Consider the following 112,394-nt stretch of genomic DNA (forward strand, 5'->3'; position numbering starts at 1 on the left):
AGAAACTGGACCAGACGATCGACGCGTATGAGAAGGCCGAGCAACTCAACATAGAGGGATTCGTTCCCACCGAGGAGAACCTGGACATCCTGCCGCAGGGCGACTCGGGCATGAAGGAGTGGAAGGAGTCGCCCCCCGAGCTCCCCAGTGACAAGGCCGGCTGGGAACAGTCGGCCGACGACAGGCAACAGGGCTTCGAGAACTGGATGTTCGGCTGATGGGCGGTACGGGAGATATAGCGGGGATAGGCCCCGACGACACGGCTTCGGATCTCATACCCGGGAACCTGGAGAAGCTGGAGCACCTCGCCGCTTCGCTGCGCGCGTACGCGGGAGCCTTCCACGACGCCCGTACCCGGCTGAAGTCCGTCCATGAGGACGACTGGCAAGGTGCCGCGGCCATCGACTTCCGGTCCGCCGTACGCCACATCCCCGAGACCCTCGACGCGGCTCACGAGCAGTTCGACAAGGCGGGGAAGGCGGTCGAGCGGTACGCCGAAGTGCTGGCGGACGCCCGCCAGAAGGCCAAGCCGGTCGTCGAGGACGCGTCCGACGCCCGGGCGCGGTCGAAGACCTACCAACAGGACGTCGACGACTACAACAAGGCGGTCGAGAAGGACGACGGCACCGGATCCTCCGTACTCCCGCCGCGCCCGCCGGAGGAGGACCCGAGCGCGTCGGCGATGGCCGGATGCGTAGCCCGGATCAACAGCCTGCGCGCCAGGGTCGACGAGGCCGCGCACGCGGCCAAGAAGAAGCTCGACGAAGCAGCCGAAGCAGCACCTGACGAGCCCGGATGGTTCAAGAAGCTGCTCGGGGGCGTGGGAAACCTCGGGAAGGGCCTGTACGAGGGAGTGTCCGCGGTCAACACGTCGCTGGACACCCTGGTGCACCCCAACCGCTGGGGCATGTCCCTGGCGAACACGAAAGACAGTCTGATCTACGGGGCCCAACACCCCGTGGAGTTCCTCAAGTCGGCCACCAACTGGGAGATGCTCACCACCGAACCCATGCGCTGGATCGGCAACGTGGGGAGCGGGGCCGCGCTGGCCGCCGCCACAGGCGGTGCCGGGGGCGCGGCAGCCGCCGCCCGTCGACTGGGGGGACGTGTCGACGGGGGGCGCAAGGGTCACAAGGGGCGTGACGACACCGACGGCCGTCCCGACGATGTGTGCCGCCAGGACGGAGACAAGTGCAAGGCGGGCGAGCCGGTGGACGTGGCCACGGGCGAGATGTCGCTCACCCACGTTGACTTGACGCTCCCGGGTGCCTTCCCCCTCACCCTGCGGCGCACCCACCTCTCGTCCTACGGCGCGGGTGGCTGGTTCGGCCTCTCGTGGGCGGCCACCCTCGATCAGCACCTGGAGGTGGACGAGCGAGGCATCGTGCTGGCCACCGAGGATGGCATGCTGCTGGCGTATCCGCTGCCGCACGAGGCCGGAGCACCCGTCCTGCCGGAGCGCGGCCCTCGCCGGCCGTTGGAGTGGGACGGCCGCACCGAGTCGGAGGTGAGGGTTTCCGACCCGGTCACCGGACGAGTCCTCTGCTTCGGCCACCAACCGGCAACCGGGGAATGGCCGTTGACCGGCATCGAAGACCGTGCCCGACGTCGCGTCGAGTTCCGTTACGACCCGGAGAGCGGGCGTCCCACGGACGTGCACCACCCAGGGGGCACGACGGTCCGCGTCACGACGCACCCCGAGCTGCCACGGATCACGGCTCTCCACGTTGGCGACGAGTGCGTGGCTGCCTTCGGTTACGACGCGGCCGGAAACCTGACGGAGGAGCTCAACTCCTCCGGGCTGCCCCTGACATTCACGTACGACGAGGCGGACCGGATCACCTCGTGGACCGACCGCAACGGCTCCGCCTTCGGCTACGTGTACGACCGCAGCGGCCGAGTCCTGCGGACGGTCGGCCCGGACGGAATGTGGTCCGGAAGCTTCCGCTACGAGCCGGGTAAGCGACGCACCACCTACACCGACTCCCTCGGGCACGCGACGACCTACACGTATGACGGGCGCTACAGGCCGACGTCGATCACGGACCCGCTCGGCGCGGTCACCCGGCAGGGCTGGACCCTGGACGGCCGTCATCTGTCGGCCACCACGGACCCGTTGGGTCACACCACGCGCTACCGGTACGACGACGTGGGGAACCTAGTCCACGTCGAACTGCCGGACGGCTCGCACTCCGGCGCGGTGTACGACGACCGAGGGCTGCCCCTCCTCGTCACACAGCCCGGCGGTGCGACCTGGCAGCACACGTACGACGGGGACGGCAACCGCACGTCGACCACCGATCCCTCCGGGGCGACAACCAGGTACGCGTACGACAGCGAAGGGCATCCGGCCTCCGTCACCGACGCGCTGGGCCACACACAACACACGGTGTGCGACAGTTCCGGGCTCCCGGTGTCCATGACGACGCCGGACGGTTACACCACCACGGTGACGCGCGATGCGTTGGGGCGTCCGGTCGAGCTGACGGACCCTCGGGGCGGAGTCACCAAGGTGTCCTGGACGGTGGAGGGCAGGCCCGCACAGCGGCGGCACCCGGACGGGAGCCAGGAGACCTGGCAGTGGGACGCCGAGGGCAATCTCCTCGCCCATACGGACCCCATGGGCGGGACGACTCGCTACACCTACACCCACTTCGACCTGGTCGCGTCCCGTACCGGCCCGGACGGGGCGGAGTTCTCCTTCGCGTACGACACCGAACTCCGGCTGACCACCGTCACTCATCCCATGGGTCTCACCTGGGACTACGCGTACGATGCCGTCGGCCGGCTCCGTGCGGAATCGGACTTCAACGACCGTTCCCTCGCCTACACGCACGACCCGGCGGGGCGCCTCGGTTCGCGGACCAACGGCGCCGGCGAGACGATCACCTACGCCCGGGACGCCCTCGGCCGACTGTCCGGGCGGCGCGCCGACAACGGCGCGGAGGTGAGCTTCGCCTACGCTCCGGACGGGCGGCTGACGGCACTGTCGAGTCCGGACGCGGACATCCACCGCAGCCATGACGTCATGGGCAGACCGTTGACCGAAACGGTCAACGGACGGACGACCAGCTTCACTTACGACCCGCTCGGCCGCTGTACGTCGCGCACCACGCCGAGCGGTCACACCTCGACCTGGACATGGGGGCCTGGGGACCGGCCCGAGGGCCTGTCCACACCATCGGGCCGGCTCACATTCGGCTACGACCCCGCCGGTCACGAGATCTACCGGATGCTCGGCGACGAGACCGCACTCCTCCAGACCTGGGACGTGGCCGGGCGGATGACCATGCAGTCGCTGCGCACGTCGGGCGGCGATCCACTGCAGGAACGTGAGTACACCTACCGGCCGGACGGCCACGTCACCGCTCTCGCGGACTCGCACACCGGTACCCGCCGCTACGACCTCACACCCACCGGCCGCGTCAGCGCTGTGCACGGCGGGAACTGGACCGAGACCTACGCCTACGACGCCGCGGGCAACGTCTCCGCGGACTCCGAAGGACCGCGAACCCTCAGCGGCACCCTGCTCCACCGCACTCGTCGTACGCGCTACGCCTACGATGCCCAGGGCCGTCTCGTCCGCCGCACCCGCCGTCTCCTCAACGGCCAGACACGTGCATGGACTTACGCCTGGGACGCCGAAGACCGCCTCACGGAGGCGACCACGCCGTCCGGGGACCGCTGGCGCTACAGCTACGACCCGGCCGGCCGCCGGGTGGCGAAGCGCCGCGTCGACGAGGACGGGACAGCACTCGAATCCGTCCACTTCACCTGGGACGGGACGCGGCTCGCGGAGCAGACGTCCTCCGACGGCACGACCCTGACCTGGGACTACGCCCCCGGGACGTACCGCCCGGTCGCGCAGTCCGTGCAGGAGCCCGGCCCTGCCGCGTCGGACCCTCGTCTGGCCTGGTCCGCGAACTTGCCGGACGAAGAGGTGGACAGCCGCTTCTACGCCATCGTCACCGACCTGGTCGGGACACCCACCGAACTCGTTGACGAATCCGGCACCGTCACCTGGCGCCACCGCACCACGCTGTGGGGCGACCCGCTCGACGAAACGACTGACCCGTCGGCCTGTCCACTCCGATTCCCCGGCCAGTACGCCGACCCGGAAACCGGCCTCCACTACAACAACCAGCGCTACTACGACCCCGAAACGGCCCGCTTCCTCACCCCGGACCCCCTCGGCCTCGACCCGGCCGACAACCACCACTCCTACGTCGCCAACCCGCTTGCGTGGATCGACCCGTTGGGGTTGGAGTCGTGCGCAAAGGATGTACGCGACGAGTTCAGGTCTCTGCCCAACGGCGAGCAGTCAGGGCGCGTCAAGACTGTGGACAATGAAGGAGAGCTGCGCTCTCTTTTCGATAAGTGGACTGATGGCGCTGAGCAGTTGCCTTCACGCGGCCCAAAGGTTCCTGAGGTGTACAAGCTCGATGATGGAACCATCATTCAATGGCGTCTTTCCTCGGGCTCTGGAGGGGAGACCATAGATATGGTTTACCCGGAAAGTAAGAAACCGCGAAAAGTTCACATCAAGCAGGAAGAAGAGTAGGTCGAACATGATGCCGTCATGGCTTTCCCCGTTGGTTGAGGACGTCCTTCTTGAAGGGGAGAGTGATTGGGTAATGGTCGATTACCTCATCGCTGTTGCCGAGGAGTATGCCGACGAGCATGGTGGCGATTTTCGTGAGGTCTCCATGTCGTTGCTGGAGAACCTTCTCGGTGAAGGGTTGATGGAGATCGGCGACTTGGGAGAGTCCGGGTTCGAGCCCTGGACGTCCTCCGTCGCGGTATCGCTTGCTCGTTTCCGGGCAGGGTGCGAAGCCTGTGGTTGGCGGCCGATGGGCGGCTTGTGGTGGTTGGCCGTCACGGCGCTCGGGAGGGCGTGGCTTCAGAGGCCGAGCGCAACAGCGTGATGCGGCTGGGGCGATGGAATCCAGGTTTGGTCCTTGCCTCTGCCCGCGAGGGATAAGGGAACTCCAGTACCGGTCTCCGCCGCCGCTGGCCAAGGTGGAAGCAGGGGCGGTCTTAGGGCAGAGCCAGACGACGTCGCCGCGTTCTGCGGGCCGGGCCGGGGCCCCGGTTGACCACCCCCCGCCCGCTGGTTAGCCTGCGCGAGGCCCGGCCGGTGCCGGGTCCGTAGGCGTTAACGTCAATCAACGCGCAGCCTTGGTCAGTGCGATGTGGCCCGGGAGCGCGCTGCGTCGATCTCGCCGCCGCCCGTCCGGGCCGGGAACGGAGACGACGGTGGCAGGCAGCCGGGAGCGGACGGCGGAGCCCCCGCAGGATGGCGAGAACCAGGGGCGCGGGCGTACGGCCCGGCGCTTCGCGATGGACGTGACCCCGCTGCGGATACCGGCCTTCCGCCGGCTCTGGTCGTCCACGGTGGTCACCTCGGTCGGCAGTCAACTGACGGCGGTCGCCGTGCCGTTGCAGATATACGAGCAGACGCGGTCCTCGGCCTGGGTCGGCATATCCGGCGCGGTGGCGCTCGTCCCGCTGGTGATCTTCGCGCTCTGGGGCGGCGCCATCGCGGACATGATGGACCGGCGCCGGCTGCTGCTGCTCAGCAACGCCGGGATCGCCGTGACCTCGCTGCTGTTCTGGGCGCAGGCGGCGGCCGGTGCGGAGTCGGTCTGGGTACTGCTGGTGCTGCTCGGCTTCCAGCAGGCGTTCTTCGGCGTCAACTCCCCTACGCGCACGGCCTCCGTGGCCCGGCTCGTCCCGGCCCTGCAGCTGCCCGCGGCGACGGCGCTGACCTCGACCGTCGCCCAACTCGGCATGATCGCGGGGCCGATGCTGGGCGGGGCGCTCATCCCCGTGCTCGGCCTGGAGAGCCTCTACCTGCTGGACACCCTGGCGCTGTGCCTCGCGCTGGCCGCCGTCTGGCGGCTGCCCGCACTGCCGCCGCAGAGCGGAGTGGTGCGCCGGGCCGGGCTGCGGGACGTGCTCGACGGGTTCCGCTACCTCGCCACCCGGCGGCTGCTGCTGGTGTCCTTCCTGGCCGACGTGATCGCCATGGTGCTGGGCATGCCGCGCGCGCTGTTCCCGCAGATGGCGGCCGTCGACTTCGGCGGCGGCGCGGACGGCGGCGGCATCGCGCTCGGACTGCTGTACGCGGCGATCCCCGCCGGCGCGGTGCTGTGCGGGCTGCTGTCGGGGACCTTCGCGCGGCTGCGGCGGCACGGGGCGGTGGTGGTGATCGCCGTTCTCGTCTGGGGGCTGGCGATCGCCGGGTTCGGGCTGGCCGGGTCGCTGTGGGTGGCGGTGCTGATGCTGACGTTCGCGGGGGCGGCCGACATGGTCTCGATGGTGTTCCGCGGGACGATCCTCCAGCAGGCCGCCTCCGACGAGATGCGGGGCCGTCTCCAGGGCGTCTTCACCGTCGTGGTGGCGGGCGGGCCGCGGCTGGCGGATCTGGTGCACGGGACCGCCGGGGCGGCGGTGGGGAGCCGGGTGACGGTGGTGGGCGGGGGGTTGCTCGTCGTGGTCGCGATGCTGGGGCTGGCGGTGGCGGTGCCGGCGTTCTGGCGGTACCGGGTGGGTGGCGCGTAGCTGTTCTTTTGTGCGGTGCGGTGCGGGGTGCGGGGCTGCCCCGTCCGGTGCGTCGCGGGGTGCGGCTGCGTCGTGGCTGGGGTTTTGCGCAGTTCCCCGCGCCCCTTGTCGGGGTCACCCCGCGCTTGGGAGGTCTGCGCCGAGGCGCAGGGCTGGCAAGCGCAGCGCCCGCCCCGGCGCGGGGTGCCCCATGCCGTCACCGGACCACCCCGTACGCCGTGGCCGTTCGCGCCGTTCCCCGCGCCCCCAAGAAGCGCCGTTCCCCGCGCCCCCAAGAGGCGCGGCTAGCGTGGCCGGTTCCAGTGCGGAGCGCGGCTCCGTGACGTGGCCGGAAGGAGCCCCTGTGGAACTGCACGCCCTGACGACGGTGACCACCGACCCCCGCGCACGCGGGGAGGCGATCGGTACTCGGTTCGCCGCCCAGGTCCGACGGGTCGCGGAGCGCTACACGCGGCACTTCGCCGTGCTCGGCATAGCCGAGCCGCGGGTACGCGAACTCGCCCTGCGCAGCCACGAGTCGCTGCGCGCCTGGGCACCGGAGCTCGCCGCCGAGTCGGACGCCTGCGCCGACGCCGCGGGCGTCGAGCGCTGGCGGGTGGCCGCCGTCGGCGCCCGTACCGAAGTCCTCGCGGGCAAGGACGCCCGCGGCGAGTGTTCGACCGTCGTGTTCGGGGCCGGGCACGGCGCCGCCCCGCAGACGATGCAAACCTGGGACTGGCACGCCTCGCTCGTCCCCGACGGCCTGCTGCACCGGTACACCCCGCGCCCCGGGCACACCGTGGCGCTGTTCACCGAGTTCGGCGCCCCGGGCAAGATCGGCGTCAACAGCGCGGGCCTCGGTGTGCACTTCAACATCCTCTTCCACCGCTCCGACTCGGACGCCGGCGGCGTCCCCGTGCACGCGATCGCCCGCCGCGTCCTCGACGAGGCCGAAACCCTCGACCAGGCCGTCGACCTGGTCGCCACCGCACGGGTGTCCGCCTCGACCGCGCTCACCGTCGTCACCGCGGCCGGCACCGCGAGCCTCGAACTCTCGCCCGCCGGCATGGCGGTGGTCCCCGCCGACGCCGACGGCCGCCTGCTGCACACCAACCACTTCCTCGACGCGGGACTCGCCGCCGGCGACGTCGCCCCGGAGGACACCGTCACGGCGCAGCGGCTCGCGCACCTCAAGACCGTCACCCCCGCCGCCCCGGCGCTCCCCGCCGCCGCGCGGGCGCGCGCCCTGTGCGGGGACGCGGGCGCGGACGCCGTCGTGTGCCTGCGCCCCGATCCGGCCAAGCCGCCCCACGAGCAGTGGGGCACCCTGCTCACCATCGGCCTCGACCTCGACGCCTGCGCCCTCGACCACACCACCGGCACCCTCCACGAGGCGTCCCGGCACGGCTTCGACCGCTTCTGAACGCGCCGTAGGCCCCGCCTCGGCGGGGCCTACGGCGCCCAACTCCCGTACGGAAGGCGTCAGATCGCCCGGAGCGCCCGGTCGGCGAGCGCCGGCGCTGCCGGTCCCGCCAGCGGGCGCAGGGCGAGCCTGAGCAGGGCGCGGGCGTTGTCGTCCCCGGCGACGCGGTTGGCCTTGAGGACGCCGCAGGTCAGACAGCGGTGAACGAGCAGCCACTCGCCGTCGTCCCGTACGGACAGCGTCAGCGCGGACATCGGTCCGCCGCAGCCCGCCGCCCGGTCGCCCGGGACGCGGCCGTCGACGTGCCGGCTGGCCAGGCAGTGCGGGCAGTGGTTGCGGTGCGCCGTGCCCGGGGCGCGGAACGGGACGTCCAGGCGGCAGCCGGCGCAGCGGAAGCTGTCGCCCCCACCGCGCACCCGTCCGCCCGGGCCGGGCGCGTGCAGCACGTCCTTGGGGCGCTGCGGCCTGCGGCGCGGCCGCTCGGGGTGACGTCGTGGCATCGTCGTCACCGCCCTCACAGATCGCCGAACGCTTCGAGCGGGAACGGCGGTTGGGCGAGCGGGCGGACGGCGAGCCGCATCAGCAGCAGCTGGTTGTCGTCGCCGCACACGGGGTGCGACGTCAGCTCGTGGCAGCGCGCGCAGCGGTGCACCAGCGCCCAGTCGCCGCCGCGCAGCACGGCGACCGAGATCGGCGTCATCCGCGCCCCGCAGTCGGACGGGCCGCCCTCGACGTGATCGGTGAGATGCCGCGAGTACAGGCACCCGGGACAGTGCTCCCGGCGACGCCCGTCCGGCGCGAACGCGGCGACGGTCAGCCCGCAGCGCAGACACCCGAAGGTCTCGGTGCGCGCGGTCGGGTGGGGGTGATGAGTGGTGTCGGACACTCGGTGACTCCTGGCTGAAGTGGTGAAAGGGCAGCAGGAGCAGGCCGAGCGGACCTCATGAGTCTCGGAACGACGGTCCGTTCAGCGAACGAACCCGAATCGGTACGCACGAACGTGAGGCACGCTCGGCACGGGCCGGTTCATCAACACCTTCTTCCGGGGACGAGGGAACGTCCCCTGCACAACGGGGCCACGGAATCCCGCAGCATGACGCTGAGGACCGTAACCGCCGGGCGGAGCCCCTTGCCAACGGTTTTTCGGCGGGGTCGGAACCACGTCAGCCGGGTGGTGCCGTCGGCCGGTTTCGCGGGGTCCGTCGCGGTACCAGGTCAAGCGCTTCCGGGCGGCGGAACGCGAAAAGGCCCGCCGAAGCGGGCCTTTGGGGTGTTGGGGTGGTCAGCTCTCGAAGCGGTACCGCATGACGTACGAACCGGCGTCGAGCAGCATCCGGTTGACCTCGACGGGGCGGCCGTCCGCGGTGAACGCCGTCCGGTAGACCTCGATCACCGGGGTGCCCGCGGGGACGGCGAGGCTCTCGGCCTCGGCCGCGGACGGCATCCGCGCCCGCACGTCCTCCTCGAACGAGACGGGGGCGCTGCCCAGTTCCTCCAGCCGCTTGTACGTGCCGCCGGGTCCGGTGTCCGGCTCGGCGATCCGCGTCCCGCGCACCAGGTCGGCCGGCAGGTACGAGACCGCGGACTGCACCGGCTTCCCGTCCACCACGAAGCGGCGGCCGCGCCGGACGACCGCGTCGCCCTCGGCAAGACCCAGCGCCCGCGCCGCCCACGCGGGAGCCGCCAGCTCCTCGACCTCCACGTCGGCCACGTCGAGCGGACGGTCGTCGACGTCGGCCGACCAGACGGAGGCGCCGGACGCCCACTGCGACCTGGACAGCCGCCGCACCGCGTCCCTGACCAGCGGTTTGAACTCGCGGACGTACGTCCCGGACCCCGGACGCGCCTGCGCGACGCCCTCGGCGACCAGGATCTTCAGCGCGCCTCCGGCGGTCATCTTCGCGACGCCGTACTGGCGCACGAGCGCGGGTTCGCCGGGAAGCCGCGCCCCGGGCGGGAACTCCCCGGAGTCGATCCGCCCCTGCAGGTCGTCGGCGATCTGCTGCGCGTTCTCGGGCATGGATTCCTCCTCCGGTGCTGATTCGGGCCGCCTGCTTCCCTAGGGTGCCCAACCGTAGTAGACGCCACCGGCCCAGGCGAACGCACGGGCGAGCGGGGGCGCTCCGTCCGGCAGGGGAGTGAGCCCGTCGATGCCCTCAACTCGGCGTCCCCGAAAGGGTGTTGATCGGCGGATCTCCGATTGCTCCGTCCGTAGACTCCAGGCACTTCGAGAAGGGATCCGCAATGGCAGACACCGAAGAAGGCGCGCAGTTGTTCCGGGAGGCGTGGATTGCCGGGGTGCGGAGGCACTTTCCGGGGGAGCCGAAGGCCGGGTACGTGACGCCGTGGGCGGAGACGCCGGAGTGGGAGCGGGAGGCGGCGGGGGCCGTGTACGCGCAGGTGCGGCAGTTTCTGGAGCTGAGTGACGGGCACGCGGCGCGGCTCACCCGCGAGCAGAAGAGCCGCTTCGTCGCGACGGCGTGGACGGCGCAGATGTACCGGCGGTTCGAGAACCCCAAGCCGGGTTACGTCGCCGACTGGCCCGAACTGCCCGCGTGGCAGCGGGAGACGGACGCGGACATCTTCGAGGCGATCGAGGGGACGCGCTAACTCCCCGCGGAACCCCGCGCCCCCACCATCCCCGCCCGCAGCCTCCGCGAGTGCCCCGCCCAGCCCACGGCCGAGGTGCACAGGCCCAGCAGGGCGGTCAGGGTGAGGGTGCGGGTGGTCGGGTCGGCGGCGGCGGGGGTGCGGGGGATGAGTTCGCCGCGGGGGTCCTCCAGGACGGTGACGTGGTCGCCGGTGTCCAGCTTCAGGTTCTCGTCGAGGCGGCCGCCCGCGACGGGGGTGCCGTCCGGGCGTTCCAGCGTCTGGCGGGCGATCAGCGCACCGCGCGGGGAAGTGACGTCCACGTGCGTGACGGTGGCGCGGGTCTCGGTTCCGCGGGTGGTGAGGAGGAGTTCGGAGCGCAGGGGGGCCGCGCACAGGAAGTAGATGCCGAGCAGCGCCGGTACGAGGGCGGGCACCAGCAGGCAGCCGCCGCGGTTCGCCAGGCGGGACATCAGGGCCGCGAGCACGGCGAGGTACACGGCCCAGCAGACGGGGACGAGCCAGGGGTGGACGACCTCGGGGGCCGCCGTCACGGCGGCGAAGCCGAGCGGCAGCCACGCGCAGGACGCCGCCGTCCACCCGGCCCTGGTCACGAGCCGGACTCCGCGCGGAGGTAGCCGGCCAGGCGGGAGACGGCGTCGGCGTTGCGGGGGCTCTCGACGAGGTCGGCGTAGTCGAGCGTGTAGATGCGGTCGTGCTTGACGGCGGAGACGTCGCGGAGCGGCTCGTACGAGGTGAGGAACTTCTTCTTCTGCGCCGCGCTGGTGTCCCCGTAGTCGTTGATGACGATGACGTCCGGGTCGCGTTCGACGACGGTCTCCCAACCGACCGTCGCCCAGCTGTCCTTGAGGTCCTTCATCACGTGGTCGCCGCCGGCCTTGGTGATGATGTCGTGCGGGCCCGCGTAGCGGCCGGAGGTGAGCGGCTTGTCGCGGCCGTCGTCGTAGAGGAAGACGGTGGGGCGCTTGCCGTCGGGGATCTTCGCCTGCGCGTCGGCGATCCGCTTCCTGGAGTCGGCGATCAGCTTCTCGGCGCGGTCCTCGACGCCGAAGAGCTTGCCGAGGTTGCGCAGGTCCGTGTAGAGCGCGCGCAGCGGCGGCATCACGCCGCGCGCCTTGCCGCCGACGCTGCCCGCGGTCTCGGAGCCGTTCCGGCAGGACTCGGTGAGCAGGTAGGAGTCGACGCCGAGCTTCTTCAGCCGGGCCGGGGTGAGGCCGGTGGACTCGCTGAAGCCGTAGTTCCAGCCCGCGAAGACCAGGTCGGCCCTGGCGTCGAGCACCAGCTCCTGGTTGAGCTCCTTCTTGGAGAGCCGGTCGACCTTGTCGTAGCCGTCCTTCCAGGGGAAACGGTCCGCGTCGCCCTTGTCGTCGGGGATCGCGTAGCCCGCCATCCGGTCCTCCAGACCGAGCGCGAACATGATCTCGGTGATGCCGACGTCGTTGGTCACCACGCGCTCCGGCACCTTGTCGAAGGTGACCTTCTTGCCGCAGTTGGTGAGCGTGACGGGACCGCCGCCGGACGCCTCGGAGTCCGTCTCCTCGGCGACCTTCGCGCCGCAGCCGGTGGCCGTGACGAGGGTGCCGAGGGCGAGGGCGAGCACCGCGGCGGTCCGCAGCGGACGGGTACGGGCGGGCACGGGTGTCTCCTTCAGGCGGTGGGAACGGGGGAGGCGGGGGCGTCCGCGGTGGTCGGCAGCCGGTCGAACAGCAGCTGCGGGACGCCCGATTCGGGGTGCGGGACGCGGTGCGCGCGGACGCCGAAGACCTCGGCGAGCAGCTCGGAGGTGAGCACCTCGTGCGGCGGCCCGGAGGCGACCAGCAGCCCGCCGGACATGACGTGCAGCTCGTCGCAGTGCACGGCGGCGAGGTTGAGGTCGTGCAGCGCGGTGAGGACGGTGAGCCCGCTGCCGCGCACCAGCGCGAGGACCTCCAACTGCTGGGCGATGTCCAGGTGGTTGGTGGGCTCGTCCAGCACCAGTGCGCGCGGCTCCTGGGCCAGCGCGCGGGCGATCAGGACGCGCTGCTTCTCGCCGCCGGAGAGGGTCAGGAAGCCCCGCTCGGCGAGGTGCGCGGCGCCGACCCGCTCCAGCGCGCGGGCGCACACCCGCCGGTCGTCGTGGGTGGTGCGGCCGCCGGTGCGCTGGTGCGGCAGCCGGCCCATGGCGACGACCTCGGCGACGGTGAAGTCGAACTCGTAGGACGCCTCCTGCGGCAGCGCCGCGAGCCGGCGGGCGCTCTCCCGGGGCGTGAGCGTGCCCAGTTCGTCGCCGTCGAGCAGGACGGCGCCCTCGCTGGGCCGCCAGGCGCGGTAGACGCAGCGCAGCAGGCTGGACTTGCCGCTGCCGTTCGGGCCGACGACGCCGACGAGCCGGCCGCTGCCCGCGTGCAGGGTCACGTCGCGCACCAGGCGGGCGCCCGCGCGGTCGACGGAGAGACCTTCGATGTCGATACGCATGAGGTTCAGGAGCCTCCGAAGGTGTAGCCGCCGCGGTGGCGCATCAGCAGCAGGAAGCAGGGGACGCCGATGACGGCGGTGATCGCGCCGACCGGCAGTTCGGCGGGCGCGAGCACGATCCGGGAGAGGACGTCCACCCACACCAGCAGCACGGCGCCCGCCAGCGGCGCGACGGCGAGGACGCGGCGGTGGTCGGCGCCGATCAGGATGCGGGTGGCGTGCGGCACCATCAGGCCGACGAAGCCGATCGCGCCGCTGACGGCGACGACCGCGCCGGTGACGCCCGCGGTGACGAGGAACAGCTCGCGCCGCATCCGGGTCGCGTCGACGCCGAGCGCGGCGGCCGTCTCGTCGCCCATGGCCAGGACGTTCAACCGCCGTGCGGAGAGCGCGAGATAGCCGAGCCCGGCGAGGACGGCGCCGGTGGCGATGGGCAGCGAGGACCAGCTGGCGCCGCCGAGGCTGCCGAGCAGCCACATCATGGCCGAGCGCGCGGCCTCGCCCCGGTCGGCGGCGAAGACCATGAGGGTGGTGACGGCGGAGAAGCCGTAGTACATCGCCGTCCCCGTGAGCACCAGCCGCAGCGGGGTGAGCCCGGTCGAGGTGCGGGCGACGGCGTAGACGAGGGCCATGGCGGCGAGCGCGGAGGCGAAGGCGGAGGCCGAGAGGGCCCACATGCCGAGCGCGCCGAGCGCGCCGAAGAGGAGGACGGCGTTGGCGCCGACGGCGGCGCCGGAGGAGATGCCGAGGACGAACGGGTCGGCGAGCGCGTTCCGCACCAGCGCCTGCACGGCGACGCCGACGGCCGCGAGCCCGGCCCCGACCACGGCGGCGAGCAGCACGCGCGGCAGCCGGAGGTCCCAGACGACGGTGTACGCGGCCTTCTCGTCGGCGCCGATGGTGCCGCCCGTCAGCCCGGCCCACAGGTGCGAGAGCGTCGGCCCCCAGCCGATGCCGGACGAGCCGATCCCGACCCCGCACAGCAGCGAGACCAGCAGCGCGACGAGGAGGACGGTGACGAGCGCGGGGACGGATATCCGGCGGCGGGGCGCCGGGTCCGCGTCGTCGGCGGCCGGGGAGGCCGTCGCGGAAGCGTCCGGCCGGGAACTGAGGGAGGTCACGGGCACCCTTCTCGCAGACCACGGCGAGTTGTCAGGAGCGGAGCACCACGCGGGTATTCGGGCTCACGCCGCGCCGTAGCGCGCGCGTCCACCGTTGCGGGTCAGCGCCGGAATTCGACCGGACTTCCCCCGCGGGGTGCCAGGACTGTGAAGTTGTGCGGGGTGTGCGGCCCTTCGGCCTACTTGAAGAAGGTGATGCCGTCGTCCGGCAGGTCCTTCAGGTCCTTCGCCCACTCGCTCGGGTCGACGACCTTCTTCAGCTGGGCCGACATGTACGGACGCAGCGAACCCTCGGGGGTGGCCTTCTCGCCGACCCACATCAGGTCACCGTTGACGTAGCCGTACAGCCGCTTGCCGCCGCTGTACTCACCGGCGGAGGCGGTACGCGCGACGGCGTCGGTCGCGAGGTCGATCTGCGGCTTCTGGTCGGCCAGTTCGCCGTACCAGACCTCGGCGATGCCCTGGTCGCGGATCATCACGACGTCGACCTTGCGCTCGGAGTCGACCCGCCAGTACCCGGTCTCGGTCTCCAAGGGGCGCTTCCGGTTGCCCTCGGCGTCGAGTTCCCAGGTGTGCGAGACGTACTCGAGGAAGTCGCGGCCGTCGTGGCTGAAGCTGACCTCCTGGCCGAAGTTGCACTCCTCGGAACCCGGTCCCTGCTCGCCGTCGAGGGCGGCGACGCCCGCGCCCTCCCAGCGTCCGAGGAGGAAGACGAGCGGCACGAGGTCCGGGTGCAGGTCGGACGGAATCTCGATCATGAGGTGCTCAGGCGATCTGTCGAGGGGGTGGGAAAGGCGGCTCAGCGCTGGCCGTCGTAGAGCTTCTTGTACGTCAGCCCGGCGAAGGCCACGGTGCCGACGCAGACCAGGACCATCAGGGCGGTGAAGAATGCCTCAAGCACGGGGGCTCTCCTTGGGCGGGCGACAAGATGTTCTACGGACGCCCCCGATTCTAGCTTTCCCCGCCGCGCCGGCCGAGGTCGGGCCGGAGTCCGGCCGGTGAACGGCCTGCGCGGCGGCCCGCGGGCGGCCGTAGGCTCGGCGCATGGCGAAGAAGAAGCTCGTGATCAAGGTGACGGCGGGTGCGGACGCGCCCGAGCGGTGCTCGCAGGCGTTCACGGTGGCCGCGGTCGCCGCCGCCAGCGGGGTGGAGGTCTCGCTCTGGCTGACGGGCGAGTCCGCGTGGTTCGCGCTGCCGGGGAAGGCGGCCGAGTTCGAGCTGCCGCACGCGGCGCCGCTGCCCGACCTGATCGAGGGCATCCAGGCCGGCGGCCGGATCACGCTGTGCACGCAGTGCGCGGCCCGGCGCGGGATCACCGAGGACGACGTGCTGGAGGGCGTCCGGATCGCGGGCGCGCAGGTCTTCGTCAGCGAGGCCGTGCAGGACGAGGCGCAGGCGCTGGTGTACTAGGCGCCCGAAGGGGCGCGGGGAACGGCGCGACCAGCCACGACGTGCCCGCGCCCGGCGACGTACGGGAAGCGGCACCCCGAGAAGCGGCGCACCCCGCGCCGGGGTGCTGCGCTTGCCAGCCCTGCGCCTCGGCGCAGACCTCCCAAGCGCCGCGGCGAACCGCAACGCGAAAGGGCCGCGTTCCCTGGCGTCCAACCCGGGGGAACGCGGCCCTTGTCGGCGTGGGCCCGGCGCGGCTCAGACCGCGATGGCCACCTCGGCCAGCCCGCCGTCCTGCGCGACGACGGTGCGGTCGGCCTGGCCGCCGGGGACGAGGGCGCGCACGGTCCAGGTGCCCTCGGCCGCGTAGAAGCGGAACTGGCCGGTGGCGGAGGTCGGGACCTCGGCCGTGAACTCGCCGGTGGCGTCCAGGAGCCGGACGTAGCCGGTGACGGGCTCGCCGTCACGGGTCACGTTGCCCTGGATGGTGGTCTCACCGGGCTTGATGGTGGAGGCGTCCGGGCCGCCTGCCTGTGCTCCGCACATGGGGTGTCCTCTCGGGAGTCTCGGTAGGGGGCCGGTCAGCTGTTGGCGCCGACCTCGACGGGCACGCCGACGAGCGAGCCGTACTCGGTCCAGGAGCCGTCGTAGTTCTTGACGTTCTCCTGGCCGAGGAGCTCGTGCAGGACGAACCAGGTGTGAGCGGAGCGCTCACCGATGCGGCAGTAGGCGATGGTGTCCTTGGCCAGGTCCACGCCCTCGCCCTCGTACAGCTCCTTCAGGTCCGCGTCGGACTTGAACGTGCCGTCGTCGTTGGCCGACTTGGACCACGGGATGTTGCGGGCGCTCGGCACGTGGCCGGGGCGCTGCGACTGCTCCTGCGGCAGGTGGGCCGGGGCGAGCAGCTTGCCGCTGAACTCGTCGGGGGAGCGGACGTCGACCAGGTTCTTGGCGTTGATCGCCTCGACGACCTCGTCGCGGAAGGCGCGGATGCTCAGGTCCTGCGGCTTCGCCTTGTACTCCGTCGCGGCGCGCTGCGGCACCTCGGCGACGAGGTCGCGGGAGTCGAGCTCCCACTTCTTGCGGCCGCCGTCGAGGAGCTTCACGTCCTGGTGGCCGTAGAGCTTGAAGTACCAGTAGGCGTACGCGGCGAACCAGTTGTTGTTGCCGCCGTAGAGCACGACGGTGTCGTCGTTGCCGATGCCCTTCTCCGAGAGGAGCTTCTCGAAGCCGGCCTGGTCGACGAAGTCACGGCGCACCGGGTCCTGGAGGTCCTGCTTCCAGTCGATCCGGACGGCGTTCTTGATGTGGTTCTTGTCGTAGGCCGAGGTGTCCTCGTCCACCTCGACGAGCACGACCTTCGGGTCGTCGATGCGGGCCTCGACCCAGTCGGCGTCTACGAGGACGTCGCTGCGGCTCATGCTGTTCTCCTCCGGGCGGTGGGGCGGATTGCGGTGATGCTGTCGCGGAACGCGGGTGTGCGGCCGGCACACGCCGTGAACTGCGGGCGCTGTGCGCGGTGTTGACGCGTGGAGCGGCCTGACTCGGGTGGCGCACGTACGTGTGGGCGGGCGGTACGCGCACTGCGCTGAGCGGCGCGCGGGGACCTTCGGTCCCGGGGCGGGCGCGGCCGGTGCCGTGGCGTCCGGGGGATCAAGTGCCCGCGTCCGCCCGCCGGTTCCGGCGCCGGGGCCCTCGCGGGGTCCTGCGGCTGCGGGAGCGGTGCGGGTCGCGGGCCGCCGGGCGCGGAGCGGGCTCGGGGCCGGCCGTCAGGAGGCGGTGCGACAGAGCATGGCGGCGACGCGGCAGAGATCGACTGCCCGTCGCTTGGTGAGGTCCGCCTGTCGCTTCATGCGCCGATCGTAAGGACGAGTGAGCGCCCGTGTCACCGTCGATCCGCATCATGAGACATATCTGTCCGCGATGCGGGATCGGGTCCCGGTCCGGCACCCCGCCGGACCGCCCGGGAGCTGCCCGGACGGGGCCCGCTTTCTGGTCTGCGGACGTGCTCGTCTCGGGGAGTGGGACAACGCCCGGGAAACGGCCGGAACCGGTCCTGCCGCGAGCCCGGTTCAGCCCGTGAGGCTGACGTCCGAGCCCTTCACGGAGAGCTCGATGCCCTTCTCGGTGGCCTCGACCTCGTCCAGCTCCAGGCCCTTCGGGAGCCCGGCGATCTTGCGCGCGATGTCGATCCGGTCCCGGATCAGGTCCTCGACGCCGGGGATGTCCGCGCCGGGGATGTCCCGGGCCTTCAGCTTCACCTGGTCCCCGGAGACGCTGACGGCGCTGTGCACGCTGCGCTCGAAGGTCTGCCCGAGCAGCGAGACGGAGGCGGTGACCTTCACCTGGCCGCGGCCCTGGTCGTCCTTGCCGCCCCAGCCGACCTCGACGTTCTCGTCGGTGGCCTTGGACAGCGCGTCGTACGAGATCAGCGCCGTGCCCGTGGCGTCCTTGGCGATGGCGGAGTCGAAGTTGCCGCCGATCTCGACGTTCCGCAGCTGCGCCTCGATCCGGCTGACGGTCAGCTCGCGGCCGGCCGTCTCGGTCCGCATGCCGCTGAAGGTCGCGTCGACCTGGTCGAGGTCGCGGCCCAGCACCTGGGTCAGGAACGGGAAGCCCTTGATGTCGACGTCGACGTCCTTGGTGTCCGGCATGCCCTGCGCGCCCTTGATACGGCTCGCGGCCTCGTCCTCGGCGAGATGGACGGCGAGCCGGTCGGCGGCGACGAACAGGATGCCCAGCACGACGAGTACGGCCAGAAGAACGCGTAGTGCGCGCATGTGATCTGCTCACTTCCCCCTGCATGCGCTGCATGCCAGGTCGACTCCGGCGAGTGCGCCGACGCCTTCGTCAACCGCTCCGCCCCGTCGACGAGCGTACGCGATCGGCCCCGTACCGGAACGGGCTCAGGACCGGCCCCACCACGGGGGTCCGGTCCTGAGCGGAGGAGGCGGGAGGGCGTCAGACCAGGGCGCGGCCCAGGACGTGCACCACCGGCGCTGCCAGCGCGAGCGGCAGCGCGACGCCGGCCGTCATGTGGACGAAGCGGGACGGGAAGTCGTAGCTCGCCACCCGCAGACCGATCAGCGCGCAGACCCCGGCCGCCAGGCCGAGCGCGCCCGTACCGGTGGCCTGGTCCGCGAGGCCCGCCAGGTTCCCCGCGCCGACGCCCGCGCCCGCGGCGGCGGCCGCAGCCAGCAGCGGGGAGACGTACGGGGGCAGCGGCAGCGCCCGCACCAGGGTCGCGGCGGCGACGGCCGCGCAGCCGACGATCACCGCCTCGGCGCCGGCCGCGGGCAGCGCGGCCAGCTGGCCGGCGGCGAGCACGGTGAGCGCCGTGGCCGTCAGCGCCGCGGTCAGCGCGTACAGCCGCTCGTCCGGGCCCTGCCGGTTCCGCAGGTGCAGCACCAGGGTGAGCACGCACCAGACGCCGAGCGTGCCGATGGCGATGCCGGGCGCGTGGTCGCCGCCGGTGAGGAGCAGGCCGACGTCGGCCGCGACGCCGGAGAGGAACGCCAGCGCGATGCCCTGCCGGGCGGGCCACATCCCGTTCAGCCGGAACCAGCCGGCGGCCGTGAGCCCCTGGAGCAGCAGCACGGCGACGGCGAGCGGGACGTCACCGAGCGGGGCCGCGCCGGCGATCAGCGCGGCCAGCACGGTGGTGACCGCGGCGGGCAGCAGACCCGGCGCGATCAGCGGCGACCTGCGCGCCCGCCGCCCGCCCTCGGGGGCCGGGGTCGCGGCCTCCGGCGCGGGGCTGGGCGCCGGGATCTGCGCGGAGGCCGGTGCCGGTGCCTGCGCCTGTTCCGGCACGGGGGGCTGCTCGCGGACCTGGCCGCGCGGGGCGTGCTGCGCGTGCGGGTCGTACGGGGTGTAGGGGGTGCGCGGCGGGTGCGGGCCGCCGCCGTGGGGCTGCGTCATGCCGCGCCTCCCGCGAACGGGGGGAGCACCTCGACGGAGCCGCCCTCGCTCAGCCGCACCGACGCGTGGTCGCGGGTGCCGACGGGGTCGCCGTCCACGAGGTACGAGCAGCGCAGCAGGACGCGCGCGAACTCCGGGCGTGCGGTGTGACGTTCGCGTGCGCCGTCGAGCGCTTCGGCGAGCGTCACCGCGTCGTACCGCTCCTCCGCGGTCCCGGCCGCGGCTTTCGCCGCCGCCCAGTAACGGATCGTGCCACTCGCCATCGTGTCCCTCTCGGCCCGGTGAAGCTGTGCGGGTCCCATGATGACGTGCGTGGTGCGCCGTGCGTCGCGGGGTGCGGTGTCGGCATGTGCGGTGCGTCGCGGGGGCGGGGCGCCTGCCACGGTTCGGGGTGCGTTCTGCTGTCGCCGGGCCGCCCCGCCGCCGGGGTGTTCGCGCAGTTCCCCGCGCCCCTTTTTTCGCGGGCCCGCCCGGCTTGTCCGGGTGCGGTGCCGTCGTGGCTCGGGTTTCGCGCAGTTCCCCGCGCCCCTTGTCGCGGGCCGGCCCCGCTTGGGAGAACTGCGCCGTAGGCGTAGGGCTGGCAAGCGCAGCGCCTAGCCCCGGCGCGGGGTGCTCCATGCCGTCACCGGGCCAGCGCCGTCGTGGCCCACGTCCCCACGCGGTGGAGGAGGGGGCCCGCGGCCGCGTTCTCCGCGTGGCCGAAGTCCGGTTCGAGCCAGAGTTCGGCGTGGTCGCCGGTGGCCGCGGCGAGGGAGCGGGGGTGGTCGAGGGGGAAGTACGGGTCGCGGTCGCCGTGCACGAGGAGCAGTGGGACGGGGGCGATCAGCGGGGCTGCGGCGACGGGGGAGAGCGGCACCGGGTCCCAGTCCGCGGGGTGGATGCGGGTGCGCAGGCCGTAGCGGGAGACGAGGCGTCCCAGGGGCCGCTGCACCACCCAGTGCAGCCGCCGCATGGGCGCCGTCCCCTTGTAGTACCAGCGGGCCGGGGCGCTGACGGCGACCACCGCGTCCGCCCAGTCACCCACCCCGGCCGGGGAGCCGGGAGCCCCCGGAGTGGCCGTGCGCCCCTCGTGCTTCCGTGCGCCGTCCGGGCACGCTCTGTCGCCGGGGTGTGCGCTCTCTGCGCTCTCGGCAGGGGCCCGGTACAGAGCCCCGTGCCGCAGCACGACGGAGCCGCCCATCGAGAAGCCGACGGTGGCGACCCGGGCGTGACCCAGCGAGCGGGCCCAGCGGACGGCGGCGGCGAGGTCGAGCACCTCGCGGTCGCCGACGGTGGAGTGTCCGCCGGAGCGCCCGTGCCCCCGGAAGGAGAAGCTGACCACGTCCGTGTGCCGGGCGAGGTGCGCCACGGTGCGGCGCAGCGCCGGACGGTCGACGGAGCCGGTGAACCCGTGCGCCACCACGATCGCGCCGGGCGCCGTCGCCCCGCTCCCGGGGCCCGGCAGGCGGCGCGTGTGCACCGCTTCGAGCCGTACGCCGTCGTCCGTCAGCAGCACGGCGCGGGAGGTCCGGAGGGAGATGTTCGCCGGACGTTCTTCGTCACGCAATGTGACGTCCTCCCCGTCGGAGCGAGCCAACTCACACTGCTTGCCCTCGGTCATGTCGGCTATTCTGCTGTGCCACAGGGATCCGGGCAGCGTCGCCCCCGGGTCCTTTTGTGCTTTCAGGAGCGCATACGTACGAAGCAGTGCCGCCATACGTCCCGACCCGGGACCGAGGAAGGAACTCACACGTGAGCTCGCTACTCCTGCTGACGAACGCTCTCCAACCCTCCGCCGAAGTCCTCCCCGCACTCGGGCTGCTGCTGCACAACGTGCGCGTGGCCCCCGCCGAGGGCGCGGCCCTCGTCGACACCCCCGGCTCGGACGTCGTCCTCGTCGACGGCCGCCGCGACCTTCCCCAGGCACGCACCCTCTGTCAGCTCCTCCGCTCCACCGGCCCCGGCTGCCCGCTGCTCCTGATCGTCACCGAGGGCGGGCTCGCCGCCGTCACCGCCGACTGGGGTGTCGACGACGTCCTGCTCGACACCGCGGGCCCCGCCGAGGTCGAGGCCCGGCTGCGGCTGGCGACCGGACGGCACCAGTCCGTCGCCGAGGACGAGCCCACCGAGATCCGCAACGGCGACCTGTCCGTGGACGAGGCCACGTACAGCGCGAAGCTCAAGGGCCGGGTGCTGGACCTGACGTTCAAGGAGTTCGAGCTGCTGAAGTACCTGGCGCAGCACCCCGGCCGGGTCTTCACCCGCGCCCAGCTGCTCCAGGAGGTGTGGGGCTACGACTACTTCGGCGGCACCCGCACCGTCGACGTGCACGTGCGGCGGCTGCGCGCGAAGCTCGGCCCGGAGCACGAGGCCCTGATCGGCACCGTCCGGAACGTCGGCTACCGCTTCGTCACGCCGGAGAAGCCCGAGCCGACCCCCGAGGAGAAGAAGGCCAAGGCCGAGGCACGTGCGGTGACGGACGCGGCGACGCGGATGGCGCGCGAGGCGGCGCACGGCGCGGGCGTACGGGGCGTGCGCGGGGGTGACGTACGGCCCGGCGCACGGCCCGACCGGGGCTGAGACCTCCCGCGTAGACTGCCGCGCGTGGCCAAGGTGACGCGGGACGATGTGGCAAGGCTGGCGGGTACGTCGACCGCGGTCGTCAGTTATGTGATCAACAACGGCCCGCGGCCGGTCGCCCCGGCCACGAAGGAGCGGGTGCTCGCCGCGATCAGGGAGCTGGGGTACCGGCCCGACCGGGTCGCGCAGGCCATGGCCTCGCGCCGCACCGACCTCATAGGACTGATCGTCCCCGACGCGCGCCAGCCGTTCTTCGCGGAGATGGCGCACGCCGTCGAACAGGCCGCGGCCGAGCGCGGAAAGATGGTCCTGGTCGGCAACTCCGACTACCTCGACGAGCGCGAAGTCCACTATCTGCGCGCCTTCCTGGGCATGCGGGTCTCCGGCCTGATCCTCATCAGCCAGGGCCCCAGCGAGGGCGCGGCGGCCGAGATAGAGGCGTGGGACGCCCGGGTCGTGCTGATGCACCGCCGCCCCGAGGCGATCGACGACGTGGCCGTCGTCCTCGACGACGTCGGCGGCGCCCAGCTGGCCACCCGGCACCTGCTGGAGCACGGCCACAGTTACGTCGCCTGCCTCGGCGGCACCGCCTCCACGCCCAAGTGGGGCGACCCGGTGACCGATCACATCGAGGGCTGGTCGCGGGCCATGCGGGAGGCCGGCCGGTCCGTCGAGGGGCGGCTGATCTCGTCCCCGTACAACCGCTACGACACCTACACGCAGGCGCTCGGGCTGCTGTCCGACCCGGACCGCCCGACGGCGATCTTCTGCTCGACGGACGACCAGGCCATGGGCGTGCTGCGGGCCGCGCGTGAGCTGGGCATCGACGTGCCGGGCGAGCTGGCGGTCGCGGGCTTCGACGACGTGAAGGAGTCGGGGCTCACCGATCCGCCGCTCACCACCGTCGGCGGCGACCGGGAGGCCATGGCGAAGGCCGCCGTCGACCTGGTGCTCGACGATTCGCTGCGGGTGGCGGGTTCGCGGCGGGAGCGCGTCCGCCAGTTCCCGGCCGGCCTGGTGGTCCGGCGCTCCTGCGGCTGCCAGGGGGCGGCGCCGCTCCTGGGCTGAGGTTCCCTTCCGGGGCCTTCAGTGAGTTCTTTATAAGGGCCCAGCGAGGTCTCGGGAGCTTCTCAGCGGCGTCTCAGCCGGTTCTCATGGACGCGGGGCACGCTCGTCACCATGAGCGATGACCAGACCCGCCCCCTGCCCCCTCAGCCCCCGTACCCGTCCACCTTCCCGTCCGGTTCCGCTTACGGCCCCGAGGACGGTTCCGGGTACGAAGTGCCCCCGGCCCGGCGGCGGCTGCGGGGCCCCGTCGCGCTGCTGGCCGCCGTAGCCGTGGTGGCCGGCGTGGTGGGGGCCGGGGCCGCGGTGGGGATCGAGCAGCTGACCGGGGAGAGCGGGGCCGTCGCGGGGGCGACCGGCTCGGCGCGGGGGAGCAACGCCTCGTCGACGGCGGGCAGTGTCTCGGACGTTGCGGCGAAGGTCAGCCCGAGCGTCGTGGAGATCGAGGCCGCTTCCGGTACGGGTGAGTCGACCGGTTCCGGTGTGGTGATCTCGGAGGACGGCGAGATCCTCACCAACCACCACGTGGTGGCCGGCGCCGACCGCGTGAAGCTCACCTTCAGTGACGGCCGTACCGCCACCGCCGACGTCGTCGGCACCAGCCCGGACCACGACCTGGCCCTGGTCAGGACCGCGGACGCCGGTGACCTGACGCCGGCGAAGCTCGGCGACTCGGACTCGGTGGGCGTCGGCGAGCAGGTCGTCGCGATCGGCTCGCCCGGCGGCCTCTCGGGGACGGTGACCAGCGGCATCGTCTCGGCCAAGGACCGCCCCGTCACCGTCGAGAAGAGCGAGGGCGGCGGGGCTCCCGAGGACTGGCCCTTCCAGTTCGGCCGGCAGCAGTACAACGGCGAGGTCGGCGGGGAGACGACGACCTACAAGGCGATACAGACCGACGCCGCGCTCAACCCGGGCAACTCCGGCGGCGCCCTCGTCGACCTGGACGGCAACATCGTCGGCATCAACTCCGCGATGTACTCGCCCGCTTCGGGCTCCGGGGCCGGGACGGGCGGCAGCGGCGGCGGGAGCGGCAGCGTCGGGCTGGGCTTCGCGATCCCGGTGAACGACGTCAAGGACCTGCTGGGCGACCTGCGCTCCGGCGACGGCGGGGCCGCGTGACCGGCGCGGTGCTCCAGGGCGACGCGTACCTCCAGGGTGATGCGAAGCTGGACCCCATGGTGTCCACGGAGTCCCAGAAGGTGCTGATCGTCGACGACGAGCCCGCCGTGCGCGAGGCGCTGCGGCGCAGCCTCAGCTTCGAGGGGTACGCGACGGAGCTCGCCACCGACGGTCTGGACGCGCTGGAGAAGACCGCCGCGTACGAGCCCGACCTCGTCATCCTCGACGTGCTGATGCCCCGTATGGACGGGCTGACCGCGGCCCGCAGACTGCGCGCCTCCGGGCACCGGGTGCCGATTCTGATGCTCACCGCGCGGGACACCGTCGGCGACCGGGTCACGGGGCTCGACGCGGGCGCCGACGACTACCTCGTCAAGCCCTTCGAGCTGGACGAACTCCTCGCCCGCATCCGCGCGTTGCTGCGCCGCACCTCGTACGCGCAGGAGCACGCGGCGGCCGGCCCGGCGGAGACCCAGGAGGGTCCCGGCGTGTGGACCTTCGCCGATCTGCGGATGGACACCGGTACGCGCGAAGTCACCCGCGGCGGGCGGCCGGTGGAGCTCACGCGCACCGAGTACACGCTGCTGGAGATGTTCCTGGCGCACCCCCGCCAGGTCCTCACCCGCGAGCAGATCCTCAAGGCCGTCTGGGGCTTCGACTTCGAGCCGTCCTCCAACTCGCTGGACGTGTACGTGATGTACCTGCGCCGGAAGACGGAGGCCGGCGGGGAGCCGCGGCTGGTGCACACGGTGCGCGGCGTGGGCTACGTGCTCAAGGACGACACCGCGTGATCCGGCGCCTCAACGCGCTGCCCATGCGCTCGCGGCTGGCGCTGCTCGCCGCGCTGACGGTGGCCCTGGCGGTCACGGCGTGCGCGGTGGCCTCCTGGTTCCTGGTGCGGGCCCAGCTGGTGGGCTCGCTGGACGACTCGCTGCGGGACAACCAGATCGACCCGAGCGTCGTCGTCGACCGGGTGCAGTCGGGGCAGTGCGCGCCGCCCGACGAGCACGCGCCGAACCCGTTCGGCGCGACCGTGCAGGTGGTGGACCGCTCGGGCAGCAGCTGCGCCATCGTCGGCAACCGGATCGACGTGGACACCTCGGACATCGACGTCGCCGAGCGGCACCTGGCCGAGGCGGTGCACAACGGCCGCGGCTCGGAGGGCACCGACTACCGGGTGCTGACCAGGCCGGTGCAGAACACCAACGTCGCCGTCTCCGTGGCCCGTCCGCTGACCGAGCTGGACGACTCGCTGAACCGGCTGGCCGTCATCCTCGTCCTGGTCGCGACCACCGGCGTGCTGGGCGCCGCGGGCGCCGGTGTCGCGCTCGCCCGCGCCGGGCTGCGCCCCGTCGACCGGCTGACGGACGCGGCCGAGCACATCGCGCGCACCGAGGACCTCGCCGTCCGCATCCCCGTCGAGGGGGACGACGAGATCGCGCGGCTGTCCCGCTCGTTCAACTCGATGACGGGCGCGCTGGCTTCCTCGCGCGAACTCCAGCAGCAGCTGATCGCGGACGCCGGCCACGAGCTGCGCACCCCGCTGACCTCGCTGCGGACCAACATCGATCTGCTGGTGCGCAGCGAGGAGACCGGCCGCCAGCTGCCCGCCGAGGACCGCAGGGCGCTGCTCGACTCGGTGCGGGCGCAGATGACCGAACTGGGCGCGCTGATCGGCGACCTCCAGGAGCTGTCCCGGCCCGACGCGGGGCCCGGCAGCGGACGCGTCACCGTCGTCGGGCTGCACGAGGTGGCCGAACGGGCCGTGGAGCGGGTGCGGCTGCGGAGTTCGGGTGTGACGGTGACGGCCGAGCTGTCGCCCTGGTACGTGCGCGGGGAGGCGGCGGCGCTGGAGCGTGCGGTGGTCAACCTGATCGACAACGCGGTCAAGTTCAGCCACCGGCAGGGCACCGTCGACGTCTCGCTGTCCGCCGACCCCGGGGCGGAGGGGGAAGGCGTGGTGCGGGTGCGCGACCACGGGCCCGGGGTCGCGGAGGACGAACTGCCGCACGTCTTCGACCGGTTCTGGCGTTCGCCGTCCGCGCGGAGCCTGCCGGGCTCGGGGCTGGGGCTGTCGATCGTGGCCCGCACCGTCCAGCAGACGGGCGGGACGGTACGGCTCGGCGCGGCGGAGGGCGGCGGCACCGAGGCGGTCATGCGGCTGCCCGGCACCCCGCAGCCGCCGGCGGAGGAGCCGGACGGGGAGCCGGAGGAGCCGGCGGACGACGCGGCGCAGGGGAGCGCGGGCGAGGCGGAGGAGCGGCCGCCGCAAGGAAGTTGACGACAAGGCTTGACTTGAACTGAACTTCAAGTCGCAGGCTGAGGGCAGTTCGCGACAGACCGCGTCCGAGCAGTCCCAGCAGCCCGAGGAGAAGCCATGTCCGCTCAGTCCAGCGCGCCCCTGCGTCTCGCCGTCATCGTCGGCAGCGTCCGCGAGGGCCGGTTCGCGCCCGTCGTCTCCGAGTGGTTCGCGGGGGAGGCCCGGGCCTACGGCACCTACGAGGTGGACGTCATCGACCTGGCCGAGCCGGCCAACACCCTCCCCCTCGTCCTGCCCGCCTCCGAGGACTCCGTGACGGAGGAGGTCGGGCGGATCTGGAGCAGCCTGGCGAAGCGGCTCGACGCCGCCGACGCGTTCGTCGTCATCACCCCCGAGTACAACCACAGCTTCCCGGCCTCGCTGAAGAACACCCTCGACTGGTTCCACGCCGAATGGCAGGCCAAGCCCGTCGGGTTCGTCTCCTACGGCGGGATGGCGGGCGGCCAGCGGGCCGTCGAGCAGCTGCGCCAGGTCTTCCCCGAGCTGCACGCCGTCACCGTGCGCGACACCCTCAGCTTCGCCATGGCGGGCAACCGCTTCGACGCCGAGGGCCGCCCCGTCGACGAGGAGAGCACCAACGCGGCGGCCAAGGGCATGCTCGCGCAGCTGGAGTGGTGGGGCCTGGCCCTGCGCGAGGCCCGCACCAAGTCCCCCTACGGGAAGGCGGACTGACCGGAAACCGCCGCCCGGCGGCCCCCGTGGTGCACAGCGACCGCACAGGGAGCGCACCGCGGGGGCCGCGGCCGCGTTCCGGGCCGTAGGGTCGGGTGCCATGAGCGACGTGGTTGTTGTGGACGAGGTAACCCCCGAGGCCGTGCAGGAGACGCAGGCCCTGATCGACGCGGCGGCCCGGACGGACGGGCAGGCCGCCGTCTCCGAACAGGGCAGGCTCCAGCTGCGCGGCGGCAGGCGCGAGGGCGTACGGCACCTGCTGCTGCGCGAGGACGGCGAACTGATCGGGTACGCGCAGCTGGAGGACACCGACCCCGTCGAGCCGCCGACCGGTGAACTGCTCGTGCACCCGGGCCACCGGGGCAAGGGCCACGGGCGGCGGCTCGGCCAGGCGCTGCTGGAGGCGTCCGGCAAGCGGCTGCGGGTCTGGGCGCACGGCGGCCACCCGGCGGCCCGGCACCTGGCGCAGACGCTCGGGCTCACCCTGTTCCGCGAACTGCGCCAGCTGCGCCGCCCGTTGGCGGGCGAAGACGCGTCCGGACTGCCCGAGCCCGTGCTGCCGGAGGGCGTGACGGTACGCACCTTCCGCCCCGGCGAGGACGACGCGGCCTGGCTGCGGCTGAACGCGGCCGCGTTCGCGCACCACCCGGAGCAGGGCAGCCTGACCCAGCGCGACCTGGACGACCGGAAGGCCGAGTCCTGGTTCGACCCGGCCGGCTTCTTCCTCGCCGTCCGCGAGTCGGACGGCGAACTGCTCGGCTTCCACTGGACGAAGGTGCACAGCGCCGAACAGCTGGGCGAGGTGTACGTGCTCGGCGTCGCGCCCGAGGCGCAGGGCAGCGGCCTCGGCAAGGCGCTCACCGCCCTCGGCCTGCGCCACCTGGAGCGCGAGCGGGGCCTGCCGACGGCGATGCTCTACGTCGACGCCGACAACACGGCGGCCGTCACGGTCTACGAACGCCTCGGCTTCCGCACCCACGAGACGGACCTGATGTACCGCACGGAGAGCTGAGTCCCTCCGGGGGAGGCTGCGCTGTTCCGGTACGGGGTGCCCCTTTCGGTGCGTCGCGGAGTGCGGGTGCTGCGGGGTTGCTCGCGCAGTTCCCCGCGCCCCTTAGGCGCGCGCCCCGCACCCGGGCGCAGTGCGGACCTCCCCTGGTGGCCATGTGCGCGTAACCATCGATTCAGACTCGGTTGCGAGCATCACGGAATGCAGCGATCCGCGCGTCAGTCCCCCTCCGTCCTTCCGGGGGACACCACTGCCGAGGCCGCGGGCCCGGCTGCGCGGAACAATGGGGCCATGAGCCAGCCAGCACCGCACTCAGCCCAGCCGTCCGTCGGGTCGATAGCGGCCCACCGTCCGCAGGCAGTGGGGGGTTCGGCCCCCGGCGTCCCCGCACTGGAGGCCGACCTCGACTCCGACGCCGACATCTACCCCGACGGCCACGGCGAGCCGGCCGGGGACGGCGAGGAGGAGCTGCCGCAGGGCCGCTTCCTGGACCGCGAGCGCAGCTGGCTCGCCTTCAACGAACGGGTGCTGGAGCTCGCCGAGGAACCGGGCACCCCGCTGCTGGAGCGGGCCAACTTCCTCGCCATCTTCGCCAGCAACCTCGACGAGTTCTTCATGGTCCGCGTCGCGGGCCTCAAGCGCCGCATCGCGACCGGCGTCGCCACCCGCTCCGCCTCCGGACTCCAGCCGCGCGAGGTGCTGGAGCTGATCTGGACCCGGTCGCGGGAGCTCATGGCCCGCCAGGCCGCCTGCTTCCAGCAGGACATCGCGCCCGCGCTGGCCGACGAGGGCCTGCACATCATCCGCTGGCACGAGCTGACGGAGAAGGAGCAGTCCCGCCTGTTCACGCTGTTCCGGCAGCAGATCTTCCCGGTGCTGACGCCGCTGGCCGTCGACCCGGCGCACCCCTTCCCGTACATCTCGGGCCTCTCGCTCAACCTGGCCGTCGTGGTGCGGAACCCGGTGAGCGGGCAGCGGCACTTCGCGCGGGTCAAGGTGCCGCCGCTGCTGACGCGGTTCCTGGAGGCGTCGCCGCAGCGGTTCGTGCCGCTGGAGGACGTGATCGCGGCGCACCTGGAGGAGCTGTTCCCCGGCATGGAGGTGCTGGCGCACCACATGTTCCGGGTGACCAGGAACGAGGACCTGGAGGTCGAGGAGGACGACGCGGAGAACCTGCTCCAGGCCCTGGAGAAGGAGCTCATGCGGCGCCGCTTCGGCCCTCCGGTGCGGCTGGAGGTCGAGGAGTCCATCGACCCGTACGTCCTCGACCTCCTGGTCCGCGAGCTGAAGATCACCGAGGCGGAAGTCTATCCGCTGCCGGGCCCGCTCGACCTGAGCGGGCTGTCCGGGGTGGTGCGCGCGATGGACCGGCCCGACCTCAAGTACCCCAAGTTCGTGGCCGGGACGCACCGCGACCTGGCCACCGTCGAGTCGGCGCAGGCCCCCGACATCTTCGCCGCGCTGCGCGAGCGCGACGTCCTGCTGCACCACCCGTACGACTCCTTCTCCACCTCGGTGCAGGCGTTCCTGGAGCAGGCGGCCGCCGATCCGGACGTGCTGGCCATCAAGCAGACCCTGTACCGCACCTCCGGTGACTCGCCGATCGTCGACGCCCTGATAGACGCCGCCGAGTCCGGCAAGCAGGTGCTCGTCCTGGTCGAGATCAAGGCCCGCTTCGACGAGCAGGCCAACATCAAGTGGGCCCGGAAGCTGGAGGAGTCCGGCTGCCACGTGGTGTACGGGCTGGTCGGGCTGAAGACGCACTGCAAGCTGTCCCTCGTCGTCCGGCAGGAGGGCGACACGCTGCGCCGGTACGCGCACGTCGGCACCGGCAACTACCACCCCAAGACGGCCCGGCTGTACGAGGACCTGGGCCTGCTGACGGCCGACCCGCAGGTGGGCAGCGACCTCTCCGACCTGTTCAACCGGCTGTCCGGCTACTCGCGCCGGGAGAACTACCGGCGGCTGCTCGTCGCCCCCCGCTCGCTGCGCGACGGGCTCGTCACGCGCATCCAGCGGGAGGTCGCGCACCACCGGGCCGGGCGCCCCGCCTGGATCCGGATCAAGCTCAACTCGATCGTCGACGAGGCCGTCATCGACGCGCTGTACCGGGCCTCGCAGGCGGGCGTCCCGGTGGACGTGTGGGTGCGCGGGATCTGCGCGCTGCGCCCCGGCGTCGAGGGGCTGAGCGAGAACATCCGGGTGCGCAGCGTGCTCGGGCGGTTCCTGGAGCACTCGCGGGTGTTCGCCTTCGCGGGCGGCGGCGAGTCCGAGGTCTGGCTGGGCAGTTCGGACATGATGCACCGCAACCTGGACCGGCGGATCGAGGCCCTGGTCCGCGTCGCGGACCCGGCGCACCGCGCCTCGCTCGTCGGACTGCTGGAGACGGGCATGTCCGACACCACCGCCTCCTGGCACCTCGGCCCGGACGGCGACTGGACCCGGCACGCGCACGACGAGGAGGGGCGGGTGCTGCCGAACGTGCAGGAGATGCTGATCGATGCCCGGAAACGACGCCGTGGCCTGGCCACATGACGCGCGGTTTAGGCCCGTCGCGTCCCCCGAGCAGGGGGTCGCAGGGGGTGCGGGGGACGCACGGGCCCACCGGCAGGGGGGAGTTGTGACAGTGCAGGGGCACATCTCGGCCGCCGAGCGCGGGCGGCCCGGTGCCGCGGGCGCGCCCGGTGTCACCGGACAGTCCGGCGTCGCCGGAGCGGGCGCGCCCGGCGCCGGGGGAGCGCCGTCCGCCCGTACCGCACGCGCGGGGCGGGCGGCCCAGGCCGGAAGGGCCGCCGGTACGGAGATGGCCACCGCGCGTACCGGTACGGGGAGTCCGGTCGGCGGGGTCGTGGCGGCGGACGGTGTCCGTCCGGACCGGCCGGTGCCGCTGCTGGAGACCGTGGCCACCGGCGAGGTGCTCGGCGGCTACCTCGGTGCCCAGGCCGCGGCCCTGCTGCGGGCGCTGCGGCTGCACGGCGAGACGGTCGGCAGCGCCGAGTCCGCCGGTGAGGCGGCCGAGGCCGTACGGCGGCTCCGCCGCGCGGCCCGCCGCGTCAGCGGCACCCTCTACACGTACCGGCCGCTGCTCGACGACCGCTGGGCCGACCAGCTGCGCGCCGAACTCGGCTGGCTGGCGGGGACCTTGGCCCGCGAGTACGGGTACGCGTCCCGCCTCGACCGCCTGCTCGGCTCGCTGCACCGGCTCGCCGGCGACGGCAGCCCGGTGCTCCCCGCGGGCGCCGCGCGCGCGGGCGCGCTGCTGGAGCGGCAGCTGACCCTGGCCAGGACGCGGGCCCACTCGGCGGCGCTCCAGGCGGTGCGCTCCTCGCGGTTCCACGCCGTCGTCGACGCGGTCGCGCTGCTCGCCTCGGACTCGCCGGTGCTGGACGGCGCCGCCGTCCGGCCCGCCGCGCGCATCCTCGTCCCGCAGGCCGACTCGGCCTGGAAGCGGGCCACCGAGAGCGTCGGCGCGCTGCCGCTGTCCCGGGCCGAGGCCCCGTACAACGCCGAGGGCCTGGAGCGTTCGCTCGCCTCCGAGGCCCAGCAGGACGCCGCCTGGCACCAGGCCCGCACCCTGCTCCGGCTGCACCGGTACGCGGAGGAGGTGCTGCGCCACGGGCTGCTGGCCGGTGCGGAGGACACGGAGCCGGAGGGTCCGGCCGAGGACGGTGCCGACGGTGCCCCGTTCCGGCTGGAGCCCGGTCCGGCGGGCGACGCGCTCAACCGGCACCGCGAGGCCGCCGAGGCCGCTTCCGCGGCGGCCGCCGCCGCGCGGACGCCCCGTATCGCGCCCGCCACCGCGTACGCGCTGGGCGTGCTGCACGCCGGGCAGCGGCACGAGGTGGAGGCGGCCCGCTTCGACTTCGGCCGCGCCTGGAACCCGGACCGCGCGGAGCAGTCCCCGTGACCGGGGCCCGGGAGGTCGCCGACGTCACCGGCGCGGCCCCCGTGCGGCCGGTGGTGCGTGCCGCGGGGTGCGTGCTCTGGCGTGCGGCGGCGGGCGCCGAGGGGATCGAGATCGCGCTCATCTCCCGTCCGAAATGGGGGGATTGGTCGCATCCCAAGGGGAAGCTCGACCCCGGCGAGACCTTCGCCGGGGCCGCCGTCCGCGAGGTCTTCGAGGAGACCGGGATGAGCTGCGAGCTCGGCGCTCCGCTGCCGACGCTCCGCTATCCCGCGAGCGGCCGCCCCAAGGAGGTCCGCTACTGGGCGGCCGAGGCGACCGGCGGCACCTTCGTGCCGAACAAGGAGGTCGACCGGCTGATCTGGCTCCCGCCCACGGCGGCCCGCGTCCGCCTCACGCACCCGCACGACCGCCCCCTCGTCGACGCCCTCCTCACCGCGCTCGCCGCCGACCCCGTCGGCTGAGAGCGACGGAGCTCAGCGCGGCGCCAGCGCCTCCCAGCGGACGGTGAGCTCGCCCTGCCGCCAGCGCCGCGGCCCGTCCGTCACCGGCCAGTCGGCCGAGAGCGCCCGGACGGTCCGCATCCACCGCTGCCGCGCACCGAGCGAGGCGTACGGGGCCGCCGCCGACCAGGCGCGGTCGAAGTCGCGGAGGAAGGCGTGCACCGGCTCGCCGGGGACGTTCCGGTGGATCAGCGCCTTCGGCAGCCGTTCGGCCAGGTCGGAGGGCATGTCCAGGGAGCCGAGCCGGGTGGCGAAGGTGACCGTGCGCGGGCCCTCCGGGCCGAGCGTCACCCACACGTGCCGCCGCCCGATCTCGTCGCAGGTTCCCTCGACCAGCAGCCCGTCCGGCGCCAGCCGCTCCCGCAGCCGCTCCCACACCGGCGGCACCTCGTCCTCGTCGTACTGCCGCAGCACGTTCGCGGCGCGGATCAGCACGGGGCGGCGGTCGCCGGGGAGTGGCACCTCGAAGCCGCCGCGGACGAAGGCCAGCCCGTCCCGCTCGTACGGCTTCGCCGCCGCCACCCGCTCCGGGGCGATCTCCACGCCGACCACCAGCGTCCCGGCGCACTCGCCGCGCAGCCGCTCCAGCAGCTCGACCGCCGTCCAGGGCGCGGCCCCGTAACCGAGGTCGACGGCGACGGGCGGGTGCGGGGAGCGGCGCAGCGCGGGGCCGTGGACGGCGGCGATCCAGCGGTCCATGCGACGCAGCCGGTTGGGGTTGGTCGTCCCGCGGGTCACCGCGCCCACCGGGCGAGCGGGAGAACGGGAAGCCATGCCACGAGCCTACGGCCCCGGCACGGAGCGCCCGCACGGGTCCGCCGGAGGGCCGGTGCGACGGTTCCGAGGCGTCGCGCGCACGACGCACCGAGTCACGATTCGGCAAAGTGGGAAGGAGCGGGGCCCGTCGGCTGTTGCACGACCGAGGGCAGTCCGGCAGCCCGTCCAACCGCCGTCGTCCACCCGTACCGGCCGCCGCGCCGGACGCGGCCGACGGCGGCGACCACCCGAGGAGGCAACCGCACCGTGAGCCAGTACGTGTCCCGGCTCGGCCAGCGGCGCACCCGTTCCCCGCAGCAGCCGCGGCTCCGGTTCCCCGGCCCGGCGCGGCGCCCGCGCCGCGTGGCCATGCTCAGCGTGCACACCTCGCCCCTCCACCAGCCCGGCACCGGTGACGCGGGGGGCATGAACGTCTACATCGTGGAGCTCGCCAGGGAGCTCGCCGCGCTCGGCACCGAGGTGGAGATCTTCACCCGGGCGACGACCGGCGCCCTCGACCCCGTCGTCGAGCTGGCCCCCGGCGTGCTCGTCCGGCACATCGACGCCGGCCCCTACGAGGGCCTCTCCAAGGAGGAACTCCCGGCGCAGCTCTGCGCGTTCACGCACGGAGTGATGCAGGTCTGGGCGGGCCACCGCCCCGGCTACTACGACCTGGTGCACTCGCACTACTGGCTCTCCGGCCACGTCGGCTGGCTCGCCGCGCAGCGCTGGGGCGTCCCGCTGGTGCACGCGATGCACACCATGGCGAAGGTGAAGAACGCGGCGCTGGCCGAGGGCGACACCCCCGAACCCGCCGCGCGCGTGATCGGCGAGACGCAGATCGTGCAGGCCGCGGACCGGCTCATCGCGAACACCGCCGAGGAGGCGGCCGAGCTCGTCCGGCACTACGACGCCGACCCCGCGCACACCCCCGTCGTCCACCCCGGCGTGAACCTGCGCACCTTCCGCCAGTTCCCCAAGGGCTCCGACAAGCTCCGTCCAGGGGAGGCCCCATCCGCCCGCGCCGCGGCCCGCGAGCGCCTCGGGCTGCCGCAGGACGCGCTGATCCCGCTCTTCGCCGGGCGGATACAGCCGCTGAAGGCGCCCGACGTGCTGCTCCGCGCCGTCGCCCTGCTCGTCGACGAGGACCCGGGGCTGCGCGGCCGTCTCGTCGTGCCCGTCGTCGGCGGCCCGAGCGGCAGCGGGCTCGCCAAGCCCGAGGGGCTCCAGAAGCTCGCGGCCCGGCTCGGCATCGCGGACGTGGTGCGCTTCCACCCGCCGGTCGGCCAGGAGCAGCTCGCCGACTGGTACCGGGCGGCCAGCGTGCTGGTGATGCCCTCGTACAGCGAGTCGTTCGGGCTGGTCGCGGTGGAGGCGCAGGCGTGCGGCACGCCCGTCGTCGCGGCCTCCGTCGGCGGGCTGCCGGTCGCGGTGCGGGACGGCGTCAGCGGCCGCCTCGTCGAGGGCCACGACCCGGCGCAGTACGCGGAGGCCCTGCGGCCCTTCGTGGACGAGATCCGCTCCCCGCACGGCGAGCGGGGGCTCACCGCGCGCATGGGCGAGGCCGCGGCGCGGCACGCGCGCGGCTTCGGCTGGGACTCGGCGGCGGCCGCGACGGCCGACGTCTACGCCGCCGCGCTGCACGAACGCCGCCGTCCCCTACGATCACTGCATGGCTGAGCGCAACGCTGAGGGCAAGGCCGCGGAGGACACCGCAGCCCCGGACCTGACTCCCGCCGAGGCCGTCGAGCGGGCGCTCGGCGAGGCCGGGCTCGACTGGGAGAGCCCGGCGGACGGCAGTTACGTCGTCACCCTCCCCGGTACCCGCAAGCTCTCCACGACCTGCTCCCTCGTCGTCGGCCGCCACTCGCTGTCGGTCAACGCCTTCGTCGTCCGCCGGCCCGACGAGAACCACGCCGAGGTGTACCGCTGGCTCCTGGAGCGGAACACACGGCTGTACGGCGTGAGTTACGCGATCGACACGCTCGGCGACGTCTACCTCGTCGGGAAGCTGCCGCTGGAGGCCGTCACCCCGGACGGGGTGGACCGGCTGCTGGGCTCGGTGCTGGAGAACGCCGACGGCGCCTTCAACACCCTGCTGGAGATGGGCTTCGCGACGGCCATCCGACGCGAGTACGCCTGGCGCACGGCGCGGGGCGAGTCCACCCGGAACCTGGACGCCTTCACGGGCCTGACGGGCGGCGACCCGTCCGCGTAGCGGGCCGGCCCGTACGGGGGCCGGGGCGCTAGCGGTTCTCCGGGGTGGTCTCGGTGCGGTCCGCGGCGGTGCGCAGCAGGGCCGAGAGCCGGGCGGCGGTCTCGGTGTTGCAGGGGCCGAGGTCGAGCATGGCGGGGCCGGTGCTGCTGCTCCACGTCGAGGGGTCGACCTGGAGCGAGGGCAGCGTGATGCCCGCCCGGGTCAGGGACTCCCGCAGGGTGTCCAGCGACCCCTCCGCGTCCTTGATCTTCGTGCTCACGCCGGTCTTCTGGGTGGTGTTCATGGCACCACTCTGCCCCAGCGGAAGCCCTCCGATGGCACTCATACGAGTTCCGGAACAACCCGTTCGGGGACTTGCCCGGGACGGCCGTGAACCCGTGGGGAACGTGCGTCCGCGTGGGCCGGGGGAGTCGAAAACCCGTGCTTCAACTTCCCGGACTGCACGGGTGTTTGACGCTCAGGCCGCTCCGGCGGGCGACTTCTCCGGCTCCGCCTCCGAGGGCTCCCCGGACGCCGTCGCGGGCTCCCCGGCCGCCGCCGGTACGCGCCGCAGCAGCAGCCCGTACCCGAGGGCCGCGACCATGCCCAGCACGGCGCTGCCCGCCCACAGCGCGTTCCCGCCGAACCGGTCGATGACGAAGCCGCCCAGCAGCGGAGCGCCCAGCGCCGACAGCGACCAGGAGAGCGAGAACACCCCCTGGTAGCGGCCGCGTCCGTGCACCGGCGACAGCCGTACCACCAGGCCCATCTGCGTGGGGGAGTTGATGATCTCGCCGAGCGTCCACACGCAGATCGCCACCGCGTACAGCGCGAGCGAGTCGGCGAAGGCGTTCAGCCCGAAGCCGTACCCGGTGAGCAGCGCGGAGATCACCAGCAGCCGCCGGGGATCGCGGTGCTCTATGTACCGGGTGACGGGTATCTGGAGCAGCACGATCAGCAGTCCGTTGCCCGCGATGACGAGCCCGAAGTCCGCGCTGGTGAAGCCCTGTTGGCCCATGGTGACGGGCAGCGCGACGAACGCCTGCTGGATCAGCCCGACCAGCAGCAGGTTCAGCGCGACGACGGCCATGAAGCGCCCGTCCCGCAGCACCGTCCCCATCGAGACGGCGGTGGCCTCCGCGTTCTCCGGGGAACCGGCGGGACGCTGCTCCGGCCGCGACTCGGGCAGCTTGACGAAGACGACGACCGCGCAGGCCAGCACCATCGCCGCCTCGCCGTAGAACAGCAGCTCGTACCCGAGCTGCGCGATCAGCCCGGCGGCGGCCGAGGAGACGGCGAAGCCGATGTTGATCGCCCAGTAGTTGAGCGCGAAGGCCCGCACCCGGTCCTCGGGCGCCACGATGTCGGCCATCATCGCCATCACCGCTGGCCGCGAGGCGTTCGTCGCCAGGCCCACCAGCGCGGCCACCACGGCGATCGCGACCGGGTGTTCGACGAAGGCGAGCGACAACACCGAGCCCGAGGTGCCCAGTTGGGCGATCAGCATCGTCGGCCGCCGCCCCAGCCGGTCCGTGAGCACCCCCGCGACGACGGAGCCGACGACCCCACCCAGCCCGTACAGCGCGCCGACCAGCCCGGCGAAGGACGCGGAGTACCCGCGGTCGACCGTCAGGTACATGGCCAGGAACGTGGCCACGAACGCGCCCAGGCGGTTGACCAGCGTGCTCGTCCACAGCCACCAGAACTGTCCGGGCAGCCCGCCGAGACTCCGCACCACCGCCCCCCGCACTCCGCCTGCGGACATCCGCCCTCCCGAAAACCCCGAACCCGACGCGATGCGGGAGAAGTTACCGACGCCCACTGACAACGGCCCACCGGATTGACGTGAACCGTCAATCGTCGGGAGGCCCGCACCTCGTCGGGACCGGCGCCCGGCCCGCGGCGGGAGAGCCGCCTCACACCGCCGGCGGCAAGCGGACGGCAGCGCTCCGGCCTGCGGAGACACCCAGTACGCTCGGGGACATGGCCGACGCACCGTACAAGCTGATCCTCCTCCGCCACGGAGAGAGTGAGTGGAACGCGAAGAACCTGTTCACCGGCTGGGTGGACGTCAACCTCACCGAGAAGGGCGAGAAGGAGGCAGTCCGCGGCGGTGAGCTGCTGAAGGACGCCGGTCTGCTCCCCGACGTGCTGCACACCTCGCTCCAGAAGCGCGCCATCCGCACGGCGCAGCTGGCGCTGGAGTCCGCCGACCGGCACTGGATTCCGGTGCACCGCTCCTGGCGGCTCAACGAGCGCCACTACGGCGCGCTCCAGGGCAAGGACAAGGCGCAGACGCTCGCCGAGTTCGGCGAGGAGCAGTTCATGCTGTGGCGCCGCAGCTACGACACGCCCCCGCCCGAGCTGGCCGACGGCACCGAGTTCTCCCAGAGCGACGACCCGCGCTACGCCGACATCCCCAGCGAGCTGCGCCCCCGCACGGAGTGCCTCAAGGACGTCGTCACGCGCATGATGCCGTACTGGTACGACGGCATCATCCCGGACCTGCTCGCGGGCCGGACGGTGCTGGTCGCCGCGCACGGCAACTCGCTGCGCGCCCTGGTCAAGCACCTCGACGGCATCTCCGACGCCGACATCGCCGGGCTCAACATCCCGACCGGCATCCCGCTCGCCTACGAGCTGGACGCCGACTTCCGCCCCGTCAACCCGGGCGGCACCTACCTCGACCCGGACGCCGCCAAGGCAGCCATCGAGGCGGTCAAGAACCAGGGCAAGAAGAAGTAGCCCACAGCCACGAACAGGCCCCCTGCCCGCGGATCTCCCGCGGGCAGGGGGCCTCTTCGTGGTTTCGGGAGTTTCTCCCGGTGGCCGGCGGAATCCGTGAATCTGACCACCGGCGCCTGAGTGCTCGGCCACAATGCACTTTGTGTCCTTAGAGGGAGTAGTAGCGGTCACCACCGCTGTCACGGCGCTCATTACCGTTCCCGCCACTCTGCTCGCCGCTCACTGGACGAGCCGGAGCACTGGCCGGGCCGCCGATGCGACCGTCCTTGCGGGGAATGGCCAGTCCACGGCCGTGCTCCAGGCGGCTTGTCTCCAGGCGCGTGCAGAACGGGAGCAGGCCTTGGAGAGCCTGCTCCGCACGGTCTGCACGGAGTTCCTGAGGGCGGCGGACCTCTTCGCCCGAGCAGTCGACGAACTGCCCGACCTCCCCCATGAGCACAGGAGAGGACTGCTCACGGAGCGAGCCGGCGGGGTGGCCGAAGCGCTGTCCCGCCTGGAGCTGCTGGGCCTTCCGGCTGTCACCGCCCGGGCACAGAGCCTGTCCGCGCAGTGCCGTCGCCTGGAGAAGGTGGCGATGAAGCGGGCCGTGCTGCGGTCCGCGCTCGACCGGCTCGAGGCCTCCTGGTGTCCCCGGAACGCTGAGGAGTGCGAGGACCCGCACCACAGCTCCGCGTACGTGGCCTGGGACCTCTTGACGCGATGGGGCCAGATGGAGGCCGAGGAGCGCTGGGAAGAGCTGGAGCTGCTGGAATTCGTACTCGAGGACAGCAGAGCCCTGAACGCGGTTCAGGTGGAGCAGGTGCTCGACGCGGTCAACTGCGTGGCCGCGTGGAACGAGCTGATCGGAGGGTGGGCGCGTGACCCACTGATGGAGCGGTTCGACGCCGTCCGGGCCGAGTACGTTGCCGCGACCCACGACTCCCTTCACCGCCTTGCCGAGCGCTCTTCCGCTGCGGCTGCCGCCTAGGGCGGCAGCCGCAGCGGCCCTCAAGTTCCCCGGGAGCGAGCCGTGTTTAACGTGCACGAGCCCCCGCCTCGGCTCCATACGGGCGGGGGCTCGTACGCGCCGTTCCCGGCTCAGCAGCAGCCGCCGCACTGGCACGGGGCGCCGGACTGGCAGCCGCAGCCGCAGCCGGGGCCGCAGCCGCAGGCACCGAGCAGCGTGGGCCCGGCGCCGGACGGCGACGGGGGCGGGGTACGGGGCGCGGACGTGCGGGCAACATCGGCCATGTGGTCCCTCCTCGGCAGGGCATGGGAGCCGGACGGACGTCGTCCGGCCGTCGTCCCTCACCTGCCCGCCCCCGGCCCGTACGAGCCCCGGGGCGCCGGGCGCATCGAGGGCGCGCGGAGGCACGCGCGCGCCGCACGCCCGTCCCCGGCTCCCCGCCGCGCCCCGACCCGCCGCCGCCCGCACACGGGACCGCCCCGCACCGGCGTCCGGTACGGGGCGGTCCTCCGGTGCGTCAGGCGCCCTCGACCGGGGCCGTGCCGTCGGTGGCGGCAGCGGCGGCCGGGTCGATCTCGTCCGCGTAGTCGCCGGTGACGAGGTAGACGACGCGGCGCGCGATGGAGACCGCGTGGTCGGCGAACCGCTCGTAGTAGCGGCCGAGCAGGGTCACGTCGACCGCCGTCTCGATGCCGTGGCTCCAGCGGTCGTCCATCAGGTGCTGGAACAGGGTGCGGTGGAGGTCGTCCATCGCGTCGTCGTCCTGCTCCAGCTGCATGGCCTGGTCGATGTCCTTGGTGATGATGACCTCGGCGGCCTTCGCCATCAGGCGCTGCGCCAGCTGCCCCATCTCCAGGATCGTGGCCTGGAGGTCACGGGGCACCGCGGACTCGGGGAACCGCAGCCGCGCCACCTTCGCGACGTGCTGCGCCAGGTCCCCGGAGCGCTCCAGGTCGGCGCTCATCCGCAGCGAGGTCACCACGATGCGCAGGTCCGTGGCGACGGGCTGCTGCCGCGCGAGCAGCTGTATCGCCCGGGTCTCCAGGTCGCGCTGGAGGTCGTCCACCTTCTCGTCGGCGGCGATGACGCTCTCGGCGAGCTTCAGGTCGGCGTCGAGCATCGCCGTGGTGGCGCGCCCGATCGCGGAGCCGACGAGCCGGGCCATGTCGACCAGGCTGTCGCTGATCGAGTCCAGCTCCTCGTGGTACGCGTCCCGCATGACTGGCAGTCCTTCCCTCGCGTGAGTCTGTTCACAAGATTCCCAGGTTCCCCGGGAGCGCGGGTCGGCACCCCCGGGAGCGGCCCCGGAAGGGCTCTCCCGGCCCCCGCACGCTCCCACGCTCCGTCCGAAATGCGTCCGACGCCGCTAGCACAAGTGAATCAATCACGGCACCAAGGTGAACTCTGGGAGACGAGTGTTCGAGTTGCTTCCGACAGCCCTGGGGCACCCGGCCAAAGGGCGCATAACCTGGAGCCATGGACGTGAACGCGGCGGTCGCCGCAGCAGCAGCGATTGCCGGTCTGTGCACCGGTGTCATCGCGATGCTGGCGTTCCGCTGGAGCGAGCGGGACCAGACCCGCCCCACGCGCACGTCGCTCCACACCGGCGCGGCCCTGCCGCCCGGTGTCGACACGGTGCTCTCGGTGCTCCGCTCCTCGGCCGTCGTGCTGGACGAGGAGGACGCCGTCGTCAAGGCCAGCTCCGCCGCCTACGCCCTCGGGCTGGTGCGCGGTGGCAGGCTCGCGGTGGAGCCGATGCTGCAGATGGCGCGGGACACCCGGCGCGACGGCGAGATACGGCAGGTCGAGCTGGACCTGCCACGACGCGGTTCCGGAAGGGGTGAGGCCCTCGCGGTGTCCGCGCGGGTCGCCCCACTCGGGTCCCGGCTGGTGATGCTGCTGGTCGAGGACCTGACGGAGGCCCGCAGGATCGAGGCCGTGCGCCGCGACTTCGTCGCCAACGTCAGCCACGAGCTCAAGACGCCGGTCGGCGCGCTCTCGCTGCTGTCGGAGGCCGTGATGGACGCGGCGGACGACCCGGAGGCCGTCGAGCGCTTCGCGGGCCGGATGCAGAACGAGGCCACCCGCCTCACCAGCCTCGTCCAGGAACTCATCGACCTCTCGCGGGTGCAGAACGACGACCCGCTGGAGGACTCGGAGCCGGTTCCGGTCGGCGAACTGGTCGACGAGGCCGTCGACCGCAGCCGGCAGACGGCCAGCAGCAAGCAGATCACGCTGGCCACGGGCGGCACCGACGAGCTGTACGTCTGGGGCAGCCGCAGCCAGCTGGCCGCGGCGCTCGGCAACCTCGTCGAGAACGCCGTCAACTACTCTCCACCCCGCACCCGGGTGGGTATCGCCGCCCGCAGGATCGCCGCGAGCGGCGGCGATCTGATCGAGATATCGGTCACCGACCAGGGGATCGGCATCTCCCAGGCGGACAAGGACCGGATCTTCGAGAGGTTCTACCGCGTCGACCCCGCCCGCTCCCGTGCCACCGGCGGCACGGGCCTGGGGCTCGCGATCGTCAAGCACGTGGCCGCCTCGCACGGCGGGGAGGTCACCGTATGGAGCGCCGAGGGGCAGGGGTCCACCTTCACCCTGCGGCTGCCCGAAGCGGGCAGTGCGCGGGAGAAGGCGGAGGCCGAGCGGCGCGGCCGGAACCAGCTCTCGGGTGCTCTGCAGGAACCGGCCGTCTTCGAGGACGAGGAACGGCCGCATACGAACAGCTCAGAGGGTGCGGCCGGCACGGCACGCACGGCCGGTGCGGACGGCACCGACGACACCGAAGGCACCGACGGCACCCCCGGCACCGAAGCCGGGGACGACCGCACGGACCACACCGGCGCCAACGGCACAGGCCGCGCTGCCACCCGGCACGACCCATCACTCGAATCGCTACGCGAGACTGATTCTGCCCCGGAGGTCCTCCCGTGACCCGAGTGCTCGTTGTCGAGGACGAGGAATCGTTCAGCGACGCACTGTCGTACATGCTCCGCAAGGAAGGTTTCGAGGTCGCCATAGCGTCCACGGGTCCTGAGGGGCTGGATGAATTCGAACGCAACGGCGCCGACCTGGTGCTGCTGGACCTGATGCTGCCAGGGCTGCCGGGTACGGAGGTGTGCCGGCAGCTGCGGGGACGTTCCAACGTCCCCGTCATCATGGTGACCGCCAAGGACAGCGAGATCGACAAGGTCGTCGGGCTGGAAATAGGAGCCGACGACTACGTGACCAAGCCCTTCTCCTCGCGCGAACTGGTCGCCCGGGTACGGGCCGTGCTCCGCAGACGCGGTGAGCCGGAGGAGGTCTCCCCGCAGGCACTGGAGGCGGGTCCGGTCCGGATGGACGTCGACCGGCACGTCGTCACCGTGGACGGCGCCAAGATCGACCTGCCGCTCAAGGAATTCGACCTGCTGGAGATGCTGCTGCGGAACGCGGGCCGGGTACTGACCCGCATGCAGCTCATCGACCGGGTCTGGGGTGCGGACTACGTCGGGGACACCAAGACCCTCGACGTCCACGTGAAGCGGCTGCGCGCGAAGGTCGAACCGGACCCGGGCGCTCCGCGGTATCTCGTCACGGTGCGGGGCCTGGGCTACAAGTTCGAGCCGTAAGCCCGCCGGCACCCACGACGAGGGCCCCGGCCGGATCGGAATCCGGCCGGGGCCCTCGTCGTTGCTGTGCGGGGCGCTCCCTCGGGAGCGCGGGCTCAGTGGCCCGCGGGCGCCTCTGACTCCTCGGTCTTCGCGCCGGACTCCTCGGCACCGGGGGAGGCGTGCTCGCCCTTCGCGCCCTCGGACGGCTCGCCGGAGGCGTCGGCGCCGCCCTCGGGGGCCTCGGGGGAGGGCTTCACGGTCGGGCCGAACTTGCCGTAGTGGCCGGCGTCGTCGCGGTCACCGCGGACCACGGTGGCGCGCAGCTCGACCGAGCCGGTGCGGCTGAGCTCGAAGGTGACGGGCTGTGCGTTGCCGTCGGCGACACCGGCCTTGGCGGCGTCGCCCAGCATCGCGGACGCGTTGTTCTCGCCGCCGAGCATCAGGGAACCGCCCGCGGGGACGGTCAGCTCCTTCTCGCCCTTGGCGGGGGACAGCTTGGCCTTCACCTCGGAGCCGTTGACGGTGATCCCCTTGAGGACCTCGTCCTTGTCGCTGTCGTTGAAGATCCGCGCGGAGACGTTCGCCGGGTTCTCGGACCCGTCCTTGGCCGTCACGATGTTGACGTTCTGGAGCTTTATGCTCCCCTGCGTCTTCGCGGCGTTGTCGGGGTTCACCCCGTGGGTCTGGGCGTTGTTCCCGGCGCCGCACGCGGACAGCGTGACGACGGCGAGCGCGAGGGTGGTGGCGGCGAGGGTGCCGCGTCGAAGGCTGCTGCTCACGGCGGCGGCATCTCCTGTGCGAGCTCAGGCGGCCGAACTACGAGCCGGTCGCGGTCGGATGGATCAGTCCTGCCGCGCGGCCGGAACCGTCGGCAGGGACCCGTCGTCACCGGTGCCGGGGCACGTCGTACGACAGGATCGTCTGGCGATACCAGGTTACCGACCTGCGAAGGACGCATCGCACCCGGCCCTCTCTCCCGTGCGCGGGCGCGCACGGGGACGGGGAAGTGCGGCGGTGGGCCCCAAATGCCCTGCTGTGCCCGGGAGATGGGCACGGCGGACGTTTCGTCCTGCGCCGCCGGCGGGCGTCCGCGGGGGTGCGCCGGGGGCCGCGAGCGGGGCGCGGATGTGGCCGATCCCACGCGCGGGGGCGAGGTGAGGGAGGACGGGCGTGCGGCCGTATGGCGCGCTCCGGCGGCGCTTCCGGACGCCGGTAGCGAGGGTGCGTGATCTGGCACACCGAGCGCCGAACGGAAGCGGAACGCGCACCTCCGGAGGGGTGCGCAAGAGTGCGTTCACGCCATTCCGCTAATGAATGCGGGCGGCTCCGGAATTGATCAACGACAGATCAACGGGAGACGCGCGGCAGATCAACGAGGGGCCCCCGCCCAATTCTTCGGAAAATCCCCGACCCGGCCGAACGGACGCCCGGGAGACGCACCCTTACAGCCGGACAAAACGGACTTTCAACTGGCCTTCAGGGGCTCCCTCGTGGCCGTGTCGCCCCGGTTTCGCTCCGCTCGCATGTGGGCCCCGACCTGCGAATATCCGGACACGGAGGGGCGGCAAAGCACGACAACGGGGGGCTTGTCAAGCCCCGAGATGCGCTCTGACCTGCGAAAACGCCATTCAGGGGAGCCTCTTCCCGTGTTACCCTGGATAGCCACGGAAGGGGTACCTGACACATGACGTTCAAGGTTGGCGACACCGTGGTCTATCCCCATCACGGGGCCGCGCTGATCGAGGCTATCGAAACTCGCCAGATCAAAGGCGCGGACAAGACCTACTTGGTTCTGAAGGTCGCGCAGGGCGATTTGACGGTTCGTGTACCGGCGGACAACGCCGAGCTCGTCGGCGTTCGGGACGTGGTCGGTTCGGACGGACTGGACAGAGTCTTCGAGGTGCTCCGCGCGCCGTACGCCGAAGAGCCCACCAACTGGTCCCGCCGCTACAAGGCGAATCTCGAGAAGCTCGCGTCCGGTGACGTGATCAAGGTGGCCGAGGTCGTGCGCGATCTGTGGCGCCGTGAGCGCGAGCGCGGCCTCTCCGCAGGTGAGAAGAGGATGCTCGCCAAGGCCCGGCAGATCCTGGTGAGCGAGCTGGCCCTCGCGGAGAAGACCAACGAGGACAAGGCGGAGGCGCTCCTCGACGAGGTGCTCGCCTCCTGAGGCCGTGACCCCGCCGAGTCGCCTCCCGGTCCCTTCGGTCGGTCCGTCCTCCCGACGAACCGTCGAGGCCGGTAACGGCAGGGCCGGACGGATCTCCATATGCGCGGCGGTGCCCGGCGATTCCACGCCGGGCACCGTGGTGTATCCGGACGCGGTACCCGCGCGGACGCCCGAGGCGGATGCGCCCGCCGGCACTCCGGGCGGAGTGACCGCGAGTCGTACGCTGTGTGCGCCCGGTGCGGACGGCGCCCCTCGGCGCCCGCACGTGGCGAAGTGCCGGGCCCGGGCAGTGGCCTCGACCGGGATTCACGGAAGGGTTGTGGTCAAGGCGATCGCGCCCGGCACTCCCCCAACCTACGGTCGGGGGCACCCAGGCCATACCCACCCCGGCTGAGGACACAAACCTGAACGCGCAACCGATGTCAATGGAATCAGCGGGCGAGTCCCGCGCAGTCGAACCACGCACCGCGGCCGTCGTCCCCGCCGCCGGCCGGGGCGTCCGTCTCGGACCGGGCGCGCCCAAGGCGCTGCGCGCGCTGAACGGCACCCCGATGCTCGTGCACGCCGTGCGCGCGATGGCCAGAGCCAGGTCGGTCTCGCTGGTCGTCGTCGTGGCACCGCGGGACGGCGTCACCGAGGTGCGGAACCTGCTGGACGAGCACACGCTCCCCGACGTCGTCGTCGTGCCCGGCGGCGAGACCCGCCAGGACTCGGTGCGGCTCGGGCTGGCCGCGCTGCCGGAGGACGTCGAGATCGTCCTGGTGCACGACGCGGCCCGGCCGCTCGTCCCGGTCGACACCGTGGACGCCGTCGCCCGGGCCGTACGGGACGGGGCGCCCGCGGTGGTGCCCGCGCTTCCGGTGGCGGACACCGTCAAGGAGGTCCGGCCGCGCGAGGGCGGTGCGCCCGAGCCCGTCACGGGGACGCCGGACCGGTCGCTGCTGCGCGCCGTGCAGACGCCGCAGGGCTTCGCCCGTGCGGTGCTCGCCGAGGCGCACGCGCGGGTGGCCCGCGAGGGCGAGGGCGCCACCGACGACGCGGGCATGGTGGAGCGCACGGGGCACGAGGTCGTCGTCGTCCCGGGGCACGAGGAGGCGTTCAAGGTGACGCGTCCGCTCGACCTGGTGCTGGCCGAGGCCGTGCTCGCGCGGAGGAGGGTCACCGATGGCTTCTGAGGCAGGCGTGCGGCTGCCGCTGGTCGGCATCGGTACGGATGTGCACGCCTTCGAGGAGGGGCGCGAGCTGTGGTGCGCGGGGCTGCTGTGGGAGGGCGAGAGCGCGGGTCTGGCCGGGCACTCCGACGGTGACGTCGCCGCGCACGCCGCCTGCGACGCGCTGTTCTCCGCCGCCGGGCTCGGCGATCTCGGCGCCCACTTCGGTACGGGCCGGCCCGAGTGGTCCGGTGCCGCGGGCGTGGTGCTGCTGGCCGAGGCGGCGCGGATCGTGCGCGAGGCCGGTTTCGGGATCGGGAACGTCGCCATCCAGGTCATCGGCGTACGCCCGAAGATCGGCAAGCGGCGGGACGAGGCGCAGGCCGCGCTGTCGGCCGCGGTCGGGGCGCCGGTCTCGGTCTCCGGCACGACGACGGACGGCCTGGGGCTGACCGGGCGCGGCGACGGGCTGGCCGCGATGGCGACGGCACTGGTCGTCCGCGAGAACTGAGGGCCGACGAGGCGGGGCCGGGCGGTGCGTGTCCGCCTGGCCCCGCTCCGTGTTCCGGGGTGTCCGTGGTGACGCACGTCCCAGGCAGTTGCACATGGTGCGCAGTTACTCTGGTGGGGATGTCTTACGTTTTGCGTACCGCCACCTCTGCCGACGCGGATGCCGCGCGCAGCGTCATGCTCGACACCGTCTACCGCGATCTGCGGTCCGGTTACGTGCCCAGGTGGCACCGCGACATCATCGACATCGAGGGCAGCTATCTGCGGCCCGAGCGGCGCACGCTGCTGGTCGCCGAGAGCGCGGACGGCGAGATCGTCGCGACGGGTGCCGTCCGTGACCAGGGTCCGCAGTCGCCGCCGAACCCGGAGTGGATCGCGGAGCGCTTCCCGTCCGGGGCCACCGCGCAGCTGTGCCGGATCTACGTGCGCCCCGAGTGGCGGCGGCACGGGATCGCGCGGGCGATGGTGCGCGAGCTGTCGGCGTTCGCGGCGGCCGTCGGCGGGTACGAGGCGCTCTATCTGCACACCGATCCGGCGGTGCCGGGTGCCGAGCCGTTCTGGCGGTCGCTGGCCCGCGAGGTGTGCGACGAGCGGGAGCTCCCGGGCGGCGGTCAGGGCATCGTCCACTTCGAACTCCCGCTGCCCGGACCGGCGTTGGTGCCCGCGCCCGCGGCGGCCGCCGTCGGGGTCACCGGGGCCCCTTGATGAGAATGGTTTTCAGGTAAAGTTCTGCTCATGTCCGAGATACGCAGCGGCTTCCGCCGTGCCCGCATCCCCGCCCTCGCCGCCACCGTGCTGCTCTCCGCCGGCGTCCTCACCGCCTGCGGCGGCCAGGACGACGCGGGCTCCGGCGACCGGCTGCGCGTCGCCATGGCGTTCCCGCCCGCGCAGGGCATGAGCCCGTACGGGGACGACGCCGTCACCCTCAGCCGGCTGTCCGTCATCGAGGGGCTGACCAGCCTCGGCAAGGACGGCGAGCCCGAGCCCGCGCTGGCCACCTCCTGGAAGTCCTCGGACGGCGACCGCAGTTGGACCTTCCAGCTGCGCGAGGCGCGCTTCCAGGACGGGGACCCGGTCACCGCCGAGGCCGTCGCGCGCTCCCTGGAGAAGGCCGAGGCGGCCTCGCCGCAGCCGCGCGTGCTCAGCGACGCGGGCGATCTGAAGGCGGAGGCCGAGGGAGAGCGCACCGTACGCGTCACCAGCAGCGAACCGGACGTGCTGCTGCCGCAGCGGCTCGCGAACCCGTCGCTGGCGGTCCTCTCGGCCGGCGCGTACGGCAAGGACGGCAAGGCCGATCCGGCCGGGCACGCCACGGGCCCGTTCACGCTGACCCGGGTCAACGGCACCGCGAGCGCCACGCTGGAGCGGAACGAGAAGTACTGGGGGAAGAAGGCGCAGGCGCCGGGCGTGGACGTGAAGTTCGTCGCCGACGGCACCGCGCGGGCCAACGCGCTGCGCGCCGGGCAGACCGACATCGCCGAGTACGTACCCGTCAGCCAGGCGTCCGTGCTGGAGAAGGACCAGGTGCACGAGGTGCCGACGGCGCGCACCAACAGCCTGTACCTGAACACGGAGAACGGGCCGTTCGCCGAGGCGCCGGTGCGTGCCGCGGCCCGCTCGGCCGTCGACAGCGAGGCCCTGGTCAAGGGCGTCTACGAGGGTCACGCCGACACCGCGCGCGGCCTGCTCGGCCCCGGCATCCCCTGGGCCGAGGAGGCGCGGAAGGGCAAGCCGGGCGAGCGGACGGAGCCGGCGCCGGAGAAGGACGTGCGGGACGCGGGGACGATCACGCTCGCGACGTACACCAACCGCCCCGAGCTGCCCGAGGTCGCCACGACCGTCGAGCAGCAGCTGAAGAAGGCGGGCTTCCGGGTCAAGCAAGTGGTGCGGGACTACGCGCAGATGGAGGCCGACGCGCTGGACGGGAAGTTCGACGCGTTCATCCTGCCGCGCAACACCCTGCTGGACACCGGCGATCCGGTCTCCTACCTCCAGTCCGACTTCACCTGCGAGGGCTCCTTCAACATCTCCCAGCTGTGCGACAGCGGGGTCGACGCGGCCGTCGGCAAGGCGGCGCGGGCGAAGGACACCGACGAGCGGCAGGCCGCCGAGGCCGAGGCCGAGGCCCGCATCCTGCGCACGGACGCGCTGGTGCCGCTGCTCCACGAACGGTTCATCCAGGGCGTCTCGGCCGACGTCGACGGTGTGGCCCTCGACCCGATGGAGCGCAGGCTCGTCACCGCAGACACCCGGCTCGGCTGACCGTGCGCCGCACCGTCGCCGGGCGGCTGGTGGCCGCGCTCGGGGTGCTGCTCGCCGTCGGGCTGCTGCCGTGGCTGACGCGTACCGACCCGGCGCGCGCGATCCTGCACGCCCGGTACGCCGACCGGGAGCCGACGCCCGAGGCGCTCGCCGCGATCCGGGCCGAGACCGGGCTCGACGACGGCCCGCTGCACACGCTCGCCCGGTGGGCCGGCGGACTGCTGCACGGTGACTTCGGCACCTCCTGGGTCTCGGGGCTGCCCGTCGGCCCGGACGTCACCGGGGCGCTGGGCACCTCGCTGACGCTGATGGGCGCCTCGCTGCTGGTCGCGGTGGTGCTCGCGGGCGCGCTCAGCTTCCGCACGCTGCGCGAGGGCGCGCGGGCCCTGGGTGGCGCGCGGGTGCGCGCCGGTACGACGGGCGCGGTGCTCGCGGCGTTGCCCGAGTTCCTGCTGGCCTCGGTGCTGGCGACGGTCTTCGCCGTCCAGCTGGGGTGGTTCCCGGCGATCGGCTGGGGCGAGGGCGGCACCGTCGTCCTGCCCGCGCTCGCCATGGGCCTGCCCGCCGGGGCGCTGCTCGGACGGCTGCTGGACGACGCGCTGCCCGCCGCCTTCGCCGAACCCTGGGTCCGGACGACGGTCGCCCACGGCATGCCGCCCGCGCGCATCGCCCGGCACGCGCTGCGCCGCGTACTGCCGCCGCTGCTCCCGCAGTTCGGCTTCGTCGTGGTCGGGCTGACCGGCGGGGCCGTGGCCGTGGAGACGCTGTTCGCGATCCCGGGGCTCGGCGGCACCGCGCTGGACGCGGCGCTGGCGCAGGACCTGCCGGTGCTCCAGGCGTGCGTGCTGCTCCTGCTGGTGCTCGGCCTCGCGGTCGGCGCCGTGGTGCGCGCCGCGCGCCGCTTCCTGATCGGGCCCGCGCTGGACGCCGGCGCGCTGCCCGCGCTGCGCCGCCCCCGGCCCGAACCGGGGCGCGGCACGCGGTGGGCGGCCGGGACGCTGGCGGCGCTGCTCGTCGCCGTGGTCGTGGCCGGGCTGCTGCGCGATCCGCTGCACGTCGACTCCGCGGCCCGGCTCGCCGCGCCCAGCGCCGCGCACCCGCTGGGGACGGACGGCCTCGGCCGGGACGTCCTCGCCCGCCTCGGGCACGGCGCCGCGCGGACGGCCGTGACGGCGGCCGGGGTCACCGCGGTCACGCTCGTCGTGGGCGTCGCCGTCGGCCTGCTCGCGCGCTGGACGGAGGGGCTGCGCGAGGTCGTCAACGCGCTGCCGCCGGTCATCGCCGGGCTGATCGTCGCGGGCATCGCGGGGCCCGGCGCGTGGGGAGCGGCCGCTGCGGTCGCGGTCGTCGCCTGGGCGCCGCTGGCCGCGCACACGGCGGCGCTGTACGAGGAGGAGCGCGCGGCCACGCATCTGGAGGGCGCCGTCGCGCTCGGCGCGGGGCGCCGCCATCTGCTGCTGAAGCACGTGCTGCCCGGTGTGCTGCCGCCGGTGGTGCGGCACGCGGTGCTGCGCGTCCCGGCGCTGGCGCTGGCCCTGGCCTCGCTCGGCTTCCTCGGCCTGGGCGCGGCGCCGCCCGCGCCCGAGTGGGGCCGGATGCTCTCGGAGAACATGCCGTACGTGGAGCGGGCGCCCTGGGCGGTGCTGGCCCCCGCCGCGGGTCTCGCCTCCCTCGGCGCCCTCGCCGTCCTCCTCGGCGCCCTCCGGCCCCGCCTGCTGCCGCGCTTCGGCCGGGGCGCCGCGTACGAGCGCGGTGCCGGGGACGCGCAGCCGGCCGGTCGCCCTGGCGCGGGTGTGCCGTGACGCAGGACCGGGCGACGGGGCGGAGCGCGGGGCGGGGCGGCGCCGGGGGCGGCCGGTGGCGGTCGGTGCGGGACGTGCGGGCGCTGCCGCCGCTGCTGCGGCTGCTCGCCGGGACCCAACTGGCCTTCAACGTCGGCTTCTTCGCCGTCCTCCCGTACCTCGCCGCGCATCTGGGCGGGGCGCTGGGCATGGGCGGCTGGCTGGTGGGGCTGGTGCTCGGGCTGCGGACGTTCAGCCAGCAGGGGCTGTTCGTCGTCGGCGGGGCGCTGGCCGACCGGTACGGGCCGCGTCCCGTGGTGCTCGCCGGGTGTGTGCTGCGGATCGCCGGGTTCGTGTGGCTCGGGCAGGCGCGGGAGACGTGGTCGGTCGTCGCGGCCGTGCTCTGCGTGGGGTTCGCGGCGGCGCTGTTCTCGCCCGCCGTCGAGGCGGAGGCCGCGCGGCAGTCCGTCCGCTGGGAGGCGGCCGGCGGGCACCCGCGGGCCCGTACGCTCGCCGTCTTCTCCGCCGCCGGGCAGGCCGGCGCGTTCCTCGGGCCGCTGCTCGGCTCGCTGCTGCTGCTCGCCGACTTCACCACCGCCTGCTGGGCGGGCGCCGCCGTCTTCGTCCTGGTCCTCGCCGGGCACTGGCGTCTGATGCCGCGACGGGACGGGGACGAGAGCGGCCCGCGGCGTGCGAAGGGCGAGGCCGGGGGCGCGCTGCGGGCCGTCCTCACCAACGGTCCGTTCCTGCTGGTCTGCCTCGCGTACAGCAGCTATCTCCTCGCCTACAACCAGCTCTATCTGGCGCTGCCCGAGGAGGTCCTCCGGGTCACCGGCTCGCAGGCGGCGCTCGGCTGGCTGTTCGCGCTGTCGTCCCTTCTGGTGGTCTGCGCGCAGCTGCCGGTCACCCGGGCAGTGGGCGAGAGGCTGAGCCACCGGACCACTCTCCGCGCGGGGCTGCTGCTCGTCGCCGCCGGCTTCGCGCTCGTCGCGCTGGCCGCTCCGCTCGGGCTGCGGGACGTACGGGGGCTGGCGCCCGCCGCCGGGTACGTGCTGCTGCTGACGCTCGGGCAGATGCTCGCCGTCCCCTCGGCCCGTGCGCTGGTCACGGAGCTGGTCGAGGAGCGCCGGCTCGGCTTCGCCATGGGCGCCATGTCGTCCTTCTCGGGGCTCGTGGTGCTGGGCGGGAGCGCCGCCACCGGGGCGCTGCTCGGCAGCGGCGCCCCACCGGCCGCCGTCTGGACCGTCCTCGCCGTGCCCCCGCTGCTCGGCGCCCTGCTCGCCGGCACCGCGTCCCGCACCCGCTGAACCGGCTGCGCGCGGGCGCTTCGTCCGTGACGTCCGGCACATCCGCGGCACCGTCCCGGAGCGCCCCGCAGGCCCGGGAGCCGAGGCCCGGTGGGGCGGAGCGGGCACTCCCGCACGCCGTCTACCCTTGTCCCGTGACTATTCGCCTGTACGACACCAGCGCCCGGCAGATCCGTGATTTCGCCCCGCTCACGCCGGGCCGCGTCTCGATCTACCTGTGTGGTGCCACCGTTCAGGCCGCACCCCACATCGGACACATCCGCTCGGGGCTCAACTTCGACATCATGCGCCGCTGGTTCACTCACCGCGGCTACGACGTGACGTTCGTCCGCAACGTCACGGACATCGACGACAAGATCATCACGAAGGCCGAGGACCAGGGCCGCCCCTGGTGGTCGATCGGGTACGAGAACGAGCGCGCGTTCAACGCCGCGTACGACGGTCTCGGCTGCCTGCCGCCCACCTACGAGCCGCGCGCCACCGGCCACATCCCCGAGATGACCGAGATGATGCGCGTCCTCATCGACCGCGGCCACGCCTACGCGGCCGACGGCAACGTCTACTTCGACGTCCGCTCCTTCGAGGGCTATCTCGCCCTGTCCAACCAGGAGTTGGACAACCTCCTCCAGCCCTCCGGCGAGGGCGAGACGGGCAAGCGGGACCCGCGGGACTTCGCCATGTGGAAGGCCGCCAAGCCCGGCGAGCCGAGCTGGGACACCCCCTGGGGCCCCGGCCGCCCCGGCTGGCACCTGGAGTGCTCCGCGATGGCGCACAAGTACCTGGGCAGCGCCTTCGACATCCACGGCGGCGGCGTCGACCTCGTCTTCCCGCACCACGAGAACGAGATCGCCCAGTCCAAGGCGTACGGCGACGACTTCGCCGCGTACTGGGCGCACAACGCCTGGGTCACCATGAGCGGCGAGAAGATGAGCAAGTCGCTCGGGAACTCCGTGCTGGTGAGCGAGATGGTCAAGCGCTGGCGCCCCATCGTGCTGCGCTACTACCTCGGCACCCCGCACTACCGCTCCACCATCGAGTACAGCGAGGAGTCGCTGCGCGAGGCGGAGGCCGCGTTCGGCCGGATCGAGGGCTTCCTCCAGCGCGCCGTCGAGGCCGTCGGCGACACCGGCCCGGCCGCCGAGGTCCCCGCCGCCTTCGCCGAGGCGATGGACGACGACTTCGCCGTCCCGCAGGCCCTCGCCGCCGTCCACACCACCGTCCGCCAGGGCAACGCCGCCCTCGGCGAGGACGACAAGGAGACGGCCGCCGCCGCCCTCGCCGACGTCCGGGCCATGCTCGGCGTGCTCGGCCTCGACCCGCTGGACGCGCAGTGGGCGTCCGGCGGCGACGCGGGCCGTGGCGAGGAGCTGCACGACGTCGTCGACGCGCTCGTCCGGCTCGTCCTGGACCAGCGCCAGGCGGCGCGGGCCCGCAAGGACTACGCGACGGCGGACGCCATCCGTGACGAACTGAAGCAGTCGGGCCTGGTCATCGAGGACACCCCCGCGGGCCCGCGCTGGGAACTGGGCGGCGCCTCCCACTGAGGCGCCGCGGCCCCGGCCCCGCGTCCCCGCACGCGGCGCCGGGCACGCGCGGTACCCGGCACCCGTACGCACGGTGCCGGGCCACCCGCTTCACCCGGGTCCGGGATAATTGCCCGGGACGGAGCGGACCGCGCACACGCACAGACCACCCAAGTCAGCAGCAAGAGAAGCAGGTGCCCCGATGGCCGGGAACAGCCAGCGCCGTAACCGGCGCACGTCCAACAAGAAGGGCGCCCAGGTCGGCAGCGGCGGCCAGCGGCGCAAGGGCCTGGAGGGCAAGGGCCCGACGCCCCCCGCCGAGATGCGCAAGGGGCACGCCAAGCAGCGTGCCGCCGCCGTGCGCGCCAAGCGCGCCCAGCAGCGCCCGCAGCGCAAGGGCGGCCAGAAGTCCACGACGGAGCTGGTGGTCGGCCGCAACTCGGTCGCCGAGGCGCTGCGCGAGGGCGTCCCCGCGAACGCGCTGTACGTGCAGCAGTTCATCGACAACGACGAGCGGGTCCGCGAGGCCGTGCAGCTCGCCGGTGAGGCGCAGGGCGTCCACCTGATGGAGGCCCCCAAGGCCGAGCTGGACCGGATGACCAACGGGCTCAACCACCAGGGCCTCGTCCTCCAGATCCCGCCGTACGACTACGCGCACCCGGACGACCTGGCGGCCGCCGCGTACGACGAGGGCGAGGACCCGCTGATCGTCGCGCTCGACGGCGTCACCGACCCGCGCAACCTCGGCGCCGTCGTCCGCTCCGTCTCCGCCTTCGGCGGCCACGGCGTCGTGGTGCCGGAGCGCCGGGCCGCGGGCATGACGGCGGGCGCCTGGAAGACCTCGGCCGGTGCGGCCGCGCGCACGCCGGTCGCCCGCGCGGCCAACCTGACGCGCGCGCTGGAGGCGTACCAGAAGGCCGGGATGATGGTCGTCGGCCTCGCCGCCGACGGCGAGGTCGAGCTCCAGGATCTGGAGGTGCTGGACGGTCCCGTCGTGGTCGTCGTCGGCAGCGAGGGCAAGGGCCTGTCCCGCCTCGTGGGCGAGACCTGCGACATCCGCGTCCGCATCCCGATGCCGGGCGGCACCGAGTCGCTGAACGCCGGTGTCGCGGCGGGCGTCGTGATGTACGAGGCCGCGCGCCGCCGCGCCTGACCCTGCCCGCCCCGGAGGGTGTCCTCCGGGGCGCGCGGCGGGGGTGCCGTACGCCGGGACGTACGCCCGTGAATCCGCGGACCGCGAGGTTCCGGGCGGACGGCGGGGCGCCAAATCGGCCCCGGGGAGGGCCTCTTGACGGGCCTCGGACAGATCGGGACGGTCAAGGCAGTGTCTTAACGGTCCGTCACTCGGTTAGATGAGTGTGGACACCAGAACACCCCGCACACCCACCCCCTCGGGCCCCCGCCCAGGGGCGGACCCTGGGGGAAGCCCGCGCGGTTTCTTCGACGACGAGCCGGTGCTGAGCACCGTCAAGGTCCCGTCCGACCCCGCGCAGGTCGTCGTGAACCACGCGAGCTTCCGCGTGCAGCTCGGCGCCCCCTCAGCGCGTACGGCCGGTGCCGCGTCCGCCGGGTCCGCGCGGACGGCCCCGCCGTCCGCCGCCCGGGTCCGGGCCACGGCCGACACCGGGCAGACCGCCGTCGCCGGAGCCGGGGCGCGCGCCGCCGGTGCGCCGCGCCGCGCGCCCGTCGTCTGGACCGGCCGGACGGAGCCGGGCGACAGCGGCGCCACCGCGCTGCTCCAGGCCGCCGCGGCCCGCCAGGCGGAGACCCATGACGGCGCCGAGCCGGGCGGGGTCACCACCCAGGTTCTGCCGCGCGTCACGGAGGACACCGGCACGGGCGGGCCCGGCACCGGCCGCCCCACCGTCGTCGGCCCGCGCGGCCCGAAGCCCCCGGAGACGGTCGGCCCGGAGCCGCTGCTGCGCGGAGTACGGCCCGCCGAGGGCGCGTTCGACGAACCGGAGCCGGCCGAGGGGCAGCGCACCTCCGGCGGGACCGCCGCCGGCGAGGCGGCGCGCCGCCAGGCGTACTACCCCGGGCACCGGATGAACCTCGGGGTCGTCCTGCTGCCGCTGCGGATCTTCCTCGGCCTGATCTCCGTCTACGCCGGGATGGGCAAACTCTGCGACCCCGTCTACTTCGACGGCGGCGAACGCGGCTCGATGGTGACCTGGCTGCGGAAGCTGGAGCCGTGGACGATCGCCTCCCCGCTGCGCGACTTCGCGCTGGAGCACCCGGTCGGCGCCGGGCTCACGGTGGCGTTCCTCCAGGTCATCGTCGGTGTGCTGACGATCTTCGGGATCTGGCAGCGGCTGGCCGCCGGCTTCGGCGCGCTGCTCTCGGCCGCGCTGCTGATGACCGTCAGCTGGAGCACCGTCCCCGCCTACGACGCGCCGGACATCATCTACCTGGCCGCCTGGAGCCCGCTGATCATCGCCGGCGCTCCGGTCTACTCGGTCGACGCGCGCCTCGCGACGGACGCCTGGCGCAAGCTCGGCCCGCGCGTCGACATCTGGGACCTGCGCCGCCGCGTCCTGCGCCGGGGCGCCGTCGTCGCCACCGTCGTCGTCGGGCTCGCGCTGCTCATCGGCTCGCTGCTCGGCGGCGCCGTACGGGCCTCGCAGCAGGCGCCGGTCCCGGAGCCCGGCGAGCAGCCGGTCAACCAGCTGCCGGGTTCGCCGCTGCCGAAGAAGCCGGGCGAGCAGGGCGGCGCCAACCGCCCGAGCCAGACGCCCGGCGGAGCCGCGGGCGGCAGCCCCTCGCTCCCGCCCTCCACTCCGCCCCAGCAGCAGCGCGAGAGCAGCGGCCCGTCCGCGCCCAGCGACGAGCAGACGGTGCAGGCGCCGCAGCAGACGCCCACCGAGCAGCAGCCGCAGCAGACACCGGGCGGCACCGCGACGAGCGGGCCGCAGGACGGCGCGGGTGGCGCGACCGGCGACAGCGGCTCTGGCGAGCAGGAGTCGTCCCCCGACAGCGGTTCCGGCAGCGACGGAGGCTCGTCCTCGGGCAGTGACGGAGGTGGTGGTCTCGGCGGACTCTTGGGTTGACCCGGCTGGTGCGCCGGGCTAGTTCACCGCCTGCCGCACCAGCCCTCCGGCCCTTGGCACCGGCCGCCCGCCACGGCGCGCACCGCGTCGGCCCTCCCTGAACGTGCAAGGGGCTTGCTCCTCCGCGGAGCAAGCCCCTTACGCGTGCGCGCGGTCCACCCGGATCAGCCGCTGCCGGCGGCCAGTTCGGCCGCGGCCGCCTCCAGGTCCTTCGCCGTGTCGATGGCGCGCCAGTACGCGCCGGACGGCAGCGGGAAGCCGGCCAGCCGGCGCTCGCGGGCGAGCCGGGGGAAGGTGGTGCGCTCGTGGTCCCCGCGGTCCGGCAACAGTGCGGTGAAGGACGCGGAGCAGACGTACACGCCCGCGTTGATCCAGTACGGCGAGGGCGGCGCCTCGATGAAGTCCCGTACGTGGCCGAACTCGTCGGTCTCCACGGCGCCCCACGGCATCCGGGGCCGGGCGAGCGCGAGGGTCGCCTCGGCGTCTCGCTCGGCGTGGAACGCGGCCATCTCGGTCAGCGGGAAGCGCGTCCACACGTCGCCGTTGGTCGCGTACCAGGGCTCGTCGGCGCGGGGCAGCGCGGCCGCCGCGTACTTCAGCCCGCCGCCCCGGCCCAGCGGCTCCTCCTCGACAACGGTGCGGACGCGCAGGGGAGTTGCGTGCGCGGTGGGGGAGTCGGCGGCGGGGGTGGGGAGTTCGGCGGTGTCGAGCCAGTCGAGGAGCACATGGGCGAGGTGGCCGCAGGAGACGACGGCGTCGGTGACTCCGGCGGCGGCCAGCCAGGCCAACTGGTGCCCGATGATGGGGACTCCCGTCCCCGGGATCTCGACCATCGGCTTCGGACGGTCATCGGTGTACGGCCTCAGCCGCGAACCCTGGCCGCCCGCGAGGACGACGGCCTGCGTCGGACGCTGTTGCGGTGCCATGACGGCACCCTAGGCGCGCGACAGGAACGGCGGCGAAGGCCCGGCCGCCGGCGGGGCGCGCGGGCGCTCACGCGGAAGGGGGCGGGTACGAACAGCCGCCGGCCGGCGCCCGGTTCGGTGACCGGCGTCCGGTGCCGACTGTCCGTACCCGCCCTCGAATCCTGTCCGACGTCGCGTCCCGCCTCCTCGTACGTCTCGTGCGGCGAGCGGAGCCCGGCGGCTCAGCTCATCTGGGCGATGCCGTAGGCGAAGGAGGTGTCGCAGACGGGGCGCGAGTACTGGTGGGCGCGGTAGGCGGCGCCGTACTTCTTCACCGCGGCGCGGCCCAGGGCCTTGGCGATCGACGTGCAGTGCTCGGCGAGCGAGGGCTTGCGGGTGATCTCCTTCTGGAGGTTCGTCAGCGCGACTGCCGGGTTCTTCTCCTGCAGTTCGGCGACGAGGCGCTCGCGGAGCACCTCGTGCGGCGCGGGCGCCTTCGCCTGGCTCGACGCCTTCTGCGCCGAGGCTGCCAGGACGTCGCTCTCGGAGGGAGCGGTCGCCCAGGGAACGCTCGTCACCGCGAGGGTGCCGGACAGGACGAGGACGACCGGGAGGACAAGTGCGAGGGATCGGCCGATGCGGCGGGCTACGTGGTTCACGCGGCGATCGTAACGATGCGTGGCCCCGCGACCCCAACGCGTCACTCGCATGAGCGAAGGGAAGGGGGTTTCGCGCCGGACGCGTGTTGACGAACAGGCTCGAAAAGGGGCCGCGCATCCGGTACTTGGGGAAAGCACGGGATACGCGGCCCGACGGATCGTGCCTAGTCGCTCAGGCGCTCACCGGTGGAGGTCGAGAAGACGTGCGTCTCGCCGCCGCGCGGCACGACGTGCACCACGGAACCCTTCTCCGGCACCTCGCGCCCCGGCACCCGGACCACGATGTCGTGCTCCCGGCCGCCGACCTTCGCGCTGCCGTAGATGTAGCCGTCCGCGCCGAGTTCCTCGACGACGTTCACCGTCACGGCGATACCGGCGGGCTCGTCCTTCGACACCGCGGTGCCGTCACCGTTCGCCAGACCGAAGTGCTCGGGACGGACGCCGACCGTGACGGTGGTGTCCCCCTTGTCCGCCGCGGTCGCCAGCGCCTCCCGCTCGACGGGCACCACGCTGTTCCCGAACTTCACGCCCCCGTCGGCGATCGGGACCTCGACGAGGTTCATCGCGGGGGAGCCGATGAAGCCCGCGACGAAGAGGTTCGCGGGCCGGTCGTACATCCGGCGCGGGGTGTCGACCTGCTGCAGCAGCCCGTCCTTGAGCACGGCCACGCGGTCACCCATCGTCATGGCCTCGACCTGGTCGTGCGTGACGTAGACGGTGGTGATCCCCAGCCGGCGCTGAAGTCCCGCTATCTGCGTACGCGTCTGCACCCGGAGCTTCGCGTCCAGGTTCGACAGCGGCTCGTCCATCAGGAAGACCTGCGGCTCGCGGACGATCGCCCGCCCCATCGCCACCCGCTGCCGCTGACCGCCGGACAGCGCCTTCGGCTTCCGGCCCAGGTACTCGGTGAGGTCGAGGATCTTCGCCGCGTCCTCGACCTTCTGCCGGATCTCCGGCTTCGGCACACCCGCGATCTTGAGCGCGAAGCCCATGTTGTCGGCGACGGTCATGTGCGGGTAGAGCGCGTAGTTCTGGAACACCATGGCGATGTCCCGGTCCTTGGGCGGGAGATGGGTCACGTCCCGGTCACCGATCCGGATACTGCCGCCGTTCACGTCCTCGAGCCCCGCGAGCATCCGCAGCGACGTCGACTTCCCGCACCCCGAGGGACCCACGAGGACGAGGAACTCACCGTCCTCGATCTCGATGTCGAGCTTGTCGACCGCGGGCTTCTCCGACCCCGGGTACACCCGGGTCGCCTGGTCATAGGTGACCGTAGCCATGCTGTTGTCTCCTTCACCGGCAGGTACGTGCCGGACGATCCGTCGTAAAGGGAGTCACGTCCGGCCGGTACGCACAGCGCGTGCGGCGCCGGTCACGCCGAGCGGACGTGCCGAGACGCTAACCCGCCCCCACACCCCCTGTCAGCACCCCCGCACCCACCAAAACCCCCACCCAAACCACCTCGCCCCACCCCCGACCCGCATGGGTACACTGCACAGGCACCCACACGTGCAGGCCGCCTTAGCTCAGCTGGTCAGAGCATCTGTCTTGTAAACAGAAGGTCGTCGGTTCGACTCCGACAGGCGGCTCTTGAAAAGGTCGCCGATGGCGGCAAGGCAACACTTCTGACCTGCATCTCAGCGCCCCGTCCCGGCTCAGCCGGGTGGGGCGCTTTGTCGTCGGCGCCTATGTGCTGAGCGGGCTGTGAGCCCGGGGTGAGCCCTTCGCGTACGAGTCCGAGGTCGGCCGTGGTCGTGGAACGCCTCAAGGTCTCCTTGACGCAGCGCAGATCGCCCCCGCCGCCGGTGTCTGATCTTCGCGAAGTTCCGTGAATCCGGCCACCCACGGTCCGGCTCGGCGGGGCCACGATCACGCGAGATGTCATACGCCCATGGCGTCCGCTGTCCGAGCCCCCTCCGCGGGCAAGCCGCATGCACCGCGCATATCCGTTGGGCGCGGCGATGAGGGCGGGCAGCGCGTGCCGCGCCCACACGCTGCGGGTACGGATGCGGTGCAGCACGGCCGGGCTGCTTGCGGCGGCTTGTCACAACTCGGTACTCGCCTTGTGCGGGTGGCTGTGTTCGGCCGATGCTGCCCCGAAGCGGGGCACGTTGAAGGGGCGAGGGGGTACGGGTGAATCCGCAGCGGGCGGCTCGTGGTGCGGGCGGTGGACAGCGAAGGGCTTTAGGACGTGCGCCGAGGCTGCGGCGTCATCCCCGCACGCCGGGTGCGGAGCGTCGAGACGCGCCTGAGGCGGCGAGGCCCGACAGTCACCAGCGTCTTACCTCTTGGGGGACAGCGCTTACCGGGGTCGCTGCTGTGGCGGCCCTGCTCTTCACAGGGATCTCCAGCTATCAGGCGCAGAACCAGCTCCAGATCACGCAGGAGCGTCAGGAGCTCGACCGACAGGCCCAGACCGCCGACAGGTTCACCACGGCCATCTCTCAACTCGGCGACAAGAGCGTCGATGTACGGCTGGGCGGCATCTACGCACTGCAAGACATCATGAAGGACTCTCCCGGCGATCAGCCCGCGATCGTCAACGTGCTCTCTGCCTACATCCGCACCCACAGCAAGGCCCCAAAATCCCAGCCTTCACCGGAGAGCAAAGACGCGCTTACGGAAGAGGACGTCACCGCTGCGGCCGCCACGCTGGGAGCGCGCAAGCCCGAGCATGACGGGCAAGCAAAGGTGAACTTGGCTGGCACGCGCCTGCGCGATGCCGATCTGCGCGGCGTGGATCTGCGCGGGGCGAACGTGGAGGGGGCGGATCTGCGCGAGGCAGAGTATGAGGGCGTGCAGGGTGACCTGGACGGGGCGCGTAAGGACTGAGCTGCCTTGCGTTCCCGCCGCTGCGCGGCGTCGAGCGCGGTCGCAAGAGTGGGCAGCGCGTGCCACGCCCACACGCACCGGCCGTACCCGTCGCGCGGTACGGGCGCGGTGCCGTTCGGCCCGGTCGAGCACGTGACGGTCGGAGGCTCGTCGGGCCCGGTGTGCAGCAGCAGCTCGCCAGCGCACCGCGGGCATGGACGCTCGGGTACCGGCACGGTGCGCGCGTCGAGCCTGAGGGCGCGCAGTACACGACCCTCGGCGGCGAGGGCAACGCGGTGCGCCTCTTGCAGCAGGTGCTTGGGCAAGGGCCGGAACGAAGCCTCGTCGAGGGCGCCGTCGGGCTGCTGCTCGGGCTCGGTGTCCTCGTCCAGCACGCGCCCCTCGACGAACAGCGCGGCCCGGTGCAGCCCATGTACCCGTGAACCGGGGCTGGTTGGGCTGCGGTAGTTCCACCGTCGTGGCCCGTCGAGGTCGGCGCGCTGCACGGAGGCGAGGGCGCCGGGGCGCAGCATGTGCGCCGGCTGCCGCGGCGTGCCACCGCTCTGTCGCGGGCAGCAGCTCACGCACGGCGTGCTGGGATCGGTACGGATTCCGCAGGTGGCAAAGCACATCCAGCACTCATCGGCACCCCCTCGCGTGCGCTCCCAGGCCGCTGACTCTCCGCCCAGAACAGAGCTGCACCACTCGTTGCCATGGGCTGCGGCAGCCGCACTTGGCGCCGCCGTAGCCGGCCGAGGGCGAGCACGTCATGCAGCACCGTGCCGGAATCGCCGTCGCACCCGCCGCTGCGTCGGCCCTCGTCGATGTTCGCCAACGGCTGGCCCGGGTCGGTGTGTTGGTCAGGGCGCTGGGGGCTGTGCCGGGGGCGTGTGGGTGTTCTGGGGGACCTCGGAGAGGGCCTTTTTGATGATCACCTTGGAGAAGTAGCCGGAGGCGAAGGCGATGTTCATCAGCACGTACCAGAACTTCTCGGCGTCCGTCATGGTGATCAGGCCGTACTCGCTGAGGGCCTTCTTGCAGGGGACCTTCGCGAAGTAGGAAGCCGCGAACGCCAGGCATCCGAGGACGTACCAGAACGCCTCCGGGCCCGTCGTCCGTCCGTGCCCGAGAACCTGCTGTTCCATGGCTCCTCCGCAGGATCACGCTGCGCAGGCCCGGCATCCCGCAGCTGTCGGGTCCGTACTGCCAATGTCGCGCCGGAGGGAGGGGGCGGCAAGTGAGTCCGTGCGGAGGAGCACCCTGGAGCCCACGGGTCGGGCGGAGGCTGCGGGAAGGGGGTCTGACCTGGGCTTTCCTGGGAATTCCGAGAAGTTTTCCCCAGGGCTTGACACGTGGGCATAGCGGAGGAAACTGGGACTTACACCAGACAACCGGAGAGCCGCACCGTCGGCGGAGACGTTCGTCGGCAGGAGACGCTTAGCAGGCTCTGGCTAGGGCCCCGGAAGCCGACTCGTGGACCGGAACCTTGGCGACGACCAAGGCGGATGGGCGAGGCACAGACTTCCGGGGACTGCTCTGTCCGGGGATCCGTCGGGCGCGGTCGGGTCCCCGGTTCTGTGTGCCGGCGGCTTCCTCAGTTCCCCTGTTCGCGGTTGAACTCGCGTACGTGCTTCTCGTGTTGGGCGTACGTCGTCGAGAAGCGGGTGTCGCCGGGCTTGACGGTGACGAAGTAGAGCCAGTCGCCCTTCGGGGGGTTCGCGGCGGCGCGGAGGGCGTGTTCGCCGGGGTTGTTGACGGGGGTCGGGGGCAGGCCCTTGTGGCGGTAGGTGTTGTAGGGGCTGTCCAGGCGGGTGTCCGCGTGCGTGGTCGTGAGGGTGGAGCGGCCCAGCGCGTAGTTGATCGTGGAGTCGAACTCCAGGGGTTTGTGCTGGTCGAGGCGGTTGTCGATGACGCGCGCGACCTTGGCCATGTCCTCGGGGGTGTCCGCCTCCGCCTGCACGAGGCTGGCGACGACGACCGTCTCGTACGCGCCGGCGTGCGCGTCCGGGATGCGCTCCTTGGCGGTGTTCACCATGTAGGAGAGCAGGGAGGACGGGGTGGTGTTCCGGTCGACCGGATAGGTGGCCGGGAAGAGGTAGCCCTCGGGGTTGCCGTGCGCCTGGCGGGGGAGGCCCAGCGTGCCGTCGCGGGCGCCCTTCTTCGCGGCCTTCTTCGTCGTCCCGGCCGGTTCGCCGAGCGCCTTGTCGATCGCCGCGTACACCTGCGTCGCGCGGTGGCCCTCGGGGATCACGAGCGTCGCGGGGCGCTGTTCGCCGGACGGACGGATGATCAGCAGCACGGTGACGACCGCGGCGGCCACCAGGACGCAGAGCCCGGCGACCGTCAGCACCAGCCGTCGCTTCCTCCTGGGAGTCATACGGGCACGCTACGGCGCGGTCCTGTGCGGTGGGCAGGCGGTGCCCGCCGAGTGGAGCACGGGCGGGGTGAGCGGGCGGCCGTTGTCAGTGGCCGGGTGCAGGATGTGGTGATGGCGAGGACACGGGCGAACACGACGGGTACGGGCCGGGGTTCGGGTGCGACGGCGGGAGGCGCGATGGGCGGCGGGACGGCGGGGGTGCAGCGGCCGGAGATCGCGCTGCCCGCGCTGCGGCCGTACGACGGCTCGGGGCTGCGGCCCGGAGGGGACTACGACGGGCTGGAGTTCGCGGACACCGACCTCTCGGTCACGGACGCCGCGGGGGCGACGTTCATGGACTGCGGGATCTACCGGTGCTCGCTGGACTCGGCGCGCTGGGAGCGGGCGCGGCTGATCGACACGGTGGCCGAGGGTGTGTGGGGCGTGGGCACGGATCTCGGGGGCGCCGGGCTGCGGGACGTCGAGCTCGGGGACGTGCGGATGGGCGGTGTTCAGCTGCACGGGGGTCAGCTGGACCGGGTCCTGGTGCGCGGCGGGAAGATCGACTTCCTGAATCTGCGGCAGGCCGCGCTGAAGGACGTCGTCTTCGAGGGCTGCGTGCTCGTCGAGCCGGACTTCGCGGGAGCCGTGCTGGAGCGGGTGGCGTTCCCCGGATGCGTGCTGCGCGGCGTCGACTTCACGCAGGCGACGCTGACGGACGTGGATCTGCGGGACGTCGCGGAGCTGGACATCTCGGCCGGTGCGGGGCGGCTCTCCGGCGCGGTGATCCGCCCGGCGCAACTGATGGACCTGGCCCCGGTGTTCGCGGCGGAACTGGGCGTACGCGTGGTCGACGGCTGAGGGCCTGCGCCGGTGCCGGGCGTGCGGGGACGAGGGCCCCCGTACGCCCGGCGGGGCGGGTCAGATGCCGAACGGAGCCGCGTAGCGGACGGTGCCGCGGGGCAGCGGGTCGGCGTCGTCGAGGGTGAGCGCCATCGAGGCCTCGTCCGGGACGTCGATGCTCAGGCCGATGCCCGCGGCGGAGGCGGGGGTGAAGCCGAAGCGGGGGTAGTACTCGGGGTGCCCGAGGACGACGACGTGGTGCTCGCCGCGTTCGCGCGCGTAGTCGAGCGCGGTGCGGATGGCCGCCGAGCCGGCGCCGGTCCGCTGGTGTGCCGGGAGGACGGCGCAGGGCGCCAGGCACAGCGCCGGTGCCGCGTCGATGTGGCAGCGGGTCAGCAGGGCGTGGGCGACGGGGGCGCCGTGCTGGTCCGTGGCGACGACGGACAGGCCGTCGATCCAGGCCGCCGGGTCGGCGCGCAGGGCGTCGACGAGGTCGGCCTCCTCAGCCGTCGGGAAGGCGGCGAGGACGATCTCGCGGATGGCGGGGACGTCGGCGGCGGTCTCGGCGCGGGTGTGCCAGGTGTGCGTGCGTGATGCGGTCATGAGGGAGGTGAATCCGTTTCATGGTGGTGTTCGTGGAGGTCGCCCCGCGAGCTCACGCTCCCGGCGAGGGCGGTGCGGAAGAGATCAGGCCACGGCCCGGGACGTGAGGAGGAACCGGGTGCCGCTCGCGGCGGTGGCCATCTGCGCGGTCATCAACCTCACCTCCCTGAATCTGCTCTTCGGTACGCGTCGGACACGAACGCCGTTCACCGTAACACCGTCGCGGCGGGGCGCCGCCGCCCGCTTCAGACGCGGGGGTAGCGGCTGTGGAGGAGCCAGGTGGTGGGGTTGTCGGCGAGGCCGTCGTGCATGTCGGTGAGGTCGGCGAGGAGGTCGTGCAGGAAGTCGCGGGCCTCGCGGCGCAGGAGGGAGTGCTCGAAGGTGAGGGGCCGGGTGCCGGGGTCGTCCCAGTCGGCGCTGATGTCGACCCAGCCGAAGCGGCGCTCGAAGCGGAGGAGGTCGGTGGTCTCCGTCAGGTCCAGCTCGGCGCGGTGCGGGCCGGGGGAGCGGCTGCCGCGCGGGTCGCCGTCCAGCAGCTCGACGATGTCGCAGAGGGCCCAGGCGAAGTCGAGTACGGGCACCCATCCCCAGGCCGTGGACACCTCGCGGTCGGCCCTGGTGTCGGCGAGGTAGAAGTCGCCGCAGAAGAGGTCGTGACGCAGGGCCCGGACGTCCGCGGTGCGGTAGTCCGTCTGCGGGGGGTCGGGGAAGCGGCGGGAGAGGGAGTAGCCGATGTCGAGCACGGACAGATGGTGTCACGGGCCCGGGGACGGCCGGGGCCCGGCGTACGTGGTGCCGGGCCCCGAGCCGTGGGCGTCAGGAGGTGACGTCAGACGTTGACGCCGAAGTCCTGGGCGATGCCGACGAGGCCGGAGGCGTAGCCCTGGCCGACGGCGCGGAACTTCCACTCCGCGCCGTTGCGGTACAGCTCGCCGAAGACCATGGCGGTCTCGGTGGCGGCGTCCTCGCTCAGGTCGTAGCGGGCGATCTCGGACTGGTCGGCCTGGTTGATGATGCGGATGAAGGCGTTCCGCACCTGGCCGAAGTTCTGGCTGCGCGACTCGGCGTCGTAGATGGACACCGGGAAGACGATCTTGTCGATGTCCGCCGGCAGCGCGCTGAGGTTGACGTTGATCTGCTCGTCGTCGCCCTCGCCCTCGCCGGTGACGTTGTCGCCGGTGTGGACGATCGACTGGTCCGGCGTCGCCTTGTTGTTGAAGAAGACGAAGTGCTGGTCCGAGTAGACCTTGCTGCTCGGGTTGACCGCGATGGCGCTCGCGTCGAGGTCGAAGTCCGTGCCGGTGGTCGTGCGGACGTCCCAGCCGAGGCCGACCGTGACGGCCGTGAGGCCCGGCGCCTCCTTGGTGAGGGAGACGTTGCCGCCCTTGGACAGGCTTACAGCCATGGGGATGCCCTTCTGTCGAAGTACGTGGTGAGGTCGTTCTCCTCACCCTGCACAACGCGCCTGGGGCAAAGCCGGGTTCCACGTTTCGGACCTTGATTGCGTCGCGTGCTCCGGCGGACGTGCGACGCGGCGCGATCCGGCCACCTCGCGGGCCTGACGGGGCCGTTCCGCGGCGGAAATCCGGGTGACGGGGCCACCCGGGAGGCGGGATCATGGGACACATGTCCGGTCCCTATGTCATCCGCGGCTCGGTCTCCCTGCCGGAGTCCGAGCTCTCGTGGCGTTTCTCGCGCTCCTCGGGGCCGGGTGGGCAGCACGTCAACACCAGCGACAGCCGGGCCGAGCTCCGCTTCGACCTCGCCGCGACCCACGCGCTCCCCGAGGTGTGGAAGGAGCGCGCGCTGGAGCGGCTGGCCGGGCGGCTGACGGACGGGGTGCTGGTCGTACGGGCGAGTGAGCACCGGTCGCAGTGGCGGAACCGGGAGACGGCGGCCGTGCGGATGGCTTCGCTGCTCGCGGAGGCGACGGCTCCGCCGCCGCGGGCGCGGCGGAAGAAGAAGGTGTCGCGGGGGGCGAATGAGCGGCGGCTTCGGGCGAAGCAGCGGCAGGGGGAGTTGAAGCGGGGGCGGTCCGGGCGGGGGTGGGACTAGGGCTGCCGCCCTGCTCGGGGGCTTCGCTTCGCGGGGTGCGGCTGTTTGTGTGCTGCGGGGTGCGGGTGCGTCGTGGCTGGGCTTTTTGCGCAGTTCCCCGCGCCCCTTTTCGCGGGCCGGCCCCGCTTGGGAGGTCTGCGCCGAGGCGCAGGGCTGGCAAGCGCAGCGCGCTCACCCCGGCGCGGGGTGCTCATCGCCGTCACCGGACCACCCCGTACGCCGTGGCCGTTCGCGCAGTTCCCCGCGCCCCCAAGAAGCGCCGTTCCCCGCGCCCCCAGGAGGGCGCCGTTCCCCGCGCCCCTGGCGGGGCGCGCCCCTCAGCCCAAGGTGCGGTAGCGCCCCCGGTAGTACGTGAGGGGGCCCGTGTCGTCGGTGTGCTGGAGGGTGGTGGCGAGGACGTGGCCGATGACGAGGGTGTGGTCGCCGGCGGCGATCCGCTGCTCGGTGCGGCACTCGACGGCGGCGAGCGCGTCGTCCACGACGGGGGCGCCGGACGCCTGGCCGCGGGTGTGCGGGAGTTCGGTGAACAGGAGGCGGTCGCTGAGCCTGCCCTTCATCGCGAACCGGCCGGCGGTCTGGCGCTGCGCGTCGGTGAGGAGGGAGACCGCCCAGAGCGGCTGGCGCTCCAGGAGTTCGTCCATCCGGGAGCCGGTGCGGACGCTGACGAGGACGAGCGGCGGTTCGAGGGAGACGGAGAGGAAGGCGGTGGCGGTCATGCCGACGTCGGCGCCGCGCGGGCCGTCCTCCGGGTCGTAGGCCGTCACCAGCACCACGCCCGCCGCCAGTCGCGCCATCGCGGCGCGGAACTCGTCCTCGCTCACCCCACCAGCATGGGGCATCGGCGCGGGGGCGGCGGGGTCGGCGGCGGGGGAGGCCGTGGGGAGGGAAGGGACCGTCTGCTGCTGCACTGCTTGGGACACGTCAAGAACGCTAACGAACACCGGATGCCCCGTGCATCGGCCTCCCGCCCGAGCATGCGCCGCGCGGGGTCCTAGGACCTTCCGCCGGTGACGGGTGCGGTCCCACCTGGCCGGATTCGACGGCAATGGTCCCGCCGCGGTCCCGCCCCGTGCGAAGGTGATCACGTATTCAACAACCGGGCAGGTGTGGCAGGCTCCCACGCAGCGCGCTCAATACACCACACACGCTTGTGACTTGAGCCACATAATGCGGGAAATGTTGACCCTGTGTACCGAGTGAAGAGCTCGCTGTGATTCAGTGGCCGATGGCAGTTGGACAATGACGTCCCGCGAACACCTGGAGTTGACTCACGAGGCTCAGGGGAGGGCGATGGAAACCGAGTCGGAGCCCTATGTCCGCCTCGCCAGCCTGCGTCAGCTGCACCGCGTCGTGGCCGAGCTGAACACCGCGCGGAGCCTCGCCGACACCCTGCAGACCGTCGCGGACGGCGTCGTGTCCGGGCTCGGGTTCGGGATCGCGGCCGTCCACCTCGTACGCCAGGACGGCGATCTGGTCGTCGCGGCCGTCGCGGGCAGTGCCGGGGCCGAGGCGATGATGGCGGGCCGGGTGGGCGCGCGCGCCTCCTGGGAACGCCGCCTGTCGATGGGGGAGCGCTGGGGCGAGCTCTGCTTCATCCCGTACACCGAGGGCTGGGTGCTCGACGAGGACGACGTACCGCAGTGGAACCCCGCGGGCCCCGCACCGTCCCGGCCCGACGAGTGGCACCCGATGGACCGGCTCTTCGCCCCGCTGTACGCCTCCGACGACGAGCTCCTCGGCGTCCTCTCCGTCGACAAGCCGCGCAACGGCCGCCGCCCCGGCGCCTGGGGCCGCGAGGCGCTGCAGATGTACTGCTTCCAGGCGGCCATCGCGATCAGCAACGCCCGGCTCCGCTCGAACATGCAGCGCGCGCTGGTCCGGCTGGAGCGGGAGCAGTCGGCGCTGCGGGCCAGCGAGGAGAGCTTCCGGGTGGCGTTCGAGTACGCGCCGAGCGGCATGGCCGTCGCCGAGATGGGCGGCGACCAGCACGGGCGCCTGATACGTATCAACGACGCCCTGTGCCGGCTCCTCGGGCGGCCCGCCTCCGCGATGCGCCGCTACTCCTTCTCGGACCTCGTCCACCCCTCCGACATCGGCACCCTGCTGCGCACCTCGGCCGAGGGCGGGCGGGCCGAGCTCCGGCTGGCGCGGCGGGACGGCTCCTACGTCTGGGTCTCGCTGCGCAACTCCGTCGTCGCCGACGCGGCCGACGGCCCCCGCTTCCTCCTCACCCACGTCGAGGACATCGAGGAGCGCAAGCGGCACGAACTCCAGCTGGCCCACCGCGCCAGCCACGACTCCCTCACCGGCCTCCCCAACAGCGCCGAGCTGCGCGCGCGGCTCAACGCCCGCCTCTGCCCGCACCCGGAACCGCAGGTCGCGGGCGTCCCGGGCGGGTACGGGACGGGCTACGACGGGGCCCCGCGCGAGGCGGCCGGGTACGGCAACGGCACCGCGTACGGGACGGGCCTCGGGCACGGCGGCAACGGCTACGGGTTCAGCCCGGACAGCCTGGACACCCTCGACAGCTTCGGCGGGCTCGGCGGCCTCGGCGGCGGCCCGGGCGGCGCGGCCGCGGGCGCCGAGTACGTGCCGCCGGACCCGCACCATGTGCACGCGGTGCCGCCCGACCCGGAGCGGGAGGGCGAGAAGGGGCTCGCGGTGCTCTTCTGCGACCTCGACGGCTTCAAGTCGATCAACGACAGGTTCGGCCACCACTGCGGCGACGCCGTCCTGATCGAGGTCGCGCGGCGGCTGTCCGGCGGGGTGCGGGACAACGACACCGTGGCCCGTATGGGCGGCGACGAGTTCGTCGTCCTCGCGGACGGACTCGGCCCGGCGGACGCCCAGGATCTGGCCGTCCGGCTGCGGAACGCGATCATCCCGCCGATCCGGGTGGACAACCGCGCGGTGCGGGTGGGCGCCAGTTTCGGCATCGGCTGGGCGGGCTGCGGGATGACCGCCGAGGAGGTCCTGCAATCCGCCGACCAGCGCATGTACGTGGAGAAGCGCTCGCGCGCGAAGAGTCAGCGGCGCGCGGGCTGAGCGGGCCGGCGAGGACGCGTACGCGCCCCGTGTGCACGGCTTCACGCCGTGTCCGCCGCTGCTCCATCCGGCGTTGCCCGGTGCCTCATTCCGGAGAGGTAGGCTCAGCCGGATACCTGACGCAGTAGGGAGTGAAAGGGATGACCGCCGAGAACCGCGGCACGGCCCCCGAGGGCGACGATCCGTTCGCCCACCTGTACCGCCAGGAAGGCGGCGGCCCGGCGGCTTCGCAGCCCGGCGTCCCTCGGCGTTCGTACAACCAGGTCCGCACCGTCGGTGAGCGCCAGTACGGTGGTCAGCAGGCGCACTCCACGGCCGGCTACCCCACGGCGGGGCAGTCGAGCGCGCACTACGCGGCGCCCGAGACGGTGCCCGGCGGCCGGGCCGCGGCCCGGCAGGCGCAGGGCGGTCACGGCGGCGCGGCCCGCGGCCGGCGCGGGAACGGGCTGCTGATCGGGGCGATAGCCGTCGTCGCGGCGGTCGTCGTGGGGATCGGTTCCGCGGTCTTCTTCAACAGCGACGACGGCAACGCGGCGGGCACCGACCAGGCCGGATCCGGCAGTTCCGCGGGCGCCGGTGACGCCGGCGCGGGCGGCGGCGAGCAGGAGCCGGGCGACGGCGAGAAGCAGCAGGCCAAGCAGCAGGACCTGCCCAAGCAGGACGCGGCGACGCTCCGGCTCGACGGCGGCACCAGCGTCGCCAAGGACGTGAAGGGCGCCCAGGGCAAGGGCGGCACCTACGTCGCGGGGCTGAACGCCGTCGGCGCCAAGGTGACGTGGAACGTCAAGGCGCCCGAGGCGGGCAAGTACAAGCTGAAGGTGCGCTACGGCATCCCCGGCGAGGACGCGAACGCCACCCTCGTCGTGAACGGGCAGGCCAACCCGCAGCCGCTCGGCATGAAGAACTTCATCGGCTCCCCGAAGGGCGACTGGGAGAAGGGCTGGCAGACCACCTGGGCCCCCGTCACCCTCGACAAGGGCGCGAACAACATCGCGCTGGTGTGCGGCCACGGCAACAAGTGCAACGCCAACCTCGACCAGCTGTGGCTGGCCCCGGCCGGCGGCGCGTAACTCCCCGTTGCCCAGGGCCCGTTCAGCGTGCGGCGGGCTGCTGGGTGACCCGGACCTTCGGGAGCAGGTCCGCGTAGGCGCCGGCGGAGAACTCGCCCGCCACGGGCGCGCCGACCGTCGCCGCCGAGAGCGCCACGGCCCGCGCGATCCGCTGCGGCCAGGGCAGTCCCTCGACCAGGCCGGAGAGCAGCCCGGCGACGGCGGAGTCGCCCGCACCGGTCGGGTTGCCCGGGACGCGCTCGGGCGGCGCCGCGTGCCAGACCCCGTCCCGGGTGACGACGAGCAGGCCCTCGCTGCCGAGCGAGGCGGCGACCTCGCGGGCCCCGCGCCGCTGCGCGCCCCGCGCGGCCCGCAGCGGTTCGGTGGTGCCGGTGATCCCGGCCAGTTCCCTGGCGTTGGGCTTGACGAGGCAGGGGCGCGCGGCGAGGCCGCGGCGCAGCGGCTCGCCGCTGGTGTCCAGCAGCACGGGCAGGTCCGACGCCCGTGCCTCCCGGACGAGTTGGGCGTACGCGCCGACCGGCACCCCGGGCGGGAGGCTGCCGCACAGGGCGACGGCGCGGAGTCCGGGGGTGCGCAGCAGCGCGGTGAAGGTGTCGCCGAAGGCGGCCCACTCGGCGGCGCCGATGTGCGGCCCCGGCTCGTTGAACTGCGTGGTGTCGCCCGTCGACGCGTCGACGACGGCGACGGTGCGGCGGGTGTCGCCCGCGACGGTCACGAAGGCGTCGGTGACGCGGCCGCCGTCCGCCGTCGCGGCCAGGCCCGCGCGCAGCGCCTCACCGCTGCTGCCGCCGGTGAAGCCGGTGACGGTCACCTCGTGGCCGAGCGCCGCCAGCACCCGGGCCACGTTCACGCCCTTGCCGCCGGGCCGCTGCGTCACCTCGCGCACCCGGTGCGATCCGTGCACCTCCAGGCGCGGCACCCCGTAGGTGAGATCGAGCGCGGTGTTGAGCGTGACCGTCAGGATCACCGGCAGGCACCCCCAGCGGACGTGTGGCGGACGGAAGCGGACAGCAGGGGAACGCCCCGTTCCAAGGGCGAGCGCGCGAGCGATCATGCCATTGCCGCCGTGCGGGTGCGACCCCCGGTTCCGGCCGTTCCCCGGCGGGAGTTGGCCGGGAGCGGTCGCGTCCCGACGGGTACCCCGGCCGCTCCCCGGCCGGTTCAGCCCAGCGGCGGGGTGACGATCCATTCGCCGTGCCGCATGACGCCCGTCAGCCGGAACTCCCCGTCCAGGACGACGAGATCGGCCGTCTTGCCCGGCTCCAGCGAGCCCACCCGGTCGGCGACGCCGAGCAGCCGGGCCGGGTTGGCGCACAGCGCCCGCACCGCGTCCAGGGGGGAGAGCCGGTCGACGGTCACCGCGCGGCGGAACGCCTCGTCCAGGGTCAGCGTCGAGCCCGCGATGGAGCCGCTGTCGACGACCCGCGCGACGCCGTCGATCACCTCGACCTCCAGCGGGCCCAGCGGGTAGCGGCCGTCGCCCATGCCGGCGGCGCCCATCGCGTCGGTGATGAACGCGACCCGGTCGGCGCCGGCGCTGCCGAACGCCAGCTCCAGGACGGCCGGGTGGAGGTGGGTGCCGTCGTTGATCAGCTCGATGGTGACCCGTTCGTCCTCCAGCAGCGCGGCGATCGGGCCGGGGGTGCGGTGGTTGAGCGGCGGCATGGCGTTGAACAGGTGGGTGGCGACGGTGGCGCCGGCCTCGACGGCCTCCAGCGTCGCGTCGTAGGTGGCGTCCGTGTGGCCGACGGCGGCGAGGACGCCGTGCTCGGCGAGCAGCGCCACCGACTCCAGCCCGCCCGGGAGTTCGGGCGCGAGGGTCACCATGCGCGCGGTGCCGCGGGCCGCGTCGAGCAGCTTGCGCACGTCGGCCGGGTGCGGGTCGCGCAGCAGCTGGGGGTCGTGGGCGCCGCAGCGGTTGTGGGCGATGAAGGGGCCCTCGAAGTGGACGCCCGCGAGGTCGCCCTGCTCGACGAGTTCGCTGAGCGCGCCGGCCTGGCGGGCGAGGTCGTCGAGCTCGCCGGTGACGGTGGAGGCGACCATCGTCGTGGTGCCGTGCGCCCGGTGGGTGCCGATGACCGCGAGCGACTCCTCGGCGGTGCCGGCGGAGAAGGAGGCGCCACCGCCGCCGTGCACGTGCATGTCGACGAAGCCGGGGACGATCCAGTGTCCGCCGAGGTCCAGCGCGCCGGCCTCCCCTTCGGGGCCCGGACTCGCCGCCGTACCGGGCCCGTTCACCGGTGCGGGGTCCACCCCGGTGATCGTGCGGCCCTCGACGGTCAGCCGTCCGCCGTCCACCACGCCGTCCGGCAGCACCATCCGGGCCCCGGTCAGCACCTTGCGCTCGCTCATCGGCTCGTCACCTCCGCGGAGAGAAGATCCCGGGCGAGAAGTCCAGCGCCCAGGCATCCCGCGGCGTCCCCGAGGGCCGCGGGCACGATTGTGGGGAGTTGCTGAAAGCTGACCCGCTCGCGCAGCGCCGCGCGCAGCGGCACGAACAGCGCGTCGCCGGCCTCGGCCAGCCCTCCGCCGATGATCAGCGTGCGCGGGTCGAGCAGGGTGAGCGCGAGGAGGAGGCCGTCGGCGAGCGCGTCGACGGCGTCCTGCCAGACGGCGGCGGCGCGCGGGTCGCCCGCGGTGACCGCCGCGGCCGCGTCGGCCGCGCTCGCCTCCGGGTCGCCGCAGACGGCGGCCCAGGCGCGGCCGACCGCGGCGGCGGAGGCGAACAGTTCCAGGCAGCCGCGCTGGCCGCAGCCGCAGCGCGGGCCCTCGGGGCGGACGGGGAGGTGGCCGATCTCGCCCGCGCCGCCGTGCGCGCCGGGCTCGACGCGTCCTCCGATGCCGATGGCCCCGGCGATGCCGGTGCCGACGGGGACGAAGAGGAACCGGTCGGTCCCCTCGCCCGCGCCGATCCGCCCCTCCGCGAGCCCGCCGGTGCGCACGTCGTGCCCGAGCGCGACGGGGACGCCGCCGAGCCGCTCCGCGAGCAGCGCCCGCAGCGGTACGTCCCGCCAGCCGAGGTTCGCCGCGAACAGGGCGGTGCCGGTGCGCTCGTCGATGATGCCGGGGACGGCGAGGCCGACGGCGGCCGGTCCGGTGCCGTACCGCGCGGTGCCGAGGGCCGCGAGGTGCGCGGCGAAGTCGAGGACGGCCTCGACGACGGCCCCGGGTCCGCGCTCGGCGCCGGTCGGGCGGCGCTCCTCGTGCAGCAGCTCCGGGCGGGGCGAGGCGGCGTCGACGAGCGCCGCCTTCATGCCGGTGCCGCCGACGTCGAGGGCGAGGACGTACGCCGTGCCGCCGGTGTCGGCCGCGACGCGTGGTGCGGGCGGCGGGCAGGGTCCGGTGACGGTCCGTGCCGCGTCGGCGGGCGCCTGTGCGCGTGCCCGCGGCCCGGCCGCCGTGTGCTCTTCCGCGTTCTCCCGAGGACTCACACCGCCCAGTCTCCCGCGAGATCGCACAACAGGTCTAGTCCACTCGCCACACCTGTCACACGTACCGGGCACCGGCCCGCGGGTGTCCTGGGGGTTTCGGCAGGGTTTCCGCCGCCTGACCGGAATGCGGAGGAAGGCCGGGGCGGTCGGCTGACCTGCGCCGTTGACCGGTGAGAGAGGGGTGGGCGATTAGTGATGCCGAAGTGAGATGTGGTGTGGTGTAGACCTTGGGGAGCTCTCGGTGAAGACTCCCTCCCCGGCACGACCGGCCGGGGCCACGCCCGCCCGAGCCAGGAGCGGGGCCGGTGGTGAGCGGGACACAGTGGCCATCGAGGCTTTGTGAAGGGGTAGTTGAGGTGGAGCGTCGGCGGTTCTTGGGACTGGCCGCAACCGGGGTCGCGGCGGGAGCCGTCGGCGTCACGGCTGCCGGATGCAGCGGGCCGGGGTCGGACTCGGTCACCCTCAAACTGGTCGCGGCCGACTACGGCGACCCGAGCGGCGACAACTCCTCCCAGGAGTACTGGGAGGACCTCGTCCGCGCCTTCACCAAGAAGTACCCGGACATATCCGTCGACATCACCGTCCACAGCTGGAACGACGTCGACCGGAAGGTCGCCGAGATGGTCAAGGACGGTGACCCGCCGGACCTCGCCCAGATCGGCGCGTACGCCAACTACGCCAACGAGGGCGAGCTCTACAGCGCCAGCGACCTGCTCTCCATCCCCGTCCAGGCCGACTTCGTGCCGGGCCTCGCGGACGCGGGCGCCGTCACCCGCGTCCAGTACGGGATGCCGTTCGTCTCCAGCACGCGGCTGCTCTTCTTCAACAAGACCCTCTTCACCGAGGCCGGGCTCGATCCCGAGGCCCCGCCGGAGAGCTGGAAGGAACTGAAGAAGGCGGCGTCCGCGCTGAAGTCCGCCGGGGTGAAGATCCCGTACGGGCTGCCGCTGGGCCCCGAGGAGGCGCCCGCCGAGACGCTGATGTGGATGCTCACCGGCGGCGGCGGATACACCGACAAGGTCGGTCACTACACGATCGACTCGGCCGCGAACGTCCGCACCTTCACCTTCCTCCGCGACGAACTCGTCGGCGCCGGGCTCACCAACCCCGACCCCGGCGCCACCGACCGGCAGGACCTCTTCGACGCGTTCAGCCGCGGCGAGGTCGGCATGCTCAACGGCCACCCCACCCTGATCCAGCAGATCGCCCGCGGTGACGTGGACTACGGGACGGCCGTGGTGCCCGGCGTCGACGGCCCGTCCGAGGCGACGCTCGGCGTGGCCGACTGGATGATGGCCTTCAGCCACAACGGCCGCAAGAAGGAGCTCGGCACCTTCCTCGACTTCGTCTACGCGGAGAAGCAGCACTACGCCCTCGTCGACCGCTACGACCTGCTGCCCGTCACCACCGCGGCCCGCGAGCGGATGCGCCGCGACCCCGAGCACAAGCAGCTGTGGCGCTTCCTCGACCAGCTCTCCGAGGCCGAGTACTACCCCGACGGCAAGGTCTCCTGGGCGCACGTCAGCGCCGCCGTCAAGGAGCGGATCGGCTCGGCCGTCGAGAAGGGCGGCAACCCGAAGAACGTGCTCAGCAGCCTCCAGCGGCTGGCCGAGACGGAGGAGTCCTCGGCGCGCAGCTGACGCACGCCGGGGCCGCCGGTCACCGGGGCGCGCTACGTTGGACGATATGACCGGGGACGAGGACGAGAGCGGCGCGGCCGGCCTGTCGGCGCGCGATCTCGCGGTGCTGGCCTTCGAACGGAGCGGCCGGGCGGCCGGCGCCGGGGCCAAGGAGCGCGCGATCCGCGAGGAGCTGGGCATGTCCCCGACGCGCTACTACCAGCTGCTGAACGCCCTCCTCGACGATCCGCGCGCCCTCCGCCACGACCCCGTCACCGTCAACCGCCTGCGCCGCACCAGGGAGATCCGCCGGGCCCGGCGCTGAGCCGCCCCGGCGGCGGTATCGTCCCCGGCATGGGCAGCCCCAGCGAACCCGCACCGCGACCGGCCGAGCTCCCCGTACCGCGCACCGCCGACGGGCGCGAAGGGCTGGACGCGCTGCTGCGCGAGCCCCGACGGGCCGTCGTCGCCCTGGACTTCGACGGGACGCTCGCGCCGATCGTCCCCGACCCCGAGCGCGCCCGCGCGCACCCCGAGGCCGTCCCCGCGCTCTCCCGGCTCGCCCCGCTCGTCGGCGCCGTCGCGGTCGTCACCGGACGTCCGGCCGGTACCGCGGTGCGGCACGGCGGCTTCGACGGCGCCCCCGGCCTGGAACGCTTCACCGTGCTCGGCGCGTACGGGGCCGAGCGCTGGAACGCCGCCACCGGAGCCGTCCACGCGCCCCCGCCCCCGCCCGGCATCGCCGCCGTACGCGCCGAACTGCCCGCGCTGCTCGCGGAGTTGGGCGCGCCCCCGGGCACCTGGACCGAGGACAAGGGCCGCGCGCTCGCCGTGCACACCCGGCGCACCGAGGACCCGCAGGCCGCCTTCGACCGGCTGCGCGCCCCGTTGTACGCGCTCGCCGCACGGCACGGGCTGATCGTCGAACCGGGCCGCCTGGTCCTGGAGCTGCGCCCGCCCGGCGTCGACAAGGGCGGCGCGCTGACCGCCTTCGTCCGCGAACACGAGGCCCGCGCCGTCCTCTACGCGGGCGACGACCTCGGCGACCTCGCCGCCTTCGCCGCCGTCCGCGAGCTCCGCGCCGCCGGCGTCCCCGGACTCCTGGTGTGCAGCGCCGCCGAGGACGCGCGCGAAACCGTGCCCCAACTCACCGAATCCGCCGACCTGGTGGCCGACGGCCCCGCCGGCGTCGCCCACCTGCTGCACGCGCTGGCGGTGCGGCTCGGGGGGTGAGCTCAGCCCCCGTCGAGCGCGTCGAGCTGGTCGAGGAACCAGCGGGTGGGCGGGAGTGCGGTCGCGGCGGCGGCGAGGCGGGCGGTGCGGGCCCTGCGCTCCTCGGGGTCGAGGGTGAGCGCGGCGTGCAGGGCGCGGGCTGTGGCCGCGACGTCGTACGGGTTGACGGTGAGGGTGTGCGCCGCCAGCTCCTCGTGCGCGCCGGCCTCGCGGGAGAGCACCAGGGCACAGCCGTCCTCGGAGACCACGGGGATCTCCTTGGCGACCAGGTTCATGCCGTCCCGGATCGGGTTGACCAGCGCCACGTCCGCCATCCGGTAGGCGGCCAGGGAGCGCGCGAAGTCGTCCCGCACGTGCAGCACGACGGGGGTCCAACCCGGGTGCCCGAAGGCCGAGTTGATCTCCTCGGCGACGCGGGCGACCTCCTCGGTGTACTCCCGGTACACGGCCAGGTCCTGCCGGGACGGATAGGCGAAGGCCAGGTGCACCACGCGGCCCCGCCACTCGGGGTGCTCGGTGAGCAGCAGCCGGAAGGCGTGCAGGCCGCGCACGATGTTCTTGGACAGCTCCGTCCGGTCGACCCGGACGACGGTGCGCCGCGGCTCCCCGTCGTCGTCTTCGCCGATCTGGCCGCGCAGCTGCGCCGCGCGCTCCGCGACGTCCTCCCGGTGCGCGCGCTCCCGCAGGAACGCGGCGTCCGCGCCGAGCCCGTGCACCCCGACCCGGGTCGTCCGCCCCTCGCAGCGCACCAGCAACTCGCCGCCGTGCGCGGACGATTCGGTGACCTCGGCGCCGAGCACCCGGGCGCAGCAGTCCACGAAGGCGCGGGCCCAGCGGCGGGTGAGGAACGCGGCCCGGCCGGCGCCGAGCACACCGCGCAGCACCTCGGCCGCGACGTCGTCCGGCAGCATCCGGTAGTAGTCGGGCGGTGCCCAGGGCGTGTGCGAGAAGTGGCCGATCCGCAGGTCGGGGCGGCGCCGCCGGAGCATCCCGGGCACCAGCGTCAGGTGGTAGTCCTGCACGAGGACGGCCGCGCCCTCGGCGGCCTCCTCGGCGAGCGCGTCCGCGAAGGCCGCGTTGTACGCCTCGTACGAGGCCCACTCGCGCGCGAACTCCGCGCCGAACGAGGGCTCCAGCGGCGTCTGGTACAGCATGTGGTGGACGAACCACAGCACCGAGTTGGCGACGCCGTTGTACGCGTCGGCGAAGACGTCCGCCGGGATGCCGAGCATCCGTACGGCCTGGCCGCCGGTGTGCTCCGGGTCCAGCCGGTGCTCCTCCGCCCGCTCCGCGGCGGCCGCGCGGTCGGCCTCGCCGAGCGCCGCGCACACCCAGACCGCGCCCGCCTCGGGGCCGATCGCCGAGAGGCCGGAGACCAGACCGCCGCCACCGCGCCGCGGGGTCAGCGTGCCGTCGTCCTCGCGGGTGTAGGCGACGGGGCCGCGGTTGGAGGCGACCAGGACCTGAGCCTTCCCGTACTCCGGGGCAGCGCGTTCAGCGACCATTTCCGCAGCCTAGCCCTCCGCAGATCCGTTCAAACGTTCCACCAGCGGGCGGGCCGCCCGCGGCTCCACGCTCCCAGCCGCCGGCTCAGGCCGCACGCCGGTGCACGTACTCCCAGAGCTCGCACATCGGCGGCCGCTCCTCCGTGTCCACCGGGTGCGTACGCGCGGTGAACCCGCCCGCCGGGACCCGCTCGAACTGGACCAGCTCCGGGCTGGGCGGCAGCTCCCGCCGCACCGCCCGCTCCCGGTCGTACGGCCCGCTCGCCGGAGCCGCCAGCCGCCGCTGCGCGGTGCGGTGTATCGCCGCGGCCATCCGTCCGAGCGCGGCGCCGTCCTGGTTCCGGTGCCGCCGCACGCCGACGTCGACCTGGGCCAGCGCGTCCAGCCCGGCGAGCTCCAACGCGTCGGTCAGCAGCCCGAGTTCGACGCCGTACCCGACCGGGAAGGGCAGCCGCTCCAGCAGCGAGCGGCGGGCCGCGTACTCGCCGCCCAGCGGCTGCACGAAGCCGGAGAGCAGCGGCCAGTGCAGGTTCAGCAGCGGCCTGGCCACCAGCTCCGTGACCCGGCCGCCGCCCGCGGGGTCGTCGCCGAGCGGCCGGTCGTACATGGCCTTGACCAGCTGCAGCGACGGCTCGGTGAGCAGCGGCCCGACGATGCCGGAGACGAAGTCCGGGGAGAAGCCGACCAGGTCGGCGTCCACGAAGCAGACGATGTCGCCGCTGGTGACCAGCAGTGAGCGCCACAGCACCTCGCCCTTGCCGGGCAGCGCGGGCAGCCGGGGCAGCACCTCGTCCCGGTGCACGACCTTGGCGCCCGCCGCGGCCGCCACCTCGCCGGTGCGGTCGGTCGAGCCGGAGTCCAGCACCACCAACTCGTCGACCAGCGGCACCTCTTCGGTCATCAGCTCCCGCCGGATGACCCCGACGATCTCGCCGACGGTCCGCTCCTCGTTCAGCGCGGGCAGCACGACGCTGACGCTCGTCCCGGGGAGGCCCGCGCCGCGGGCGCGCTTCGCGGCGAGCAATTCGGTGAGCGGACGATCGGCCGCTGACCAGGACCGACGGCTCAGCCACTGATCAACTTCTGGCAACACGCGGATACTCCCGGTCTTTCATCGGTCTGCTGTGATCTGTCTCGCGGTACGGACAGCTGGTTCCGTAAAGGGGGCTGTCCGCTACAGTCTTGAACAACGCGGAGGACCACCGCATGCCGGGGTCGCTCTGCGCACCGGCACGGTCGCGGCAGTACGGCGGCCGTCCGACAACTTCATACAGCTCATCCAGAGGGGCAGAGGGAAACGGCCCGTTGAAGCCCCGGCAACCCTCCAGCCGGTCCTGCATTCCAGCGCGGGGCTCCCGGCTCGGGAAGGTGCCAATTCCGTCTCGTGGCGAGATCCGTCACGGGGAAGATGAGGAGAAAGGGCCTCGCCTCCATGGCTGTGCAAGCCGCACCCGAGCAGTCCGCAGCGTCCGGTTCGACCACTCCCGGCGTCTCTCTCGGACCCGCCACCACACTTTCCTGCCGCGAATGCGGCGAGCGTTTCGCACTCGGCCCGATCTTCGCCTGTGAAGCCTGTTTCGGGCCGCTGGAGGTCGCCTACGACCTGCCCGGCGGCGACCCGGAGACCCTGCGCAAGCAGATCGAGGCGGGGCCCGACAACATCTGGCGCTACGCGCCGCTGCTCCCGGTGCCGGCCGACGTCGCCTCGAAGCCGAACATCAACCCCGGCTTCACCAAGCTCGTCCGGGCCGACCGGCTCGCCGCCGAGCTCGGCATCACCGGCGCCCTGCACGTCAAGGACGACTCCGGCAACCCGACGCACTCCTTCAAGGACCGCGTCGTCGCCATCGCAGTCGAGGCGGCCCGCGCCTTCGGCTTCACCACCCTCTCCTGCTCCTCGACGGGCAACCTCGCCGGTGCCGTCGCGGCCGCCGCCGCGCGGGCCGGGTTCCGCTCGTGCGTGTTCATCCCGCACGACCTGGAGCAGGGCAAGGTCGTCATGGCCGCGGTGTACGGCGGTGAACTCGTCGGCATCCAGGGCAACTACGACGACGTCAACCGCTTCTGCTCGGAGCTCATCGGCGACCCGATCGGCGAGGGCTGGGGCTTCACCAATGTCAACCTCCGCCCGTACTACGCCGAGGGCTCCAAGACCCTCGCGTACGAGATCTGCGAGCAGCTGGGCTGGGAGCTCCCGGACCAGATCGTCATCCCGATCGCCTCGGGCTCGCAGCTGACGAAGATCGACAAGGGGCTGAAGGAGCTCATCTCCCTGGGCCTCGTCGAGGACAAGCCGTACAAGATCTTCGGCGCCCAGGCGGAGGGCTGCTCGCCGGTCTCCCGCGCCTTCAAGGACGGCCACGACGTCGTCCGGCCGCAGAAGCCGGACACGATCGCCAAGTCCCTCGCCATCGGCAACCCGGCCGACGGCCCCTACGTCCTCGACATCGCCCGCCGCACCGGCGGCGCCGTGGAGGACGTGAACGACGAGCAGGTCGTCGACGCGATCAAGCTGCTCGCCCGCACCGAGGGCATCTTCGCCGAGACCGCGGGCGGCGTGACCGTCGGCGTCACGAAGAAGCTGATCGAGGACGGCAAGCTCGACCCGACGCTGACCACCGTCGTCCTCAACACTGGTGACGGCCTCAAGACCCTGGACGCGGTGGCCCCGACCACCGGTCCGACCGCCACCATCCGCCCCACCCTGGAATCCTTCCGAGAGGCTGGCCTCGCATCATGAGCGTGAACGTCCGCATCCCCACCATCCTCCGCACCTACACCGGCGGGCAGTCCGAGGTCGCCGCCGAGGGCGGGACGCTCGAAGAGGTCCTCACCGACCTGGAGAAGAACCACGCGGGCATCGGCGCGCGCGTCCTGGACGACGAGGGCAAGCTGCGCCGCTTCGTCAACGTGTACGTGAACGACGACGACGTCCGCTTCGAGCAGGGCCTGCAGACGCCGACGCCGGACGGCGCGGGCGTCTCGATCATCCCCGCGGTCGCCGGCGGCTGCTGAGCGGCGCCTGACCGATCCAGCGGCCCAGCCGCGGATTTCCACCGAGCTCCGGCCGGTACGCACCCCCGCGTACCGGCCGGAGCTCTGTGCTGTGCGGGGGCGTGCCGGGGGTGCGGGGGTGTGCGCGCGCGGTCGCGTGCGCGGGCCGTCGAGGGGCCTCCGGTCCGCTCCGTACGAGGGGTGTGCGGGAGGGAGAAGTCCGTGGTCGGGGGCGGCAGTTGAATTTTCCATCATGCCGCCCGGGTTGTTCCGTTTCTGTCGTTGTCACAAACGGAAGCGGTAATTCCGCGTCTCAGAACGCGATACAGTGGACGGCGAATCCCCCCGTGAACGTGCCGAACGCGCATAAGAACGCGACAAGTTGTGCCTGAAAACCGAAGGCAAATTGTCGCGAAGATGCGTTATGCCCGGCCCGACTTGTCCTGGGATGTGCGAAGTTGAGCGGATATGGCCGCTCCTCCGCCCCTAGAATTCTCGTCCGATTGACCTGTTGCAGAGGGCTGCCGTCCAGATACATTCAGCCGCGGTCGACGCGTTCCGGCGCACGCCTCCGCTCGCACATGGGGCGGTGGTGAGGTCTGACCCGGGTTCGTGAAGTGCGGGCCTGTGCAAAGGGCCAGCAATAGGGGAGTAGGAATGGCTCAGGGCACCGTCAAGTGGTTCAACGCGGAGAAGGGGTATGGCTTCATCGCGGTCGACGGTGGTGCGGACGTGTTCGTCCACTACAGCGCGATCCAGATGGACGGTTACCGCACCCTGGACGAAGGGCAGCGGGTCGAATTCGAGATCTCGCAGGGTCAGAAGGGGCCGCAGGCGGACATGGTCCGCGTGACCGGCTGAGCGCCGACCACACTGCGCAGAGCGACGAGGGGCCGAATCCCGGAAACGGGATCCGGCCCCTCGCGCTGTGTCGGGGGCCGCCAGGACGGGGCGCAGTCCGCGGGGGCCGTACCTCCCAAGGCGCTTGCGCCCACCCGTCACCCTCATCGAGCCTCCCGAAGGCGCTTGCACTCGTGGGGGCCGAGTGCTAATTATTGCGTTAGCACTCTCCCAGTGAGAGTGACAGAAGGACCGGGTCGGTGAGGTCCACAGCCGGGTGGGGCAAGGAACCATCAGGGGTGAGGCCGTCCGTCGCGGGCGCCAGCGCGGTCCCGAGCATCCGCCCTGAAGGTTTTGCAGGGGTACCCCAGTCCGGGAGGACCACTTCACATGGCCAAGATCATCGCGTTCGACGAGGAGGCGCGGCGCGGCCTTGAGCGCGGTATGAACCAGCTCGCCGACGCCGTCAAGGTCACCCTCGGCCCCAAGGGCCGCAACGTCGTGCTGGAGAAGAAGTGGGGCGCCCCCACGATCACCAACGACGGTGTCTCCATCGCCAAGGAGATCGAGCTCGAGGACTCCTACGAGAAGATCGGCGCCGAGCTGGTCAAGGAGGTCGCGAAGAAGACGGACGACGTCGCCGGTGACGGCACGACGACCGCGACCGTCCTCGCCCAGGCGCTCGTCAAGGAGGGCCTGCGCAACGTTGCCGCCGGTGCCAACCCGATGGCGCTGAAGCGCGGCATCGAGAAGGCCACCGAGGCCGTCTCCGCCGCCCTGCTGGAGCAGGCCAAGGACGTGGAGACCCGCGAGCAGATCGCCTCCACCGCCTCCATCTCCGCCGGCGACAACCAGATCGGTGAGCTGATCGCCGAGGCCATGGACAAGGTCGGCAAGGAAGGCGTCATCACCGTCGAGGAGTCGCAGACCTTCGGGCTCGAGCTTGAGCTCACCGAGGGCATGCGCTTCGACAAGGGCTACATCTCCGCCTACTTCGCGACCGACATGGAGCGCATGGAGGCGGAGCTCGAGGACCCCTACATCCTCATCGTCAACTCCAAGATCTCCAACGTGAAGGACCTCCTTCCGCTGCTGGAGAAGGTCATGCAGTCGGGCAAGCCGCTGCTGATCATCGCGGAGGACGTCGAGGGCGAGGCCCTGTCCACGCTGGTCGTCAACAAGATCCGCGGCACCTTCAAGTCCGTCGCCGTGAAGGCCCCGGGCTTCGGTGACCGTCGCAAGGCCATGCTCGGCGACATCGCCATCCTCACCGGCGGTCAGGTCATCTCCGAGGAGGTCGGCCTCAAGCTGGAGAACGCCGGTCTGGAGCTGCTCGGCCGCGCCCGCAAGGTCCAGATCACCAAGGACGAGACGACCATCGTCGACGGTGCCGGTGACAGCGAGCAGGTCGCGGGCCGCGTCTCGCAGATCCGCGCCGAGATCGAGAACTCCGACTCGGACTACGACCGCGAGAAGCTCCAGGAGCGCCTCGCGAAGCTGGCCGGCGGCGTGGCCGTCATCAAGGCCGGCGCCGCCACCGAGGTGGAGCTCAAGGAGCGCAAGCACCGCATCGAGGACGCCGTTCGCAACGCGAAGGCGGCCGTCGAGGAGGGCATCGTCGCCGGCGGTGGCGTCGCCCTGCTGCAGGCCTCCACGGTCTTCGACAAGCTGGAGCTCGAGGGCGACGAGGCCACCGGTGCGCAGGCCGTGAAGTTCGCGCTGGAGGCCCCGCTCAAGCAGATCGCGGTCAACGCCGGTCTCGAGGGCGGCGTCGTCACGGAGAAGGTCCGCAACCTGACCCCGGGCCAGGGCCTCAACGCGGCCACCGGCGAGTACGTCGACATGCTCGCCGAGGGCATCAACGACCCGGCCAAGGTGACGCGTTCGGCGCTGCAGAACGCCGCCTCCATCGCGGCGCTCTTCCTCACCACCGAGGCCGTCATCGCCGACAAGCCGGAGAAGGCGGGCGCCGGTGCGGCCGACCCGACCGGTGGCATGGGCGGCGACATGGGCTTCTGATCGCCCCGCGATCAGCACCCACGCTGTACCTGCCGGAGACGGCAGACCGAGGGCGGCGCTCCCCGCGAGGGGGCGCCGCCCTCGGCGCGTTCTGGGCACGGTGACGGTGAGCGGCCGGGCACGCGGGCTCCTAGCGTGGAGGGTGGGGTCCGTCCCGTACTGGAGGTGGGAGCCATGGCCGCGCTACCGGAAGGCACTCCCTGCTGGGCCGACGCGATGTTCACCGACCTGGAGGGCGCGAAGAGCTTCTACGGGGACGTGCTGGGCTGGACGTTCGGCGAGAGCGCCACCGAGTACGGCAACTACACGGAGGCGTACTCGGACGGCAAGGCGGTCGCCGCGATCGTGCCGCCGATGCCCGGCCAGGAGGAGCAGTCGGCCTGGTGCCTGTACTTCGCCTCGGACGACGTCGTCGCCACGGCGCGGCGGGTGCGGGACATGGGCGGCGACGTGCTGATGGAGCCCATGCGGGTCGGCGACTTCGGCTCGATGCTGCTCGCCCGGGACCCGGCCGGGGTCGTGTTCGGCGCCTGGCAGGCCGGGCGGCACGAGGGCTTCGAGAAGCGCGGCGAGCGGGGCTCGTTCTGCTGGGCCGAGGTGTTCACCCGGGACCCGGAGAGCTCCGACGCCTTCTTCCCCGGCGTCTTCCCGTACCGGGTGCGGCGGCTGGAGGACGAGGAGATCGACTTCAAGATCTTCGACCTCGGTGACGAGACGGTGCTGGGACGGATGCGGATGGGGGCGGACTTCCCGCCGGAGGTGCCGCCGCACATCCAGCTCTACTTCGCGGTCTTCGACTGCGACGCGGCCGTGGTCCGGGCCACCGACCGGGGCGGGAAGCTCCGGTTCGGGCCGATGACCACGCCGTTCGGCCGCTTCGCGGTGCTGTCCGATCCGCAGGGCGCGACCTTCGCCGCGATCGACACGGGCACCACGGAAGGCGAGATGCCGAACATCTCCGACGCGGCGTAGCGCCCCGGGGGAGTGGCCGGCGACGGACGGGGTAGGGGCACCCCCTCGCGCGACCGCGCGCACGTTCCGGTTACCGAGCTCACGATTCCCCCGGGCCCGTCGGCCGGGTAGTCTGCCGTGGATTTGGCGGGAACACCCATTCGCGTCCGAATCCGCACGAGCGCGGCGAGGTATCCCCTCGTGTCGCCGGACCTGCCCCTCCGACCCCGAGGACACCGTCTGTGGACTCCCTGAACAGCCTCATCCTGGACGTCAACGACGCCTTCTGGGCCTATCTGCTGATCCCGCTGGTCATCGGCGCGGCGCTGTACTTCACCTTCCGCTCGCGAGGGGTCCAGCTGCGGCTGCTGCCCGAGATGTTCCGGGTGATCGGCGGCAAGGCCGAGGTCGGCCCGGACGGGCAGAAGCAGGTGTCCTCCTTCGGCGCGTTCACCATCTCGGCGGCGGCGCGGGTCGGTACCGGCAACATCGCCGGTGTCGCCGCGGCCATCACGGCGGGCGGCGCCGGGGCGGTCTTCTGGATGTGGGTGATGGCGCTGCTCGGCGCGTCCTCCGCGTTCGTCGAGTCCTCGCTGGCGCAGCTGTACAAGGTGCGGGACAAGCGCGCGGGCGGCACGTACCGGGGCGGGCCCGCGTACTACATGCAGCACGGGCTGGGGAAGCGCTGGGCGGGCGGGATCTTCGCCGTCGTCATCACGCTGACCTTCGGGTTCGTCTTCAACGCGGTGCAGTCCAACACCATCGCCTCGGTGGTCTCCGGCTCGCTCGGCGACTCCGGGAACGAGAGCTGGCTGCCGCAGGCCGTCGGCGTCTTCCTGGTCGCGCTGCTCGGCCTGATCATCTTCGGCGGGGTGCGGCGGATCGCGCAGGCGACGACGGTGATCGTGCCGTTCATGGCCGTGCTGTACGTGCTGGTCGGCCTCGTCGTCGTGGTCCTGAACATCGGTGACCTGCCGCGCGTCTTCGCGGACATCATCGGCGGCGCCTTCGGCCTCCGCGAGGTCGCCGGCGGTGCGATCGGTGCCGCGATCCAGCAGGGCATCCGGCGCGGCATGTTCTCCAACGAGGCCGGTCTCGGCTCGGCGCCCAACGCGGCGGCGACGGCCGAGGTCTCCCACCCCGTCAAGCAGGGCCTGGTGCAGACGCTGGGCGTCTTCTTCGACACGCTGCTGATCTGCTCGATGACCGCGTTCATCATCCTGACCAGCAACCCCGACCTGTCCACCCGCCAGGGCGCCGACCTCACGCAGACCGCGTTCACCGACACCCTCGGCGGCTGGGCCGGTCACCTGCTGACGCTGATCGTCTTCCTGCTGGCCTTCAGCACGCTGATCGGCAACTACTACTACGGCGAGTCCAACATCCAGTTCCTCACGAAGAAGAAGTGGGTGCTGCCGAGCTTCCGGGTGCTGGTCCTGTGCGTCGTCTTCGCGGGCGCGCTCGGCTCCGTCGACGTGGTGTGGAACCTGGCGGACGTGTTCATGGGCGGCATGGCGCTGGTCAACCTGCTCGCGATCCTGCCGCTCTCCGCCGTCGCCTGGAAGCTGCTCGCCGACTACCAGGAGCAGCGCCGCCAGGGCCTCGACCCCGTCTTCACCCGGGATCGCGTCCCCGGCCTGCGCGGCGAGATCGAGTGCTGGGGGCCGTCCTCCGAGCCGTCCCAGGAGCGGAAGACGGCGGACGAGCCGACTGCCTGACCTCCCTGCCCTGAGCTTCCTGAGCCCGGCGCCGGTCCGTATGTGCGGACCGGCGCCGGGCTTCGGCGTTGTGTGCGGGCGTCAGCTGTCGAGGGCGTTCCTGAGCGCGTCGACGGTGATCCGGCGGGCGACGGCCGTGCCGGCGCAGTCGCGGAGGCTGTCCAGCATCAGGAAGTCGTGCACCACGCCCAGGACGCGGACCGCCGTCACGTCCACGCCCGCCTGCCGGAGCTTCGCCGCGTACGCCTCGCCCTCGTCCCGCAGGACGTCCGCCTCGGCGGTGAGGACGAGGGCGGGCGGCAGTCCGCGCAGCTGGTCGACGGGGGTGCGCAGCGGGGCCGCGTACTGCTCGGTGAGCTGCTGCGGGTCGCTCGTGTACTGGTCCCAGAACCAGATCATGCCGTCGCGGGTCAGGAAGTAGCCCTCGTCGAACCGGAGGTACGAGGGGGTGTCGAAGTCGGAGTCCGTGACCGGGTACAGCAGCACCTGGGCGCGCAGCGGGACGTCCCCGCGCTCCTTCGCCAGCAGCGCGAACACGGCCGACATGTTGCCGCCGACCGAGTCCCCGCACACCGCGATCCGCGCGGCGTCGAGCCCGTGCGCGGCGCCCTCGCCGACGATCCAGCGGCCGACGGCGTAGTTCTGCTCGATCTGCTTCGGGTACTTCGCCTCCGGCGCGCGGTCGTACACCGGGAAGACGGCCGCGGCCCGCGCGCCGACGGCCAGTTCGCGGACCAGCCGGTCGTGGGTGTGCTCGTCCCCGAACACCCAGCCCGCGCCGTGCAGATAGAGCACCACGGGCAGCGGTCCGGTGACCCCGCTCGGGCGGACGATCCGGACGCGGACGGAGCCCCAGGCGCCCGCGTCGACGGTCACCCACTCCTCGTCCACCGCCGGTTTGTCCACGCCCTCGCCGGTCTGGAGTCCGGCGAGGATGTTCCGTCCCTGCTCGGGCGGTACCTCGTAGATCCGCGGGTGCGGTGAGGTGGCCTCGGCCAGTTCCCTGGCGGCGGGTTCCAGTACGGGGTCGGAAGGGGGAGGCGAGTCCGCCATGGTGGGCTCCAGACGTCGGGCGTGCCGGGCGCGGAAGGTGGGGCCTCTCGCATCGTTCGGCCTTCCGGCGGCGCCCGCAAGTCCGGAACCGGCCGGTCCGCGGCGGCACCCGGGTTGATAGGCAAGTGGATGCTTGCCTATTCTGGGGTGGTGGCCGACGACGTCTTCAAAGCCCTCGCCGACCCCACCCGCAGGACCATCCTCGACGAGCTCGCGGAGCGTTCCGGGCAGACACTGTTCGAGATCTGCTCGCGACTGACCATGAAGCACCGGCTCAGCACCTCCCGGCAGGGGATCTCCCAGCACCTCGCCGTGCTGGAGGCCGCCGGGCTCGTCGAGACCAGGCGGGAGGGCCGCTACAAGTACCACGACCTCAACCCCGCCCCGCTGCGGCAGATCGCCGACCGGTGGCTCGCACCCGGCACTCCACCCGAGGAGAACTCCCCATGAAGATCCACCTGACCAGCGTCTTCGTCGACGACCAGGCCAAGGCCGAGCACTTCTACACCCAGATCCTCGGCTTCGCGAAGAAGCACGACGTCCCCGTCGGCGAGACGGACCGGTGGCTGACCGTCGTCTCCCCCGACGAGCCCGGCGGCACCGAACTCCTCCTGGAGCCCGCCGGCCACCCGGCCGTCAAGGCGTACCGCGACGCGCTCATCGGCGACGGCATCCCGCTCGCCCAGTTCGCCGTCGACGACGTGCACGCCGAGTACGAGCGCCTGCGCGGCCACGGCGTCCACTTCACCCAGGAGCCCGTGGAGATGGGCCCCGTCACCCTCGCCGTCTTCGACGACACCTGCGGCAACCTCATCCAGATCGCCACGGAGCCGGAGTAGGGGGTGAGGGTCAATGCGCGGATCAGTCCATACCGTTGACGAGTGGCGCTGACGGTATTCAGGCCAGACGTGAGCCCGGGTGCCGACAGTGGGTCGTACCGCCACAGACTGATTGCCTTCGTCCCGTACTCGAAGAATTCCAGCGAGCGGGAGTAAACCTTCCTCATCCGTGCCCGGCGATGTTAACGTTGGTTAACTTCCGTTCTGGTGGGGGGCGTTGGGGTCCATGCTGTCGGGTTGTCGTTACCGTCTCGCGCTCACGGTCGGGCAGGCGGAGATGTGTGAGGAGTTCGGGAACATCTGCCGGGCAGTGTGGAATACCGGCCTTGACCAGCGGCGTCAGTATCGGTTGCGCGGGGCGTGGATGAATTACGTTCCGCAGGCTGCTGAGCTGGCCGATGCCAAGCGTGAGCATTCCTGGCTCAGGGCGGCTCCCTCCCATGTGCTTCAGCAGACGCTGAGAGACCTGGACCGCGCCTGCCGGGACCACGGCACGTTCAAGGTCCGCTGGCGGTCCAAGAACCGTTGGGCACCTTCGTTCCGCTTTCCGGCTGGGAACCTCATCGCCGTGGAACGGCTCGGCCGGAAGTGGGGGCGGGTCAAGCTCCCCAAGCTGGGCTGGGTCCGCTTCCGCTGGTCCCGCCCCCCCTGGCGGTGAGATACGGTCCGCCACACTGTCCCGCAAGGCCGGGCACTGGTTCGTGTCCTTCCTTGTGGAGGACCGGGCCGAAGCTCCCGAGCAGCACGCCAAGCCGGGCACTGCGGTCGGCATCGACCGGGGCGTACGGTTCGCTGCGGTCACCTCAGACGGCGACTTTCATGACCGTGCGTTCGTCACGGGTGGTGAGAGTCTGCGGTACCGGCGACTGCAACAGCGCCTCGCCCGCAGTAAGAAGGGCAGCGCGAACCGGCGGAAGACCGTCGCGGCGATGAACCGGGTCATGGGCCGGGTTACCGACCGGCGCGGCGACTTCTGCGCCCAGGTCGCCGGGCGGATCACCGCGAAGAACGAGCTCGTTGCCCTGGAGGACCTCAAGACCCGCAACATGTCCGCCTCGGCCTCCGGCACGGTGGCTGAGCCCGGCCGTCGTGTCGCACAGAAGCGGGGCCTGAACAAGGCGATCCTCAACAAGGGCTGGCACCGCCTCGAACAGGCCCTCGCAGGCGCGGCCCGGTACACGGGCACACGCCTGGTGAAGGTCAACCCCGCGTACACGTCGCAACGCTGTTCCGCGTGCGGCTTCGTCACCGAGAACAACCGCGAGAGCCAAGCTGTGTTCCGGTGTAAAGCCGCAGGCTGCGGACATGCGGAGAACGCTGACGTCAACGCGGCCAAGAACATCAGATACGCGGGCGGGCAGTCCGTGTCAGCCTGTGGAGACCTCGGGGATACCCGGTCTGCGAAGCAGGAACCCGTAGGCCGGGCGACCGGCCGAACCCGGGCGGCAGCGCGGAGTGCTGACCCCGGAATCCCTGTCCTTTAGGGCCGGGAGGAAGTCAACTGCTGGCCGCAGTACTGCCAGAGGGTGGGAGGCTGTCCGTCGGTTTGTGTCATCGCTCCCAGCTTTCCGTGGGGCATGGTGTGGTGTGTGAACTGCGTCACCGTAGAGCGTAGTTGCGTCCCCTGACAGTCGGGGTGGAATGTTCAACTCGCCGTCCGCTCGGAGGTCGTTCGTGTTGTCCAGGTTGTCCCGTGGAGCCGCCGCTTCGGTGGTCCTGCTGCTGTCGGCCGCGCCCGTGGCCGCGGCCGCGTCCACTCCCGCCGCGCAGCCCGCGCCCGTCGACGTGCGGGTCGCCAACGAGGGGAAGTCGCTGCGGGAGGGGGCCAGTACGCGGTACACGATCACGCTGCGCAACACGTCCGCGCGGGATCTGAAGGGGCTGACCGTCACCCAGACGATGCCCGCCTCCCTGCACCCCTCGGGCTCGGAGCCGAAGGCGTACCTCAAGCCGGGGCGGGCGAGCTGGTACACGGATCTCCCGGCGAAGGGCACCGTACGGCTGTCCCTGGACGGCGACGTCGGCACGATCGCGGAGCACGAGGCGGGGCAGGCCGTCGCCGAGGAGGACCCGAAGCGGCCCGAGACGCAGGGCGACGGGCGGGGCACCACCGCCGTGCGACTGTCGACGAGCGTGTGCGTGCAGGAGTCCGTCCGCGTACGGGACGGGAAGGCGGCGCCGCAGCCGGAGAACCCCGAACAGGGCGGTGGCGGCGAGGAGTCGGCGGAGCGGCGGCGGGGCAACACGGTCGGCCGGATCATCGGCTGCGCCTCCGACGCCGACGTCCTGCACGCCTCCCCCTCCGGCGCCTCCGCCGACGGCGGCGGCCACCCGTGGCTGTACGGATCGGCGGGCGCGGCCCTGGTCCTCGCGGGCGGGGCGGCGTTCGTGACGTACCGGAGGCGGGCGGGGCGCGCGGGCTGACGTACGCGCGGCCGGTCAGCCGTTGGGGAGCTGCGCCTCGGTGAGGTCGATGTCGAGGGGGCAGGGGACCGTCACCTTGAGCCGGTCGCGGAAGATGCCGGTGGGGGCGTAGGTGCGGGTGGCGGGCTCCAGCTCGAAGACGTAGACGACGGGTCGGCCGTTGTCGTTCTCGACGCGCCAGAAGTGGGGGATGCCCGCGGCGGCGTACTTGCGAGGCTTGGCGTCACGGTCGCGGGCGACGGAGTCGGGGGAGACGACCTCCACGGCGAGGAGGACGTCCTCGGGTGCGTACGACGTCTGGGCCGGGCCCTCGTCGGCTTCGGCGCGGACGAGCATGAGGTCCGGTTCGGGGCGGTCACGCCTGCCGAGGGTCACGGTCATCTGGTGGATGACTTCGACGGCGGGACCTGCCTGGTGGACCAGGGAGAGTCCCAGCGCACTTGTCACCCGGCTGTGGAAGTTCGTCTGCCGGCTGGCGAACACCAGGCTTGCATCGAGCAGTTGGGTGTGCGGCGGAAGATTCGGGAGCCGGTCCAGGTCGTCCGCCGTGTATCCGCCCTGGGGTGGGCGTGGCCAGACGTAATCGGGGTCGCCGGGCTCGGGAACGGTCATGCGCGGCACGATCGCAGACGGTTTGCGGGCCTCCGGTGTCTTTCGGCCACTCTTCACCCCGGTACGTCCTCCCCCCGCTCCGTGTCGATGCCGTGCAGCAGGTGGGCGGTGATGACGGTGAGGGTGGTGAGGATGCCGGTGAGGAGGAGGGGTTCGGGGGTGAAGGTCGTCGCGAGGACGAGGAGGGCGGAGAGGGGGAAGACGGCGCCGCGGAGGGGAGTGCCGGTGTGCGGGCGGAGGTGGAGGAGCCACAGGGTGAGCAGGAAGACGGCGGTGGGGACGGTGACCGTGGCGAACGCCTGGGTGTCGGTGAGGTGCGGGTGCTCGCCGGGGTGCAGCGCGCGGGCGGCGAGGTGTTCGGCGACGGTGGCCAGTCCGGCGCCGAGCGCCGCGGCGGAGGCGAGTACCGCGTAGTGGCCGTAGCCCCAGACGAGGGCGCGGCGCACGCTGTTCAGCGCGTTGCCCGCCGGGACGCCGAAGTACAGCCACCACAGGCCGAAGACGAGCAGCAGGCCGCCGACGAGGGTGGGGGCGAGTTCGCGGAGGACGGCGGCGGAGGAGATGGCCTCCTCGGTGGCGACGGTGGCCGCCGCGACGCTCTCGCCGAGCACGATGATCGTGAACAGGCCGTAGCGCTCGGCGATGTGGTGCGGGTGCCAGGGGGTGCGGCGCCGGTGTTCGGCGATGACGGGGACGAGGAGTTCGCCGGCGGCGAGGACGTAGAAGACGGGGAGTTCGCCGCCCTCGCGCAGGGTGAGCGTGGCGAGCCAGCACAGCGCGAGGAGGCCGACGCCGGCCGCGTAGGTCAGCGCCGTCCGGCGGCCCTCGGGGTGGGCGCGGGCGGCGCGCAGCCACTGGGCGACGAGGGCGACGCGGAGCACGGTGTAGCCGACGACGACGATCCGGAAGTCGTGCTCGCGGAACGCGGTGGGCAGCCCGGCGGCGATGATCAGTGAGCCGCTGATCTGCACGAACGTGGCGACGCGGTACGGGACGTCGTCGGTGTCGTACGCGGAGGCGAACCAGGTGAAGTTCATCCACGCCCACCAGACGGCGAAGAAGGCGGGGACGTAGCTGAGCACTCCGTGCGCGAAGTGGCCCGCGGCCAGGTCGTGTTCGAGGCCCGCGCCGGCCTGGGCGACGGCGACCACGAAGCACAGGTCGAACAGCAGCTCCAGGGGCGTGGCGGCGCGGTGCGGTTCGTCGACGCGGCGGGCCCGCATCGGCCGGGCCCGGACGGGACGGAAGCGGAACGCGGAGCGGAGGCGGGAGCGGGGGTGCGGCTCGGGCACGCGGGAACTCCTGCGGCGGGGGGCGATACGCCGGAATTGTTCCCTCGGGCCGGTCCCGTACCGCGACGCCACACCGGCGCGGGCGGGCCGCCGGGCGACCGCGCCGGGCCGGAAACGCGGCAGGGGCCGGGCCCGGCGCACCCCGTGCGGGCGGCGGGCCCGGCCCCTGGCCGGAGGGTGCGCCTCAGACGCGCGAGGGCGCCCGGTCCTCACCGGAGCCGTCACCCGAACCGGAACCGGAACCGGAACCGGAACCCGTACCCGCCAGCGCCCCCGCCGGATCGGCCAGTGGTGCCGCCTCCGCTTCGGCCGTCTCCGGGTCCACGTTCAGGTCGGTCAGCATCTGCTTGCTGAAGCCGAAGAAGTACGTGGCCAGGAAGCCGACGGCGTAACCGGCGAGCAGGCCGAGGCCGTAGACGGCGACGGTCGCGCCCAGGCTGCCGCTGCCCTGGAGGAGCGGGAAGAGGGCCCAGCCGGAGGGGCCGATCGCGGTCGACCCGACGGAGGTGCCCAGCTGGTGGAAGAAGCCGACGACCCCGCCGCCGACCGCGCCGCCCACGCAGGCCGTGACGAACGGCCGGCCGAGCGGCAGCGAGACGCCGTAGATCAGCGGTTCGCCGACGCCCAGCAGCCCGGCCGGGAGCGCGGACTTGATGGTCTTGCGGATGGAGGCGTTCCGCCGCAGCCGGTAGTAGACGGCGACGGCCGCGCCGACCTGTCCCGCGCCCGCCATGGCGAGCACGGGCAGCAGGACCGTGAAGCCGTCCTGCTCGATCAGGGTGGTGTGAATGGGGATCAGCGCCTGGTGCAGGCCGAGCATGACCAGCGGCAGGAACAGCCCGCCGAGGATGAACCCGGCGGCGGTCCCGCCGTGCTGGAGCAGCCAGTTGGCGAGGTGGCCGATGCCGGTGGAGATCTCGCCGCAGACGAACATCAGCCCGTACAGCGTGACGAGCCCGGCGACGAGCACCGTGAGCGTCGGCGTGACCAGGACGTCGACGGCCTCCGGCACCCAGCGGCGGCACCACTTCTCGATCCGTACCGCCAGCAGCGCGGCGAGCAGCGCGCCCAGCACCCCGCCCTGGCCGGGGGCGAGTTCCTGCCCGAAGGCGGTCACGTCGGCGACGCCGGGGAAGACGATGACGCCCGCGACGGCCCCGCCGAGCACCGGCGTCCCGCCGAACTCCTTCGCCGTGTTGTAGCCGACGAACACCGCGATCAGCGACATGAAGCCGGACGCGACGGCGCTCAGCGCCGGGACGAGCCCGGGGGCCCAGCCGAGGTTCTGGAGCAGGCCGTTGATGCCGGCGACGATGCCGCAGCCGATCAGCGCGGGGATCAGCGGCACGAAGATGTTGGCGACGCGGCGCAGCATCAGCTTCACCGGCGTCGCGTTCTTCTCCTTGCGGGCCGCCCGGATCGCGGCCCCCTCGGCGGCCAGCTCCTCGGCGGTCCTCCCGGGGTGCCCGCCGGGGCCACCGGGTTCCCCTTCCGCTTCCGCTTCGCTCAGGTCGGGGGCTTCGTCCGGGCCCCGGCCCTCCCCGGCCAGGGCCTCGAACTCCGGTGTCACCCGGGCGACTTTCCCGGGCCCGAGCACGATCTGGTACGTCTCGTCCTCGACGACGCCCAGCACATCCGGCAGGGCCTTGAGCTGCTCGTCCCGGACGAGTGAGCGGTCGGCCAGGCCGAGCCGCATGCGGGTCATGCAGTGGGAGACGGAGGTGACGTTCCTGGCGCCCCCGACGAGGGGGAGGATCGCCTCGGCGATCCGGCGGTTTCTTGCGTCGCTCATGGTGGTGCTGTCGCTCTTCTTCGAGTGGTGCGCCGACGGTGGGCGAGGGGACGGGGGTCGGGTGCGGGTCAGGTGGTGGCGGCGGTGAGGGCGGCGCGGAGGTGGCCGTGCGCCTCGCCCAGCAGGGTCTCGGCGGTCGCGCCGTCGACACCGGTGAGGACGATGAGGATCGCGTTCTTCACCTCGCCGCCCGCCTCGGCGAGCGCGGCCTCGACGGCGCTGTCGTCGGCCCCGGTCGCGAGCGCGACGATGCGCCGCGAGCGGGCCCGCAGCTTCTCGTTGGAGGCGCGGACGTCGACCATCAGGTTCCCGTAGGTCTTGCCCAGCCGGATCATGGTGATCGTCGAGAGCATGTTGAGGACCAGCTTCTGCGCCGTGCCCGCCTTCAGCCGCGTCGAGCCGGTCAGCAGCTCGGGGCCGACGACGACCTCGATGCCGTGCTCGGCCGCGGCCGCCAGCGCCGAGCCCGCGTTGCAGGAGAGCCCGACCGTCAACGCGCCCACGGCGCGCGCGTGTTCGACGGCGCCGACCGCGTACGGGGTGCGGCCCGAGGCGGAGATGCCGACGACGGTGTCCTCGGCCGTCAGGCCCAGCCCGTCCAGGTCGGCGCGGGCCAGGTCCTCGCTGTCCTCCGCGCCCTCGACGGAGCGGACCATCGCCTCGGGGCCGCCCGCGATCAGGCCGACGACCTCGGACGGGTCGGTGTTGAAGGTCGGCGGGCACTCGCTCGCGTCGAGCACCCCCATCCGCCCGGCCGTGCCCGCGCCCGCGTAGATCAGCCGCCCGCCGCGCGCCATCCGCGCCGCGGTGGCGTCGATGGCCGCGGCGATCTCGGGGAGGCTGGCGGAGACGGCGGCGGGGACGGTGGCGTCCTCGCCGTTCATGGTGCGGGCGATCTCGACGGTGGGCTGCCGGTCGATCTCGGCCAGCTCGCTGCGGAACGCCTCGGTGGTCAGCGTCTCCAGCTGCGCGCGCAGCTCGCCGTACGTACCGCTGCCGCCGCTGGAGCTTCCGGTTCCGGTTCCGTTGGCGGGGTCGCCGGAGGCAGGGGCTTCGGAGGTCGTCATGGTCCTGTGGCTCTCTTCGGGTGGGGATGCGGGTCAGAGGTGGCGCGGCCGGGGGCTGTGCCGGTGCACGAGCGCCTCGTACGAGGCGGACAGCGCGGGCTGCGCCGTCTCGTACGTCCGCTGCGCCACGCCTATGAACAGGCAGTCGACCACGAGCAGTTGGCTCGTCCGGCTCGACATGGCCGCGGGGCGCAGCTCGCTCTCGCGTGCGGCCTGGGTGGCCAGCACGTGGTCCGCGTACTGCGAGACCTCGGCGTCCGGACGGCCGGTGATCGCGATCGTCGTCGCCCCGCGCTCGAAGGCCACCCGGAGCGGTTCGATCACGTCGACCGTGCGGCCCGAGTGCGTGATCGCCACGGCGACGTCGCCGGAGCGCAGCTGCACGGCGTTGGTCACGGCCAGGTGCGGGTCGGCGTGCGGGTGCGCGACGAGGCCGATGCGCAGCAGCTTCTGGGCGAGGTCCTGGCCGACGAGGCCGGAGGCGCCGACGCCGTAGACGTCGATCCGGCGGGCCGCGGCGAGGGCGCCGACGGCCGCCTCGGCCTGCGCGGTGTCCAGACCGGCCGCGGTGTCGGCGAGGGTCTGCCGCTCGTCGTGCGCGAGCTTGGCGACGACGTCCGCCATCGGGTCGTCGACGGCGATGTCGGCCGTGACGGACGGGGCCGCGCCGGACGCCTGCTGCGCCGCGAGCCCGGCCAGCGCGAGCCGCAGGTCCCGGTAGCCGGGGTAGCCGAGCAGCCGGGAGGTGCGGACGACGGTGGCCTCGCTGGTGCCGGTGCGCTCCGCGAGTCCGGTGACGGTGAGCCGGGCGCAGGCGGCCGGGTCGCCGGCGACGGTCTCGGCGACGCGCTGCATGGAACGCGTCATGGACGGCGCCATGGTGCGCACCTTCGCCGCGAGGGCGGCGGGCCCCGGGGCCGCGCCGGGGAAAGTTTCCTTCAGCTCGCTCGTCATGAGCGAAAGATATTTTCGGCCACCTGGGGCGTCAATACCCGGAGGGCCACGGGAGTCCACGGCCCCGGGACGCCGCGAACGGCACGCCGCCGGACGCCGAGTTCTGGTGCAATGGAGGACATGGACCAGCTGGAACAGGCACTCCACGCCGGGCGCGCACGCGTCCTCGCCGACCTGGAGTCGAACGAAGTAGCGCACGCGGACGTCGTCTCGCTCGTCGAGGAGTCCGTCTCGCACCGCCGCTGGTGGGTCGAGCAGTGGCCGGAAGGCGTCGCCTTCCTCGACGGTCTGATCGCCCAGGACGTCCAGGACGGACTGCTGGAGCGCTACGGCCGGTGGCCGCTGTGCCCCGTCTGCGTCGGCTCCGAGCCGCACGCGCTCGACATCGAACCCGAACTCGGCCAGGACCCGCACTGGGTGTGCGCGAAGACGACGACCTCGGTGGCACCGGTGGGCGCCCTCGGCCGCCTGCCGTGACGGTCTACATCGACCGCCCGCTCTGGGAGGGCCACGGCCGCCTGTGGTCCCACCTCGTCAGCGACGTCTCGTACGCCGAACTGCACGCCTTCGCCGCGGCGATCGGCTGCCCGCCGCGCGCCTTCGACGGCGACCACTACGACGTGCCCAGCACCCGGTACGCGGACGCGGTCCGGGCCGGCGCCCGCGAGGTCGGCAGCAAGGAACTGGTCCGCCGCCTCACCGCGGCCGGCCTCCGCCGCCCCAAACGCCGTCCGGCCCCGCGCCCGTCGGAGCACTGAGCGCCGACGGGCACGGGGCCGGTTCTGGAAGACGGGTGCGGGATCAGCCGACGGGCTGGTCCGCCTTGCTCGGCGAGGACGTGGCGACCACCCGGGACGCGGCCGAGCGCCGCTGCACCACGGAGGCGACGGCCGTCGCCGCGACGCCCAGCGCCGCCAGCACCGCGCCCGTCCAGGCCACGCTCTGGTAGCCCCAGTGGGCGCTGATCGCGAGGCCGCCGAGCCAGGGGCCGACGGTGTTGCCGATGTTGAACGAGGCGGTCGTCGTCGCGCCCGCCAGCGTCGGCGCCGCGCCCGCCACGTTGAACATCCGCGCGTTCAGCGCCGGAGCCGTGGTGAACGCGGAGACGCCCAGCATCAGCGAGAGCGCGACCGCCGCGACCGGCGACTCGGCGAGCAGCGCCAGCAGCGCGAGCACCACCGTCGAGGCGGCGATGCCGCCGTACATCGTGCCGAACAGGTGCGCGTCGGCGATGCGGCCGCCGATCGTGGTGCCGATCAGCCCGCCGAGCCCGAAGAGCCCCAGCACGGTCGGCACCCAGCTCTCGTCGAGCCCGGCGACGTCGGTGAGCAGCGGCGAGAGGTACGAGAAGAGCGCGAAGACGGCGCCCGCGTTCAGCGCGATGGTGACCAGCGCCAGCCACACCTGCTTGTCCTTGTAGATCCGCAGCTCCTTGCGCAGCTGCGGCCGGTCGTCCCCGGTCGGCACCGCGGTACGCGGGACCAGCGCGACCACGCCGACCAGCGCCACCGCGGACAGCGCCGCCACCGCCCAGAACGCGGCACGCCATCCCGCGTGCTGCCCCAGGAACGCGCCCGCGGGAACCCCCGCGATGTTGGCGATGCTCAGGCCGCCGACCATGACGGCCATGGCCCGCGCCCGCTGGTTCGACGCCACCAGCGACACGGCGACGGCCGCGCCCACCGCCCAGAACCCGGCGCAGGCGAGCGCGCTGACGACGCGGGAGACGAAGAGCACCGCGTACGTCGGCGCCACGGCACCGGCGACCTGGCCGAGCCCGAACACCGCGAGCAGCGCGATCAGCGTCGTACGGCGGGGGAGCCGCAGGGTCGCGGCGGCGAGCACGGGGGCGCCGACGACCATGCCGACGGCGAAGGCGGATATCAGCAGCCCGGCCTGCGGAATGGTGACGTCCATGTCGCGGGCGAGCGGCTGGAGGATGCCGGACAGCATGAACTCGGAGGTACCGAGCGCGAAGACGGACAGGCCGAGGATGTAGACGGCCAGCGGCATCCGGTGCGCGGGCTTGCGGTTCGTTGCGGCGTCCGCGACGGCGGCGGACGCGGGCGTGCGGGGACTCTCGGGCGGGGTCGGTTCAGCGGGCATACCAGCCACCAACCGCCGCACCGGCGCGGCCATTCCTGTCCGCGCCGGTGTTCGCCGAGCCGTTACCGGGTTCGCGAAGCCGTCACCCCGCGTTCGTACCCGGCGGGTGTCACGGCGTGCGGCCCAGCAGGGCGACGAGGTGGTCCTGGGGCGAGGCGTCCTCGGGGACGGTGACCGGCGGGTCGAAGATCCCGAGGTCCTGCCACTCCTCGATCTGCGGCACGGCCCGCTCGTACAGCGCCGTGGCCAGCGCGTCGTCGATGACGTGCCCGGTGATGCCGAGGCCGTGCGCGAGGTCCCAGCCGTGCACCGCCAGGTCGGTGGTCATCTGCCAGCAGTAGAGCGCCGCCGGGATCTGGCCGCTGGAGACGTACACCGTCCCGTCCAGCGCGCGGGGCGCGTGGAAGGCGGAGCGGGAACCGGCGGCGGCCTCCGTCCAGGCGGCGACGGGGTCGGTGCCGGTGAGGTCGCCGTCGAAGCGGTCGCCGACCTCGGTCAGGGTGGCGCCGCCGAGCAGGTGCGGGGCCCATAGGTGTTCGCTGATGAGGTGGTTGAGGAGTTCCCGCACGTCCCAGTCGGCGCAGGGGGTGGGCGCCGCCCAGTGCCGCTCCTCCACCTGGTGCACGAGGCGGTCCCACTCGTCGAATGCCGTGTCGAAGGCGTCCATCAGCTGCATGCGGCTCATGCTCCCCACTCTCGCGTCGCTTCCCCGGCACCGGGCGCCGCGCCGCAGCCTCCGGTGCCCCGATCGGCCGACGGGCGGCCCGCCCGCACCCCGCTACGGCACCTCGTCCGGCGAACAGGTCCGCACCTCGGCCGAGTTGCGGGTGCGGACGCCGGGCAGCCAGCCGTCGGCGCCGTCCCGGGTGCGGGTCAGGTACCAGCGGGTGGAGGAGATGCCGCTCTCGTCGCGCACCAGCCGGCCGTCCGTGATCACGCAGCGGGCCTCGATCCGGTCGCCGTGCCAGACGCGTCCGGCCCGGTTGCCGTGTGCCGCGTACTTCTCGCGCGGGTTCTCCGCCAGCCGCAGCGAGCACTCCAGGGTGCGCAGCTCACGGCAGGCCGACTCGGCGTTGTGCACGGTCAGTTGCACACCGGCGGAGGGCGAGGGCGCGGGTGTGGTGTGCCCGCTCGCGGGCGGGCTGGGCGAGCCGCCGCCCAGCGGCAGCAGCCACCACACACCGGTGACCACCAGCACCACGGCACAGGCGGCGACGACCGTCACCACCAGCGGCCCGGGCCGCGTCCCCCGCGGCCGCACCGGCGCCACGGCCGGAACCGCACGCGCGGGGCCGCGCCGCTGCCGGGGCGGCCGGGCCAGTTCGCCGAGATCGCCAGGCGCCGCGGGGTCGGTGGGGCCGGCGGCCCGCGGAGTTGCGCCGTCCCGCTCGCCGCCGTCGCGTATCCGCTCCCACAGGCCCTCGGGGACCTCCATCCGCGCGTCCGCCGCGTGCAGTCTCTCCCGGAGGGCGGTCTCGGTCTCCCGCCGTACTGATCTACGCATCGTGGTTCTCCCGTACGACGGTGGTTCCCGTGGCGCCCGCTGCCGTGCCCGCCGGGGAGCCCGGGGGACCCAGCGAGCCGCGCAGTTTCCGCAGGGCCCGCGAGCGCGAGCGCGCGACCGTGCCGCGGTGCACCTTCAGGATCTCGGCGGCCTGGTCGATGGTGTACCCGTCGAGGTCGACGAGTACGACCGCGCCGGCCTGCTTCACCGACAATTGCCCGAGCAGTCGCACCACTTCCAGCTCCGAGGCCCGCCGCTCGACGCCTCCGTCCCAGGCGAAGGAGCCGCCCCCGGCCGAAGGCTCGACCTCCGCCATCAGCACCTGCCGCCGCTCCCGCCGCCAGGTGTCCTTGACCACGCTCATCAGGGCGGCGAAAGCGTACGCGTACGGCTCGGGGTGCCGCAGCAGGTTCTGCGGTCTGGCGGCGAGCTTGAGGTAGACCTCGTGCACCGCGTCCTCCGCGCTCAGCCGCGAACCGACGAGCATCGCCGCTCTCTTGTAGAGCCGTTGCAGCAGTTCGCAGAAGACCGCGTCGAAAGCCTCGGACAGGCCGGCCGCGTCCGGCGGCGCCGCGGATTCCGCGGGCCTCCCGCCGTCGTCGTCCGGACCGCTTGCTGGAGTGGTGACCACGTCTGTGCCGTCCCCCGGTGTGTGTGGCCCAGTGTCGCTGGCTCGGTGTTCCCCGGCCCTCCGGTGCGCGGCGCCGCCCGGCCGGACGGCCGCCCGGCCTCGGTCCCGCGGGCGCGCGCGAGAGCCTTCGCCCGTACGGCGGCCGGGAGTTCACCCGTGGCCCGGCCGCGCACCGGCGTCAGCCGCAGAGCATAGGCCAGGCCACCGACACTCCTTCCCCGGCGCGCACCGGCCCATCCGCACCGCCCCCGCGCGCCACCCGCCCGGGTACGCGGCCCGCCCAACGGCCCGTCGCCGCCGGGGCGTTCCCGTCTCAGGCGGTGAGGAGCTCCAGCTCGGTGGTGAGGTTCCGGCGCGCGACCCGCTCCCAGTGCTCGTACGCGTACGCCGTACGGAACAGCCGCGGCAGGCCCAGCAGTTGACGCAGCACCGCCGCGCGCCCCTCGCGGAACGCGTCGTGCGGGACGAAGCCGTACTCCTGGCGGATCTGCGCCGCGTAGTGCGCGTACGCCTCGGGCGAGCCGGCGAGGACGCCGAGGTCGGCGTCGCACAGCACCTCGCCGCTGGTGTCGCCCGCGACGGGGTCGTGGCTCACGGTGAGCCGGACCAGGCGCGCGACCTCGGCCGTGCGCCCGCGCGAGACCCCGGCCTCCGGGAGGGCGCGCTCGGCGAGGTGTGCGCTGCGCTCCTCGTTCTCGCTCCGGTCGGGCCGGTAGACGGCGTCGTGGAACCAGGCGGCCAGCAGCACGGCGTCGAGGTCGAGCCGCGGGTCGGCGGCGGGCGAGGGGCAGTGCGGCGCCAGCTCGTCGACCCGGTTCAGCACCGCGAGCAGGTGGTGCGGGCCGTGGTAGCGGCGCTGCGGCTCGGTCCAGCGGTCGAGCAGCCGCTCGCCGAAGGGCGCGGGGTCCGGCTCCTCGGCGCCGTCCCTGGCGCTGACGAGCAGGGCGTTCCAGCGGGAGAGCAGCATCGCGCGCAGCGCGGCGGCCTCCGCCTCGTCCTCGGCCCCGTCCGGCGCGTCCCCGGCGCCGGTGTGGTGCGTGCCGTGGTGCTCGTCCTCGTGCCGGGTGATGTGGGGTGCGGTGAACAACGAGTCGTCGGGGACGTCGGTCGGTGTGGTCTGGGGCGGTTCGTGCTCCGGCCCGGTCGTAGCCATACGTCAATTGTGGGGCGCGCTGATCGCCGTCTTCCAGGCTTCCCGCGACTGTGGCAGGCTGTCGTACATGTCTAGACCAATTCTCGAGGTGATCGCGCTCGACGCGGCCGACGCGCGCGCGGCCGAGGCCGGAGGGGCGGACCGCCTCGAACTGGTCACCGACATGGCCGCCGACGGCCTCACCCCCTCCCGGGAGACCTTCGCAGCCGTCCGCGCGGCCGTCGGCATCTCCGTCCGCGTCATGCTCAGGTCGGCCGATGGCTTCGCCTCCGGCGGCACCGCCGCACTCGACGCGCTGTGCGAGCGGGCCGCGCTGCTGCGCGCCGACGGGGCCGACGAGTTCGTGTTCGGCTTCCTCGACGAGGCGGGCGCGCCCGACCTGCCCGCCGTGACCGCCCTCGCCGAGGCCGTCGACGGCTGCCGCTGGACGTTCCACCGCGCCATCGACCGCGGCGCCGACCGCGACGCGCTCCGCACGTCCCTCGCCGGAACGCCCGGCCTCGACACCTGCCTCACGGCCGGCGCGGCGGACGGCGTCGACGAGGGGCTGGCCACGCTGCACGCCGAGGCCGCGCGCACCGCCGCGGGCGAGCCCGGCTACGGGATCCGCATCATGGTCGGCGGCGGCCTCCGCCTGGACCACGTGCCCGGGCTGCGCGCCGCCGGCATCGACGCCTTCCACATCGGCGGCGCGGCCCGCGCGGGCTGGGACGCACCGGTCGACGCGGCCCGCGTCGCCGCCTGGCGCGAGCTGCTGGGCGGGTAGCGCGCGGGGTGCGCATCACGTCACCGGCGCGGTGCCGGCCCGGCGCGGGACGCGGGGCTGCCCCCGCCCGCCCGTCGCCGGCGACCGCCCCGTCGTGGCCGTTCGCGCAGTTCCCCGCGCCCCTTCAGGCGCGCAGTTCCCCGCGCCCCTGGAACGGGCGCCCCGTTCAGACCCCCGTCGCCCCGTCCACGCGTTCGCGGATCAGGTCCGCGTGGCCGCAGTGGCGGGCGTACTCGCCGATCATGTGCGTGTAGATCCACCGCAGCGAGACCTGCCCGCCCATGAACGGAGCGGTCTCCTCCAGCGCCCGCGCGGCGCAGTTCTCGCGGGCCCGCGCCGTCTCCTCCCGCCAGGCGCGCAGCGCCTCCGCGTACGAGGAGCCGTCCAGCTCGAAGCCGCCGTCGTGCGCCCCGGGCTCGGCCCGGCCGTACCGCGGCGGCGCGTCCTCCCCGGCCAGCACGCGCCGGAACCAGTTCCGCTCGACCTCGGCCATGTGCCGTACGAGGCCCAGCAGCGTGACGGGCGAGGGCGGGGCGGCGGCGAGGCGCAGCTGCGCCTCCGTCAGCCCTTCGCACTTCCCGGCGAGGGTGCCGCGGTAGAAGTCGAGCCAGCTCTCCAGGGTGGTCCGCTCGTCGGCGTCCAGGGGCGGGGTGGTCCGTTCGATGGCGCTCATGACGGCATCCTGGCACCGGGGTCCGACAGTCCCGGGTGACCCGGGCCACGAATTGGCGCCCCCGCGAGGAATGCGCGCGGAATTCTGTGACCCGGGCCATGGTGAGCGGGGCCACAAAAAGGGCCCCTGGAAAGGGAATTCGGCGGCCGGAAATGGGCCCCGGGCGTGAAGTGACGCACAGGCCGAAAGCCCCCTACGAAGGCGCGTAGGACGGTCCGGAACGTGGCTCTCCGTCGACCTCCGCCGCCGCCCGCCGAGCCGGCCCTCCCGTGGACGGCCCTGCGTACACGGCCATTTGGCCCGGCACCCCACGTCGCAAATCGGACATACGGTTCACGACGGAGTGTTGTGCATATCTGCTCACTACGGGAGCAACTAGTAATAACCATCATTGATGCGCCGGGAAGTGGCGGGTTACCAATGTTGTGGCTTCGGCGGACATGGCCGGAGCTTCCCCCCACTTTCCGGAGGTACTACCCGCATGTCGAAGACCATCACGACGCGCATTTCCGAGCCCGTCAGCGCTTTCCGCAACAAGAGCACCCGCGGCAAGGTGGCCATAGTCGCCGCCGGCTTCGGTGCCTCGGCGCTGCTGGGCACGGGCGTGGCGATGGCCGCCGAGTCGGGTTCCCACAGCGACGCCTTCGCCTCGGCGACGGCCTCCGAGCTGGCCCATTCCACCCGCGCCCAGGCCGATCACCAGAGCAAGGACGCGCAGGCGAAGAAGGCAGCCCACGAGCGGGCGCACGAGAAGCGCAAGGCCGACCGTGACGCCATCCGCAAGGCCAAGGGCTGGACCAGCCCGATCAACGCGGACTACCAGCTGACCGCGGACTTCGGTAACAGCGGCGACCGCTGGTCGCACGGCCACTCCGGCCAGGACTTCGGCGTCCCGGTCGGCACCGCGGTGCACGCCGCCAACAAGGGCACCGTCGTCAAGGCCGGCGGCAACGGCGCCGGTGACGGCCCCGCGTACGGCAACGCCGTGGTGATCAAGCACGACAACGGCCGCTACACCCAGTACGCCCACATGTCGCAGGTCAACGTGAACGTGGGCGAGAAGGTGAAGAGCGACGAGATCATCGGCAAGTCCGGCAACACCGGCAACAGCTCCGGCCCGCACCTGCACTTCGAGATCCGCACCACCCCTGACTACGGCTCGGCCATCGAGCCGGTCTCCATCCTGAGCAAGCACGGCGTGAAGCTCTGATCGTCGCCGCTGCTCAGGGAGACCCACGGCAGACGAGTGGCTGATCACCACGCGCGAGGCGTGGGTCACCCTCCGGAAAACGGCCCCCGTCGGCCCGGCACATGCCGGGCGGACGGGGGCCGATCCGTGTTTCCGGGGGCTGCTCTCAGGTGCGCGGCAGCCGGTACAGGCCGTCGGCCAGCGGCTCGACGAGGCCGTCCGAGACCAGCCCGTCCAGCGCGCGGGCCCGCTGCACCGGGTCGTGCCACACCCGGTCGAGCACCGCCTGCGGAACCGGACGTACCGCCTCCCGCAGCACCGCGAGCAGCTTGCCGCGCACCTGCCGGTCGGTACCCGCGTACGTCTGGGTCCGGCGGGCCGGGCCCTCGTGCGCCGGGGCGCCCGCGAGCTGCCAGGCGCAGTGCTGCGCGACCGGGCACCGGCCGCACTCGGGGCTGCGCGCCGTGCACACCAGCGCGCCCAGTTCCATGGTGGCGGCGGCCCAGCGCGCGGCCGTCTCCTCCTCCTCGGGCAGCAGCGCGCGGGCGAGCTTCCGCTCGGCGGCGGTGGTCGCGTTCGGCGGGTACTGCCGCCCGCTCACCGCGCGGGCGAAGACCCGGCGCACATTGGTGTCGAGCACCGGGTGCCGCTGGCCGTACGCGAAGGAGGCGACGGCGGCGGCCGTGTACTCGCCGACGCCGGGCAGGGCCAGCAGCTGCGCGTGCTCGCGGGGGACGTCCCCGCCGTGCCGCTCCGCTATGGCCGAGGCGGCGCCGTGCAGCCGCAGCGCGCGGCGCGGGTAGCCGAGCCTGCCCCAGGCGCGTACCGCCTCGCCCGAGGGCTCGGCCGCGAGGTCGGCGGGGCGCGGCCAGCGCTCCATCCACTCCTCGTACACGGGCAGCACTCGCTTCACGGGGGTCTGCTGCAGCATGAACTCGCTGACCATCACGCCCCAGGCTCCTGCCTCGGGGCGGCGCCAGGGCAGGTCACGGGCGTGGTTGCCGAACCAGTCGACGACGGGGGCGTGCAGCGCGCGGGCCGCCGAGAGGGTGGTCGCGGCGGACACGTCCGCGCCCTCGGCGGCCGGGGACGCGTGGGGGGCTTCGGGGGACGTGGAGGCTTCGGGCGAGGTGGTCTCGGTGGTCGCAGTCATGGCACCACCGATCCTGGCATGGACGCGAGCAAGCCGGAAACGTCCACGCGGTGGGGGCGGGGCGGCACCGGACCGGGCGGCGCGCGGCCACCGCCGGGCGCCCCCGCGCAGGGAGCCACCGCCCGTGCGGGAGCATGCCGAACGGGCCGTACCTGTACGGGAGTTGGGGTGTGCGACGGGTGCGTGCGGGGGCGTGCGCCGAGGTGAGGGGTCGTCACCCTCGGGCGTCGCGGCGTCACCCGGTGAGAGCGGGACGGGGTGTGACGCGGGGCCGCGCGGAGGTGTGGGTGCGTTCATCACAAAAGTTGCCGCGTCCTGTGGACGGTACGGTCTGCGCGGCCGGTGATGTCTCGTAAGGTTTCCACGTGGGATCTCTGCGCAACCCGATCGGACCTCTTCCCTCGTCGATCTACTGGCGGCGAAGGGCAGTTGCGTGTGCCGTCCTCGCTCTCGTGGTCCTGCTCGCGGTCTGGGTCTCCGGGCTGTTCGGCGGCGGCACCGAGACGCAGGGCAAGGGCGGCGGAGGCGGACCGGCCGCCACCATCACACCAGGACCGACGCATTCCGGCCCCGTCGTCACCGAGCGGCCCGGCGGCCGCGAGGAGGCCGACGCGGGCGCGGGCGACGCGGGTTCGACGGGCTCGGGCGCCGGCTCCGGTACGGGCGGCGACCAGGGTTCCGGAGCGGACGGCTCCGCCTGGGAGATCGCGCCGGGCTCCTCGGGCGCCGGGTCCACGGGCTCGGGTGCCACCGGCGGTGGCACGGGCGGCGCACCGGCGCAGCTCCCGGCCTGCCAGGGCCCGGACGTGACGGTGAAGCTGCGCAGCCTGGAGAAGTCCTACGGCCCCGGCGAGAAGCCGGAGTTCGAGCTCACGGCAAAGAACGCGGGCGGCGACGCCTGCCGCGTGGACCTCGGCCGCGGGTCGACCGTCGTCACGGTCACCGACGCCGACGACGAGAAGGTGTGGACCTCCTCCGACTGCCGCCGCGACACGTCCCCCGCGTACCTGCGGGTGCCGGGCGGCGGCGAGGCGAGCAGCGAGTTCACCTGGCTCCGCAGGCCCAGCGCCCCCGACTGCGGCACGCCGCCCGCCACTTCGGCCGCGCCGGGCGAGTACGAGATCACCGTCGCGCCGTCCGGGCTGGCGAAGGCGAAGACCACCTTCGCGCTCGAATCCTGACGGACACACACGACAGCGGGGCCGGCCCGATCGGACCGGCCCCGCTGTCGTAGGCGTCAGACGTAGCGTTCGAGGATGCTCGACTCGGCCAGGCGGGAGAGACCCTCGCGGACCGAGCGGGCCCGGGTCTCGCCGACGCCGTCGACGGTCTGGAGATCGTCCACGCTCGCGGCGAGCAGCTTCTGGAGCCCGCCGAAGTGCTCCACCAGCCGCTCGATGACGGTGCCCGGGAGCCGCGGCACCTTCGCCAGCAGGCGGTACCCGCGCGGGGAGACCGCGGAATCCAGCGTCTCGGGGGAGCCGCTGTAGCCCAACGCGCGGGCGACGGTGGAGAGTTCGAGCAGCTCGGAGTGGCTGAGCTGGTTCAGCTCGCTGAGCGCTTCGGCGACCGTGCGGCTGCGCCGGGCGCTCGGCGGCGGCACGTAGTCCCGGGCGACGAGCTCGCGTTCTGGCTCCACACCGGCGATCAGCTCGTCCAGCTGGAGGGAGAGGAGCCGGCCGTCGGTGCCGAGCTCGACGACGTACTCGGCGATCTCCGTGGCGATGCGGCGGACCATCTCCAGCCGCTGCGAGACGGCTGTGACGTCCCGGACCGTCACCAAGTCCTCGATCTCCAGGGCCGAGAGGGTGCCGGCGACCTCGTCGAGCCGCAGCTTGTACCGCTCCAGGGTGGCCAGCGCCTGGTTCGCGCGGGACAGGATCGCGGCCGAGTCCTCCAGGACCCGGCGCTGACCGTCGACGTACAGCGCGATCAGCCGCATCGACTGGCTGACCGAGACCACGGGGAAGCCCGTCTGGAGCGAGACGCGCTGCGCGGTGCGGTGCCGGGTGCCGGTCTCCTCCGTCGGGATGGAGGCGTCCGGCACGAGCTGGACGCCCGCGCGCACGATCTTGGTGATGTCCCGGTCGAGGATGAGCGCGCCGTCGAGCTTGCACAGCTCGCGCAGCCGCGTCGCGGAGAAGTCGACGTCGAGGATGAAACCGCCGGTGCACAGGGGCTCGACGTTCTTGTCCATGCCGAGGACTATGAGGCCGCCCGTGTTCCCGCGCAGTACGCGCTCCAGGCCGTCCCGCAGAGCGGTGCCAGGCGCGACCGCGCTCAGCGAGGCACGCATCAGACCCTCGGTGCCGGAGCTTCCGCCGGCCCTGCCGGGGGCTGGTGCCCGGTCGTTGGCTGCCACTGCACTCCTTCGGTCGTGCGTACCTGTGCCGGATGGCATGACTTCATTGACCGGGGCAAAGTCTACCGGCGCTCCTGCTCCTGGTGTGCGGTGCTCCGCGCGGGACGTGCGGGCAGCATCCGCAGCGCCTCGCCGACGTCGGCGACCTCGCGCACCCGCATGCCCTCGGGCACCCGGCCCGGATCGGCCGGGACCAGCGCGTGGGTGAACCCCAGCCGCGCGGCCTCGGCCAGCCTGCGCTGCACGCCCGTCACCCGCCGCACCTCGCCCGCGAGGCCGACCTCCCCTATGGCGACCAGGTTCTTCGGCAGCGGGGTGTCCCCGGCGGCGCTCGCCAGCGCCAGCGCCACCGCGAGATCGGCCGCGGGCTCCTGGAGCTTCACGCCGCCGACCGTCGCGCTGTAGATGTCCCGCTTGCCGAGGGCGCTGATCCGGCCCCGCTGCTCCAGCACGGCCAGCATCATCGACACCCGTGACGTCTCCAGGCCCGAGGTGGTGCGGCGGGGGGAGGGGATCTGGCTGTCGACGGTGAGCGCCTGCACCTCGGCGACCAGCGGCCTGCGGCCCTCCAGCGTCACCGTGAGGCAGGTGCCGGGGACGGGCTCGGAGCGCTGGGTGAGGAAGAGGCCCGAGGGGTCGGCCAGCCCCGTGATGCCCTCGTCGTGCAGCTCGAAGCAGCCGACCTCGTCCGTCGTCCCGTACCGGTTCTTGACGCCGCGTACGAGGCGGAGCCGCGCGTGCCGGTCGCCCTCGAAGTGCAGGACGACGTCGACGAGATGCTCCAGCAGGCGCGGGCCCGCGATGGAGCCGTCCTTGGTGACGTGGCCGACGAGGATCGTGGACATCCCGCGCTCCTTGGACGCGCGGATCAGCGCGCCCGCGACCTCGCGGACCTGCGCGACGCCGCCGGGGGCGCCGTCGATCTCGGGAGAGGCGATCGTCTGCACCGAGTCGAGCACCAGCAGGGTGGGCTTGACCTCGTCGAGGTGGGCGAGGACGGCGGAGAGGTCCGTCTCGGCCGTGAGATAGAGGTGTTCGCTGAGCGCGCCGATCCGGTCGGCCCGCAGCCGCACCTGCCCGGCGGACTCCTCGCCCGTGACGTACAGCGTGCGGTGGGTGTCGTCGGCCGCCTTCGCCGCGACGTCCAGCAGCAGCGTCGACTTGCCGACGCCGGGCTCGCCCGCGAGCAGCACCACGGCGCCGGGGACCATGCCGCCGCCGAGCACCCGGTCCAGCTCGGGGACGCCGGTGCCGCGGGCCGTCGCCTGCTTGCCGTCGACCTCGCCGATGGGCAGCGCGGAGGCGCTGACGCGGCCGGGCGCGGTGGTCTTCACGGCGGTGCCGCCCGTCTCCTCGACGGTGCCCCAGGCGTGGCACTCCGGGCAGCGGCCGAGCCACTTCGCGGTCTGCCAGCCGCATTCCGAGCAGCGGTAGGAGGGGCGTGCCTTCGAGGCGGCGGAGGAGGCTTTACGGGTGGCCATGCGCGCCACCGTATCCGCGCCCACCGACAGCGGGTCACGGGAGATCCGGGGAGGGGTGCGCGCCGGGGACGGTCCGGTTCCACGGGAGCGGGTCACCCGTAGGGATTAAACCTGCGCGACCGGCTCCGCCGAAACGCCATCATCCGCCTACCGTCGCCGGGTGATGAGCAGCAGGCGCGAGCACCCTCCGCAGTCCACCGGCGCACACCGGGCGCACTCCGCCCGCCGTCCGCCCGGGCGGCCGGCCGGTCACGGGCCGCTCACGGCTTACGAACCGTACCTGGACGGCCTGTTCACCTACTGCCTCTCCGTCATGTGCGAGCACGACGCGGCGACGGAGTCGCTCGCGGACGCGCTCGTCGTCGCCGACCGGCAGCACGAACGGGAGCGGGTGCCCGCCGACCCCGGCCTCTACCGGCCCTGGCTGTACTCGCTGGCCCGCTGGTCCTGCCTGTGCCGTCTGGCCGAGCAGGGCGCGGCCGACAGCGCACGCGCCGACGGCACGGGCCCGTCCGGTTCCGCTGCCTCCGCGCCCGCGGCGGCCCGCGAGTCCGAGCCGGTACGGACCCAGCGCCGCCGCGAACTGTCCGCGCTCGCCTGGCCGGAGGCCGCGGGGACGACGCCGGAGCAGCGCGAGGCGCTCGAACTCGCGGTGCGCCACGGGCTGCCCGAGCCGGAGGTCGCGGCCGTGCTCTCGCTCGCCCCGGACACGCTGCGCGAACTGCTCTCGCACGCCGCCTGCGAGGTGGAGCGGACCCGCGCCGCGCTGGCCGTCGTCGAGTCCGGCGGCTGCCCCGCCGTCACCCGCCTCGCGGGGGACGACCGGCTGCTGCTGGGTACGGCGCTGCGCCGGGAGCTGATCCGGCACGTCGACGAGTGCGCCGCCTGCCGCCGGGTCGCCATGGGAGCGATGGAGGGCGTCTCCTGGCCCGGCACCGCGCCCGCCGGCACCGCCGAGCTCGCCGTCCTCGCCGCGCCGCGCCCCGCCGTCGCCGCCGCCGTCACGCTCGCGCGGCGGGCCCGCGCGCAGCGCAGCCCGCGCTTCGACCGCACCGGGTTCCCCATGGAGCTCAAGGACCGCGCGGCCCGCCGGGACCGGATGCGCAGCCGCGCGGTGACCACGACGGTCGTCGCCACCGTCCTGGCCGCGCCGGTGCTCGCCCTGTGGGCCGCCTACCGGGGCGCGCCGCTGACCGGCGAGCGGGACGAGGGCGCGGTCTCGGCGGCCGAGCGGGAGGAGGGCCTGGGCGGGCATCCGTACGAGAACGCGGCGCAGGGCAGCCCGGGCCCGGGCACCAACTCGCCCGGCCAGGGCGCGCGTTCGCCGCGGGTCTCGGTGGGCGCGGACTCGCAGCACGCGGGCCGGTCGAGCCCCTCGGGCGGCCGGGAGCGGAGCGTGGGCAGGCTCCACGTCGACGCGCACTCCGCCGGGGACGCGACGCTCGTGACGCTCACCGCCTCGGGCGGCGCCCCGGTGCGCTGGACGGCCACCGTCGACGCCTCGTGGCTGAGCCTCAGCCGTACGGGCGGGGTGCTGCGGCCGGGGGAGAGCACGCAGGTGCGGGTGGTGGTGGACCGGGCGCGGGAGCCGGCCCGTGCCTGGGCCGCGCATGTGCGCTTCGCGCCGTCCGGTGCCGTGGTCACCCTTCAGGGGCGGGGGAGCGGGAGCACACCGCCGTCGGAGGAGCCGCCGCCCTCCAGCGATCCGCCCCCGTCGCAGCCGCCGCCCTCCAGCGAGCCGCCGCCGTCCTCGGAGCCGCCGCCCACCGAGGACCCGCCGCCGTCCCAGGAGCCCCCGCCGTCCAGCGATCCGCCGTCCTCCAGCGATCCGCCACCGGGCGAGGACCCGCCGCCGTCCTCCGGCGGGCCCTCCCCGGAGCCCTCCGGCACCGCCTCGCCCTCGACGGCGCCCCTCGCGGGCTGAACTCCCGCGCGTACGGCCGGAGTCGGCCGTTTTGCTCAGTGTTCCGTCAGCCGCAGGAGCCGCAGCCGCCGCGGGGCGGGTCCGCGGGGTGCGGGGCGAGGAGCGGGAGGTTCCGCGACTCGGCCGCCGCCAGCCGGTCCCGGCAGAACTCGGCGAGCA

Annotated in this window: 108 protein-coding genes, 1 tRNA gene, 1 pseudogene and 2 riboswitches (2 of these 112 running past the window's edge); of the genes and pseudogenes, 60 read left to right on the forward strand and 50 right to left on the reverse strand. The window is 73.0% G+C overall.

Features of this window, described 5'->3' with window-relative positions; all coding sequences use genetic code 11:
* The 5 genes from HCC30_RS12095 to HCC30_RS12115 all read left to right on the forward strand — a co-directional run.
* Positions 1-218: the final stretch of a hypothetical protein gene (locus tag HCC30_RS12095; RefSeq protein ID WP_169442454.1), read on the forward strand. 229 nt of this gene lie to the left of the window's left edge; the window shows 218 of its 447 coding nt (coding positions 230-447); its start codon lies off the left edge, out of view; the stop codon is at positions 216-218.
* Positions 218-4,561, forward strand: coding sequence for a putative T7SS-secreted protein (locus HCC30_RS12100; protein WP_169442455.1), 4,344 nt, complete (start codon positions 218-220; stop codon positions 4,559-4,561). Before HCC30_RS12095 ends, HCC30_RS12100 begins: the two co-directional genes overlap by 1 nt.
* 73 nt (positions 4,562-4,634) lie before the next feature.
* Complete coding sequence (locus tag HCC30_RS12105) at positions 4,635-4,925, forward strand: hypothetical protein (RefSeq protein ID WP_169442456.1); 291 nt, start codon at positions 4,635-4,637, stop codon at positions 4,923-4,925.
* A gap of 331 nt (positions 4,926-5,256) precedes the next feature.
* The gene (locus HCC30_RS12110) at positions 5,257-6,564 is read left to right on the forward strand and encodes an MFS transporter (RefSeq protein WP_346776595.1); all 1,308 of its coding nucleotides are present in this window, start codon (positions 5,257-5,259) and stop codon (positions 6,562-6,564) included.
* 343 nt (positions 6,565-6,907) lie between these two features.
* Complete coding sequence (locus tag HCC30_RS12115; protein WP_169442457.1) at positions 6,908-7,966, forward strand: C45 family autoproteolytic acyltransferase/hydolase; 1,059 nt, start codon at positions 6,908-6,910, stop codon at positions 7,964-7,966.
* Between the two features lie 59 nt (positions 7,967-8,025).
* Here the strand turns inward: HCC30_RS12115 and HCC30_RS12120 are convergent, their stop codons facing one another.
* From HCC30_RS12120 to HCC30_RS12130, 3 genes are all read right to left on the reverse strand, one after another.
* The gene (locus tag HCC30_RS12120; protein ID WP_169442458.1) at positions 8,026-8,466 is read right to left on the reverse strand and encodes an RNHCP domain-containing protein; all 441 of its coding nucleotides are present in this window, start codon (positions 8,464-8,466) and stop codon (positions 8,026-8,028) included.
* Between the two features lie 14 nt (positions 8,467-8,480).
* On the reverse strand, positions 8,481-8,852 hold the full coding sequence (locus tag HCC30_RS12125) for an RNHCP domain-containing protein (protein ID WP_169442459.1): 372 nt from the start codon (positions 8,850-8,852) through the stop codon (positions 8,481-8,483).
* Between the two features lie 396 nt (positions 8,853-9,248).
* Positions 9,249-9,986 carry a GntR family transcriptional regulator gene (locus tag HCC30_RS12130; RefSeq protein WP_169442460.1) on the reverse strand — a complete coding sequence of 246 codons (738 nt, stop codon included), beginning with the start codon at positions 9,984-9,986 and terminating at the stop codon, positions 9,249-9,251.
* A 224-nt stretch (positions 9,987-10,210) separates the two neighbouring features.
* On the opposite strand from HCC30_RS12130, the gene HCC30_RS12135 reads away from it, so the two are divergent.
* Positions 10,211-10,576, forward strand: coding sequence for a hypothetical protein (locus tag HCC30_RS12135; RefSeq protein ID WP_169442461.1), 366 nt, complete (start codon positions 10,211-10,213; stop codon positions 10,574-10,576).
* On the opposite strand, the gene HCC30_RS12140 is transcribed toward HCC30_RS12135, so the two are convergent.
* From HCC30_RS12140 to HCC30_RS12160, 5 genes are all read right to left on the reverse strand, one after another.
* Positions 10,573-11,169, reverse strand: coding sequence for a hypothetical protein (locus HCC30_RS12140; protein WP_169442462.1), 597 nt, complete (start codon positions 11,167-11,169; stop codon positions 10,573-10,575). The two genes, HCC30_RS12135 and HCC30_RS12140, sit on opposite strands and share 4 nt — an antisense overlap.
* On the reverse strand, positions 11,166-12,212 hold the full coding sequence (locus HCC30_RS12145) for an ABC transporter substrate-binding protein (RefSeq protein ID WP_169442463.1): 1,047 nt from the start codon (positions 12,210-12,212) through the stop codon (positions 11,166-11,168). Before HCC30_RS12145 ends, HCC30_RS12140 begins: the two co-directional genes overlap by 4 nt.
* An 11-nt stretch (positions 12,213-12,223) precedes the next feature.
* The gene (locus HCC30_RS12150; RefSeq protein WP_169442464.1) at positions 12,224-13,030 is read right to left on the reverse strand and encodes an ABC transporter ATP-binding protein; all 807 of its coding nucleotides are present in this window, start codon (positions 13,028-13,030) and stop codon (positions 12,224-12,226) included.
* A gap of 5 nt (positions 13,031-13,035) precedes the next feature.
* Positions 13,036-14,067 (reverse strand): iron ABC transporter permease, encoded by a 1,032-nt coding sequence (locus tag HCC30_RS12155; protein WP_346776607.1) that lies wholly within the window; start codon positions 14,065-14,067, stop codon positions 13,036-13,038.
* Positions 14,068-14,181: 114 nt separating this feature from the next.
* Positions 14,182-14,310, reverse strand: a riboswitch (cobalamin riboswitch).
* A gap of 20 nt (positions 14,311-14,330) precedes the next feature.
* On the reverse strand, positions 14,331-14,909 hold the full coding sequence (locus HCC30_RS12160) for an FABP family protein (protein ID WP_169442466.1): 579 nt from the start codon (positions 14,907-14,909) through the stop codon (positions 14,331-14,333).
* Positions 14,910-15,195: 286 nt separating this feature from the next.
* On the opposite strand from HCC30_RS12160, the gene HCC30_RS12165 reads away from it, so the two are divergent.
* Entirely contained in the window at positions 15,196-15,561 is a 366-nt protein-coding gene (locus HCC30_RS12165) for a DsrE family protein (RefSeq protein ID WP_169442467.1), read from the forward strand.
* Between the two features lie 237 nt (positions 15,562-15,798).
* Here HCC30_RS12165 and HCC30_RS12170 read toward each other — a convergent pair whose 3' ends face one another.
* From HCC30_RS12170 to HCC30_RS12195, 6 genes and pseudogenes are all read right to left on the reverse strand, one after another.
* Entirely contained in the window at positions 15,799-16,086 is a 288-nt protein-coding gene (locus HCC30_RS12170) for a DUF1416 domain-containing protein (RefSeq protein WP_169442468.1), read from the reverse strand.
* Positions 16,087-16,121: 35 nt separating this feature from the next.
* Entirely contained in the window at positions 16,122-16,961 is an 840-nt protein-coding gene (locus HCC30_RS12175) for a sulfurtransferase (RefSeq protein ID WP_169442469.1), read from the reverse strand.
* Positions 16,962-17,612: 651 nt separating this feature from the next.
* Positions 17,613-18,320 carry a DUF2993 domain-containing protein gene (locus HCC30_RS12180; protein ID WP_169442470.1) on the reverse strand — a complete coding sequence of 236 codons (708 nt, stop codon included), beginning with the start codon at positions 18,318-18,320 and terminating at the stop codon, positions 17,613-17,615.
* Between the two features lie 181 nt (positions 18,321-18,501).
* A pseudogene (locus HCC30_RS12185) lies at positions 18,502-19,257 on the reverse strand (hypothetical protein); the annotation flags it as partial.
* Between the two features lie 200 nt (positions 19,258-19,457).
* Positions 19,458-19,724 carry a MoaD/ThiS family protein gene (locus HCC30_RS12190; RefSeq protein ID WP_169442472.1) on the reverse strand — a complete coding sequence of 89 codons (267 nt, stop codon included), beginning with the start codon at positions 19,722-19,724 and terminating at the stop codon, positions 19,458-19,460.
* A 359-nt stretch (positions 19,725-20,083) separates the two neighbouring features.
* Positions 20,084-21,061, reverse strand: a complete 978-nt coding sequence (locus HCC30_RS12195; protein WP_240979514.1) for an alpha/beta fold hydrolase — start codon at positions 21,059-21,061, stop codon at positions 20,084-20,086.
* A 131-nt stretch (positions 21,062-21,192) separates the two neighbouring features.
* Between HCC30_RS12195 and HCC30_RS12200 the strand changes: the two genes are divergently transcribed.
* From HCC30_RS12200 to HCC30_RS12245, 10 genes are all read left to right on the forward strand, one after another.
* Complete coding sequence (locus HCC30_RS12200) at positions 21,193-22,020, forward strand: response regulator transcription factor (RefSeq protein WP_346776596.1); 828 nt, start codon at positions 21,193-21,195, stop codon at positions 22,018-22,020.
* 24 nt (positions 22,021-22,044) lie between these two features.
* Positions 22,045-23,088 carry a LacI family DNA-binding transcriptional regulator gene (locus HCC30_RS12205; RefSeq protein WP_169442473.1) on the forward strand — a complete coding sequence of 348 codons (1,044 nt, stop codon included), beginning with the start codon at positions 22,045-22,047 and terminating at the stop codon, positions 23,086-23,088.
* Positions 23,089-23,199: 111 nt separating this feature from the next.
* The gene (locus tag HCC30_RS12210) at positions 23,200-24,204 is read left to right on the forward strand and encodes a trypsin-like peptidase domain-containing protein (protein ID WP_169442474.1); all 1,005 of its coding nucleotides are present in this window, start codon (positions 23,200-23,202) and stop codon (positions 24,202-24,204) included.
* A gap of 56 nt (positions 24,205-24,260) precedes the next feature.
* Positions 24,261-24,995 carry a response regulator transcription factor gene (locus tag HCC30_RS12215; protein WP_169442582.1) on the forward strand — a complete coding sequence of 245 codons (735 nt, stop codon included), beginning with the start codon at positions 24,261-24,263 and terminating at the stop codon, positions 24,993-24,995.
* A gap of 23 nt (positions 24,996-25,018) precedes the next feature.
* Complete coding sequence (locus HCC30_RS12220; protein ID WP_169442583.1) at positions 25,019-26,485, forward strand: HAMP domain-containing sensor histidine kinase; 1,467 nt, start codon at positions 25,019-25,021, stop codon at positions 26,483-26,485.
* A gap of 96 nt (positions 26,486-26,581) precedes the next feature.
* Positions 26,582-27,196 carry an NAD(P)H-dependent oxidoreductase gene (locus tag HCC30_RS12225; protein WP_169442475.1) on the forward strand — a complete coding sequence of 205 codons (615 nt, stop codon included), beginning with the start codon at positions 26,582-26,584 and terminating at the stop codon, positions 27,194-27,196.
* A 100-nt stretch (positions 27,197-27,296) separates the two neighbouring features.
* Positions 27,297-28,208 carry a mycothiol synthase gene (mshD, locus tag HCC30_RS12230; protein ID WP_169442476.1) on the forward strand — a complete coding sequence of 304 codons (912 nt, stop codon included), beginning with the start codon at positions 27,297-27,299 and terminating at the stop codon, positions 28,206-28,208.
* A 288-nt stretch (positions 28,209-28,496) separates the two neighbouring features.
* Positions 28,497-30,740 carry an RNA degradosome polyphosphate kinase gene (locus HCC30_RS12235; protein WP_169442477.1) on the forward strand — a complete coding sequence of 748 codons (2,244 nt, stop codon included), beginning with the start codon at positions 28,497-28,499 and terminating at the stop codon, positions 30,738-30,740.
* A gap of 85 nt (positions 30,741-30,825) precedes the next feature.
* Positions 30,826-32,112 (forward strand): CHAD domain-containing protein, encoded by a 1,287-nt coding sequence (locus HCC30_RS12240; protein WP_346776597.1) that lies wholly within the window; start codon positions 30,826-30,828, stop codon positions 32,110-32,112.
* A complete protein-coding gene (locus tag HCC30_RS12245; protein ID WP_169442478.1) occupies positions 32,109-32,573 on the forward strand; it encodes an NUDIX hydrolase in 465 nt (154 codons plus the stop codon). Before HCC30_RS12240 ends, HCC30_RS12245 begins: the two co-directional genes overlap by 4 nt.
* Before the next feature lie 12 nt (positions 32,574-32,585).
* Here HCC30_RS12245 and HCC30_RS12250 read toward each other — a convergent pair whose 3' ends face one another.
* Positions 32,586-33,386, reverse strand: coding sequence for a class I SAM-dependent methyltransferase (locus HCC30_RS12250; protein ID WP_169442479.1), 801 nt, complete (start codon positions 33,384-33,386; stop codon positions 32,586-32,588).
* Positions 33,387-33,635: 249 nt separating this feature from the next.
* Here HCC30_RS12250 and mshA point away from each other — a divergent pair, with 249 nt between their 5' ends.
* Both mshA and HCC30_RS12260 read left to right on the forward strand, forming a co-directional pair.
* Positions 33,636-35,048 (forward strand): D-inositol-3-phosphate glycosyltransferase, encoded by a 1,413-nt coding sequence (mshA, locus tag HCC30_RS12255; RefSeq protein WP_169442480.1) that lies wholly within the window; start codon positions 33,636-33,638, stop codon positions 35,046-35,048.
* Complete coding sequence (locus HCC30_RS12260; RefSeq protein ID WP_169442481.1) at positions 35,041-35,586, forward strand: YbjN domain-containing protein; 546 nt, start codon at positions 35,041-35,043, stop codon at positions 35,584-35,586. The genes mshA and HCC30_RS12260 overlap by 8 nt, the downstream gene beginning before the upstream one ends.
* 28 nt (positions 35,587-35,614) lie before the next feature.
* On the opposite strand, the gene HCC30_RS12265 is transcribed toward HCC30_RS12260, so the two are convergent.
* Positions 35,615-35,869: a hypothetical protein gene (locus HCC30_RS12265; RefSeq protein WP_169442482.1), complete on the reverse strand. Its 255-nt coding sequence runs from the start codon at positions 35,867-35,869 to the stop codon at positions 35,615-35,617.
* 174 nt (positions 35,870-36,043) lie between these two features.
* Positions 36,044-37,330: an MFS transporter gene (locus tag HCC30_RS12270; RefSeq protein WP_169442483.1), complete on the reverse strand. Its 1,287-nt coding sequence runs from the start codon at positions 37,328-37,330 to the stop codon at positions 36,044-36,046.
* 218 nt (positions 37,331-37,548) lie between these two features.
* On the opposite strand from HCC30_RS12270, the gene HCC30_RS12275 reads away from it, so the two are divergent.
* Both HCC30_RS12275 and HCC30_RS12280 read left to right on the forward strand, forming a co-directional pair.
* Positions 37,549-38,310: a phosphoglyceromutase gene (locus tag HCC30_RS12275; RefSeq protein ID WP_169442484.1), complete on the forward strand. Its 762-nt coding sequence runs from the start codon at positions 37,549-37,551 to the stop codon at positions 38,308-38,310.
* A 142-nt stretch (positions 38,311-38,452) separates the two neighbouring features.
* Positions 38,453-39,277: a hypothetical protein gene (locus HCC30_RS12280; RefSeq protein WP_169442485.1), complete on the forward strand. Its 825-nt coding sequence runs from the start codon at positions 38,453-38,455 to the stop codon at positions 39,275-39,277.
* A gap of 110 nt (positions 39,278-39,387) precedes the next feature.
* On the opposite strand, the gene HCC30_RS12285 is transcribed toward HCC30_RS12280, so the two are convergent.
* A complete protein-coding gene (locus HCC30_RS12285) occupies positions 39,388-39,540 on the reverse strand; it encodes a hypothetical protein (RefSeq protein ID WP_169442486.1) in 153 nt (50 codons plus the stop codon).
* A gap of 233 nt (positions 39,541-39,773) precedes the next feature.
* Positions 39,774-40,475: a phosphate signaling complex protein PhoU gene (phoU, locus tag HCC30_RS12290; protein ID WP_169442487.1), complete on the reverse strand. Its 702-nt coding sequence runs from the start codon at positions 40,473-40,475 to the stop codon at positions 39,774-39,776.
* 257 nt (positions 40,476-40,732) lie between these two features.
* On the opposite strand from phoU, the gene HCC30_RS12295 reads away from it, so the two are divergent.
* Complete coding sequence (locus HCC30_RS12295; protein WP_240979515.1) at positions 40,733-42,193, forward strand: ATP-binding protein; 1,461 nt, start codon at positions 40,733-40,735, stop codon at positions 42,191-42,193.
* Positions 42,190-42,870: a response regulator transcription factor gene (locus HCC30_RS12300; protein ID WP_169442488.1), complete on the forward strand. Its 681-nt coding sequence runs from the start codon at positions 42,190-42,192 to the stop codon at positions 42,868-42,870. The genes HCC30_RS12295 and HCC30_RS12300 overlap by 4 nt, the downstream gene beginning before the upstream one ends.
* 95 nt (positions 42,871-42,965) lie before the next feature.
* On the opposite strand, the gene HCC30_RS12305 is transcribed toward HCC30_RS12300, so the two are convergent.
* Positions 42,966-43,631, reverse strand: coding sequence for a DUF461 domain-containing protein (locus HCC30_RS12305; protein ID WP_169442489.1), 666 nt, complete (start codon positions 43,629-43,631; stop codon positions 42,966-42,968).
* A 905-nt stretch (positions 43,632-44,536) separates the two neighbouring features.
* On the opposite strand from HCC30_RS12305, the gene HCC30_RS12315 reads away from it, so the two are divergent.
* The 10 genes from HCC30_RS12315 (at position 44,537) to HCC30_RS12360 (ending at position 56,600) form a co-directional block, all read left to right on the forward strand.
* Positions 44,537-45,019 carry a CarD family transcriptional regulator gene (locus HCC30_RS12315; protein WP_169442490.1) on the forward strand — a complete coding sequence of 161 codons (483 nt, stop codon included), beginning with the start codon at positions 44,537-44,539 and terminating at the stop codon, positions 45,017-45,019.
* A 419-nt stretch (positions 45,020-45,438) separates the two neighbouring features.
* Positions 45,439-46,194 carry a 2-C-methyl-D-erythritol 4-phosphate cytidylyltransferase gene (gene ispD / locus HCC30_RS12320; RefSeq protein ID WP_169442491.1) on the forward strand — a complete coding sequence of 252 codons (756 nt, stop codon included), beginning with the start codon at positions 45,439-45,441 and terminating at the stop codon, positions 46,192-46,194.
* On the forward strand, positions 46,184-46,681 hold the full coding sequence (gene ispF / locus HCC30_RS12325) for a 2-C-methyl-D-erythritol 2,4-cyclodiphosphate synthase (RefSeq protein WP_169442492.1): 498 nt from the start codon (positions 46,184-46,186) through the stop codon (positions 46,679-46,681). Before ispD ends, ispF begins: the two co-directional genes overlap by 11 nt.
* A gap of 119 nt (positions 46,682-46,800) precedes the next feature.
* Positions 46,801-47,385 carry a GNAT family N-acetyltransferase gene (locus tag HCC30_RS12330; protein WP_169442493.1) on the forward strand — a complete coding sequence of 195 codons (585 nt, stop codon included), beginning with the start codon at positions 46,801-46,803 and terminating at the stop codon, positions 47,383-47,385.
* Between the two features lie 30 nt (positions 47,386-47,415).
* Positions 47,416-48,942 (forward strand): ABC transporter substrate-binding protein, encoded by a 1,527-nt coding sequence (locus tag HCC30_RS12335; RefSeq protein ID WP_169442494.1) that lies wholly within the window; start codon positions 47,416-47,418, stop codon positions 48,940-48,942.
* A gap of 2 nt (positions 48,943-48,944) precedes the next feature.
* Positions 48,945-50,744 carry an ABC transporter permease subunit gene (locus tag HCC30_RS12340; protein WP_346776598.1) on the forward strand — a complete coding sequence of 600 codons (1,800 nt, stop codon included), beginning with the start codon at positions 48,945-48,947 and terminating at the stop codon, positions 50,742-50,744.
* Positions 50,745-50,809: 65 nt separating this feature from the next.
* On the forward strand, positions 50,810-52,030 hold the full coding sequence (locus HCC30_RS12345) for an MFS transporter (protein ID WP_169442587.1): 1,221 nt from the start codon (positions 50,810-50,812) through the stop codon (positions 52,028-52,030).
* A gap of 134 nt (positions 52,031-52,164) precedes the next feature.
* Positions 52,165-53,574: a cysteine--tRNA ligase gene (gene cysS / locus HCC30_RS12350; protein WP_169442495.1), complete on the forward strand. Its 1,410-nt coding sequence runs from the start codon at positions 52,165-52,167 to the stop codon at positions 53,572-53,574.
* A gap of 181 nt (positions 53,575-53,755) precedes the next feature.
* Positions 53,756-54,706, forward strand: a complete 951-nt coding sequence (gene rlmB / locus HCC30_RS12355) for a 23S rRNA (guanosine(2251)-2'-O)-methyltransferase RlmB (RefSeq protein WP_169442496.1) — start codon at positions 53,756-53,758, stop codon at positions 54,704-54,706.
* A gap of 301 nt (positions 54,707-55,007) precedes the next feature.
* Positions 55,008-56,600, forward strand: a complete 1,593-nt coding sequence (locus HCC30_RS12360; protein ID WP_346776599.1) for a DoxX family protein — start codon at positions 55,008-55,010, stop codon at positions 56,598-56,600.
* 164 nt (positions 56,601-56,764) lie between these two features.
* On the opposite strand, the gene HCC30_RS12365 is transcribed toward HCC30_RS12360, so the two are convergent.
* The 3 genes from HCC30_RS12365 to ugpC all read right to left on the reverse strand — a co-directional run bounded on the left by HCC30_RS12365 (position 56,765) and on the right by ugpC (position 59,447).
* Positions 56,765-57,526, reverse strand: coding sequence for a nucleotidyltransferase family protein (locus HCC30_RS12365; RefSeq protein ID WP_169442498.1), 762 nt, complete (start codon positions 57,524-57,526; stop codon positions 56,765-56,767).
* A 221-nt stretch (positions 57,527-57,747) separates the two neighbouring features.
* A complete protein-coding gene (locus HCC30_RS12370; protein ID WP_169442499.1) occupies positions 57,748-58,164 on the reverse strand; it encodes a hypothetical protein in 417 nt (138 codons plus the stop codon).
* A 164-nt stretch (positions 58,165-58,328) separates the two neighbouring features.
* Positions 58,329-59,447: a sn-glycerol-3-phosphate ABC transporter ATP-binding protein UgpC gene (gene ugpC, locus HCC30_RS12375; RefSeq protein WP_169442500.1), complete on the reverse strand. Its 1,119-nt coding sequence runs from the start codon at positions 59,445-59,447 to the stop codon at positions 58,329-58,331.
* 235 nt (positions 59,448-59,682) lie between these two features.
* Between ugpC and HCC30_RS12380 the strand changes: the two genes are divergently transcribed.
* The 3 genes from HCC30_RS12380 to HCC30_RS12390 all read left to right on the forward strand — a co-directional run bounded on the left by HCC30_RS12380 (position 59,683) and on the right by HCC30_RS12390 (position 61,421).
* Positions 59,683-59,756 (forward strand) — tRNA-Thr (locus HCC30_RS12380).
* A gap of 730 nt (positions 59,757-60,486) precedes the next feature.
* The gene (locus HCC30_RS12385) at positions 60,487-60,999 is read left to right on the forward strand and encodes a pentapeptide repeat-containing protein (RefSeq protein ID WP_169442501.1); all 513 of its coding nucleotides are present in this window, start codon (positions 60,487-60,489) and stop codon (positions 60,997-60,999) included.
* A 161-nt stretch (positions 61,000-61,160) separates the two neighbouring features.
* Positions 61,161-61,421, forward strand: coding sequence for a hypothetical protein (locus tag HCC30_RS12390; protein ID WP_169442502.1), 261 nt, complete (start codon positions 61,161-61,163; stop codon positions 61,419-61,421).
* 417 nt (positions 61,422-61,838) lie between these two features.
* Here HCC30_RS12390 and HCC30_RS12395 read toward each other — a convergent pair whose 3' ends face one another.
* Entirely contained in the window at positions 61,839-62,123 is a 285-nt protein-coding gene (locus HCC30_RS12395; protein ID WP_169442503.1) for a hypothetical protein, read from the reverse strand.
* A gap of 449 nt (positions 62,124-62,572) precedes the next feature.
* Positions 62,573-63,355, reverse strand: coding sequence for an endolytic transglycosylase MltG (gene mltG / locus HCC30_RS12400; RefSeq protein ID WP_169442504.1), 783 nt, complete (start codon positions 63,353-63,355; stop codon positions 62,573-62,575).
* Between the two features lie 177 nt (positions 63,356-63,532).
* On the opposite strand from mltG, the gene HCC30_RS12405 reads away from it, so the two are divergent.
* Positions 63,533-64,195: a pentapeptide repeat-containing protein gene (locus HCC30_RS12405; protein WP_240979541.1), complete on the forward strand. Its 663-nt coding sequence runs from the start codon at positions 63,533-63,535 to the stop codon at positions 64,193-64,195.
* A 60-nt stretch (positions 64,196-64,255) separates the two neighbouring features.
* Here the strand turns inward: HCC30_RS12405 and HCC30_RS12410 are convergent, their stop codons facing one another.
* The 3 genes from HCC30_RS12410 to HCC30_RS12420 all read right to left on the reverse strand — a co-directional run bounded on the left by HCC30_RS12410 (position 64,256) and on the right by HCC30_RS12420 (position 66,185).
* Positions 64,256-64,780: an N-acetyltransferase gene (locus tag HCC30_RS12410; RefSeq protein WP_169442506.1), complete on the reverse strand. Its 525-nt coding sequence runs from the start codon at positions 64,778-64,780 to the stop codon at positions 64,256-64,258.
* 245 nt (positions 64,781-65,025) lie between these two features.
* Positions 65,026-65,523 (reverse strand): hypothetical protein, encoded by a 498-nt coding sequence (locus HCC30_RS12415; protein WP_169442507.1) that lies wholly within the window; start codon positions 65,521-65,523, stop codon positions 65,026-65,028.
* Between the two features lie 86 nt (positions 65,524-65,609).
* Positions 65,610-66,185 (reverse strand): TerD family protein, encoded by a 576-nt coding sequence (locus HCC30_RS12420; RefSeq protein WP_169442508.1) that lies wholly within the window; start codon positions 66,183-66,185, stop codon positions 65,610-65,612.
* A 212-nt stretch (positions 66,186-66,397) separates the two neighbouring features.
* On the opposite strand from HCC30_RS12420, the gene arfB reads away from it, so the two are divergent.
* On the forward strand, positions 66,398-66,835 hold the full coding sequence (arfB, locus tag HCC30_RS12425; RefSeq protein ID WP_169442509.1) for an alternative ribosome rescue aminoacyl-tRNA hydrolase ArfB: 438 nt from the start codon (positions 66,398-66,400) through the stop codon (positions 66,833-66,835).
* Positions 66,836-67,152: 317 nt separating this feature from the next.
* Here the strand turns inward: arfB and HCC30_RS12430 are convergent, their stop codons facing one another.
* Positions 67,153-67,674 (reverse strand): flavin reductase family protein, encoded by a 522-nt coding sequence (locus tag HCC30_RS12430; protein WP_169442588.1) that lies wholly within the window; start codon positions 67,672-67,674, stop codon positions 67,153-67,155.
* Between the two features lie 451 nt (positions 67,675-68,125).
* On the opposite strand from HCC30_RS12430, the gene cdgB reads away from it, so the two are divergent.
* Together cdgB and HCC30_RS12440 are read left to right on the forward strand one after the other, a co-directional pair.
* Positions 68,126-69,880: a diguanylate cyclase CdgB gene (gene cdgB, locus HCC30_RS12435; protein WP_169442510.1), complete on the forward strand. Its 1,755-nt coding sequence runs from the start codon at positions 68,126-68,128 to the stop codon at positions 69,878-69,880.
* Between the two features lie 140 nt (positions 69,881-70,020).
* Positions 70,021-70,950, forward strand: coding sequence for a CBM35 domain-containing protein (locus HCC30_RS12440; RefSeq protein ID WP_169442511.1), 930 nt, complete (start codon positions 70,021-70,023; stop codon positions 70,948-70,950).
* Between the two features lie 22 nt (positions 70,951-70,972).
* Here HCC30_RS12440 and HCC30_RS12445 read toward each other — a convergent pair whose 3' ends face one another.
* From HCC30_RS12445 to HCC30_RS12455, 3 genes are all read right to left on the reverse strand, one after another.
* A complete protein-coding gene (locus HCC30_RS12445) occupies positions 70,973-71,917 on the reverse strand; it encodes a 1-phosphofructokinase family hexose kinase (protein WP_169442512.1) in 945 nt (314 codons plus the stop codon).
* 194 nt (positions 71,918-72,111) lie between these two features.
* A complete protein-coding gene (gene nagA / locus HCC30_RS12450; RefSeq protein WP_169442513.1) occupies positions 72,112-73,302 on the reverse strand; it encodes an N-acetylglucosamine-6-phosphate deacetylase in 1,191 nt (396 codons plus the stop codon).
* Complete coding sequence (locus HCC30_RS12455) at positions 73,299-74,381, reverse strand: ROK family protein (protein ID WP_346776600.1); 1,083 nt, start codon at positions 74,379-74,381, stop codon at positions 73,299-73,301. The genes nagA and HCC30_RS12455 overlap by 4 nt, the downstream gene beginning before the upstream one ends.
* A gap of 374 nt (positions 74,382-74,755) precedes the next feature.
* On the opposite strand from HCC30_RS12455, the gene HCC30_RS12460 reads away from it, so the two are divergent.
* From HCC30_RS12460 to otsB, 3 genes are read left to right on the forward strand one after another with little or no spacing between them, the layout of a single operon-like run.
* Positions 74,756-76,021, forward strand: coding sequence for an extracellular solute-binding protein (locus HCC30_RS12460; RefSeq protein WP_240979516.1), 1,266 nt, complete (start codon positions 74,756-74,758; stop codon positions 76,019-76,021).
* 46 nt (positions 76,022-76,067) lie between these two features.
* Complete coding sequence (locus HCC30_RS12465; protein WP_169442515.1) at positions 76,068-76,325, forward strand: DUF3263 domain-containing protein; 258 nt, start codon at positions 76,068-76,070, stop codon at positions 76,323-76,325.
* A gap of 29 nt (positions 76,326-76,354) precedes the next feature.
* Positions 76,355-77,233, forward strand: coding sequence for a trehalose-phosphatase (gene otsB, locus HCC30_RS12470; RefSeq protein ID WP_169442516.1), 879 nt, complete (start codon positions 76,355-76,357; stop codon positions 77,231-77,233).
* 2 nt (positions 77,234-77,235) lie between these two features.
* On the opposite strand, the gene HCC30_RS12475 is transcribed toward otsB, so the two are convergent.
* The gene (locus HCC30_RS12475; RefSeq protein WP_169442517.1) at positions 77,236-78,738 is read right to left on the reverse strand and encodes a trehalose-6-phosphate synthase; all 1,503 of its coding nucleotides are present in this window, start codon (positions 78,736-78,738) and stop codon (positions 77,236-77,238) included.
* Between the two features lie 85 nt (positions 78,739-78,823).
* Positions 78,824-79,831 carry a glucosyl-3-phosphoglycerate synthase gene (locus tag HCC30_RS12480; RefSeq protein ID WP_169442518.1) on the reverse strand — a complete coding sequence of 336 codons (1,008 nt, stop codon included), beginning with the start codon at positions 79,829-79,831 and terminating at the stop codon, positions 78,824-78,826.
* A gap of 179 nt (positions 79,832-80,010) precedes the next feature.
* Positions 80,011-80,153: riboswitch (SAM riboswitch) on the forward strand.
* A 17-nt stretch (positions 80,154-80,170) separates the two neighbouring features.
* Here HCC30_RS12480 and thrC point away from each other — a divergent pair.
* The 6 genes from thrC (at position 80,171) to HCC30_RS12510 (ending at position 87,260) form a co-directional block, all read left to right on the forward strand.
* Positions 80,171-81,478 carry a threonine synthase gene (thrC, locus tag HCC30_RS12485; protein ID WP_169442519.1) on the forward strand — a complete coding sequence of 436 codons (1,308 nt, stop codon included), beginning with the start codon at positions 80,171-80,173 and terminating at the stop codon, positions 81,476-81,478.
* Entirely contained in the window at positions 81,475-81,753 is a 279-nt protein-coding gene (locus tag HCC30_RS12490; RefSeq protein WP_169442520.1) for a MoaD/ThiS family protein, read from the forward strand. Before thrC ends, HCC30_RS12490 begins: the two co-directional genes overlap by 4 nt.
* A 636-nt stretch (positions 81,754-82,389) precedes the next feature.
* Complete coding sequence (locus tag HCC30_RS12495) at positions 82,390-82,593, forward strand: cold-shock protein (RefSeq protein ID WP_016472377.1); 204 nt, start codon at positions 82,390-82,392, stop codon at positions 82,591-82,593.
* A 369-nt stretch (positions 82,594-82,962) separates the two neighbouring features.
* Positions 82,963-84,591, forward strand: a complete 1,629-nt coding sequence (groL, locus tag HCC30_RS12500) for a chaperonin GroEL (RefSeq protein ID WP_169442521.1) — start codon at positions 82,963-82,965, stop codon at positions 84,589-84,591.
* Positions 84,592-84,765: 174 nt separating this feature from the next.
* Complete coding sequence (locus tag HCC30_RS12505; RefSeq protein ID WP_169442522.1) at positions 84,766-85,563, forward strand: VOC family protein; 798 nt, start codon at positions 84,766-84,768, stop codon at positions 85,561-85,563.
* A gap of 221 nt (positions 85,564-85,784) precedes the next feature.
* Positions 85,785-87,260 carry an alanine/glycine:cation symporter family protein gene (locus HCC30_RS12510; RefSeq protein ID WP_169442523.1) on the forward strand — a complete coding sequence of 492 codons (1,476 nt, stop codon included), beginning with the start codon at positions 85,785-85,787 and terminating at the stop codon, positions 87,258-87,260.
* Between the two features lie 81 nt (positions 87,261-87,341).
* On the opposite strand, the gene HCC30_RS12515 is transcribed toward HCC30_RS12510, so the two are convergent.
* Positions 87,342-88,313: an alpha/beta hydrolase gene (locus HCC30_RS12515; protein ID WP_169442524.1), complete on the reverse strand. Its 972-nt coding sequence runs from the start codon at positions 88,311-88,313 to the stop codon at positions 87,342-87,344.
* A 150-nt stretch (positions 88,314-88,463) separates the two neighbouring features.
* Between HCC30_RS12515 and HCC30_RS12520 the strand changes: the two genes are divergently transcribed.
* The 5 genes from HCC30_RS12520 (at position 88,464) to HCC30_RS12535 (ending at position 91,576) form a co-directional block, all read left to right on the forward strand.
* Positions 88,464-88,763, forward strand: a complete 300-nt coding sequence (locus HCC30_RS12520) for a metalloregulator ArsR/SmtB family transcription factor (protein WP_346776601.1) — start codon at positions 88,464-88,466, stop codon at positions 88,761-88,763.
* Positions 88,760-89,152: a VOC family protein gene (locus HCC30_RS12525; RefSeq protein WP_169442526.1), complete on the forward strand. Its 393-nt coding sequence runs from the start codon at positions 88,760-88,762 to the stop codon at positions 89,150-89,152. Before HCC30_RS12520 ends, HCC30_RS12525 begins: the two co-directional genes overlap by 4 nt.
* A gap of 277 nt (positions 89,153-89,429) precedes the next feature.
* Positions 89,430-89,810 carry a hypothetical protein gene (locus HCC30_RS28560; protein WP_240979543.1) on the forward strand — a complete coding sequence of 127 codons (381 nt, stop codon included), beginning with the start codon at positions 89,430-89,432 and terminating at the stop codon, positions 89,808-89,810.
* Positions 89,811-89,853: 43 nt separating this feature from the next.
* Complete coding sequence (locus HCC30_RS28565; RefSeq protein ID WP_346776602.1) at positions 89,854-90,636, forward strand: transposase; 783 nt, start codon at positions 89,854-89,856, stop codon at positions 90,634-90,636.
* A gap of 193 nt (positions 90,637-90,829) precedes the next feature.
* Entirely contained in the window at positions 90,830-91,576 is a 747-nt protein-coding gene (locus HCC30_RS12535) for a DUF11 domain-containing protein (RefSeq protein ID WP_169442527.1), read from the forward strand.
* Between the two features lie 15 nt (positions 91,577-91,591).
* On the opposite strand, the gene HCC30_RS12540 is transcribed toward HCC30_RS12535, so the two are convergent.
* From HCC30_RS12540 to HCC30_RS12560, 5 genes are all read right to left on the reverse strand, one after another.
* Positions 91,592-92,188 (reverse strand): Uma2 family endonuclease, encoded by a 597-nt coding sequence (locus HCC30_RS12540; protein ID WP_169442528.1) that lies wholly within the window; start codon positions 92,186-92,188, stop codon positions 91,592-91,594.
* 53 nt (positions 92,189-92,241) lie between these two features.
* Positions 92,242-93,480, reverse strand: coding sequence for a low temperature requirement protein A (locus HCC30_RS12545; RefSeq protein WP_346776603.1), 1,239 nt, complete (start codon positions 93,478-93,480; stop codon positions 92,242-92,244).
* A gap of 184 nt (positions 93,481-93,664) precedes the next feature.
* Positions 93,665-95,272: a PTS transporter subunit EIIC gene (locus HCC30_RS12550; RefSeq protein WP_169442529.1), complete on the reverse strand. Its 1,608-nt coding sequence runs from the start codon at positions 95,270-95,272 to the stop codon at positions 93,665-93,667.
* Between the two features lie 68 nt (positions 95,273-95,340).
* Entirely contained in the window at positions 95,341-96,339 is a 999-nt protein-coding gene (gene murQ / locus HCC30_RS12555; RefSeq protein ID WP_169442530.1) for an N-acetylmuramic acid 6-phosphate etherase, read from the reverse strand.
* A gap of 33 nt (positions 96,340-96,372) precedes the next feature.
* Complete coding sequence (locus HCC30_RS12560) at positions 96,373-97,293, reverse strand: MurR/RpiR family transcriptional regulator (protein ID WP_169442531.1); 921 nt, start codon at positions 97,291-97,293, stop codon at positions 96,373-96,375.
* Between the two features lie 111 nt (positions 97,294-97,404).
* Between HCC30_RS12560 and HCC30_RS12565 the strand changes: the two genes are divergently transcribed.
* Positions 97,405-97,770, forward strand: a complete 366-nt coding sequence (locus tag HCC30_RS12565; RefSeq protein ID WP_169442532.1) for a hypothetical protein — start codon at positions 97,405-97,407, stop codon at positions 97,768-97,770.
* On the forward strand, positions 97,767-98,051 hold the full coding sequence (locus HCC30_RS12570) for a DUF4031 domain-containing protein (protein ID WP_169442533.1): 285 nt from the start codon (positions 97,767-97,769) through the stop codon (positions 98,049-98,051). Before HCC30_RS12565 ends, HCC30_RS12570 begins: the two co-directional genes overlap by 4 nt.
* A 43-nt stretch (positions 98,052-98,094) precedes the next feature.
* Here HCC30_RS12570 and HCC30_RS12575 read toward each other — a convergent pair whose 3' ends face one another.
* From HCC30_RS12575 to HCC30_RS12595, 5 genes are all read right to left on the reverse strand, one after another.
* Positions 98,095-99,306, reverse strand: coding sequence for a Cmx/CmrA family chloramphenicol efflux MFS transporter (locus HCC30_RS12575; protein ID WP_169442591.1), 1,212 nt, complete (start codon positions 99,304-99,306; stop codon positions 98,095-98,097).
* A gap of 202 nt (positions 99,307-99,508) precedes the next feature.
* Positions 99,509-100,084, reverse strand: a complete 576-nt coding sequence (locus HCC30_RS12580; protein ID WP_240979517.1) for a TIGR03086 family metal-binding protein — start codon at positions 100,082-100,084, stop codon at positions 99,509-99,511.
* Between the two features lie 93 nt (positions 100,085-100,177).
* Entirely contained in the window at positions 100,178-100,903 is a 726-nt protein-coding gene (locus tag HCC30_RS12585; RefSeq protein ID WP_169442534.1) for a hypothetical protein, read from the reverse strand.
* Positions 100,896-101,534, reverse strand: coding sequence for an RNA polymerase sigma factor (locus HCC30_RS12590; protein WP_346776604.1), 639 nt, complete (start codon positions 101,532-101,534; stop codon positions 100,896-100,898). The genes HCC30_RS12585 and HCC30_RS12590 overlap by 8 nt, the downstream gene beginning before the upstream one ends.
* Positions 101,535-101,847: 313 nt before the next feature.
* Positions 101,848-102,501, reverse strand: coding sequence for a hypothetical protein (locus tag HCC30_RS12595; protein WP_169442594.1), 654 nt, complete (start codon positions 102,499-102,501; stop codon positions 101,848-101,850).
* Between the two features lie 253 nt (positions 102,502-102,754).
* On the opposite strand from HCC30_RS12595, the gene HCC30_RS12600 reads away from it, so the two are divergent.
* A complete protein-coding gene (locus tag HCC30_RS12600; protein ID WP_169442535.1) occupies positions 102,755-103,453 on the forward strand; it encodes a copper homeostasis protein CutC in 699 nt (232 codons plus the stop codon).
* Between the two features lie 166 nt (positions 103,454-103,619).
* On the opposite strand, the gene HCC30_RS12605 is transcribed toward HCC30_RS12600, so the two are convergent.
* Positions 103,620-104,126 carry a DinB family protein gene (locus tag HCC30_RS12605; protein ID WP_169442536.1) on the reverse strand — a complete coding sequence of 169 codons (507 nt, stop codon included), beginning with the start codon at positions 104,124-104,126 and terminating at the stop codon, positions 103,620-103,622.
* A 481-nt stretch (positions 104,127-104,607) separates the two neighbouring features.
* On the opposite strand from HCC30_RS12605, the gene HCC30_RS12610 reads away from it, so the two are divergent.
* Positions 104,608-105,336 (forward strand): M23 family metallopeptidase, encoded by a 729-nt coding sequence (locus HCC30_RS12610; RefSeq protein WP_169442537.1) that lies wholly within the window; start codon positions 104,608-104,610, stop codon positions 105,334-105,336.
* Positions 105,337-105,481: 145 nt separating this feature from the next.
* Here the strand turns inward: HCC30_RS12610 and HCC30_RS12615 are convergent, their stop codons facing one another.
* A complete protein-coding gene (locus tag HCC30_RS12615) occupies positions 105,482-106,468 on the reverse strand; it encodes an A/G-specific adenine glycosylase (protein ID WP_169442538.1) in 987 nt (328 codons plus the stop codon).
* Positions 106,469-106,833: 365 nt separating this feature from the next.
* Here HCC30_RS12615 and HCC30_RS12620 point away from each other — a divergent pair, with 365 nt between their 5' ends.
* A complete protein-coding gene (locus HCC30_RS12620; RefSeq protein WP_169442539.1) occupies positions 106,834-107,649 on the forward strand; it encodes a hypothetical protein in 816 nt (271 codons plus the stop codon).
* 56 nt (positions 107,650-107,705) lie between these two features.
* On the opposite strand, the gene disA is transcribed toward HCC30_RS12620, so the two are convergent.
* Entirely contained in the window at positions 107,706-108,830 is a 1,125-nt protein-coding gene (gene disA, locus HCC30_RS12625; RefSeq protein ID WP_169442540.1) for a DNA integrity scanning diadenylate cyclase DisA, read from the reverse strand.
* A gap of 62 nt (positions 108,831-108,892) precedes the next feature.
* Positions 108,893-110,311 carry a DNA repair protein RadA gene (gene radA / locus HCC30_RS12630; RefSeq protein WP_169442541.1) on the reverse strand — a complete coding sequence of 473 codons (1,419 nt, stop codon included), beginning with the start codon at positions 110,309-110,311 and terminating at the stop codon, positions 108,893-108,895.
* Positions 110,312-110,474: 163 nt separating this feature from the next.
* Between radA and HCC30_RS12635 the strand changes: the two genes are divergently transcribed.
* A complete protein-coding gene (locus HCC30_RS12635) occupies positions 110,475-112,235 on the forward strand; it encodes a hypothetical protein (protein ID WP_169442542.1) in 1,761 nt (586 codons plus the stop codon).
* Between the two features lie 46 nt (positions 112,236-112,281).
* Here the strand turns inward: HCC30_RS12635 and HCC30_RS12640 are convergent, their stop codons facing one another.
* Positions 112,282-112,394 carry the final stretch of a hypothetical protein gene (locus HCC30_RS12640; protein WP_240979518.1) on the reverse strand. It continues 778 nt past the right edge of the window, so 113 of the gene's 891 nt are visible here — the last part of the coding sequence; its start codon lies off the right edge, out of view; its stop codon occupies positions 112,282-112,284.

This window comes from Streptomyces sp. HNM0574 (assembly GCF_012726235.1).
Classification (GTDB): domain Bacteria; phylum Actinomycetota; class Actinomycetes; order Streptomycetales; family Streptomycetaceae; genus Streptomyces.

Bases quoted from the DNA above. Each gene is read 5' to 3' on its own strand.
- HCC30_RS12100 (WP_169442455.1), top strand. From the start codon at position 218: ATGGGCGGTACGGGAGATATAGCGGGGATAGGCCCCGACGACACGGCT.
- HCC30_RS12105 (WP_169442456.1), top strand. From the start codon at position 4,635: ATGGTCGATTACCTCATCGCTGTTGCCGAGGAGTATGCCGACGAGCAT.
- HCC30_RS12120 (WP_169442458.1), bottom strand. From the start codon at position 8,466: ATGCCACGACGTCACCCCGAGCGGCCGCGCCGCAGGCCGCAGCGCCCC.
- HCC30_RS12130 (WP_169442460.1), bottom strand. From the start codon at position 9,986: ATGCCCGAGAACGCGCAGCAGATCGCCGACGACCTGCAGGGGCGGATC.
- HCC30_RS12135 (WP_169442461.1), top strand. From the start codon at position 10,211: ATGGCAGACACCGAAGAAGGCGCGCAGTTGTTCCGGGAGGCGTGGATT.
- HCC30_RS12150 (WP_169442464.1), bottom strand. From the start codon at position 13,030: ATGCGTATCGACATCGAAGGTCTCTCCGTCGACCGCGCGGGCGCCCGC.
- HCC30_RS12160 (WP_169442466.1), bottom strand. From the start codon at position 14,909: ATGATCGAGATTCCGTCCGACCTGCACCCGGACCTCGTGCCGCTCGTC.
- HCC30_RS12165 (WP_169442467.1), top strand. From the start codon at position 15,196: ATGGCGAAGAAGAAGCTCGTGATCAAGGTGACGGCGGGTGCGGACGCG.
- HCC30_RS12170 (WP_169442468.1), bottom strand. From the start codon at position 16,086: ATGTGCGGAGCACAGGCAGGCGGCCCGGACGCCTCCACCATCAAGCCC.
- HCC30_RS12175 (WP_169442469.1), bottom strand. From the start codon at position 16,961: ATGAGCCGCAGCGACGTCCTCGTAGACGCCGACTGGGTCGAGGCCCGC.
- HCC30_RS12180 (WP_169442470.1), bottom strand. From the start codon at position 18,320: ATGCGCGCACTACGCGTTCTTCTGGCCGTACTCGTCGTGCTGGGCATC.
- HCC30_RS12190 (WP_169442472.1), bottom strand. From the start codon at position 19,724: ATGGCGAGTGGCACGATCCGTTACTGGGCGGCGGCGAAAGCCGCGGCC.
- HCC30_RS12195 (WP_240979514.1), bottom strand. From the start codon at position 21,061: ATGACCGAGGGCAAGCAGTGTGAGTTGGCTCGCTCCGACGGGGAGGAC.
- HCC30_RS12210 (WP_169442474.1), top strand. From the start codon at position 23,200: ATGAGCGATGACCAGACCCGCCCCCTGCCCCCTCAGCCCCCGTACCCG.
- HCC30_RS12215 (WP_169442582.1), top strand. From the start codon at position 24,261: ATGGTGTCCACGGAGTCCCAGAAGGTGCTGATCGTCGACGACGAGCCC.
- HCC30_RS12220 (WP_169442583.1), top strand. From the start codon at position 25,019: ATGCGCTCGCGGCTGGCGCTGCTCGCCGCGCTGACGGTGGCCCTGGCG.
- HCC30_RS12225 (WP_169442475.1), top strand. From the start codon at position 26,582: ATGTCCGCTCAGTCCAGCGCGCCCCTGCGTCTCGCCGTCATCGTCGGC.
- mshD (WP_169442476.1), top strand. From the start codon at position 27,297: ATGAGCGACGTGGTTGTTGTGGACGAGGTAACCCCCGAGGCCGTGCAG.
- HCC30_RS12235 (WP_169442477.1), top strand. From the start codon at position 28,497: ATGAGCCAGCCAGCACCGCACTCAGCCCAGCCGTCCGTCGGGTCGATA.
- HCC30_RS12250 (WP_169442479.1), bottom strand. From the start codon at position 33,386: ATGGCTTCCCGTTCTCCCGCTCGCCCGGTGGGCGCGGTGACCCGCGGG.
- HCC30_RS12260 (WP_169442481.1), top strand. From the start codon at position 35,041: ATGGCTGAGCGCAACGCTGAGGGCAAGGCCGCGGAGGACACCGCAGCC.
- HCC30_RS12265 (WP_169442482.1), bottom strand. From the start codon at position 35,869: ATGAACACCACCCAGAAGACCGGCGTGAGCACGAAGATCAAGGACGCG.
- HCC30_RS12270 (WP_169442483.1), bottom strand. From the start codon at position 37,330: ATGTCCGCAGGCGGAGTGCGGGGGGCGGTGGTGCGGAGTCTCGGCGGG.
- HCC30_RS12275 (WP_169442484.1), top strand. From the start codon at position 37,549: ATGGCCGACGCACCGTACAAGCTGATCCTCCTCCGCCACGGAGAGAGT.
- HCC30_RS12285 (WP_169442486.1), bottom strand. From the start codon at position 39,540: ATGGCCGATGTTGCCCGCACGTCCGCGCCCCGTACCCCGCCCCCGTCG.
- phoU (WP_169442487.1), bottom strand. From the start codon at position 40,475: ATGCGGGACGCGTACCACGAGGAGCTGGACTCGATCAGCGACAGCCTG.
- HCC30_RS12295 (WP_240979515.1), top strand. From the start codon at position 40,733: ATGGACGTGAACGCGGCGGTCGCCGCAGCAGCAGCGATTGCCGGTCTG.
- HCC30_RS12315 (WP_169442490.1), top strand. From the start codon at position 44,537: ATGACGTTCAAGGTTGGCGACACCGTGGTCTATCCCCATCACGGGGCC.
- ispD (WP_169442491.1), top strand. From the start codon at position 45,439: ATGTCAATGGAATCAGCGGGCGAGTCCCGCGCAGTCGAACCACGCACC.
- ispF (WP_169442492.1), top strand. From the start codon at position 46,184: ATGGCTTCTGAGGCAGGCGTGCGGCTGCCGCTGGTCGGCATCGGTACG.
- HCC30_RS12330 (WP_169442493.1), top strand. From the start codon at position 46,801: ATGTCTTACGTTTTGCGTACCGCCACCTCTGCCGACGCGGATGCCGCG.
- HCC30_RS12335 (WP_169442494.1), top strand. From the start codon at position 47,416: ATGTCCGAGATACGCAGCGGCTTCCGCCGTGCCCGCATCCCCGCCCTC.
- rlmB (WP_169442496.1), top strand. From the start codon at position 53,756: ATGGCCGGGAACAGCCAGCGCCGTAACCGGCGCACGTCCAACAAGAAG.
- HCC30_RS12365 (WP_169442498.1), bottom strand. From the start codon at position 57,526: ATGGCACCGCAACAGCGTCCGACGCAGGCCGTCGTCCTCGCGGGCGGC.
- ugpC (WP_169442500.1), bottom strand. From the start codon at position 59,447: ATGGCTACGGTCACCTATGACCAGGCGACCCGGGTGTACCCGGGGTCG.
- HCC30_RS12395 (WP_169442503.1), bottom strand. From the start codon at position 62,123: ATGGAACAGCAGGTTCTCGGGCACGGACGGACGACGGGCCCGGAGGCG.
- mltG (WP_169442504.1), bottom strand. From the start codon at position 63,355: ATGACTCCCAGGAGGAAGCGACGGCTGGTGCTGACGGTCGCCGGGCTC.
- HCC30_RS12405 (WP_240979541.1), top strand. From the start codon at position 63,533: ATGGGCGGCGGGACGGCGGGGGTGCAGCGGCCGGAGATCGCGCTGCCC.
- HCC30_RS12410 (WP_169442506.1), bottom strand. From the start codon at position 64,780: ATGACCGCATCACGCACGCACACCTGGCACACCCGCGCCGAGACCGCC.
- HCC30_RS12420 (WP_169442508.1), bottom strand. From the start codon at position 66,185: ATGGCTGTAAGCCTGTCCAAGGGCGGCAACGTCTCCCTCACCAAGGAG.
- arfB (WP_169442509.1), top strand. From the start codon at position 66,398: ATGGGACACATGTCCGGTCCCTATGTCATCCGCGGCTCGGTCTCCCTG.
- HCC30_RS12430 (WP_169442588.1), bottom strand. From the start codon at position 67,674: ATGCCCCATGCTGGTGGGGTGAGCGAGGACGAGTTCCGCGCCGCGATG.
- cdgB (WP_169442510.1), top strand. From the start codon at position 68,126: ATGGAAACCGAGTCGGAGCCCTATGTCCGCCTCGCCAGCCTGCGTCAG.
- HCC30_RS12440 (WP_169442511.1), top strand. From the start codon at position 70,021: ATGACCGCCGAGAACCGCGGCACGGCCCCCGAGGGCGACGATCCGTTC.
- nagA (WP_169442513.1), bottom strand. From the start codon at position 73,302: ATGAGCGAGCGCAAGGTGCTGACCGGGGCCCGGATGGTGCTGCCGGAC.
- HCC30_RS12465 (WP_169442515.1), top strand. From the start codon at position 76,068: ATGACCGGGGACGAGGACGAGAGCGGCGCGGCCGGCCTGTCGGCGCGC.
- otsB (WP_169442516.1), top strand. From the start codon at position 76,355: ATGGGCAGCCCCAGCGAACCCGCACCGCGACCGGCCGAGCTCCCCGTA.
- HCC30_RS12475 (WP_169442517.1), bottom strand. From the start codon at position 78,738: ATGGTCGCTGAACGCGCTGCCCCGGAGTACGGGAAGGCTCAGGTCCTG.
- thrC (WP_169442519.1), top strand. From the start codon at position 80,171: ATGGCTGTGCAAGCCGCACCCGAGCAGTCCGCAGCGTCCGGTTCGACC.
- HCC30_RS12490 (WP_169442520.1), top strand. From the start codon at position 81,475: ATGAGCGTGAACGTCCGCATCCCCACCATCCTCCGCACCTACACCGGC.
- HCC30_RS12495 (WP_016472377.1), top strand. From the start codon at position 82,390: ATGGCTCAGGGCACCGTCAAGTGGTTCAACGCGGAGAAGGGGTATGGC.
- groL (WP_169442521.1), top strand. From the start codon at position 82,963: ATGGCCAAGATCATCGCGTTCGACGAGGAGGCGCGGCGCGGCCTTGAG.
- HCC30_RS12505 (WP_169442522.1), top strand. From the start codon at position 84,766: ATGGCCGCGCTACCGGAAGGCACTCCCTGCTGGGCCGACGCGATGTTC.
- HCC30_RS12515 (WP_169442524.1), bottom strand. From the start codon at position 88,313: ATGGCGGACTCGCCTCCCCCTTCCGACCCCGTACTGGAACCCGCCGCC.
- HCC30_RS12525 (WP_169442526.1), top strand. From the start codon at position 88,760: ATGAAGATCCACCTGACCAGCGTCTTCGTCGACGACCAGGCCAAGGCC.
- HCC30_RS28560 (WP_240979543.1), top strand. From the start codon at position 89,430: ATGTGTGAGGAGTTCGGGAACATCTGCCGGGCAGTGTGGAATACCGGC.
- HCC30_RS12540 (WP_169442528.1), bottom strand. From the start codon at position 92,188: ATGACCGTTCCCGAGCCCGGCGACCCCGATTACGTCTGGCCACGCCCA.
- HCC30_RS12550 (WP_169442529.1), bottom strand. From the start codon at position 95,272: ATGAGCGACGCAAGAAACCGCCGGATCGCCGAGGCGATCCTCCCCCTC.
- murQ (WP_169442530.1), bottom strand. From the start codon at position 96,339: ATGACGACCTCCGAAGCCCCTGCCTCCGGCGACCCCGCCAACGGAACC.
- HCC30_RS12560 (WP_169442531.1), bottom strand. From the start codon at position 97,293: ATGACGAGCGAGCTGAAGGAAACTTTCCCCGGCGCGGCCCCGGGGCCC.
- HCC30_RS12565 (WP_169442532.1), top strand. From the start codon at position 97,405: ATGGAGGACATGGACCAGCTGGAACAGGCACTCCACGCCGGGCGCGCA.
- HCC30_RS12575 (WP_169442591.1), bottom strand. From the start codon at position 99,306: ATGCCGCTGGCCGTCTACATCCTCGGCCTGTCCGTCTTCGCGCTCGGT.
- HCC30_RS12580 (WP_240979517.1), bottom strand. From the start codon at position 100,084: ATGAGCCGCATGCAGCTGATGGACGCCTTCGACACGGCATTCGACGAG.
- HCC30_RS12585 (WP_169442534.1), bottom strand. From the start codon at position 100,903: ATGCGTAGATCAGTACGGCGGGAGACCGAGACCGCCCTCCGGGAGAGA.
- HCC30_RS12595 (WP_169442594.1), bottom strand. From the start codon at position 102,501: ATGCTGCTCTCCCGCTGGAACGCCCTGCTCGTCAGCGCCAGGGACGGC.
- HCC30_RS12600 (WP_169442535.1), top strand. From the start codon at position 102,755: ATGTCTAGACCAATTCTCGAGGTGATCGCGCTCGACGCGGCCGACGCG.
- HCC30_RS12605 (WP_169442536.1), bottom strand. From the start codon at position 104,126: ATGAGCGCCATCGAACGGACCACCCCGCCCCTGGACGCCGACGAGCGG.
- HCC30_RS12610 (WP_169442537.1), top strand. From the start codon at position 104,608: ATGTCGAAGACCATCACGACGCGCATTTCCGAGCCCGTCAGCGCTTTC.
- HCC30_RS12615 (WP_169442538.1), bottom strand. From the start codon at position 106,468: ATGACTGCGACCACCGAGACCACCTCGCCCGAAGCCTCCACGTCCCCC.
- radA (WP_169442541.1), bottom strand. From the start codon at position 110,311: ATGGCCACCCGTAAAGCCTCCTCCGCCGCCTCGAAGGCACGCCCCTCC.
- HCC30_RS12635 (WP_169442542.1), top strand. From the start codon at position 110,475: ATGAGCAGCAGGCGCGAGCACCCTCCGCAGTCCACCGGCGCACACCGG.